Genomic DNA, 115,098 nt, shown 5'->3' on the forward strand with positions numbered 1-115,098 from the left:
CCGACATGGCCGCCGGCGACTTCGTGCGCTGGGCGAAGCAGACCATCGACCTCCTCGACCAGCTCTCCGTCGTCGCCGAGGGCAAGGTCGGCCGCGCGGCCCGGACCGCCCTCGACCTGGTCCGCCGCGGCATCGTCGCGTACTCGACGGTCGCATGACGCCGATCGCTCCTCCGCCCGACGGGCGGACCGTTCCGCTGTGGGTGGCGCTGCCCCTCGCCGCCCTCGGCGGCGCCGTGCTCGACCGCGGCTTCCCCGACTCCGACGTCTGGCCGCTGGCGATCGTGGGCGCCGCGGCGATCCTGTTCGCGCTGGCGGGGCGCGGCTTCTGGAGCGGGAGCCTCGTCGGCCTCGTCGGCGGAGCGGTCTTCTGGGGCGTCCACATCGAGTGGCTGACCCTCTACCTCGGCCCGGTCCCCTGGGCGGCCCTCGCCGGCCTGCAGGCGATCTTCTTCGCGCTCTCCGCGGGGCTGATGGCGGTCGTCTCCACGCGCGGCCACCGCGTCTGGACGGGACCGCTCGGCCGGATGGTCGGCCTCCCCGCCCTCCTGGCGGCGCTCTGGATCGGGCGCGAGTCGATCACCAGCGTCTGGCCCTACGGCGGCTTCGCCTGGGGCCGCCTCGCGATCTCGCAGTCCCTCGGCCCGCTCTCCGGTCTCGCGGCGTGGATCGGCTTCGCCGGCCTCGGCTTCGTGGTGGCGTTCCTCGCGGCCGTGCTCGCGCAGGCCGTCCGCGAGCTGTCCGTCCCGGCCTCCTCTCGCGTCAGCGCTCTCGCGGGCTTCGCGATCGTGGCGCTGGTGTTCCCCGCCTGGCCGGCACCGACGGAGGGCACGACCCGGATCGCCGCCGTCCAGGGCGACTCCGATGCGGGCCTGTTCTCGCAGAGCTACCGCGGGCAGATCCTCGAGGACCACACCTCGGCGACGCTGCCGATCCTCGATCAGGACGTCGACATGGTGGTGTGGCCCGAGAACGGCGTCGACATCGATCCGACCCGGAACGCCCAGTCGGCCGCCGTCCTCGACTACCTCAGCCGGACGATGGACGCGCCGTTCGTCGTGGGCACGATCACGAACCCCTCGGACGACGTCTTCTACAACAGCTCGCTGCTCTGGAAGGCGGGGGAGGGGGCGACGCAGGTCTACGACAAGGTGCATCCCGTCCCGTTCGCCGAATACATGCCGGACCGGGCGTTCTGGCGGATGTTCGCTCCGGACCTGGTCGACCTGGTGAGCCGCGACTACTCGATCGGCACCCGTCCCAACGTCTTCGACGTGAACGGCGTGCTCGCAGGCATCGCGATCTGCTTCGACATCTCGGACGACGCGCTGACGAACGCGATGGTCGACGGGGGTGCCCAGGTCATCCTCGGGCAGACCAACAACGCCGACTTCGGCCGGACCGACGAGAGCGTCCAGCAGCTCGCGATCGCCCGCCTGCGGGCCATCGAGACCGGGCGCAGCGTGGTCAACATCTCGACCGTCGGGACGAGTGCGATCATCGGGCCGGACGGCTCGACGATCGACTCCCTGACATGGTTCGAGCCGGGCGCCATGGTGGACGAGGTCCCCCTCAGCTCCACCACGACCCCGGCTCTGGTGTGGGCGCGAGACCTCGGCTGGTACTTCCTGGCCGCCGGTCTCATCGGCATGGTCTCGTTCGTCCTCAGGACGCGCGAGCCGCGACGCCGTTCCCGCTGACCGGCGCTACGCGCCGATCTTGTGCTCGCCGCGCCTGGCGCGCAGATAGGCGAGCCGCTCCTCGAGCAGCTCCTCCAGCTCCGCGCGGGTCCGACGCTCGAGCAGCATGTCCCAGTGGGTGCGCGGAGCCTTCTGCTCGCCCTTGTCCACGACGACCGGCTTCGAGTCCACCATCAGAGTGGCCTCGTGACCGCAGGAGCGGCACTCCCAGGTCTCCGGTGCTTCCGCGTCGGCCGAGAACACCATGTCGGTGTCGTGGCCGCAGTTCGCGCAGTGGTACTCGTACGTCGATCGCGGGGAGAAGACGACGCCTTCCTCGCTCTGCAGGCTCTGGGATCCGAGCCGCATTCCTCGCAGGCTTCGATCTGCCATTGTGTGGTCTCCTCTCGCTGTGCTTCCCCAGTGTCAACGTCGTACCTGGAGGTGGTCTTCCCGTCCCTGCCATTGCCAGAGAATCCTCAGGTCGGAGGCGTATTCCGCGGTTCCTGAGGGCGTGGCTGACGGGCACTGAGGAAGGCGTCGACGGCCGCTCGGGCGAGGTCGGTGCGGTCGGTCACGAGCCCGTCGATCCCGAGCGCGAGGAGCTGCTCCATCCGCTCCGGATCGTCGATGGTCCAGAGGTGGATCTCGCAGCCGGTCACCCGCAGCCGGGCGAGGATCCGCGGCTCGGCGACGCGGAGGCCGAGCGCGCGCTCGGGCACCTGGAGCGCGTCGATGCCGCGGAGAGCGAGACGCACGGGGAGGGCGGCGCCGAGGTGGGCGGCGACCAGGGCGACGACGAAGCGGACCGCCGACGCCGAGGTCGCGGCGCCGGGAAGACGGCGGAGGGCCGCTGCTCGACGGATCTCGGAGAACGAGGTGATCAGGACGCGCTCCGCGGCGGCGGCGCCGGACACCGCCGCGACGACCGGGTCGATCGCGTCCCGCGACTTCACGTCGATGTTGAAGCGCGCGCGGGGGAGTGCGGCGAGGGCCTGCTCGAGAGAGGCGAGCCGGGCGCCGCCCGCCAGTCGGAGGTCGGCGAGCTCCTCCCACCGGGTGGCGGCGACGACGTGGCGGCGGCCGGAGCGGTCGATCACCTCGGCGTCGTGGACGAGCACGGCGATCCCGTCGAGGGAGGCGCGCGCGTCCGTCTCGAGGAGGTCCGCACCCGCGGCGAGGGCGCGTTCGAAGGCGGCGAGCGTGTTGCCCTCGGCCTGCGGGCCGAACCCGCGATGCGCGATCACCCGGGGGGTCGGCCCGCTCAGGGCGAGGGGTCGCTCAGGGGTGCGCATCGCGGACCGGGTCCGCGGCTAGACGGCCGGCGGCGGGGGAGTGGGCGCCGAGCCGGGGGCTCCGTCGGTCGTCGCGGGCGCCACGGGGGCGGACGTGTCGGATCCGGGCTCGACAGGAGTGGAGCCGACGGACCCGGATGCGGCAGGCGCGGACGCCGCAGGCGCCGACGGGGGTGCCGCGTCCTGCGGGCGGACCGCCGGGGCGGACTGGCCGCGCTGGCCGAGCGCGCCTCCGATGCCCTTCAGCGCCTCGGTGAGCTCGCTCGGGATGACCCAGAGCTTGTTCGCGCTGCCCTCGGCGATCTTGGGGAGTGTCTGGAGGTACTGGTACGCGAGGAGCTCGCTGTCGGGGCGGCCCTCGTGGATGGCGTGGAAGACGGTGGTGATCGCCTTGGCCTCACCCTCGGCCCGCAGGACCGCCGCCTTCGCCTGGCCCTCCGCAGCGAGGATCGCGGCCTGGCGCTGACCCTCGGCGTTCAGGATCTGGGACTGCTTGGTGCCCTCGGCGGTGAGGATCACGGCTCGACGGTCGCGCTCGGCGCGCATCTGCTTCTCCATCGAGTCCTGGATGGAGAGGGGCGGGTCGATGGCCTTGAGCTCCACGCGTCCGACGCGGATGCCCCACTTGCCGGTGGCCTCGTCGAGGACGATGCGCAGCTGCCCGTTGATGTTGTCGCGGGAGGTCAGCGCCTCCTCGAGGTTCAGGCCGCCGACGACGTTGCGGAGCGTGGTGGTGGTCAGCTGCTCGACCGCGCCGAGGTAGTTGGCGATCTCGTAGGTCGCCGCGCGGGCGTCCGTCACCTGGAAGTAGACGACCGTGTCGATCGAGACGACGAGGTTGTCCTCCGTGATCACGGGCTGGGGCGGGAACGAGACGACCTGCTCGCGCAGATCGATCAGCGGGCGGACCCGGTCGATGAACGGCACGACGAGATTGAGGCCCGGCAGCAGGGTCTTGTGGTACTTGCCGAGGCGCTCCACGACCCCGGCGGTGGCCTGGGGGATGATGCGGACCGCTCGGAAGAGGACGACCAGGGCGAAGAGGACGACGGCGGCGACGACGACGATCGTCACGACGGAGGACGGTGTCACGGTGTGCTCCTTTCGGCGGGGACGACGACCGCGGTCGCGCCCTCGATGGCGGTGACGACGACTCTCTCGCCGACTCCGAGTGTGCGGTCCTCGACGAGCGGGGACAGGCGGACGGTCCAGGTCTCGCCGTTGGCGAGCTTGACCTGGCCGGCTCCGGGGGCGGCGAGGACGACGCTGCCGGAGAGCCCGAGGAGAGCGTCCGCTCCGCTGGGGGTGGGATCGCCGCCCCGCTTCAGCAGCCGCAGCAGCGGCGGACGGACGGTGAACAGCAGGAGGGCGGCGAGGACGGCCGCGACGGGGACCTGGACCCAGAAGGGAGCCCCGACCAGCCCGGTCAGCAGTCCGCCGATGCTGCCGACGGCGAGCATCAGGAAGGTGAACTCGAGAGTGATCATCTCGACGATCACGAAGATGAGGATCAGCGCGAGCCAGAGGATCCACGCGTACTGGGTGACAGCGTCCATGCTGTGTGCTCCTTCCCCTCGACGAGCATTCCCAGGCTATCAACGCGCCCCGGACGAGGGCTGGGAGAGGGGGTGCGCCGACGGTCTCGAGGCCCTTGGTAGACTCCTCCGTCGGGCCGTGGCCCGTCATCGTGCCCGATCCGGTCTCCGAGCCGGCGTCCTGGAGGAATACCCGTGTCCAACCCCCTCGCCCCCGGCTCCTTCGACGGCAAGCGCGCTCTCGTCACCGGGTCGTCCCGCGGCATCGGCGCCGACACGGTCCGCTACCTGGCCGAGGCCGGAGCCCGCGTCGTCGTCAACTACCGCTCGAAGGCGCCGCGCGCCGACAAGCTCGTCGCGCAGATCGTCGAGGCCGGCGGCACCGCCATCGCCGTCGGCGCCGACCTCACGGACGCCGCCTCGCGCGCCGAGCTCTTCTCGCGCATCGAGAAGGAGTACGGCGGACTCGACGTGCTCGTCCTGAACGCCTCCGGCGGCATGGAGAGCAACATGGGGGAGGACTACGCGATGGTCCTCAACCGCGACTCGCAGGTCGCCGTGCTCGACGCGGCACTGCCGCTGCTCGGGGAGGGCTCGCGCGTCGTGTTCGTCACGAGCCACCAGGCGCACTTCATCCGGACCACGCCCACGATGCCCGAGTACGAGCCCGTCGCGCTCTCCAAGCGCGCCGGCGAGGACGCCCTGCGCGAGCGGATCGGTGAGCTCGCCGAGCGCGGGATCGAGTTCGTCGTCGTCTCGGGCGACATGATCGAGGGCACCATCACCGCGACCCTGCTGGAGCGCGCGAACCCGGGCGCGATCAGCTCGCGTCGCGAGTCGGCCGGCAAGCTCTACAACGTGCAGGAGTTCGCGGCCGAGGTCGCTCTGGCGGCCGTCGAGCCGATCCCCGCGGACAACACCCGCCTCGTCGGTGACATCTCCGACTTCGTCTGATCCTCACCAGGGGCTGACGCCGGCGCACGGTTCTGCGAGCCTCGACGGATGACTCCGATGGACGGCAGCGGACCGGCATCGGGGGAGTCCGACGCCGTCGTGGGCGCAGTCCGTTCGTCGGCGGACGCCGGGCGGCGTGTGCATCCTTCTCGATGCAGCCGCGGTGATGGTGAACCTGCGGGAGCGCTCGCAGGGCCGCTGACGCGCGTTCCCGCAGGCGCCCGAGAGGATCGGGCCGACGACGGCGTCCGCGGCACGATGACCGTCGATCCGCAGCTGCGGCTGGTCACGCGCTTCGACACTCCGACCGAGACGTGCTGGTACGAGGACGTCGAGGCGTGGGTGGAGCATTCGCCGATCCGCTGATGACGTTCCGGACCGTCGGGCGGCCTCAGTCCCGGTCCGTCCGGCCCTTCCACTGTTATCCGATAATGCACATTATGTCAGTTCGACCGAAGCCCCGGTCGGCAGGATGGCGATCGACTCCCCTCATCGCTCCTGCGACAGGATGTCACCGGTCGCCGTCGAGCTCCGGTGACAGACCGGGCGCTTCAACGGTGAGACCTCGGATCACCGCGGCGACGACCAGGCGCTGCGTGAGCGCGGCGCTGGTGTCCACGGGCCACTGGCTCACCGACCCGACGTGCGCCGCGACGACCGCCTTCGCCAGGACGGCGGACTCGACGGCGGGGACGCGGCCGTGCACGGCGGCGAGGGCGGCGAAGCGCTCGCCCAGCTCGCGCGAGACGCGGTCGTCGTCGATCATCATCCGCTCGGCGAACTCCGGGTCCGCGGCAGCGCGTGCCAGGAGCACCGACCGCAGGGAGAACCACTCGCGGCTGGACGGGAGCGCGTCGAGGAGGGAGCGGACGGCGCCGTCGAGGGTCGCCGCGCGGTGCTCCTCCTGCAGCTGGACGTCGAGGGCCTCCTGCAGGCTCCCCCACACTCTCGCGGCCTGCTCCTCGTGGAGTGCGAGGAAGAGCTGGTCGACACCGGCGAAGTTCGAGTAGAACGCGCCGCGGGTGAAGCCCGCCTGCGCGCAGATGTCCTCGACGCGCTGGCCGATGGTGCCCGTGCTCTCGAAGAGCTCGGCGGCCGCGGCGAGGAGACGTCGTCGCGTCTCGCTCCTCCGCCGGACCGGAGCCTGCTCGCCTGTGGCCACGCCCCCAGCCTATTCGGATCCTTGCGCTGGATGGGCCTTTTCAGTACGTTTCGTTTCCAATGCATACCGTATTGAAAACTGGAACGCTCGAACCTCGACGGCGACGGTTCCGGTGGCTGCCGACCGCGACCGTCGTGCTCATCGGGGCGGTCCTCGCCTGGCTGAACCGGGTGGAGTGGTGGGGGTGGCTCGTCGTCGCGGCGGCCGCGGTCCTGATCGCGGCCGTCTCGAGGAGCTGGCGGCACCGGCACTGGATGCTGCGTACGGCGGCCTGGGTCGCGTCCGCAGGGCTCGTCGGAGCCGTCGCCCTCGCCGCGGGTCCTCTCCCGGCGACGCGGACGCTCGCCGGTCCGCACACCGCCCCGGTCACGACCCGGCAGGGCGACGTCGTCGGTGTGCACGACGCCGCGGCCGGGGTCGACGCCTTCGCGGGGATCCCCTACGCCGCTCCCCCGGTCGGCCCGCTGCGTTGGGAGGCGCCCCGCCCGGCCCCGCAGCGGTCGGCGACCCTCGTGGCCGACGACTTCGGCCCCTCCGCCGTTCAGCCGGAGCCGACGTTCCTCTCCCGAGCGGCGACCCGCATGCTCGACCTGCCGCTGGAGGAGACGCTCCTCGGCGGGTACGCGACGGACGAGGACAGCCTCCGCCTGAACATCTGGACGCCGGCCGGCGGAGCGGGCGACTCCCGCCCGGTCCTCGTCTACCTCCACGGCGGCGCGTTCGTTTCGGGGTCCGGCGCCCTCCCCGCCTACGACGGCGCGGCGCTCGCCTCCCAGGGCGCGGTGGTCGTCACCGTCGCCTACCGTCTGGGCGTCCTCGGATTCCTCGCCGGTGATGTGCTCGGCGGCGGCACCCCGGGGAACCAGGGACTGCTCGACCAGGTCGCCGCTCTGCAGTGGGTGCAGGACAACATCGCCGCTTTCGGCGGGGACCCGGGGCGGGTGACGGTCGCCGGCCAGTCCGCCGGCTCCGGCAGCGCCTGCATCCTCGGGGCCTCGCCCCTCGCGGCCGGCCTCCTCCACGGGATCATCGGGGAGAGCGGAGGATGCCTGGGGTCGGCGGGAGACCGCGAGGCCGGCGACCTCTACGACGACGCCGCCACCGCACGGGAGGCGGCTGCGCGCCTGAGCGAGGCGCTCGGCGGGGCGAGCCTCGCCGAGATGAGGGCCCTGCCGGCCGAGCGCATCGTTACGGCCGCCGCTGGCCTCTCGCAGCACTGGTGGCCCTCGATCGACGGCGTCGTCCTCCCCGACACGCCGCTCGCCGTCTACGAGGCCGGTCGGCAGAACGACGTCCCCCTCCTGCTCGGCAGCAACTCCGACGAGACCTCGCTCGATCTGCTGGGAGGCGTCGACTCGGATCCGGACGCCTACGAGCAGGAGGTGCGCCGGGAGCACGGAGACGACGCGGACCGATTCCTCGCGCTGTACCCGGGTGCCGTCGAGGACCAGGTCGTCGACTCCCGGCTGCGCGCCGGCAGCGACCGGACGATGACCGCCCCGATGCGGCTCTGGGCGCTGACGGCCGCCCGGACCGGGCGGGCGGGCGTTCACGCCTACATCTTCACGCGCACTCCCCCGGAGAGGGGACTCGAGCGGTTCGGCGCGTACCACGGCGCCGAGGTGATGTACGCGTACGGGAACCTCGGGGCGGACGGCGACGCCGACTACACGGACGTCGACCGCCGGCTCGAGCAGGAGATGACCGCGCGCTGGCTCGCGTTCGTCTCCCACGGCGATCCGGACGCCGCCGGCCGCGAGCGGTGGCCGGCCGTCCAGGAGGATCCGGACAGCGTGCTCGAGTTCGGCGACGTCGTCCGGGTCGCCGGGCGCCCGTCCCCCGACGCGGTCGACTTCTGGCTCGCGGGGACGGGCTGACGGGGGACGCTCCTCTCGGCGGAACGCTCCGGACGGCGGGGAGCCCCCGGTCAGAGCTGCCCGACGAGGTGCGCCTGCCGGCCGTCGCGCGCGAAGACCGGGATGACGGCCAGGGGCGCGTCGGCGACGATCCACTGCCCGCCTTCGTGCTCGGCGCCTGTCGAGAGCTCGGTCCACCGCGCCCCGGCGGGCAGGTAGACCCTCCGGGAGACGGCTCCGGCGTGCGTGACCGGAGCGACCAGCAGGTCCGAGCCGAACAGGTACTGGTCGGCGAGGTCCCAGGCCTCCGGGTCGCCGGGGAACTCGTGGAACACCGCGCGCAGCACCGGCTGACCCAGCTCGTGCGCCTCCCGCATCGCCTCGCGCGTGTACGGGCGCAGGGTCTCGCGCAGGTGCAGCAGGCGAGTGAGGATCGGCGTGGCCTCCTCGCCGAAGCTCCACACCTCGTTCGCGGCTCCGGTCGGCGCTCGCCTGGTCCCGTCGGCGGCCGTGACCGGGGCCGAGGGCGCGCGGTCGCCGTGCAGGCGCATCACCGGGCTGAACGCTCCGAACTGGAACCAGCGCACGAGGAGCTCACGGAACTCCGGATCCGACGGGTCTCCCCCGGCGAATCCTCCGATGTCGGTCGTGAACCACGGGATCCCCGCGACGCCCATGTGGATGCCGGCCGTGATCTGGTGGCGGAGGTCCGCGAAGGTCGAATGGATGTCACCCGACCACACGAGCGCACCGTACCGCTGGCTGCCCGCCCAGGCCGTGCGGACGAGGTTCACGATCGCGCTCTCCCCGCTCTCGCGCTGCCCCTCGAAGAAGCCGCGGGAGAACGCCTGCGGGTAGAGGTTGCCGACCTGGACGGCGGGGCCGGCGGCGTAGCGGTAGTTGTCGAAGTCGTAGACGCCGTACTCGGGCTCGGCCTCGTCGAGCCAGAAGAGCCGGATCCCGTGCTCGCCGTAGTTGCGCCGGCACGCCTCCCAGACGAACCTCCGGGCGGCGGGGCTCGTCGCGTCGTAGAACGCGCTCGGGCCCTCGAACTGCATGTGCAGGTCCAGGCCCCGCTCGGCCTTGACGAGCAGGTTCCCCTTCTTCATCGCGACGTAGTTCTCGGACTCGACCGACACCTGCGGCCAGACCGAGACCATGAGCTCGATCCCGAGCTCGCGCAGCTCGGCGACCATCGCCGACGGATCCGGCCAGAACTCCTCCTCGAAGCGGAAGTCGCCCATGTGGGGCCAGTGGAAGAAGTCGGCCACGATCACGTCCATCGGGAGGCCGCGCCGCCGGTGCTCGCGGGCGACCTCGAGCAGCTGCTCCTGGTTCCAGTAGCGCAGCTTGCACTGCCAGAAGCCCAGGCCGTGCTCGGGCATCATCGGGACGTGCCCGGTCGCGTCGGCGTAGGCGCGGGTGATGTCGGCCGGAGTCTCGCCCGCGGTCACCCAGTAGTCGAGCTGCTGGGAGGACTCGGCGGACCACTCCGTGCGGTTGGCCGCGAAGGTCGCGCGGCCGATCGCCGGGTTGTGCCAGAGGAAGCCGTAGCCGCGGCTCGAGAGCACGAACGGGACGCTGGACTGGGAGTTGCGGTGCGCGAGCTCGAGCGTGCAGCCCTTCAGGTCGAGGATGTCCTGCTGGTACTGCCCCATCCCGTACAGCTTCTCGTCGGGGGCCGTCTCGAACAGCGCGGTCAGCCGGAAGTCGCCGCCCAGGTGCGGGCGCTGCTCGCGGGCGCGCAGCTTGAGCGCTCCCCCGCTCCCGAGCTCTCGGAAGAGCAGCTCCCCCCGACGGTCGTAGAAGGAGAGGGAGCAGGAGAGCTCGTGGTAGCCGGTCTGGTACCCGTAGCCCTCCTGCTGCTCGAGGACGACGGTGATGCCGCCGGCGCGCAGCGTCGCCCGCGGTCCCTCGATCGAGACCTCCGGCGCGCGGCGCTCGGGGGCGATCAGCGCCCAGTCGGTGTCGAGGACCTCCCCGGACCGGCGGGCGCGGACCCGGACGCTGTCCCTCCCCCACGGCTCGACGACGACGGTCTCGCCGTCGCCGCGCCAGACGAGGCGGTCCCCCTCGAGCGCGAACGCGTCGGTGTCCATGTGCTCCTGCTTCCTCGAGTCGGGCACGGCGCTCAGTCCTTGACCGCGCCGGCGGTGACCCCGGCGGCGACGTAGCGCTGGGCCACGATCAGCAGCACGGCGGCCGGGAGGGAGGCGATCACGGCGGTCGCCATGATCCCGTTCCAGTTGGTGGTGGTCGATCCGATGTAGCGGTAGAGGCCGAGGGTGAACGGCACGATGCTGTTGCCCGAGGTGAGCGAGTTCGCGTTGAGGAAGTCGGCCCAGGCGAACAGGAACGAGAACAGGCCCGCGGTCACGATCGAGTTCCGGCTCAGCGGGATGACGATCGAGACGAAGGAGCGCCAGTTGCTCGCACCGTCGATCCGCGCGGCCTCGATCAGCTCGTCGGGGATGCCGAGCATGAAGGCCCGGAGGATGATCACCGCGAACGGCACGGAGGCGGTCGCGTCGGCGAGGATCAGGCCCGGATAGGTGTTGAGCAGCCCCAGCGCGTTGTAGATCGCGAACAGCGCGGTGACCAGGACGATCCCGGGGATCATCTGGGCGAGGAGGAACACGAACATCACGACGCCGGTCCCCCGCACCCGGAACTTCGCCATCGCGAAGGCGGCGGGCAGGGCGATCGCCAGCGTCAGGATCACGCAGCCGATCGAGATCACGAGGCTCGTGATGAGGTTCGGCAGCTGCGTCGAGAACGCCTGCACGTACCCGTCGAGCGTCGGGTCGCCGGGGAACAGGCTCGGCGGGGTCTGGATCAGGTTCTGCGGCTTGGTCAGCGAGACGTTGACCATCCAGTAGAGCGGGAAGAGGAGGAAGCCGCAGAGCACGATCGCGATGACCACGTCGATCCCGCGGCGCAGCCCTGTGGTGTGCCGGTTCATCCGAGGTCCTCCTTGCGCTGGGCGCGGATGTAGATCACGCCGAAGACGAGGGCGACGATCACGAGGATCTGGCCGGCCGCCGCTCCGACTCCGAACTGCAGGTCGGTGAAGGACTGCTCGTAGGCCCACGTCGCGAGGGTGTGCGAGCTGTTGGCCGGGCCTCCCTTGGTGAGGATCCAGATGACGTCGAACACCTTGATCGTGTAGACGAGGCCGAGGAGGAGCGTGACGGAGGTCACCGGTCGCAGCAGCGGCCAGGTGATGCTCCAGAAGGACCGCCAGCGCGAGGCGCCGTCCAGTGCCGCGGCCTCGTAGAGGCTCTCGGGGATGCCCTGCAGGCCTCCGTGCAGCAGCACCATGTTGAACGGGATGCCCAGCCAGATGTTGGCGATGATGACCGCCCACAGCGAGACGGACGGATCGGTCAGCCAGCCGACCGGCGTGCCGATCGCGGCGTTCAGGATGCCGAACTGCTGGTCGAAGATCCAGCGCCAGGCCGTCGCCGAGACGATCAGCGGCAGGAGCCACGGCAGCAGGATGAGGGAGCGGAACGTCGCCGAGAGCGGGAACCGGCGGCTGAAGAACAGCGCCAGGGCCATGCCGATCGTGAACTGGCCCACCAGCGAGACCACGGTGAAGACCACGGTGTGCCAGGCGATGCTCGCGAAGATCGGATCGGTGACGACCGTGACGTAGTTGTCGAAGCCGACGAAGGGGGCGATCCCGGTGACGAAGGACGACGGTCCGAAGTCCTGGAGGCTGAGGACGACGCCGCGGATGATCGGGTAGACGAAGAAGACGGCGAGGAAGATCACCACGGGCGCCATGAAGGCGGCGGCGGCGAGGCGGAGGTGGGAGCGGGGTCGGCGGCGGGCGGGCGGCCTGGTGGCCGCCCCGCCCGCGACCGGCGCCGTGAGCACGGCGGGGTCGGTCATGCGGCCGCTACTTCAGGCTCGCCGCGGCGTCGTCGAGGGCCGCCTGCGGCGTCTTCGAGCCGGTCAGCGACTCCTGGATCGCGGTCCAGAGCGCCTTCGAGGTGTCGGGGTAGGCGACGCCGAGGTCGCTGGTGCGTCCCTGCGCGACCGAGATGGCCTCCACCCACGGCTGGAGCGCGGGGTCCTCGGTCGCCTGCTCGGCGGCCGCGTCGGCGTACGGCATGATGTACGACTGGCCGGCCGCCCAGGCCTTCAGGCTGTCGGGCTGGATGACGCACTGCGCGAACTCCGTGGCGAGCGTCTGCTTCGCGGCGTCGGAGGCGACCACCTCGACGAACTCGCCGCCGAGCGGGCTCGGTGCCGCTCCCCCGTCCTTCGCCGGGATCGGCACGACGCCGTAGTCGATGCCCGCCTCGTCGAGGGCGGAGAGCTGCCAGGTGCCGTTGACCATCATCCCGAGCTTGCCCGCGAGGAACTGGTCGCGGACGTCCTGCTGGTTGGCGTTGACGTTCGCCTGCGAGGCCGAGCCGCTCTTCACCAGGTCGGTCCAGAGCGCGAGCGCCGAGACGGCGTCGTCGGAGGAGATGTCCTCGAGGGTCGCACCGGAGCCCCAGAAGAAGGGCAGGAACTGGAAGGTGCCCTCCTCGGTGCCGATCGCGGAGAAGCCGAGCCCGGTGACGTCGCCCGCGGTGAGGGCCTTCGCGGCGGTGGTCAGCTCGTCCCAGGTCGTCGGCGGAGTGACGCCGGCGGCCTCGAAGAGCGCCGTGTTGTAGAAGAGCGCGAGGGTGTTCGAGCCGATCGACGAGCCGTAGGTCTTCCCGTCCAGCTGGCCGGCGGCGAGCACGTTCGGGAGGACGTCGCTGGTGTCGAGCCCGGAGGCGGCGTTGTCGACGAGCAGGCCGGTGTCGGCGAACTTCGCGACGTTGGGGTTGTCGAGGACGACCAGGTTCGGCGTGGTCTTCGACGCGGCCGACTGCAGGAGCTTGGTGGTGAGGTCGGGGTCGGAGGTGCGCTCGAGGGTGATCCCGGTCGAGGCCTCGCAGCCGGCCAGGAGCTGGCCGTAGGGGGAGGACGCGTCGTACTGGGTGAAGCTGTCCCAGAGGGTGAGCGACTTCGACGAGTCGTCGCCCGCTCCCTGTGCGCTGCACGCGCTGAGGGCGACTCCGGCGATGAGGACGAGGGAGGCGGCGCCTGCGGCCCGTCGGATGCTGTTCTTCACGGTATTCCTCTCTGAATACGGTCGGGACGAGCGGAGCGCTCGCGCCGGGAAGACCCTCCGGGGGCGCCCGCTGAGGCGGTCCGTCCGGAAGTCGTGGCGAGCCTAACCGAGTCGGAGAACCGGTTCAATAGATTTCGGAGAACCGGTTCACCGATCGCCCGGGGAACGCCCCCGGCGACCCGGTCGACGTCAGCCGCGCGCCCGCCGCCACGAGGGGACGACGCCCCGGCTGGTGCCCGGCGAGAAGGGCGCGGTGGTGCCGAGGTCCACGACCACCGCGGGCAGCAGCTCCGTCACTCCCGGAGTCGCGGTGCCGGCGAGCTCGTCGAGCACCAGGTCGACCGCCCGCGAGACCATCTCGTCGCCGGGCAGGTCCACCACGGTGACCGGCTGGTCGGCGTGCCGCATCACCGCCTCCGGGGCGATGGTCATGATCGAGCAGTCCTCCGGGACGCGCAGGCCCAGGCCGCTGAGGCGCTGCAGGAACGGCTCGAGCACGCCCGGCCCGTGAGTGACCACGGCGCTCAGGCCGGGGAGCTGCTCCTGCGCCTGCTCGAACCAGTCGTCGACGTCGTCGGTGCTGGGGATGACGGCGCCTCGGACGCCGCGCAGGCGGCACTGGTCGAGGAAGCCCTCGCGGAACCGCAGGGCGAAGGCGTAGCCGCTCTCGTAGGCGTCGGGGCCCATCCCGAGGACCGCGATCTCGACGTGCCCGAGGTCGGCGAGGTGGTCGACGGCGACCCGCGCCGCGCCGTCGAAGTCGAGGTCGATCGCGCTGAACGGGCTGCCCTCGCCCGGGTAGCCGACCAGCGCGGTCGGCAGGCCGATGCTCGCGAGGACCGGCAGCCGGGGGTCGTCCCGGCGGATGTCCATCACGACGAGCGCGTCGGCGAGGACGTCGCGCGCGAGCTCCCCCTCGCCCGTGCCCATCATCAGCAGGTCGAAGCCGCGGGCGCGGGCCGCGTACATCGCCGCCCGCACGAAGCGCATGAAGACGTCGACATCGGTCTGCCGCGACTCCGGATCGACGGAGGCGAAGAAGCCGAGGATGTTCGTGCGCCGCAGCGCCAGGGCCCGCGCCATCGGGTCGGGCCGGTAGCCGAGCCGCTCCACGCTCGCGAGCACGCGCAGGCGGGTCGCCTCCGGGAGCTTCTTGTTGCCGGAGAGCACGTAGGACACCGTGCTGCGGGCCACCCCCGCATCGGCCGCGACGTCGCGAATGGTCACCATGGGCTCAGCGTAGTGAGGGCCCGGCGACGGGAGGGCCCGCCGGCGACCCCCTCGACCGGTGGGCAGCAGCGTGCATACCAGGGCGGTCCGGCCGTCCCGCCGTGGGTGGAGAGCCGTCCGTCGCGAGCCGCGCGACGGCGCCGACGGACGCAGGCCGCGGACGAGCAGTCGGTCACGGTTGCGCGCGGGTCCGACGGGCACGTACGGTCGACCCGTACCTCGTCGCGAGCCGCGACGTCGGTGCGGCCGCCACACCGGCCGATCCAGCGGCTCGCGGTCACGGGGGCCCACCGCACGGAAGACGGACTCTTGCGCTCCAGCACCGGTACTGCGTCCACGACGCAGCAGCTGCTCTCGCACTGACGTCCCCCGTGCCCGCCCCTCAGGGGCGAGCCGTTGCTCCTTCGGAGTCCGGTGGTCGTCGTGCGCCGACACCGACCACTGGAGCACCGTGCCCTCCTCTTCCCGCACCACCCCGCCCGCCGTCGTCCTCCACGACTGCACGTTCGCCTGGCCCGACGGCTCCGTCGTCCTCGACCGCGTCACCGCTGCGTTCGGACGCGGGCGCACCGGTCTCGTCGGCGCGAACGGCGCCGGCAAGTCGACCCTCGTCCGCCTCGTCACCGGCGGCCTCTCCCCCACCGCCGGGAGCGTCTCGACGACGGGACCCGTCGACCTGCTGCCCCAGCGCCTCCGGCGAGGGCCCGACGACACCGTCGCCGATCTCCTCGGGATCCGGCAGCGCCTGGACGCTCTGCACGCGATCCTCCGCGGCGACGCGGATCCGAGGCACTTCGAGGTGCTCGCGGACGACTGGGACCTCGAGGCCCGGGCGCTCGCCGCACTCGGCGACGCCGGTCTCGACCTGGAGGAGGCGGACCTGCTGCGGCCGGTCGCGACCCTCTCCGGAGGGCAGGCCGTCCTCACGGCCGTGACCGGCGTCCGGCTGCGCGGCCGGCCGATCGCCGTGCTCGACGAGCCGACGAACGACCTCGACCGGCGCTCCCGAGGGCTTCTGCTCGACCTGGTCGACCGGTGGCGCGGGACGCTCGTGCTCGTCAGCCACGACCGGGAACTGCTCGAGCACGTCGACGAGATCGCGGAGCTGCGCGACGGGGCGGTCCGCACCTCGGGCGGGACGTTCTCGGCGTTCGAGGAGCGGCTCGCCCTCGAGCAGGCGGCCGCGGAGCGCGATCTGCGCGACGCCGACCGGCTTCTCCGCGCCGAGCGGCGGCAGCGCATCGAGGCCGAGACGACCATCGCCCGCCGGGCGCGGGCGGGGGCGCGATCGGCGGAGTCGATGCCCGCGATCCTCGCGAACGCGCGGAGAGGACGAGCCGAGGCGACCGCGGGACGGCTGCGCTCCGGGCACGGGGCCGCGGAGGCGCGGGCGCGCGAGCAGGTCGACGCCGCGTCGCGGGCAGTGCGCGACGACGACCGGGTCCGCCTCGACCTGCCGGACCCCGGGGTCGCGGCCGGGCGCCGTCTGGCGGAGCTGACGGTGCGCGGCCGGACGACGGTGCTCCAGGGGCCGGAGCGGATCGCCGTGGTCGGCGCGAACGGGACGGGGAAGACCACCCTGCTCGAGCACCTCGTCGGGGCGACGGGTGCGCGGGAGCATCCGCTCGCCGGCACCACGGCCCGAGCGCTGACGGAGCGGGTCGGCTGGCTCCCCCAGCGCCGCGAGGGACTCCTCGACGAGGAGGCCACCGTGCGGGAGCACGTCTCCCGGGCCGCGCCGGATCGTCCGGCGGTCGAGCTGCGGAACGCCCTCGCGCGGCTCCTGGTGCGCGGCGACGTGGTCGATCGGAGGATCGCGTCGCTCTCGGGCGGCGAGCGGTTCCGCGTCGCGCTCGCCGGGCTCGTGCTGGCGCAGCCGGCTCCGCAGCTGCTCGTGCTCGACGAGCCGACGAACGACCTCGATCTCGTCACGACCGACCACCTCGTCGAGGTGCTCGCCGCCTGGCGGGGCGGCCTGGTCGTCGTCAGCCACGACGAGGCGTTCCTCGACCGGCTCGGACTCCACTCCCGAGTGGTGCTCGACGCGCAGTGACGGCTGGTCCCCCGGCCCCCGGTGGTTCCGGCCTCGACCGGGCCCCCGCCTCCGGGGAGACTGGCCGGACCCCTCCCGCCCCCAGCGAACGGACCGACGTGCTCACCGGACTCAGCGCCTTCCCCCTCACACCGCTGCGCGACGACAGCATCGACGAGCCGTCGTTCGCCGCTCTCGTCGAGCGGCTCGCGCGGGCGGGAGTCGACTCGATCGGCGCTCTGGGCTCGACCGGCTCGGCTCCGTACCTGGACCGCGGCGAGCGCCGCCGGGCCGCCGAGATCGCTGTGAGCTGCGCCGGCCCGGTGCCGGTCGTGGTCGGGATCGGAGCGCTGCGCACCTCGGACGTGCTGGCGCTCGCCGAGGACGCGCAGAGCGCCGGGGCGAGCGCGGTGCTCCTGGCGCCGCTCAGCTACCAGCCGCTGACGGACGAGGACGTGCTCGGGCTCTACGAGGACGTGACGGCTCAGCTCTCGGTGCCGCTGGTCGTGTACGACAACCCCGGGACCACGCGCTTCTCGTTCTCCGACGACCTCTACGGGGCCGTCGCCCGGCTGCCGCAGGTCGCCTCCCTCAAGATCCCCGGCGTGCCGGGGGAGCCGGGTGCGGCTGCGGCCCGTGTCCGCGAGATCCGGGCGCGGGTGCCGGAGGGGGTCACTGTCGGGGTCTCGGGGGACGCCGCCGGCGCGCGCGGGCTGCTCGGCGGCTGCGACGTCTGGTACTCGGTGGTCGGCGGCCTCTTGCCGCGGACGGCGCTGTCGATCGCCCGGGCGGCGCAGTCGGGCGACGAAGCCGCGGCGATCGCGGGATCGGCGCGCCTGCAGCCCATCTGGGACCTCTTCGCGGAGCACGGCGGCAGCTACCGCGTGATCGCGGCGATGGCGGAGCAGCTCGGTCTCGCCGAGGCGCGCTGCCTGCCGCGTCCGGTCCGCGGGCTCGATGCGACGGCGCGGGTCCGGGTCGCGGAGGTCCTGGCGGAGCTGGGGCCTGTGCTGGAGTGATCCGCGGGCGGGTCGGCGGGAGGACGGCTCGGACGGCGTGGTCGTTCCGGACCGCTGGCGAGCGCGAGGAAGCCGGGAGCCTTCACACCGGGGGGCCGGACCGGTGCGGGGAAGTGCTCCCGAACGGAGCGAAAGGGTTGGAACCGGTGGCGCGGGCGATCAGGAACGGGCCTCTCCTTCGCTTCCGGAGCGCCTCGATCCGCCGGCGATGCGGTCGCCGAGCCGTGGATCGTTCCGCCCCTGCGGCGTCGTCCCTCCGCCGTCTCGCGACTGGCGCGCATCGACGGGTCGTCCGGCCGGTCCTCCGGCTAGCGTTGCAGGCACACCCCCCGCCGACCCGGACCGCTCCGCCGACCTCGTCGGCCCGCGGTCCCTGCACGAGGAGCTCCCGTGTCCCCCGACGATTCCGCAGGACCCCCCTCTCGAACTCCCGGCCTCCGGCGGCGCGCCGTCATCGGCGGCGCCCTCACGGGTGCTCTCGCTCTGGGCGCGGCGACGCTCCCGGCCGCCTCCGCCTCCGCCTCCGCCTCCCCCGTGCCCGGCCTGCCCGGGGAGAGGACCCGCACGATCAACGTGAGGACGAAGAACCGCGGCGTGCTCTACGACGTCCTCACGGTCTCGATCGCGGGCGACCTCGCGCGGATCTTCGTGCCGCAGACGGTGAAGCCGCGGCAGGCCGCGGCGGTACCGGTGATCTGGTTCATCCACTCCGCGCAGGCCGACCACACCTCGCTGTCCAGCGTCTTCGCGTACCCGGCCGAGCTCGCCGTCGAGCGGGGCGCCATCGCGATCTGCCAGACGCTCGGCGGAACGATCTGGACCAACGACACCGCGCAGAAGCACCAGCGGAACGGCTACGCCTACCTCTCCGGCCAGTTCCCGATCGCCGCGAGCTACCTCTGGGCGATGTCGGCCGGCGGTGCGCTCGCCTGCGAGGACTACGGCGCGCGGGTCTTCCCCGGCATCAACGGCGTCTACCTGGTCAACGGCGTGTACGACCTCCGCGACACCCACGACCGCACGACGCGGGGCCGCTTCTCGATCGGCGGTGCCTTCGGCGGCAGCACCGCTCAGATCGACTCCCACAACCCGAAGCGGCTGGCCGCCTCCGCCTGGGCCGGCGCGAACATCCGCGCGGTGGTGTCCGACACGGCCCACCCGGACCCGAGCGTGCCGCCGGCACTGCACGGGCTCGCCCTCGTGAAGAAGGCGACGGCCACGGCCAGGGAGGCGACCGTCCGGACGCACGCGCTCGGCCACAACGCACCGTCGTGGGTGAACCAGGACGGCATCGACGCGATCTTCCGCTGGCACGCCGGGCTGGCCGCCGCGCCGGCGCCGTCGGCGACGCCGACCCCGACGAAGACCCCCGTCGTCCGCCCGTCCACCGCGGGCCGCTGGGACTTCGACCAGGCGGACGCCCCGTACGCGGGAGAGTCGGGGTCCCCGTTCCGACCCCGCTGAGCGGTCAGGACGCGACGGCGTCCCTCGGGATGCGCTGACCGTCACGGGCCCGCGGTGGGAGCGCTCGGCCGCAGTGAGACCGGGCCTACGTCCCCTCCGCGCAGCTCCGCGGCGCCCTCTTCCGGACAGGGCCGCTAGAGGACATTGTCAGCGGCGGGACGGCCGTGCCACGGTTCGAGGACGGCCGATGGGTGCCGTCCCGATCGAAGGCAGCACATGCGCTCCAGCACCGTCCCTCGTCCGCCCGCCGTCGAGGACGGCACGCCGCAGCCGCGGGATCCAGGAGCGGCGCGGCGGCTCCGGCGGGGCCTTCTCGGGCTGACCGCGGCCGTCGCGCTCCTCGTCGGCACCGCCGTTCCTCTCGCGGCGGTCGCCGCTCCGTCCGCCCCGGTCCTCGGGGTGGCGGCCTGGGGAAGCGGCACCGATGGGAAGACCACGATCCCGGCCGGGGTCGAGGGCGTGCTCTCCCTCGCCGCGGGCCGGACCCACAGCCTCGCCGCGAACGGCGACGGCGGGGTCGTCGCCTGGGGCCGCGGGTCGTACGGGCAGACCAGCGTCCCCGACGGTCTCACGGGGGTCGTCGCGGTCTCCGCCGGCGACTACAGCAGCCATGCGCTGAAGAGCGACGGGACCGTCGTCTCCTGGGGCTACGACGGCGACGGGCAGGTGTCGAGGAGTGCCGCGCTGACCGGGATCGTCGCGATCTCGTCCTCCCGCGACAACAGCCTCGCGCTCGGCAACGACGGCACCGTCACGTCGTGGGGCAGCAACGGGCTGGGCGAGGGCCTGGTCCCGGCCGGCCTCGGAGGCGTCACGGCCATCGCCGCGGGCCGGCGCCACAGCCTCGCCGTGTCCGGCGGGAGGGTGGTCGCCTGGGGCTGGGACCTCTACGGGCAGACCGACGTCCCCGCGGGGCTCGAGGGCGTGGTGGCCGTCGCGGCGGGAGAGACCCACAGCCTCGCGCTGAAGGAGGACGGCACCGTCGTCGCCTGGGGCGCGAGCTCCGACTCGGTCGTCGTCGACTACGGCCAGACCACGGTGCCGGAAGGCCTGTCCGGGGTCGTGGCGATCGCCGCCGCGTCCGACTACAGCCTCGCGCTGAAGGGCGACGGCACGATCGTCGGCTGGGGCCGGAGCTCGGCCGGGCAGCTGCAGTCACCCGCCGGCCTCGCCGGCACGACGGCTCTCGCCGCCGGACCCGATCACGTGCTCGCCCGGGGCCCGCGTCCCGTCCTGACGGCGGACGCTCCTCCCGCGTCCGGGTCGCTCGGAGCGGCGGCCTCGTACACCTTCGCGGCCGACCGCCCCGCCTCGTTCGCGATCGCCTCCGGCTCCCTCCCCGACGGCCTGACCCTCAGCGCGTCCGGGCTCCTCTCCGGCACGCCGACGACCGCGGGCACGTCCACCTTCGCCGTCTCCGCGCGGAACCCCTTCGGCGCCACCGTCGGGGCCCCGCACACGTTCGCCGTGGCGGAGACGACGGTCTCGCCGACCCTGGCCGGCGACCCGCCCGCCGCGACGGTGGGCACCCCGTACGACTTCGACTACAGCGTGACGGGCACACCGGCGCCGACGGTCTCGCTCGTCTCCGGAACGCTCCCCGCCGGCCTGAGCCTCGATGATCGTGGCGGCCTGACCGGGACGCCGACCGCCGACGGACGCTCCACCTTCACCCTGCGGGCCTCGAACGCTGCGGGGAGCGCGGAGACCACCAGCACCGTCGTCGTCTCCCCCGCCGCCGCTGCACCGGCGATCTCCGGCACCCCCGGGCCGGGCGTCGTCGGCACCCCCTACGACTTCGGCTACACCGTCTCGGGCTTCCCCGCGCCGTCGGTGGCCGTCTCCTCCGGTGCGCTCCCGTCCGGCCTCACCCTGACTCCGGCCGGGCGCCTGACCGGGACTCCGTCCGCGCCGGGCACCTTCACGTTCACGCTGGCGGCCCGCGCCGGCACCGCCTCCGCGGAGACCACCAGCACCGTCACCGTCTCGTCGCCGACGGTCGCGCCGACCCTCTCCGGGACGGTCGCGGCCGGCGTCGTCGGCTCGGCCTACGACTTCCGCTACGCGGTGAGCGGCACGCCCGCTCCGTCGGTCTCCCTGGTCTCCGGCGCACTGCCCGCCGGACTCACCCTCGACGCGACCGGACGCCTCTCCGGGACGCCGACCACGGCCGGGACCACCACCTTCAGCATCCAGGCCGCGAACTCGGCGGGCACGGCTCGGGCGACGAGCACGCTGACGGTCTCGCCGAAGCAGGTCGCGACGAAGGCCGATCTGCGCGTCGACCTCTCCGGCCCGGCCTCGGCGGTGAAGGGGAGGACGCTCACCTACACCCTCATCACGACGAACGCCGGTCCGGCTGCGTCTGGGTCGGTCTTCTCGCAGGTCGTCCTGCCCGCGGGTGTGCAGTTCGTCTCGGCGACAGGCTCGTACACCAGGGTCGGGAACGTCGTGGTGTTCCAGCGGGCCGGCCTGGCGGACGGGCGGACCGTGTCGGAGAAGATCACGGTGAGGGCGGCCGTCTCGGGCACGGCGACCGCGCTGGCGGCGGCGTTCTCGACGAAGACGCCCGACCCGTCCATCCGCAGCAACGCGGACACGGCGAGCACGACGATCCGCTGACCGCGGGAGCGTGACGGCGGGCGGTCCCTCGCGGGCCGCCCGCCGTTCTCGATGCGGGAGCGTCGAGGTCCGCCGCGTCCGCGCCTCGTCTTCGACCGCTAGCCGGCCCGAGGGCGGTAGAAGCGCACGACCGGGAGGGCAGCCGTCGGAGCCTCGCGCACGACGATCTCGAGGCGCTGGATCAGGGCCGGGACGGTCGGCGTGGTCTCGAGCCGGCACTCGAGCTCTCCGTCGCGGCCCGGCAGGAGGAAGGCCGCCTGCGCCGCGGAGGCGCTCCAGAGCAGCCGCTCCACCAGCGGCCTCGCGGTCGGGTCCTCGGCGAGCCCGCCGATCTCCGCGATCGCCGTGGCGAGGCGGCGGGCGCGCACGTCGGCCGGCACATCGCTCAGCAGGTTGGGGCTGAACAGGGCGCCGCTGCCCGGCTCCCCCGCCCGGGCGAGGTCTCCCGCGACGATCGCGGCCTCGACGGCGGCGGCCGCGGCGAGCGTCGACGGGAGGAGGGTGATGGTCCGCGCCGGCTGAGCGGTGTCCTCGAGGGCGGCGCGGAGCAGTCCCGTCGCGGCGGCGGCGAGCTTCGCCCCGTTCGCGGTCGCGAAGACCACGGCCCCCAGGCCCGACTCCAGATGCCAGCGCATGTTCGACGACCAGCCCGGCAGGCCGCCGGAGTGGTGGGCGATCCCGCCGAAGCGGACGTCGTGCTCGACGACGAGGCCGAAACCGTAGGCGGAGCCGTCGAGCGTGCTCTCGACGGCGCGAGGGCTCAGCGCGGGGACCGGCGTCCAGCCGCGCTGCATCTCGCGGCGGGAGGCGCGGCTCAGCACCGGGTCGTCGTCCGCGCCGTCCTCGCCCTCGAACGCGGAGGAGAGCCAGCCGCTCCAGCGGGCGATGTCGCCGACCGTGCTGAACATGCTCGCGGCGCAGGCGCCCGCTCCGGTGCCGGTGACGGGGCGGGGCACCCAGGTCGCTCCGTCGTCGAAGGTGCTGAAGCCGGCCGCGAGGTCGGTGCCGTCGGGGTAGTCGCCGCTGTCGTAGCGGGTGTCGTGGAGGCCGAGCGGCTCGAGGATCGTCCGCGTCGCGAAGGACGGGAAGTCCTCCCCGGTCACGTTCTCGACGAGCACGCCGAGCAGCCAGAAGCCGATGTTGGAGTACTGGTAGACCTCACCCGGCCGCTCCGTGAAGGTCAGCCCGCGGCCGACGACCTCGAGGAACTCCTCCCGCGTCAGAGCCATGACGTCGTCGGCCCAGCCGTTGTCCTCCGGGAGCCCCGAGCAGTTGCTGAGGAGCATCCTGACCGTCACGGGCAGCGGCCGGCCCGCGGAGTCGAGCGGGTCGGTGAACTCCGGCACGTGGTCGGCGACGCGGTCGTCGAGGCGGAGCAGCCCGCGGTCGCGCAGGATCAGCACCGCCGCCGCCTCGAAGCTCTTCGACATGGAGGCGATGCGGTGCACGGTCCCGGGCCCGGGAGCGGCGCCGTCGAGGCGGTGCTCGCCGCGGCCGTGGTGGACGAGCAGCCCGCTGCGGTCGAACAGGGCCCAGCTCAGCGAGGGGGCCGGCGGCGCCTCCCCGTCGAACCACCGGGCCAGCCGGTCCTGGAGCGGCAGGGAGAGGAGCGTCGGCCGAGGGAGCGTCATGCCCTCATCCTCCCGCACGCGGCACAGGCCGCCGCGGTCCCGCGGGTCGCCGCGGAAGGACGCCGTCCGGGCTCAGCCAGTCCGGGCGGCTCCGCTCGACCGCGTCCAGGACGTCCTCCTGCGGGCCGGTCGCCGGTCTCCGCGGCGACGATGATCCGGTCGTCGACGGGAGCGGAGGGGCCCGCCGTGCATCCGGCGAGCATCCCGATCAGCAGCACTCCCCCGGCGATGCGCCCCCTCGAACCCGTTCGCCCACCGTCGAGCGTCGCGGCGACGGCCGCTCCCGCGGGCGGACGGGTCCCGTCGAGAGCCCGGAGCGACCGCCGGCACCTGCGAGCCGGACGAGGAACTTCTCAGGTCCTCTTGCGTGTCGCAGGCGCGGAACCTAGTTTTGTCGAACCGGTTCGAAGCACTGTTGCTCCGTCCCCGGACCGACGCCCGGCGTCGTCCGGCCGGCTGTCCCCACAGAAAGTGACCAGCGTGACAACGATGTCCTCCCCGAGGCGCGGCACCCGCTCCCTCGCCCTCGCGCTGAGTGCCGCGACACTCGCCGCCCTCGCCGTCGCTCTCCCGAGCGCCGAGTCCGCCTCGGCGGCCGACACCACCGTCCCCGCAGACGCGCTCATCCTCCAGTACGACTTCGAGCAGGGGCAGGTGTCCGGATCCACGGTCGCCGACCTCTCGTCGAAGAAGCTCGACGGCACCGTCGTCAACAGCGCGAGAGCGACGTACGTCGCGGGTCGGAAGGCCGGTACGACCGCGATCGACCTTCCCGGGGGCGCGGCGGACTCGACCTCCGCGCCCTACCTGACCGTGCCGAACGGGCTCTTCCAGGGCGTGACGCAGACCACCGTCTCCGCCTGGACGAAGTGGTCCGGCACCGGAGGCTTCCAGTGGCTGTGGTGCCTGGGCATCAGCCCCGACGCCGCGTCTGCCTTCGCTCCGTCGTTCGACGGCGGCAGCGCCCGCGCGATCATCAAGCAGCTGAAGGACGGCGGCGAGACCGGAGTCTCCAGCTCCTCGCCGCTGCAGAAGGACCAGTGGGTCAACGTCACCGCGACGATGGACGGCACGACCGTGACCCTGTACCTCAACGGTCTGCAGGTCGCGACGGCTCCCGCCTCCGTCGACCTCGCGAAGCAGCTCTACTCCGCCTCCGCCTCCAAGAGCGGCAACATCGGCCGGGCGCTCTGGAACGTGCACCCCTACTTCGACGGAGCGATCGACGACTTCCGCGTCTACGACCGGGCTCTGACCGCCGCTCAGGTCCGGGGTCTGGCGGGGGACGCCGCGCCGGCCGTCACCGGTGTTCTCTCGACGAGCGTCGCGGTCACCACCGGCATCGGCGTCGCGCCGGCCCTGCCGGGGGTCCCCGCCACCTACTCCGACGGCGTGAACCGCGACGCCCCGGTCACCTGGGAGAGCGTCCCCGCCTCCGCGTACGCGAAGCGCGGCACCTTCACCGTGAAGGGCACCGTCACCGGCCTCGGCACCGCGGTCACGGCGACCGTCACGGTGCGCGCACTCGACGAGATGACCATCGACCTCGGCACGAGCACCGGGGAGTTCATGGGCGGCGCGTCCGGCACCCTCTACGGGGTCTACGGCGAGGGCCTCCCCTCCGACAACCTCCTCGAGGGGATCGACCTGCGCACGGTCTCGACCAAGGCGCAGGACGGGCCGCAGCATCCGGGCGCGGACGCGCTGAGCGTCGCGAAGGCCGTCGCCGACACCTCGGACGGCGACACCTACATCTACATGACGGACATCTACCGCGGCTTCCCCTACGAGTGGCCGGGCAGCACTCCCCAGGAGAAGCTGGCCGACTACCAGGCGAAGATCGCCACGCAGGTCGACCAGGTGCTCGCGCTCCCCGAGGAGTACCAGGACAACATCGTGTTCGTGCCGTTCAACGAGCCCGAGGGCAACATGTTCGGCAACGGGAAGTGGAGCTACGACGGGAAGAGCTGGCTGGAGGACCCGACCGCGTTCTTCGCGGCCTGGGACAGCACCTACGCGCTGATCCGCGACCGGATGCCCGACGCCCGCATCGCCGGACCGAACACCAGCGTCCTCTACGACCAGGTCCGCGGGTTCATGACCCACACGCTCGAGCAGGACACCGTCCCCGACGTGATGACCTGGCACGAGCTGAGCGCCCCGGGTGAGATACGCACCAACGTCGACCGCTTCCGGGCCTGGGAGGACGAGCTGTACGCGGGCACGTCCTACGCCGGGAAGCACCTGCCGGTGAACCTCAACGAGTACGCCTTCAACTACCACACCTCCGTGCCCGGCCAGATGGTCCAGTGGATCAGCGCGCTCGAGGACAAGAAGGTCGACGGCGACATCGCCTACTGGAACATCGACGGCAACCTCTCCGACTCCGCGGTGCAGGCCAACCGCGCCAACGGCCAGTGGTGGCTCCTCAACGCCTACGCCTCGATGACCGGCGACACCGTCGCGGTCACGCCGCCCAAGCCCGGCCAGAGCTACACCCTCCAGGGCGTCGCGACCCTCGACACCGCGGCCAAGCAGGCGAGAGCCCTCTTCGGAGGCGTCGGCGGCTCGCAGAAGGTCGCGTTCGAGCGCATCCCGGCCGCCACCTTCGGCTCGAAGGTCCACGTGGAGGTCAGCGAGATCCGCTGGACCGGCCAGGTCGGCGACTCGGGAGCCCCGCAGACGGTGAAGGAGTTCGACGCGTCCGTCGTGGACGGCGCCCTCTCGCTCGACTTCGGCGGATCCCTGCCCGCGCTCGACGTCGACTCCGCCTACGAGGTCGTCCTGACCCCGGGCGCCAACGCGTCGTCGCCGTCCGCCTCGCCCGTCGACTTCCGCCAGAAGTACGAGGCCGAGGACGCCCGCTACACCGGATCGCGGAATCTCAACGGACCCGAGGGCTCGCCGACCAACGTCGGCGGCTTCTACACCTCGGGCGGACGCAACGTCGGCGGGATCCGCACCGGCGGCGACCTGAAGCTCGACTTCGCGGTCACCGTCCCGAAGGACGGCGAGTACGACCTCAGCGTCTTCGCCAACTCCCTCAACACCTACGCCGCCAACGCCCAGCAGGGTCCGATCAACGCGTTCCTGAGCGTCGACGGCTCTGCGGAGCAGGAGATCCTCCTTCCGCTGGCCTACAAGTTCGTGGTCTGGGACCACGCGGACACGAAGGTGACGCTGACCGCCGGCACCCACACGATCTCGCTCGCCGCGAAGAACCTCGCCGGCACGAAGTCGACCGTGGGCGACGCGATCGTCGACAAGATCGAGCTCTCCCTCCCCAGCCCGGCCGCCTCGACCTCGATCCACGAGGCCGAGACCGGCACGCTCGAGGACGGAGCGACGGCCGACTACTCCCGCGCCGGCGTCTCCGGCTCGGGCACGGCGACGCTCACCAGCGGCGCCTCCACCACCGTCTGGGGCTACTCCGCGAAGGACGCGCCGTCTTCCGTGACCGTGGACACCCTGGGCGGCGGCAGCGGCGACCTCTACGTGAACGATGTGAAGGTCGGGCCGGTGGGCGCGAGCTCGACCCGTCAGGTCTTCCTCTCGGGCGGCGTGAACAAGATCGAGGTCGTCGGCACGAGTGGCACGCTCCTCGTCGATCGGATCGTCATCGGAGCGAGCGCGAACCCGCCCGCGACGACGAGCTACGAGGCGGAGGCGGCCACGATCACCGGCCCCGCCACGGTCCGCGACCTGTCCTTCGCGTCGGGCGGCAAGGCCGTCGGGAACATCGGGGGCGGACGCGACGGCGACTCGACCCTGACCTTCGGCGACGTGAAGGCCGAGCAGGACGGGACGTACGCGCTCACGCTGCGCTACTCCAACGAGGAGCAGTCCCCCGCGACGCACTACAACCCCGACCCGCTCGCCCGCCACGCGGACATCACGGTCAACGGAGTGACGCAGCGCGTGCTCTTCCCGCACACGTTCCACCAGAACCAGCTGTGGGACCTGAGCGTGCCGGTCACGCTCAGGAAGGGCTCGAACACCATCGCGATCACCTCGAAGGAGCTCCCGGGCTTCGACGGGACGACCTACCTCTCCGACACCTTCCCCGGCGTCCTGCTCACCTCGCAGTACGCGCCCAACATCGACAGGATCTCGGTCACGCCCTTCGTCGGGCGGACCACGGGCCTGACGGTGAGCGGCACGGCGGCCTCGCGCTGCACCGCGGGGAAGGTCACGATCACGGGGACGGCGACCAACACCAGCGCGGTCGCCGCTGACGTCACGATCGGCTCGGCCTGGGGCGAGAAGACCTTCACCGGGGTCGCTCCCGGCAAGACGGTCTCAGCCGCCTTCAGCACCCGCGCTGCGAGCGTCGGAGCCGGCGCTCTCGACGTGCGGATCGCGGGGTCGGTCGACGGCGCTGCGGCGAGCGGATCCACGGCACCGGCCTACGGTGCGGCGCGCTGCGGCTGATCCGTCGAGAACGCCCTGACGCGGCCGGGCACCTCGTGCGCCCGGCCGCGTCGGCGTGTCGTCGGGACCGGAGCTTCCCCGACGGGGACGAGCGCGCCGTGGACGAGCAGAGCGCCGGAGCCGCAGCGTCCGGTCCTCGGGCCGGGGACGCGGCGCCCGAGTTGCGTGCGCCGCGCCGCACTGCCACTCTCGACACGGTTCGAGCGGGGGTGGAGATGGCCACGATCGGAGACGTCGCGAAAGCGGCAGGGGTCTCTCGCAGCACGGTGTCGTACGTCCTCTCCGGCAAGCGCAGCATCTCCCCCGAGACGCGCAAGCGCATCGAGGACGCGATCGCCGAGCTCGACTTCACGGTCAACGCCGGAGCACGGGCGCTCGCGACGCGCCGCACCATGGCGCTGGGCCTGCTCGTCCACTTCGACCCGGACGAGTTCGCGCCCGCGATGGTCGAGTACGTCCTCCCCATCACGGCCCGCGCCCGCGAGCTCGGCTACGACGTGCTGCTGGCCACCGAGGCCGACGGGGCGGCTGCCGTCCGCCGGCTCACGGGCTCCGGGCAGGTCGACGGACTGATCCTCCTGAGCGTCGCGGACGACGACGACCGGCTGCCCGTCCTGCGCGCCTCGCGGCGGCCCGGTGCCGCCCTCGGCGTGCCCGCGGACGCCTCCGGGGTGGACGTCTTCGACCTCGACTTCGGCGACGCGGCCCGCCTGCTGATCGAGCACCTGGGCGCCCTCGGGCATCGGAGCATCGGTCTCGTCACCCCTCCTGAGCGCGTCTTCGACCGCGGAGGGACCTACGGGCTCCGGTTCCGCGAGTCGGCTCTCGAGACCGCCGGTCGGCTCGGGATCGAGCTGGTGCTGCGCCCGGCCGCCACTGCCGCCGACGCCGTCGAGCCGATGGTCACGGCGTTCCTCGACGACCACCCCGGTCTCACGGCGCTGGTCGTCCACAGCGACCGGACCATCGCGATGCTTCCCGCGATCCTGGGCCGACGCACTGTCGCCGTGCCCGGGCAGCTGTCCGTCGTGAGCCTGTACTCGGCCGAGTTCGCCCGCGACTTCTCGCTCCCCTACAGCTACGTCGAGACGGGCGCCGCCGAGCTCGGCGCGCACCTGGTCGACACGCTCGTCGAGCGGATCGAGCAGCCGTCCCGCGGCGAGGAGCCGTCGATCCGACTCCTGCCCGCGCGTCTCGTCGACCGCGGGAGCGCCCGCGCGGTCTGAGGACCGCTCCAGAGCCCCCGAGGCCCGATCAGAAGCGCGAGGCGACCTCGTAGAGGACCTCGTCGTCGCCCGCGTAGACGCCGTCGCGCCGCGGCCAGTGCGCGATCACGTCCGTGAAGCCGAGCTCCTCCGCCCGGCCGGCCATGTCCTCGAACCGGGCGACGCTCTCGAGGGAGTAGTCGCTCCCGGAGTCGAGCGAGAGGTGGCGCTCGACGGTGCGCGGGTCGCGCCCGGCCGCCTCGAGCGCCACGTCGAGCCGCCGGGAGAGGGACCCGACCGCCCGCCACCACTCCTCGCTCGACACTCCCTCCGGGCCGGTGGTGACCCAGCCCTGCCCGCGCTCGGCGACGAGCGCGAGGCCCTTCGGCCCGTTGGCGGCGAGGACGAACGGGACGCGGGGGCGCTGCACGGGCTCGCCCACCATGCGCGCCGAGCGGGCGGTGAACCACTCCCCCTCGAGGTCCACGCCGCCCGAGCCGGGCTCCTCGAAGCGCAGCAGCGCGTCGAGGGCCGTGACGAACTGGCTGAAGCGCTCGTGCCGCTGCCGGGGCGAGTACTCGGGCTGCCCGAGCACGCGGGCGTCGAAGCCCGTGCCGCCCGAGCCGACCCCGAGGATCGTCCGACCGCCCGAGATCTCGTCCAGGGTCGCGATCTCCTTCGCGAACGGCACCGGGTGGCGGAAGTTCGGGGAGGTCACGAACGTGCCCAGGCGGAGCGTCTCGGTCACCGTCGCGGCAGCGGTGAGGGTGGGGACGGTCGCGTGCCACGGCTCGTCGGCGAGGGAGCGCCAGGAGAGGTGGTCGTAGGTCCACGCGTGGTCGAAGCCCAGGCCCTCGGCCGACTGCCACTTCCGGCGGGCCTCGGCCCACGGGTCCTGCGGGAGGATGACGATGCCGTGTCGCATCGTCCGAGTGTACGAGCGCCGTCGGGTCAGAGCGCGGCGGGCGGCACCGGGGGCGGATCGGGCACCTCGACCACGACCGAGCGCGGGACCATCAGGGTCGGCATCCGCACGCGCAGGCGCAGCGGTTCCCGCTCCGACGCGCCGAGCAGCTCGCGGGCGGCGCTCCGCACCTGCCGGGCCAGCGCCGGGTGCACGGCCCCGGGATCCTCGAACGCGGCGACCAGCTCGCGCAGCACTCGGGTGGTGCTCCGCGGGTCGCCCTCCTGCCTGGGCATCGGATCGGCCCCTCACTCTCGGCACGGCCGTCAGGGTCCCGGCGGTGCAGCGGATGTCTCGCGCCGACGGTAGGGCCGGGGACGGCGCCGTGGCACTGAGGTTGACAACGGGAGGTCCCGGCGGATCGCGGTGCGCGGGGTGCGATCCGCGGCGAGGGCGGTCCTGGCGGGGAACGACGGCCACCGCCGGGAGAGCCCGCTTCCACGACCGCGTCCGTCCGGTCGCGGCTACTCTCGGGGCGTGATCACGACGACGGAGCGGGTGGACGACTGGATCGAGGGCTGGTGCCGTGCACGCGGCGTGCAGCGCGTCCGCGAGGACGGAGCATGGCTGGTCGATGTCGGAGCGGAGTCGCGCACGCGGGAGCGGATCCTGGTCGATCCGTCGCCCTCCGCGCTGCAGGCGGGCGCCGAGCGGACGGCCGGTCCCCGGGAGTGGCTGACGGTCATCGGCCTGGGCGACGACGCCCGCCTCGCGCGCGCCGCCGGGCTGGAGCTCGTCGCGGGCGACGAGAGCCTGATGGCGGCGCTCCTCGGCCCCGGCCGCACCGCCGAGGGAGCCCTGCTCGAGGGAGCCGTGCTCGAGGCCGCCGACGGAGTGGCGAGCGTCCGGCTGCTGGTCGACGGAGTCGTCGCCGCTCAGGGCACCGCCGCCGTGCACGGGACGGTCGCGGTCCTGGACCGGATCGAGACCGATGCGCGGTTCCGCCGACGCGGGCTGGGACGGCGGGTCGTCGACGCCCTCACCGCCTGGGCCCGGTCCGAGGGCGCACGGAACGGTCTCCTCGTCGCCAGCACGGACGGCCGCGCCCTCTACCTCACCCTCGGCTGGGAGGTGGTCGCGCCGGTGCGCATCTGGCGCAGGGCCGCACTCCGAGATCCGGGACAGGGCTGCGCGGCCGCCGGGCGATGAATTCCCGATCCGCCCCTCCGGAAGCGCACGTCCGCGTGAGTGCGGAATCGCGCGCAGCGGACACAGGCGGCGGAGAACGGCGGAGCAGCAGTGGAGCGGCCGCCCGCAGATCCGAATTCAGCCGATAAAATCATCCTCGAAAGAGGGACACCGGCTATTGCTCACACGGCCTTGTCCGAGAAGCGGATCATCCGCTTCTCGGACTCGTGTCACCGCCCTCGGGTCGTCACCCGAGAGCGCCCTTCTCGGCCGAGTAGAGCTGCTTCACCTGCTCCGCGGTCAGCGCCCGGTCCCACACCCGCAGTCGGGCGAGGGAGCCGGCGAAGCGGTTGATCATCGTGCCGTCCCGGCCGACCGCTCCGACCACGAAGTCGCCCGGAGCCGCGTTGAGGCCGTCGGGGTAGACGTAGGGGTTCTTGGCGTAGGTCGCGCCGAGCTTGTCGGTGTACACCGGGTACGCGGTGGCGGCGCCGTCGAGGTACGAGACCGCGACTGCGCCGTCGTACGTCCCGACGTGCAGCTGCCACACGCCGCGCGTGATCCGGCGGGGCTCCACCGAGTAGTCGCGCGAGTACGGGTAGCCGGGCGTCGGCCCGCCGAGCTTCGAGACGTGCATGCACACGCGCTCCCAGCCGCCGTACTCGGGGAGGTTGTTGAACAGCGCGTAGGAGCGCAGCGGCCCGACCGTCGACTCCTCCCAGACGCCCGCGATGCAGGCGCCGTCCGCGTCGGAGTTGAGCACCCACACCGCGATCGTCACCTGGCCGGTCGAGGCGCCCAGGTTGAGCGGGCCGACCTCGCCCTTGGGGACGACCAGGTGGTCCGTCGTCCCGTTGAGGGCGACTCCGGTGCCGAACGGCGTGGCGACGGCGCGGGCGGAGGAGCCCGCACCCTGCCGGAGCGCCGGAGCGCCCGCGACGGCCGAGGCGAAGGGGGCGGCGCTCTCGGCGAAGGACCACTCCGCGATCGGCGTGGGCACGGTGACCGTGGGGACCGGAGCGGCGTCGCCGACCACGAACGCGTCGAGGATCAGGTTGGTGCCGCTCGAGGAGGGATTGCGGCCGCTTCCGCGGCGGATGGTCACCGTGTGCGGCCCGGCCGCGAGCTGTCCGCTGCTCCAGACCGTCTGCTTCGACCGCGTCGCGGCGCTGTAGCGGTCGACGGACGCGACCTTGACTCCGTCGAGCTCGACGTCGTTGATGCCGGACGAGCCGGTGAGGCGGCTGATCCAGCTCACACTGGTACCCGTGAAGGCGAGGGTGGCGGAGGCGCCCGCGGTGGTCGAGTAGGCGATGCTGCCGCCGCTGTCCGTGCTCGCCTTCAGCGTCGACCACGTGCCGGTCGTGACGATCGGGGCGGCGCCGTTCTCGTAGGTGCCCGCTCCGGGCAGGGTCGTCGCCGGCGGAGGCGTCGCGTCGCCGACCACGAAGGAGTCGAGCAGCAGGTTGCTGCCGGTCGAGGCCGGATTGCGGCTGCTCCCCCGGCGGATCGTCAGCGTGTGCGGCCCGGCCGCGAGCTGTCCGCTGCTCCACACCGTCTGCTTCGAGCGGTTGGACGCGCTGTAGCGGTCGACGGAGGCGACCTTCACGCCGTCGAGCTCGACGTCGTTGATCCCGGAGGACGACGTGAGTCGGCTGATCCAGGCGATGCTCGTGCCGGTGAAGGCGAGCGTCGCGGAGGCGCCGGAGCTGGTCGAGTAGGCGATGCTCCCGCCGCTGTCCGCGGTGGCCTTCAGCGTCGTCCAGGTGCCGGTGGTGACGATCTGCGCGGCGCCGTTCTCGTAGGTGCCCGCGCCGGGCAGCGTGGACACGGGTGGCGTCTCGGGCTCGGGCTCCGTCTGCGGCACGGGGCCCTCGGCGATCCAGCGCTGGAAGGTGTCGAGCATCTCCTTGTTGGTGAAGCTCGGGACCTTGTGCCCGTCGGTGCCCTCCCCCGGGTGGGTGCGGACCGTAGCCTCCTTCGCCAGGGGCAGGGCCGCGGAGTGGAGGGCGGCGCCGTGCAGGGCGAACGGAACGACCTTGTCGTCGGGCGATCCGGTGATCCTCAGCCGCGCACCGCGCCACACCGACGCGGGTAGCCGCGCCGGGTTGGTGGCGGTGATGGCCGCGGCGTCCGCGTACTCGGGGCCGATCTTGTCCGGCTCGCTCGCCGCGCGCTCCTCCATGTCGTAGGAGCTGTTGCAGAGGTACGCTCCCCGGATGTTCGGCACCAGCCGCTTCCCGTAGGCCCAGGCCAGGAGCGGCCCGCCCCCGGAGTCGGACCGCAGGAGGCTCGCGTCGATCCGCCACACCGACGAGGCCCAGGCGGCGACCGCGGCCTGGATCTCGATCGCCCGCGGGCTCGACCAGATGCTGCCGCCGTAGGTCGGGCAGATGCTGACGATGCCGCGGTCCACGGCGAGGTCGGCGGAGTAGGCGAAGGCGCTCGAGAGCGCCGTGTGGGTGCCGTTGCGGGCGTGGTAGTACCAGAGCATCGATGCGCCCCTGGTCTGCGACGGAGGTGTCGCGTGCGGCACGAACAGGCGCGCCCGGTCCCCCGCGACGACGACGTCGATGATCTCGTAGCGCTTCCCGCCCGTCTTCGACGTGGCGGTGGACAGGCGCGAGACCTCGCCGGGCAGTCGGGGCACCGCGGTGAGGTCGCCGGCCGCGAGGGCCGGCGTCGCGAAGGCGATCGCGCCCGCGCCCGCGACGGATCCGGCGAGGATCGTGCGGCGGGAGAGAGCGGAGAGGGCCTTCACGCCCGATCGGGAGCCGGTGCGGGAGGAGTCGGCGGAGTCGCCGACGGCAGTGTCCTGAGGAGTCACGGAAGAGAGAGCCTTTCCGATCGTCACCGTTACTGGTACACCGATCGAAAGAGGAGGAGAAGGCGTTCAGTGAACGCGCGGCAGTGCTCGCGCTACTGATGCGGATCACCTTCTCCTCGAGAAGGAAAGGGAAGCCGGAACAGGCTAACAGAGGGGATGAGAAAGGGTTCAGTATTTCTACCCACCGCTTTATCAACCGGAAGAGAACGCACCAGGAATCGCTTATCCGGCCGCTTATCGTCCCTTTTCCGGTGACACGACGCGCGCCGGACACCGCCGTCTGGCAGGATGCCCCCGTGTCGGAGACGGGTCGGCTGCAGCGGGGCGGCGCCCTCCCCGTGCTCCTCGTGTTCCTCCGCCTCGGGCTGACCTCGTTCGGCGGGCCGATCGCGCACCTCGGCTACTTCCGCGAGGAGTTCGTGGTGCGCCGCGGCTGGCTGACCGATCGCGCGTACGCCGACCTCGTCGCGCTGTGCCAGTTCCTCCCCGGACCCGCGTCCAGCCAGGTCGGGATGGCGGTCGGCCTGCAGCGCGCGGGGCTCGCCGGACTGGTCGCCGCGTGGTGCGGATTCACGCTCCCCTCGGCGATCGCCCTGGTCCTCGTCGCCGGGCTCGTCGCCGGTGCGGGCGATGTCGCCTCCGCCGGCTGGCTCCTGGGCCTCCAGGCGGCGGCGGCCGCGGTCGTCGCGCAGGCCGTGCTCGGGATGGCGCGCTCGCTCGCACCGGACCGCCGCCGCGCGACGATCGCCGGCGCGGCGGCCGTCGCTGTGCTCCTCGCCCCGGAGCCCGCGCTGCAGGTGGCGGTGATCGCGGCGGCGGGCCTGGCCGGCGTCCTGTGGCTGCGCGGCGAGGAGGCGGCTCCGGACGAGGGCCCGGGCTTCGCGGTCCGGATCCCGACGGCGCTCGCGGTCTCGGCCCTCGCCCTCTGGGGGCTCCTCCTGGCCGGCCTCCCCCTGCTCGCCGCTCTCACCGGCGAGGGAGCGGCGGGTCTCGCCTCCGTCTTCTACCGCGCGGGCGCTCTGGTGTTCGGGGGCGGCCACGTCGTGCTGCCTCTGCTGGAGGCGCAGACGGTCGGCGCCGGCGCGGTCGGGCAGAGCGAGTTCCTGGCCGGCTACGGCGCGGCGCAGGCGGTGCCGGGCCCGCTCTTCACCTTCTCCGCGTTCCTCGGCGCGGTGGGCGCGGGGACGCCGGACGGCGTCGCGGGGGCGGCGATCGCGCTGGTCGCGATCTTCCTGCCGGGCGCTCTGCTCGTGGTCGGCGTGCTCCCGTTCTGGCAGCGGCTGCGGCACCTGCCGGTCGCGCAGAGGGCGCTGGCCGGCGTGAACGCCGGCGTGGTGGGACTGCTCGGCGGCGCCCTCTACGACCCGGTGCTGACCGAGGGCATCGGCTCGACCGGCGCTCTGGCGCTCGCGATCGGCGCCTTCGTGGCGCTGACGCGCTGGACCGTGCCCCCGTGGATCGTCGTCCTCGCCGCCGCGGGCCTCGGCGCCCTGCTCCTCTGACTCCCTCCGGGGACGACGATCCGGACCAGCCGTGGCAGTCTGGACGCATGAGGGCTCGGGGGACGACAGCGGCAGTGGCGACGACGGCAGCGGCGGGGCTCCTGCTGCTGGGCGGGTGCACCGTCGGCGGCGGGGCCGAGGCGGGCGCCACGGCGTCCGCGCCCGCCTCGCGGACGCCGAGACCCGCCATCACCGACCTGATCACTCCGAGCCCGACCCCCTCCGCACCGGCGACCGCCGAGCCGGTCGGCACCGTCGTCGACGCCGGGCCGGTCGGCGAGGGAGTCCCCGCCACCGTCTCGGGCACCGGCCCGGCCGACGTGTCGTTCCAGCGGCAGGGCGAGTTCGCGGTCGTCCTGAGCCTGGACTGCTCGGCCTGCACCGGCACAGCGATCGTCACCGCCGCGGGCCGGATGACGCCCTTCGGCGAGGCCGCCGCCCCGATGACCGGGTCGTTCCTGACCGGCATCTTCCGCGACGACCCCGTCGAGCAGCAGGTGATCGTCCGAGCCGACGGGCCGTGGACGCTCGGCCTGCAGAGCTGGAACGATCTCGCGACGGTGAGCGGGGCGCAGTCCGGCACCGGCCCGGCCGTCCTGTTCTTCTCCGACGACGTCCCGCGCGTGACGGTCGACTACACGCCCGCGGGTCCGGACGACTCGTTCTCCGGCCGCGTGTTCACGACCTCCGATCAGCCGCAGCTGTTCGGCGACTCCGTCGCCTTCTCCGAGGTGTTCGAGGCCGACCTGCCCGGCGTCATGGCCGTCCAGACCGAGGGGACCTGGACCGTCACGCCGACGCCCTGACCCGGGGTCGCGACGCGCCGGCCGCGGAGTCGGGGAACGGGCGCCCCTCGGCCCAGACCCGCTGCACGCGGAGCGACGCGTCGAGCAGGACGACGTCGGCGCGGTACCCGGGCGCCAGCAGGCCGAGGTCGCCACGGCCGAGCACGCGGGCGGGAACGGCGGTGAGGGCGGCGACGGACGCCTCCAGCCCGAGCCGGCCGGGCCCGACGGCCCGCCGCAGGGCCTCCTCCTGCGTGAGCGTGGATCCGGCGAGCACAGCGGTGCCCGCGAGCCGGGCGACTCCGCCGAGCACCTCGACGTCGAGCGGGCCGAGGCGGTGCGCTCCGTCGCCCGCCCCGGCCGCCGCCATCGCGTCGGTGACGAGCGCGATCCGCCCGGGAGCCGCCGCGAACGCGAGCCGCACCACCTCGACGTCCACGTGCCGGCCGTCGAGGATCAGCTCGAGCGCGACCCGCTCGTCTCCCAGGGCCACCGGGATCGGGCCCGGGGAGCGGTGGCCGATCCCGGGCATGGCGTTGAACGCGTGCGTGACCAGCCGGGCTCCGCGGTCGAACGCGGCCCGCGCCTGGTCGGCGTCCGCCTCGGTGTGGCCCACCGCGACCACCGTGCCGGCGCCGGCGAGCCGCTCCACCGCCGCGAGGGCTCCCGGCAGCTCGGGCGCGAGCGTGATCTGCGCGAGGCGTCCGCGGGCGGCGTCCAGCAGCCGGCCGACCGCGCCGGAGGAGGGGTGCACGAGAGCCGCGGGGTCGTGCGCTCCCCTGCGCGAGGGCGCGAGGAACGGGCCCTCGAGGTGCGCGCCGAGCACGAGCGGGTCGGTGGCCGCGAGAGCCGAGACCGCGTCCAGAGAGGACTCCAGCTGCTCCAGCGGCGCCGAGACCAGGCTGACCAGCGAGCGCGTGGTGCCGCGGGAGCGGTGCAGCGCGAGGCCCGCGCGGATCGCCTCCGCTCCTCCGTCGAAGCCGTGACCGCCCCCTCCGTGCACGTGGAGGTCGAGGAAGCCCGGGACAGCGGTGAGGCCCCGCGCGTCGTGCAGCTCCGCCCCCTCCGCCTGCGCCTGCCAGCCGGTGCCGGTGCCGGTCGCCGTGATCGCGCCGTCCCGCGCGCGGAGCCAGTGGTCCTCCACCGTCCCGGCTGCGTCGACCTTCCGTGCGCTGTGGATGATCAGCGCGGCGTGCGCCATGCGGTCGTCTCCTGGGTGTCGGTTCCGGATCGGCGGGGACTCCGCCCCCTCCCGACGATGGCACAGCCCCTGCCGGTCGAGCCGGTCCGACACCGATCACTGCGCCACCCGAACGCATTCCGCGCCTCCGCGTCACGAACAGGGACCTCGCGCGTCTCCTGTGCATGCCTCCCCTGGACACCCGAACCCCCACCCCCCGCCTCGCCGCCTCCCGCCGGCCGCTCGACGTCGTCGCCATCGCGGCGGCCGCCCTCGTCAACGAGCGCTACCTCGATCGGCGCTTCACCGTCCACCACCTCGCCGCCGAGCTGCGGATGCCCGCCCTGCTGCTGCGGCTGCGGTTCCGCCGCTGCTACGGGCTCGGCCTCGACGAGCACCTCGCCCTCCGCCGACTCGAGCTGGCCGCCGTTCTGATGGCGAGCACCCCCGTCGCTCTCGGCGGCCTCGACCGCATCGCCCGGGGCTCCGGCTACCGAGGCACCGCCGAGCTGGACCGCGACCACCGGAGGCACCGCCGGTCCTCCGCGCTGGCCGCCTGGTTCCGGGCCGCCCCGCGTCCCGAGCGCGAGCACCGGCCCGGCACCCGGCCCGAGGTGGAGCTGCTCGCCGCCGCCCCGAGCGCCGCGACGCCGCCCCGCCCCGGCAGCGTCCGCACGGCACCGGTCACCCCGTTGAGGCGCCGCGCCTGAGCCCGGCCGCGGAGCGGTACAGTGCCACGATGCGCACCTCCGGAACCCGCCGATGACGGCCGTCCGCTACGTCGCGATCGGCGATTCCTTCACCGAGGGCGTCGGCGACGAGCGGCCGGACGGCACCCCGCGCGGCTGGGCCGATCTGACGGCCGCGGGATGGGCGGCGGCCACGGGCGAGCGGATCGAGTACGCCAATCTCGCGATCCGGGGCCGGCTCATCGCGCCGATCCTCGCCGAGCAGCTCGAGCCCGCGCTCGCCCTCGGCCCGACCCACCTCTCCTTCAACGGAGGCGGCAACGACATGCTGCGCCCGCGGGCCGACATCGAGCGGATCGCCGACGCCTACCTCCGTGTGCTCGAGCGCTGCGACGAGCAGGGCGTCGTGCTGATCGCCCTGGCCGGCGCCGACCCGTCGCCGCGGCTCCCGCTCGGCTCTCTCATCCGCCGCCGCGGGGACGCGCTGACCGACGCCGTCCTGCGCCGGACGAGTCACCGGACCGACGTGGTCGTCGCCGACAACTGGCACGACCCCGCTTTCGCCGATCCGGAGCTGTGGTCGGAGGACCGCCTGCACCTCGGCCCGCGGGGGCACCGGCGGGTGGCCGACCGGGTCCTGCGGGCGCTCGGGCTCACGCCGCCCGCCGCGCTGCCCGACGCTCCCGAGGCCGCACTCCGGCGCGGCGGAACCGTGCAGTACTACCGGCAGCACGTCGCGCCGTGGGTGCAGCGCAGGCTCACCGGCACGTCCTCCGGGGACGGCCGCGCCGCGAAGTACGCGGGCTTCGTGCCGATCGACCCGGTCTGACGCCTCCTCCGAGGAGCACGGCCCTCGTTCGACGGGCAGGGATCTCCCCTGAGGCGCTCAGCGGCGACCTCTCGTGGCCGCTCGACGACGTCGAGCGCTCAGTGCCAGCCGTACCTCGCCGAGAGCACCCGGGCGACGGCGTCGTACCGAGCACGCTCCAGAGCTGCTCCTTCGCGACGCATCCCGGCGGGGTGCACGCGGAACACGCGCTCCGGGTCGACCCAGCTGGGGCGCCCGTCCGGGTCCCAGCCGCCGGTCCCGACGGCCAGGTAGTCGGAGTGCTCCTTCGAGCTCAGCCGCACGGCGAGCACCGTCCCCGACTTCTCCACCGCGAGCACGAGCACCGGGCGGTCCTTGCCGCGGCCGTCGTCCTCCTCGTACGGCACCCAGGTCCAGACGACCTCGCCCGGGTCCGGGTCGCCGTCGGGCGTGGGCGCGTAGCCCAGGCGGACCCCGCGGAGCCGCGACGGGTCGACCTCGACGGTGCGGCCCACTCCGCTCGCGCCCGGCGTCGGCGCCGTCGTGCTCAGGTACGGGCGCTGCGGGCGGGGCCCGGCGTCCGGCCGCGGGGCGACCGCGCGGCCGAGGAGTCGGAGGAGCAGGGACACGACCGAGCGCGAGGAGGGCACCCCGGAACCCTAGCCCGGATCCGCGGCCGCCCGCCCGCGGGGGCGCGCCCGGCGGTCGCCCGTCGCGGACGCGCCGACGGGGTGCCGGCTCCGGAGAGCCGGCACCCCGTCGGGTGCTGCGGAGGAGGGGGTCAGTCCGCCAGGACGTAGCCCGCCTCGCCGTGGATGGCCGTGTCGATGCCGGCGATCTCGTCCTCGTTCTTCACGCGGAAGCCCATCGTCTTCTGGATGATCCAGCCGATGAGGAGCGTCATGACGAAGGAGTAGGCGAGGACGGTGAAGGCCGCGAGGGCCTGCTTGCCGAGCTGGCTCGCGTCGCCGGTGAGGAACAGGCCCACGCCGGTGCCGAAGAAGCCGATGTAGAGCGTTCCGATGAGGCCGCCGACCAGGTGCACGCCGACCACGTCGAGCGAGTCGTCGTAGCCGAGGCGGTACTTCAGGTCGATCGCCAGGGCGCAGACGGCGCCGGTGATGACGCCCAGGACGATCGCCCAGAACGGCGACAGGCTGGCGCACGCCGGGGTGATCGCGACGAGGCCCGCGACCGCGCCCGAGGCGGCGCCGATCGAGGTGGGCTTGCCGTCCTTGATCTTCTCGACGACGAGCCAGCCGAGGATCGCGGCGGCCGGAGCGGCGATGGTGTTCAGGAAGGCGACGGCCGCGATGCCGTCGGCGGCGAGCTCGGAGCCGGCGTTGAAGCCGAACCAGCCGAACCACAGCAGTCCGGCGCCCAGGAGCACGAACGGCGGGTTGTGCGGCTGGTGCGCGCCCTTGGTGAAATTGACGCGCTTGCCGAGCACCAGGGCGAGGGCGAGGGCCGCCGCTCCGGCGTTGATGTGGACGGCGGTGCCGCCCGCGAAGTCGATCGCGCCGACGCCGTAGGCGATCCAGCCGCCGTCGACGACGGTGGCGTCGTCGCCGAGGGTGAAGTTGAAGACCCACGAGGCGACCGGGAAGTAGACGACGGTGGCCCAGACGCCGGCGAAGACCATCCAGGCGCCGAACTTCGCGCGGTCCGCGATGGCGCCGGAGATGAGCGCGACGGTGATGATCGCGAACGTCGCCTGGAACGCGGCGAAGGCCAGCGTCGGGTAGGCCGACGTCTGCTCGCCGAGCGCGTCGTTGTAGATGCCCTGCAGGCCGATCTGGGCGGTGTCGATGCCGAGGACGCCGTCGATGCCGACGAAGGTGTCGGTCCCTGCGGGGCCGGACGGGCCGTTGCCGAACGCGATCGCGTAGCCGTACAGGACCCAGAGGACCCCGATGAGGCCCATGGCTCCGAAGCTGAGCATCATCATGCTGATGACGCTCTTCGCACGCACCAGGCCGCCGTAGAAGAAGGCGAGCCCGGGGGTCATGAGCAGGACCAGCGCGGCTGCGATGAGCAGGAACGCGGTATTGCCTTGATCCATTGTTGAACCTCTCGTGAGTGTGCAGAGAAAAGCCCGGAGCGAGGACGCTGCGTCGGAGCACGGCCTGGAGACACGCGGGTGTCGGGTCACCTCGGGTAGCCGACAGTCTGGTGGCGCGAGGTTTCGTCCCGTGAGGCACCGCGTTTCGCGGAGGTTACGGCCGAGGCCCCTGTGTAAAAAGCGCGTTACGGCGCGCTGGCGGACGGCACGACGACGAACCCGGGAACGCCGGGAGGAGAGCGGATCCGCCCCTAGGAGCGGGGCGCCATCGAGGTGAGCGCGATGAGCCGCGACATCGAGCGCAGGTACTTCTTGCGGTAGCCGCCGTTCAGCATGTCGCCGCCGAACACCTCGTCGAGGGGCGTCCCGGAGGCGAGGACCGGGATCTGCGCGTCGTAGACCCGGTCGATGAAGGCCACGAGGCGCAGGGCGTCGGTCTGGTCGGTCAGAGCGGTGACGCCCCGGAGCACGATGGTGTCGACGCCGTCGATCACCTTGATGTAGCGGGAGGGGTGCACGGTGCCCAGGTGGTGCACGGCGTCCGCGAACGGGTCGTCGGTGACGACGGAGCCGGCGGGGGCGGCCGCGACGAGAGCGTCGATCTCCTCGTCGGTGCGCACCACGGCGTGGCCCTCGATGTCGCGGCGCCGGTAGTCGGTGCCGTCGATCCGCATCGTCTCGAAGTGGGCGGCCATCGACTGGATCTCGCGGAGGAAGTCCGCCGCGGCGAAGCGCCCCTCGCCCAGCGCGTTGGGCGGGGTGTTCGAGGTCGCGGCGATGCGGGTCCCGGAGGCGACCAGCTCGCCGAGGAGCCGCGTCATCAGCATCGTGTCGCCCGGGTCGTCCAGCTCGAACTCGTCGATGCACAGCAGCGCCGAGCCCTTGAGGAGCGAGACGGTCGCCGCGTAGCCGAGCGCGCCGACGAGTGCGGTGTACTCGATGAACGTCCCGAAGTAGGTGCGGCCCGGCACCGCGTGCCAGATCGCCGCGAGCAGGTGGGTCTTGCCGACGCCGAAGCCGCCGTCGAGGTACACGCCCGGCTTGACCGCGGGGGCCTTCTTCCGGCCGAAGCCCAGGAAGCCGCCTCCGCCGCCCTTGGATCCGCCGCCGGCGGCGAACGCGCGGAGAGCCTCCACCGCGTCGGCCTGCGAGGGGTACTCCGGGTCGGGACGGTAGCTCTCGAAGGTGGCGCCCTCGAACTGGCGCGGGGGCACCAGCGTCGACGCGATCTCGTGCCCACTGATCTGGGGCGAGCGGGCGGTCAGGCTGCTCGTCGATCGGACGTCGTCGGGGCTCACTCGCGTCTCGCATCCTGCGCACGGCGGGGGTCCGTGCGCTCAGTGGCGGCGGCCGCACCGGGCACGGAGCCGCCGCGGTTCTGTGTCGAACTCTTACGGCGCCCTCCGTGCGGCGTCGTCCGCGGACGCGTACTGTCGCTGAAGGGCGGGCTCCAGCGTAGCCCGCCGTGGAATCACGCCCGCGCTCCGCGCACCATCCTGGAGGTCCTCCTTGTCCGTCGAAACCGATCCGTCGCCGAAGTTCGCCTCCTACGCGCACCCCGAACGGCTCGTCAGCGCCGACTGGCTCGAGCAGCGCCTCGGCACTCCCGGTCTCGTCGTCGTCGAGTCCGACGAGGACGTCCTGCTCTACGAGACCGGCCACATCCCCGGCTCCGTCAAGATCGACTGGCACACCGACCTCAACGACCCGGTGCAGCGCGACTACATCGACGGTGCCGCGTTCGCCGCGCTCGTCGGCGGCAAGGGCATCGCCCGCGACACCACCGTCGTCGTCTACGGCGACAAGAACAACTGGTGGGCCGCCTACGCGCTCTGGGTCTTCACCCTCTTCGGTCACGAGGACGTCCGTCTGCTCGACGGCGGCCGCGACAAGTGGCTCGCGGAGGGCCGCCCGACGACCACCGACGCCTCCTCCCCGGAGCCCGCCGAGTACCCCGTCGTCGAGCGCAGCGACGCCGAGATCCGCGCCTTCAAGGACGACGTCCTCGCGCACTTCGGCAACCCGCTGATCGACGTCCGCTCTCCGGAGGAGTTCACCGGGCAGCGCACCACGGCGCCGGCCTACCCGGAGGAGGGCGCCCTGCGTGCCGGTCACATCCCGAGCGCGCAGAACGTGCCGTGGGGCAGGGCCGCCGCCGAGGACGGCACCTTCCGCCCCCTCGACGAGCTGAACGGCATCTACCGCGAGGGCGCGGGGCTGAAGGACGGCGACTCCGTCATCGCCTACTGCCGGATCGGCGAGCGCTCCGCCCACACCTGGTTCGTGCTGACCCACCTCCTCGGCTTCGAGGGCGTCCGCAACTACGACGGCTCCTGGACCGAGTGGGGCAGCGCCGTCCGCGTCCCGATCGTCCAGGGCGCCGAGCCCGGCGAGGCCCCCGCGGCCCGCTGACGCGTCACGACGGAGGCCGGGAGCGCCGATCCGCCCGTCGACGGGCCGGATCCGGGCTCCCGGCCTCCGCTGCGACCGCCCGCCGCCCCTCCCCCGATGAGACACTGGACCGGATGACCGACACCACGCTCCCCGACGCTCTGCGCGACATCCGCGAGGAGTTCCTCGCCCTCGAGAAGCCGGAGCGCCTGCAGCTCCTGCTCGAGTTCTCGAACGAGCTCCCCGACCTGCCCGAGCGCTACCGCGACCACCCGGACCTCTTCGAGCGCGTGGAGGAGTGCCAGGCGCCCGTCTTCATCGTCGTCGACGTCGAGGGCGGGATCGTGCACCTGCACGCCACGGCTCCCCGCGAGGCGCCCACGACGCGCGGCTTCGCGTCGATCCTGGCGCAGGGCCTGGCCGGGCTCACCCCCGAGCAGGTGCTCGCCGTTCCCGACGACTTCCCGCAGACCATCGGCCTCTCGGAGGCGGTCTCGCCGCTGCGCCTGCGCGGCATGACCGCGCTGCTCGGCCGTACCAAGCGGCAGGTCCGCGCGCACCTGGCCGCATGATCCTCCGGCCGCTCGTCCCCGCCGGTCCGCCGATCGTGATCGGCGAGGAGGGCGCGCGAGCGGCGGTCGCGGACGCCTGGCGTCCCGACGAGGCGGTGCGCGTGCGCCTGAACATGATCGCGAGCGTCACCGGCTCCAGCACCGGCTCCGACGGCACGAGCGAGACGCTCACCAACCGCGTCGACCGCACGATCCTCGGAGTCGTCCGCGAGCAGGCCGACGTCGTCCTCGTCGGAGCCGCGAGCGTCCGCGCCGAGGGCTACCGCGTCCCCCGGCGGGTCCCGCTCGCCGTCGTCTCCGCCTCGGGCGATCTCGCCGGGCACCGCCTGGAGCTGCAGGAGGGCTCCCGGGTCCTGCTGCTGGTGCCGGAGTCGCGCGGCGCGGTGGAGGGGCTCCCCGCCGGCGTCGAGGTCGTCCCGGTCCCGTCCTCCTCGGAGCGGATCGGCGTCGACGAGCTCCTGGAGGCTCTCGCCGGGCTCGGCCTGCACCGCGTCGTCTGCGAGGGCGGCGCCTCGCTCTCGGGCCAGTTCCTCGCCTCGGGCCGGGTCGACGAGCTGTGCCTCACCACCTCGCCGCGCGTCGTCCTGCCGGGCCTCCCGGTCGCGACGGGCACGGCCGTCGTCGACGACGCCTACGCCCTGACGCTCCTGGCCGCGGACGATTCCGGGGCCGTCTACGCCCGCTGGAGCCGCACGCGCTGAGAGCCGCCCACCCGGCGTGCCTCCGCGTCCCGGGCGCGTCGGAACCCTAGTCTGCGACCGTGCCCGAATTCCCAGCGTCGTCCCAGCTCCCCGAGGAGTTCCGGGTCGCGACGGAGTCGATCCGCGCCGCTGCCACGCGCGCCGAGCTCACCGTGTCCGAGATCGCCTCGCCGTCGGGTCTCGCGCCCTGGGCCCTCGCCCTGTCGGGCGACGTCGCGCCGCACGCGCACGGACGCGACTCCGAGCTGGGCACGGGGCGCTTCATCCTGCTCTACGACCCCGAGGAGCCCGAGCAGTGGGGCGGCCCCTTCCGTGTCGTCTGCTTCGCCCAGGCCCCGCTCGAGGTCGAGATCGGCACCGATCCGTTCCTCGCCGAGGTCGCCTGGTCCTGGCTCATCGACGCCCTCGGGGCGCGGGGCGCCTCCTATTCCGCCGCGTCCGGCACGGCCACCAAGGTGCTCTCCACCGGTTTCGGCGAGCTGGCCGCTCAGGGGGACGGTGCGCAGATCGAGATCCGCGCCTCCTGGAGCCCGGATGATGCGCAGCTCGCCGCTCACGTGGAAGGGTGGGGGGAGCTGTTGTGCATGCTCGCGGGTCTCCCGCCCGTATCGAGCGACGGTGTGACCCCGCTCGCCTTCCGACGGAACAACCGTGACTGATTACCGTGTCCTCTCCACGCCCGACGAGTTCCTCGCCGCGGTCGACGCCCTCGCCGCCGGCGAGGGCCCCGTCGCCGTCGACGCCGAGCGCGCCTCCGGCTTCACCTACTCGCAGCGCGCGTACCTGATCCAGGTCTACCGGCGCGGTGCCGGCGCGTTCCTCTTCGATCCCCCCGCCATCGGCCGGATGGACGCCCTGCAGGCGGTCATCGGCCAGGAGGAGTGGGTCCTCCACGCCGCCAGCCAGGATCTCGCCTGCCTCCGCGAGGTGGGCCTGGACCCGGTGCGGATCTTCGACACCGAGCTCGCCGCCCGGCTCCTCGGACTGCCCAAGGTGGGCCTCGGCGCCGTCGTCGAGGACCTCCTCGGCATCCACCTGGCCAAGGAGCACTCGGCCGCCGACTGGTCGACCCGCCCCCTCCCCCAGAGCTGGCTCGTCTACGCCGCGAAGGACGTGGAGCTCCTCGTGGACCTCCGCGACCGCATGGAGGAGATGCTCATCGCCGCGCGGAAGACGCGCATCGCCCGCGAGGAGTTCGAGGCGACGCTCGCGCGCGCCCCGAAGGCGGTCCCGCCGGACCCGTGGCGCCGCCTCTCCGGCATGCACTCGCTCCGCGGCCCGCGCCCCCTCGCCGTGGCGCGCGAGCTCTGGCTGGCCCGGGACGCGTTCGCCCGCGAGCGCGACATCGCTCCCGGCCGCCTGATCCCCGACTCCTCGATCATCGCGGTCGCCCGCAACATCCCGACCAGCATCGGCCAGCTCTCGGGCCGCCGCGACTTCACCGGCCGCGCCAGCCGCGGCGAGGTCGAGCGCTGGTGGGCCGCGATCGAGCGCGGGACGACGACCGAGGACCTGCCGAGCCCGACCCGCCCGGCCGCCGACACGCTCCCCCCTCCCCGCGCGTGGGGCGATCGCAACCCGGCCGCCGACGCGCGCCTGAAGGCGGGACGCGCCGTGGTCACCGAGATCGCCGAGCTGCTCTCGCTCCCGGTCGAGAACCTGCTCACGCCGGAGCTGCTGCGCCGGGTGGCCTGGAACCCGCCCGAGCCGCTGACCGCGGAGTCGGTCGCCGCGGAGCTCACCCGCGCCGGCGCCCGCGCCTGGCAGGTCGAGGCCACGTCGGGCTCGATCGCCACCGCGTTTGTCGAAGCGGCCCAAGCGCCGGCCGAGGGCACCGAAACCCCTTCGTAGGAAGCGGCAAAGGATTCCGGCTGCGCGGTGCCGGTTCCTACGATCGACGGCGACCGTGAGTTCCTGGGAGGCATTGTGGCCGAGAGATCCGAAGTCGTGTTCGTCGACGGAGTCCGTACTCCGTTCGGGCGTGCCGGCGAGAAGGGCATGTACTGGCAGACCCGAGCCGACGACCTCGTCGTCAAGGCGATGATCGGTCTGCTGGAGCGCAACGGCGCGCTGCCGAAGGAGCGGGTGGACGAGGTGGCGATCGCCGCCACCACCCAGCAGGGCGACCAGGGCCTGACCCTCGGCCGCACGGCGGCGCTGCTCGCAGGGCTGCCGAAGTCGGTGCCCGGCTTCGCCATCGACCGCATGTGCGCCGGAGCGATGACCTCGGTCACCGCGACCGCGGGCGGCATCGCGTTCGGCGCCTACGACGTGGTCCTCGCCGGCGGCGTGGAGCACATGGGCCGGCACCCGATGGGCTTCGGCGCCGACCCCAACCCGCGCTTCCTCTCCGAGCGCCTCGTCGGCGAGGACGCGCTCAACATGGGCCGCACGGCGGAGCGGATCCACGACCGCTTCCCGCACCTGACGAAGGAGCGCGCCGACCACTACGCCCTGCGGAGCCAGCAGAAGCTCGCCGCCGCGTACGCCGCCGGCAGCATCCAGCCGGACCTCGTCCCCGTCGCCACGCGCAGCGCCGCGGGCTGGGGCCTCGCGACCGCCGATGAGGCACCGCGCCCCGAGACGACCCTCGAGGGCCTCGCGGGCCTGCGGACCCCGTTCCGCCCCCACGGCCGGGTGACCGCGGGCAACTCCTCCGGGCTCAACGACGGAGCGACGGTGTCGCTCCTGGCCAGCGCCGAGGCCGCGCAGGAGCTGGGCCTGTCCGCGAAGATGCGGATGGTGAGCTTCGCGTACGCCGGCGTCGAGCCCGAGATCATGGGCATCGGCCCGGTCCCCTCGACCGAGAAGGCGCTCCGCAAGGCGGGCCTGGGCATCGAGGACATCGGGCTCTTCGAGCTCAACGAGGCGTTCGCCGTGCAGGTGCTCTCCTTCCTCGACCACTTCGGCCTCGACGACGACGACCCGCGCGTCAACGAGTACGGCGGAGCGATCGCGATCGGCCACCCGCTTGCCTCCTCCGGGGTCCGGCTGATGATCCAGCTGGCCCGGCAGTTCGAGTCGCACCCCGAGGTCCGCTACGGCGTGACGGCCCTCTGCGTCGGCCTCGGTCAGGGCGGCACGGTGATCTGGGAGAACCCGCACTACGACGGCAAGCGCGGACGACGGAAGGGACGCTGACCCATGCTCGACGGATTCGAGAACCTCGTGGACCTCGCCGAGGGCGAGGTCGTCACCCACTCCTACGTCCGCGACGTTCCGCTGCCCAGCGGCCGCACGCTCGCCCTGATCACGCTCGACAACGACCGCGACCACACCCGCCCCAACACCTTCGGGCCGGCGTCGCTCTTCGAGCTGGCGGACGTCCTCCTGGCGCAGAAGGAGCGCGCCTCGCGGGGCGAGATCCAGGCGGTCGGCATCACCGGCAAGCCGTTCATCCTCGCCGCGGGAGCCGACCTCAGCAAGGTCGGGGCCATCCCGAGCCGTGAGCTGGGCCGCCAGCTGGCGCGCCTGGGCCACCGCACGCTGGGGATGCTGGCCGAGCTGGGCGTGCCGTCCTTCGCCTTCATCAACGGCCTCGCCCTGGGCGGCGGCACCGAGATCGGCCTGAACGCCGACTACCGCACCGTCGACTCCTCCATCCCCGCGCTCGGGCTCCCCGAGGTCTTCCTCGGCATCATCCCCGGCTGGGGCGGCGCGTGGCTCCTGCCGAACCTGATCGGCATCGAGAACGCCCTCAAGGTCGTCGTCGAGAACCCGTTGAAGAACAACCGCACGCTCAAGGGCCAGGAGGTGTTCGACCTCGGCATCGCCGATGCGATCTTCCCGCCCGCGGCCTTCCTCGAGGACTCGCTCCGCTGGGCCGACGGCGTGATCGGCGGCTCCGTGAAGGTGGAGCGGCCGAACGCGCCCGGCAAGCTGGAGCGGCTGGTCAAGTGGGACGTCGCGATCTCGATCGCGCGCAAGCAGCTGGAGTCGCGGATCGGCACGGTCGCGGCGTCTCCGTACCGCGCGCTGGAGCTGCTCAAGGCCGCGAAGAACACCACGCGTGAGGAGGGCTTCGCCGCCGAGGACGAGGCGCTGGCCGACCTGATCTCCGGCGACCAGTTCCGCGCGAGCATCTACGCGTTCGATCTGGTGCAGAAGCGCGCCAAGCGACCCGCGGGAGCGCCGGAGAGGGCGCTGGCCAAGCCCGTCACCAAGGTCGGGGTCGTCGGCGCGGGCCTCATGGCCTCGCAGTTCGCGCTGCTCTTCCTCCGCCGCCTCCAGGTGCCGGTGGTCATCACCGACCTCGACCAGGAGCGGGTCGACAAGGGCGTCGCGGGCATCCGCGCCGAGATCGACGCGCTGCTGGCGAAGGGACGCGTCTCCCCCGACGACGCGAACCGCCTCCGGGCGCTGATCACCGGCACGACCGATCGCTCCGACTTCGCCGACGCCGACTGGGTGATCGAGGCGGTCTTCGAGGAGCTGTCGGTGAAGCAGGAGGTGTTCGCCGACATCGAGCGCTACGTCTCGCCCACGGCGGTGCTCGCGACCAACACCTCGTCCCTCTCCGTCGAGCGCATCGGCGAGCGGCTGGAGCACCCGGAGCGCCTCGTCGGCTTCCACTTCTTCAACCCGGTCGCGGTCATGCCGCTGATCGAGGTGGTCCGGACACCGCACACCGACGACGAGACCCTCTCGACGGCGATGGTCACCGCCGCGAAGCTCAAGAAGAACGCCGTCATCACGCGCGACACCCCGGGCTTCGTGGTGAACCGCGTGCTGGCGAAGGTCCTGGGCGAGGCGATGCACGCGGTCGACACGGGCACTCCCTTCGAGGTCGTCGAGCAGTCGCTGGCTCCGTTCGGCCTGCCGATGACCCCGTTCGAGCTGCTCGAGCTGGTGGGCCTCAAGGTCGGCGCGCACGTGCTCGACACCCACCACGCCGCGTTCCCCGACCGCTTCTTCGACAGCCCCAACCTGCACCGCCTCGCCGAGCTCGGCCACGTCTTCGAGCGCGACGCGAAGGGGCGTGTGAAGGGCGTCGACAAGCGCGCGGTCGCGATCGTCGCCGGGGGCACGGAGCCGATGACGGCCGAGCAGCTGCGGCTGCGCGTCGAGACGGGTCTCGCGGACGAGGTCAAGCGGATGCTGGACGACGACGTCGTGCACGCCGCGGAGGACATCGACCTCTGCCTGATCCTCGGCGCGGGCTACCCGTTCCAGATGGGCGGGCTCACGCCCTACCTCGACCGGGTCGGCGCGAGCGAGCGGGCGTTCGGGGACACGTTCCACCACCCCGCGATCCGCGGCGTCGACTGACGCGGAGTGCAGTGACGCGGAAGGGGCGCCGGATCTGATCCGGCGCCCCTTCCGCGCGTCGCCTGAGGGACGGGTCCCGACGGCCGATCAGTCGCTGCGGGCGTCGTCCCGGGCCTCGACCTCGTCCGGGAGCGGACGGGCGACCGGGATCTTGCTGCCCAGCACCTGCGCGACGACGTCGCGGGCGATGTGCTGGGGAGTGAGTCCGACGTCCTCGAGGATCTCCTCGCGCTTGGCGTGGTCGAGGAACTGGTCGGGCAGCCCGAGCTCGGTCACCGCGGTGTCCACGCCGGCCTCGCGCAGGTCCTGGCGGATGCGCGTGCCGATCCCGCCGACGCGCACCCCGTCCTCGATCGAGACGACGATGCGGTGCTCGCGGGCGAGCTCGATGATGCTGGTGGGAACGGGCACGACCCAGCGGGGGTCGACGACGGTGGCTCCGATGCCCTGGGCCGCGAGCCGCTGAGCGACCTCGAGACCCATCGCGGCCATCGGCCCGACCGTGACCAGCAGCACGTCCTTGCGCTCGGCGCGGGCGAGCACGTCGACCCCGTCGCCGAGACGCTCGACGGCGTCGATCTCGTCTCCGACGCTCCCCTTCGAGAAGCGCACCACGGTCGGCGCGTCGGTGACGCCGACGGCCTCGCGCAGCTCCTCGCGCAGGCGCACGGAGTCGCGCGGAGCGGCGAGGCGGATGTTCGGGACGACCTGCAGGATCGCCAGATCCCACATGCCGTGGTGGCTCGGACCGTCGGGTCCGGTGACTCCGGCGCGGTCCAGCACGAAGGTGACGCCCGCGCGGTGCAGTGCGACGTCCATCAGCACCTGGTCGAAGGCGCGGTTCACGAAGGTGGCGTACAGCGCGACGACCGGATGCAGCCCGCCGAAGGCGAGACCGGCGGCCGAGGTCACGGCGTGCTGCTCCGCGATGCCGACGTCGAAGACGCGCTCCGGGTACTTCTCCGCGAGGCGGTCGAGACCGACGGGCCGGAGCATGGCGGCCGTGATGCCGACGATCGTCGGGTCCTCGTCGGCCAGCGTGACGATCTCCTCGGCGAACACCGAGGTCCACGAGCGGGCGCCGGCCGCGCTCAGCGGCTCGCCCGTCTCGGGGTCGATCTGCCCGACGGCGTGGAACTGGTCGGCGAGGTCGTGCACGGCCGGACCGAAGCCCTTGCCCTTCTGGGTGATCGCGTGGACGATGACCGGCTGGCCGTAGTCCTTCGCCTGCTGGAGGGCCTCCTCCATCGCCGTCAGGTCGTGGCCGTCGATCGGCCCCAGGTACTTGATGTCGAGGTTGGAGTAGAGCGCCTCGTTGTTGATGAAGCGGCTGAGGAAGCCGTGGAGCCCGCCGCGCACGCCGCGGTAGACGGCGGCGGCGGGGCCGCCCAGCCGCTCCGAGACGGCCCGGGAGCCGCGGTGCATCGTGCGGTAGGTCGGCCGCGTGCGGACGCCGTTGAGGAAGCGGGCCATGCCGCCGATGGTCGGGGCGTAGGAGCGCCCGTTGTCGTTGACCACGATGACCAGCCCGCGGGAGTTGTCGTCGCTGATGTTGTTCAGCGCCTCCCAGGTCATGCCGCCGGTGAGGGCGCCGTCGCCCACGACCGCGACGACGTGGCGGTCGGTCTGACCGGTCATCGTGAAGGCGCGGGAGATGCCGTCCGCCCAGGACAGCGAGCTGGAGGCGTGCGAGCTCTCGACGATGTCGTGCGGCGACTCCCTCCGCTGCGGGTAGCCGGCGAGGCCGCCGCGCTGCCGGAGCTTCGAGAAGTCCTGGCGACCGGTGAGCAGCTTGTGGACGTAGGACTGGTGTCCGGTGTCGAACACGATCGCGTCGTGCGGCGAGTCGAAGACCCGGTGGATCGCGATCGTCGTCTCGACGACGCCGAGGTTCGGGCCCAGGTGGCCGCCGGTCTTCGAGACCTCGCGCACGAGGAAGTCGCGGATCTCCTGCGCCAGCGTCTCGAGCTCGGCCGCGGTCAGGCGATCGAGATCGCGAGGACCGCCGATGGTCTCGAGAACAGCCATGCGCGCCGCCTTCCGGGGTCGTGAGCGAGGTGGGGACGTCTCCCGAGTCTACGCACGGGGCCCCCGGGAACGCGTGTGCGCCTCCCCCGCAGGGAAGGCGCACACGCTCTGCGGCTGATCTAGACGAGCGAGCGCAGCACGTACTGCAGGATGCCGCCGTTGCGGTAGTAGTCCGCCTCACCGGGGGTGTCGATGCGGACGACCGCGTCGAACTCGACGGTCTGCTTGCCCTCGGCCGAGTGCTCGGTCGGCTCGGCGACGACGTGGACCGTCTTGGGGGTGACGCCCTCGTTCAGCTCCTCGATGCCCGAGATGCTGATCGACTCGGTGCCGTCCAGGCCCAGCGACTCCCAGCTCTCGCCCGCGGGGAACTGCAGCGGGACGACGCCCATGCCGATGAGGTTCGAGCGGTGGATCCGCTCGAAGCTCTCGACGATGACCGCCTTGACGCCCAGCAGGCTCGTGCCCTTGGCCGCCCAGTCGCGCGACGAGCCGGAGCCGTACTCCTTGCCGCCCAGGATGACGAGCGGGGTTCCCTCGGCCTGGTAGTTCTGCGACGCGTCGTAGATGAACGACTGCGGGGCGTCCGGCTGAGTGAAGTCGCGGGTGTAGCCGCCCTCCACGCCGTCGAGCAGCTGGTTGCGCAGGCGGATGTTCGCGAACGTGCCGCGGATCATCACCTCGTGGTTGCCGCGGCGCGAGCCGTAGGAGTTGTAGTCCTTGCGGTCGATACCGTGCTCGTCGAGGTAGCGGCCGGCGGGGCTGTCGGCCTTGATCGAGCCGGCGGGGCTGATGTGGTCGGTCGTGACGGAGTCGCCGAGCTTGGCGAGCACGCGGGCACCGGCGATGTCGGTGACCGGGGTCGTCTCCATCGTCATGCCGTCGAAGTACGGGGGCTTCCGCACGTAGGTCGACGACTCGTCCCACTCGAAGATCGAGCCCTCGGGGGTCTGCAGCGCGCGCCAGCGCTCGTCGCCGTCGAACACGCCCGCGTACTGCGTGTCGAACATCGACTTGTCGATCGACGAGTCGATCGTCGCCTGCACCTCGGCCGCGTCGGGCCAGATGTCCTTGAGGAACACGTCGTTGCCGTCGGAGTCGGTGCCGAGCGCGTCGACCTCGAAGTCGAAGTTCATCGAGCCGGCGAGCGCGTAGGCGATGACGAGCGGGGGGCTCGCCAGGTAGTTCATCTTCACGTCCGGGTTGATGCGGCCCTCGAAGTTGCGGTTGCCCGAGAGCACGGCGGTCACGGCGAGGTCGTTGTCCTGCACCGCGGCCGAGATCTCCTCGAGCAGCGGGCCGGAGTTGCCGATGCAGGTCGTGCAGCCGTAGCCGACGGTGTAGAAGCCGAGCGCCTCGAGCGACTCGGTCAGGCCGGCCTTCTCGTAGTAGTCGGTGACGACCTTCGATCCGGGCGCCAGCGTGGTCTTGACCCACGGCTTGGCCTTCAGGCCCTTCTGCGCCGCGTTGCGGGCCAGCAGGCCGGCCGCGAGCATGACGGACGGGTTCGACGTGTTGGTGCACGAGGTGATCGCCGCGATCGCGACGGCGCCGTGATCGATCGTGAAGGTCCCGCCCTCGCCGAGCTCGACCGTGGTCGGCTTGGAGGCGGTCGCCGGCGCGTGCGAGCGGTGGGTGTGCTCGTGGCTGCTGTGCTCGTCCTGCGGCTGCAGCTCTCCGGGGTCGGAGGCGGGGAACGACTCCGCGATGGTCAGGTCGACGATGTCGTGCGAGACGTCCGCGTAGTTGGTGAGGTCCGACTCGAACTGCGTCTTGGCGGACGAGAGCTCGATCCGGTCCTGCGGGCGCTTCGGGCCGGCGATCGAGGGGACGACGGTGCCGAGGTCGAGCTCGAGGTACTCGCTGAAGACCGGCTCGACCGCGGGGTCGTGCCAGAGCTTCTGCAGCTTGGAGTACTGCTCGACGAGGGCGATCTGCTCGTCGCTGCGGCCGGTGAGGCGCAGGTAGTCGAGGGTCACGTCGTCGATGGGGAACATCGCGGCGGTGGAGCCGAACTCGGGGCTCATGTTGCCGATGGTGGCGCGGTTGGCGAGCGGCACCGCGGCGACGCCGGCCCCGTAGAACTCGACGAACTTGCCGACCACGCCGTGCTTGCGCAGCATCTGCGTGATGGTGAGCACGACGTCCGTCGCGGTCACGCCGGTCGGGATCGAGCCGGTGAGCTTGAAGCCGACGACCTTCGGGATGAGCATCGAGACGGGCTGGCCGAGCATCGCGGCCTCGGCCTCGATGCCGCCGACGCCCCAGCCGAGCACGCCGAGGCCGTTGACCATCGTCGTGTGCGAGTCGGTGCCGACGCAGGTGTCGGGGTAGGCGCGCAGCGCGCCGCCCACCTCGCGGGTCATGGTGACGCGGGCCAGGTACTCGATGTTGACCTGGTGCACGATGCCGGTTCCGGGCGGGACGACCTTGAAGTCGTCGAAGGCGGTCTGGCCCCAGCGGAGGAACTGGTACCGCTCGCCGTTGCGCTCGTACTCGAGCTCGACGTTGCGCTCGAGCGCGTCCTCGGTGCCGAAGAGGTCGGCGATGACGGAGTGGTCGATGACCATCTCGGCGGGCGCGAGCGGGTTGATCCGGTTCGCGTCGCCGCCCAGGGCAGCGACGGCCTCGCGCATGGTGGCGAGGTCGACGATGCAGGGCACGCCGGTGAAGTCCTGCATGACCACGCGGGCCGGCGTGAACTGGATCTCGGTGTCGGGCTCCGACTCCGGGACCCACTCGCCGAGGGCGCGGATGTGGTCGGCGGTGATGTTCGCGCCGTCCTCCGTGCGGAGGAGGTTCTCGAGCAGCACCTTGAGGCTGAACGGGAGCTTCTCGTGACCGGGGACCCGGTCGATGCGGAACACCTCGTAGTCGGTCGAGCCGACCTTCAGGGTGTCTTTCGATCCAAAGCTGTCTACCGCGGACACGTCGCCCTCTCCTTCGCTGACTGCAGCGTCCGCCGACGGGCGGAGCCGCTCTCCGTCCTCATCTTGACGACCGCGCACAGCGGCCTGCCACCAAGGAGGACCTAACTCCTCGACGCCGAGGCGCCCGGTCGACCTCGCCGCGACGGTGCGGGGAGGCGAGCGCTATTTATCTCGACGTCGAGACAATTCTATGCACGATCCGGAGCATCGCCCGCATCGGCGCGCTCGCCGGCTCCGCGGTACTCGGCCCGGACGGCGAGCACGGTGAGCACCAGCAGCGGCGCGTACAGGGGCAGGCCCAGCGCCAGCTTCCAGATGCCCAGCGCCGTGGTGTCCTCGGCGAGGAACAGCGGGTACTGCACGGCCAGGCGCAGGAGGAAGAGCCCCGCCCACGCGAGGGTCAGGGCGCCGAAGAGGCGGCGCTTGCGCCGATCGGACCGCCAGGAGGTGCCGTCCCCCATCAGGAAGCCGGCGGCGACGCCGATCAGGGGCCAGCGCACGAGGACGGAGAGGAGGAAGACGAGCCCGTAGACGAGGTTGGTGAGCAGCCCCAGGGCGAAGTTGTCGACGCCCCGCCCGGTGAACAGCGCCAGTGCGGCCGAGACCACCACGGCGAGCAGCCCGCCGACGGCCTGGATCACCGGCGTCCGGCCGAGCACCCGCGCCACCGTGAACGCCACGGCGAGCCCGACGGATGCGACCAGCGAGAGCACCAGCTCCGAGGTGACCGTGTAGAGCAGGACGAAGGCGATGCCGGGCACGACGGCCTCGAGGATCCCCCGGACGCCGCCCATGGTGCGCAGCAGCGCCTTCCCGTCGAACGGCTCGCCGTCGGCGACCGCGCCGAGTCCCGAGCGGCGGGCGGCCTGCGCGATCGCGTCGCCGACCTCGGGCCGGACCGGCTCCTCCGATCGGGCCGGGTCCTCGGGCCGCACCGGCTCCATGCCGGTCAGCTCGCGCTCTGCTGGGTCTGGCTGCCGGTCGGCACCTTCAGCGGGATCAGGTCGCGCGGAGGCATCGGGCCGCTGCCGCGGACCACGACGATGCTGCGGAAGAGCTCCTCGACCGAGGCGGCCGCCTGCTCGTCTACGGCTCCGGCTCCGGCGATCACGCCGCGGAGGAACCAGCGCGGACCGTCGACGCCGACGAACCGGGCGACGCGGGTCTGGCCGCCGGCGATCGGGAGCTCGGCGACGAGCTCCGGACCGAAGACGCCGTCGCGCTCCGTCGTCGATCCGCCCTGACGGCCGATCTGCTCGGCGATCTGGCCGCGGATCTCGTGCCAGAGTCCCGAGGAGCGCGGCGCGGAGAAGGGCTGCACCTGCAGCGTCGACCCGGCGTAGTCGAGGCCGACGGCGATGACGCGCTTGGTCCCCTCCTCGACCTCGAGGCGGATGTGCATGCCCTCGCGGGGAAGCACCTTCACTCCGCCGAGGTCGATGTAGGGGCGGACCGGGTTGGCCTCGCGCTCGTCCAGGGGCCCGGCCTCCGCGCGGTCCTCCGGCGCCGACTTCTCGAAGTCCTGCTGGACGGGCTCGGCGGCCTCGCCGGCCGTGGGCTGGATGTCGCTCATGCGCTCTCCTCGTGGATTCTGGTCTCCTGGGCGCCGGCGGCGTACCCGGTGGATCCGAAGCCGCCCGTGCCGCGGACCGACTCGGGAAGCTCGTCGACGGCCGTGAACCTCGCCTGGACGACGGGGACGATCACGAGCTGCGCGATCCGGTCCCCCACCGAGACGCGGTACGTCTCGCGGCTGTCGGTGTTCAGCAGCGCCACCCGGATCTCGCCGCGGTAGCCCGCGTCGATCGTTCCGGGGGCGTTGACGACGGTGATGCCGTGCCTGAAGGCCAGCCCGCTGCGGGGGACGACGAAGCCGACGTGGCCCTCCGGGAGGGCGACGGCCACCCCGGTGCCGACGGAGGCGCGCTCACCGGGGGCGAGCACCACGTCCTCCGTCGAGTGGAGATCGGCTCCCGCGTCGCCCGGACGGGCGTAGGAGGGGAGCCGGTCCGCGGTGATCGGGACGTCGACGGTTGCAGGCACGTGACGAGGGTAGACCAAACGTCTGATCCAATAGGGTCATGCCGTCCTACCGAGAGAGGCTGTGGCCCGCGCCCTGGCTCTTCGTCGCCACCGCCCTCGTGATCCCCGCCAGCATCCTGGTGTTCGCGCCCATCGACCTCGCGGTGGGGGTGATCGTCGCGGTCGTTCTGTACGCGGGCTGCGTGCTGTCGCTGCTGGCCCTCTCCCCCGTGATCGAGGTGGCGGAGGGTGAGCTGCGCGCCGGCCGCGCGCACATCCCGCTGGATTTCGTGGGCGAGCCGTCCTCCTACTCGGGGGACCAGGCGTTCGCCGAGCGCGGGACGCGCCTGGACGCGCGGGCGTACCTGGTCATCCGCGGCTGGGTGAAGGAGGTGGTGCGGGTCCCGATCGAGGATCCGGCCGACCCGACGCCGTACTGGCTGGTCTCCACCCGCCGCCCGGACGACATCGTCGCCGCGATCCGGGGATCACGGCGACGGAGCGGTCGTCCTTCGGAGCCGGGAGGCGCTTAAGCGGCGCACTCCAGGCAGATCGGTCCGAGCTTCTCCTCGTGGTCGATCTGCGAGCGGTGCTTCACGAGGAAGCAGCTCACGCACGTGAACTCGTCCGCCTGGGGCGGAAGGACCACGACGTCCAGATCGAGGTCGGACAGATCGGCACCGGGCAGTTCGAATCCGCCCGGGTTGTCGGCGTCATCGACGTCGACGACTCCGGACATCTTGTCGGGGACTCGCTCCTTCAGGGCCTCGATCGACTCGGAGTCGTCATCGGTCTTGCGGGGGGCGTCGTAGTCCGTAGCCATTCCCATCCACTTCTTATTTCTGCTGTTCAACAAATCGGCGGGGTCAGTGTGCATCACGACGCATCGATTCGCAAACCACCTCGAACGGCTCTTGACACCCGCTCGCCCCGCCTCCTTCCGCACCAACTTTCGACCCGCCCGGGGTATTCCCGGCCGATCGCCCGGGCGCGTGGCATCCTTGCCCGGTCCGCGTCCAGAAGGAGGGTCCCCACGATGATGGAACTGAAGGTGATCGGCGTCGAGGGCGGATCGCTCGTCCTCGTGTCCGAGGGCGGCGAGCGCTTCTCGGTCCGCATCGACGAGACGCTGCAGAGCCAGCTGCGGCCGCGGGTCCACACCCTCCCGCCGCGCGAGAAGCGCGTCTCCCCCCGTGAGATCCAGGCCCACATCCGCTCCGGGCTCTCTGCCGAGGAGGTCGCCGAGCTCACGGGCGCCGACCTGGGCTACGTCCAGCGCTTCGAGGGACCCGTCACAGCCGAGCGCGAGCACATCGTCGCGTCCGCTCTCGCCGTGCGCGTCTACACGACCACCGACCCCGATCCCCTCGAGGAGGGCACGCCCTTCGGCGACGTCATCCGCGACCGCCTCGCGTCGCTCGGCGCCGAGGGCGAGCAGTGGTCGAGCTGGAAGGAGGAGGAGGGCTGGGCCGTCAAGCTCCTCTTCCGCTCGGACGAGATCGACCACGACGCCCGCTGGCGCTTCGACCCGCGGAAGGCGCTGCTGTCGCCGCTGACCTCCGAGGCGATCACGCTCTCGCAGCAGGGCGAGATCCGGCCGACCCTCATCCCGCGCCTGCGCGCCGTCATCCCCGCAGCCGTCGACGAGCTCGCCACGCGCTTCGACACGGAGTCCGCGGAGGCGCCGAGCCGCTCCGCCCGGGCCGACCACCCCACCGCCGGCCGCCCCGCCGCGATGCCGCACGCCCGGCCGGCCGCCGTCCGCCCCTCCGACACGGAGCCGCAGCCGGCCCTCTCCGAGACCCCGCGCCCGATCTCGACGCTCCCCCGCCCCGTCACGAGCACGACGGAGCAGCGCGAGCGCAACCTCAACGACACCGCCGACCTGCTCGACGCCCTGCGGCGCCGCCGGGGCGAGCGCGATCACGCCTCGAGTCTCCGCGTCCGCGAGGAGCCGGAGCCCGAGGCCGAGGCCGCTCCTCCCGTCGAGAAGGCACCGGAGCCGCCGCGCACCGCTCCCCCGGTCCCCGAGCAGCCGTCGGGCGTGCGCGGGAGCCTCCGCAGGGGGCGGGCGTCCATGCCGAGCTGGGACGAGATCGTCTTCGGAGCGCGCAGCGACGACTGACCCTCAACCGGCGCGGCTCCGCCGGGGTGGACGGTGCCCCCCGTCCCCTCGGCCCGGCTCAGGCCAGCGCGCCGAAGCGGAGGAGCGGCACCTGCGTCTCCTCCGGCGTGAGCGACCCGTGCTGCCCGATCATGGAGCGGCCGGAGGAGTCGTCCGCCGCGTAGTAGGCGATGGTCCTCCGCGCCGCGACGAACACGTCGCCCATCCGCTCGGCCGCCGCCGGAGAGACCTCGCCGAACCAGCCGCTCGCGGCGACCTCGTCGCGCGTCGCGATCCAGGCGCGTGCGCCCTCCGCCTCGATCCAGCGCCGCGCCACCTCGTCGGGGTCCACACCCGGCTCGAGGTGCAGCTGCAGGCAGCGGGGCTCTCCGCCGAGGTGCCGGACGCCCTCGAGCAGCGGTCCCCGCTCGACGAGCACGTGCGAGGACGCCGGAACGTCCACGATGCCGTGGTCGGCGGTGACCAGCACGCTCTCGCGGGCGGAGAGCCCGCGGACCGCTCCGCCGACCTCCCCGTCCAGGAGCTCGAGCGCTGCCGTCCACTCCGGCGACTCCCAGCCGCGCGCGTGCGCCGCCTGGTCGAGCTCGGGGACGTAGAGGTACACGAGCTGCCGCCCGCCCTCGTCGAGCAGGGCGCGCGCCGCCGTGAAGCGCTCGGCGACGCCGCCGGCGGAGTGGTACTCGGCGCCGCGCAGGATCGCCCGCGTGAGACCGGAGCGGGCGTACCGCGCGGGGCCGATCACTCCGGCCCGGACACCGGCGGAAGAGGCCTGCTCGAAGACCGTGAGGTGGGGCTGCCACGTCTCGGGCACCATGCCCTCGTCCCAGCCGGAGAGCTGGTTGACCAGGCGGTCGGAGGCGCGGTCGAGCACGCGGTAGCCGACCATCCCGTGCCCGCCCGGGCGCAGGCCCGTCGTCAGGCTCGCCAGGGCCGCCGCGGTGGTCGTCGGGAAGCCCGAGACGAGCGTGGTGCCGCGGTTGAGGGCCGGAGCGAGCGTGCGCGAGTGGCCCCCGCGCTGGCGGAGGTTCGCGGCACCCAGGCCGTCGACGAGGACGACCACGATCCGCTCGACGCGGGGCGAGCCGAAGAGGCCGGGGCGGCCCAGGAGCGCGTCGAGGGCGCCCGGCAGGACGTCGGCGAGGCTCCGCCGCCCGTCGGGGGCTGGCGGTAGCATGTGGGTCATCGCGCCCAGTTTCGCACAGCGCCGCCGTCCCCGCCGGGCCGGTGCAGCGGAGCGTCCGCGTGAACGGGAGGGCCGGTCCCGTCCGCGAGGCGCCGTCTCCGCTCCGCCCGTCCCGTCGAGCGCCGCAGGGCGGTGCAGTCCCCCGCCGCCGCCCCGCGCCCGCCACCGAATCGAGTCATGAACGCTGCAGCCCCCTCCTCCGGATCCTCGCTCACCGAGCGCATCGAGGACGTCGACGTCTCGGCCGAGATGGAGGGGTCCTTCCTCGAGTACGCGTACTCGGTCATCTACTCGCGGGCCCTGCCCGACGCCCGCGACGGCCTCAAGCCGGTGCAGCGCCGGATCCTCTACATGATGAGCGAGATGGGGCTGCGGCCCGATCACGGCCACGTGAAGTCGGCCCGCGTGGTCGGCGAGGTGATGGGCAAGCTGCACCCGCACGGCGACGCCTCGATCTACGACTCCCTCGTCCGCCTCGCCCAGCCGTTCACGATGAGGGTCGCCCTCGTCGACGGCCACGGCAACTTCGGCTCCCTCGACGACGGCCCGGCCGCGGCCCGCTACACCGAGGCCCGCCTCGCCCCGGCCGCCACGGCCATGACCGAGCACCTCGGCGAGGACGTCGTCGACTTCGTCCCGAACTACGACAACTCGCACGACCAGCCCGAGGTCCTCCCCTCCGCGTTCCCGAACCTGCTGGTCAACGGGGCCAGCGGCATCGCCGTCGGCATGGCGACGAACATGGCGCCCCACAACCTCGTGGAGGTGATCGGGGCGGCCCGGCACCTGATCGCTCATCCCGACGCGTCCCTGGACGACCTGATGTCGTTCGTCCCGGGACCGGACTTCCCGAGCGGTGGCACGATCGTCGGCCTCGCCGGCGTGCGCGACGCCTACGCGACCGGCCGGGGCGGCTTCAAGACCCGCGCGCGCGTCTCGGTCGAGAGCATCACCGCGCGCAAGTCCGGCCTGGTCGTCACCGAGCTGCCCTACCTCGTCGGCGCCGAGAAGGTCATCGACAAGATCAAGGACGGCGTCCAGAACAAGAAGCTCAGCGGCATCTCGGACGTCACCGACCTGACGGACCGGGACAACGGCCTCCGGCTCGTCATCGGGATCAAGACCGGCTTCAGCCCGGAGGCCGTCCTCGAGCAGCTCTACCGCTACACGCCCCTCGAGGACGCGTTCTCGATCAACAACGTCGCGCTGGTCGACGGCGGCCCGCGCACCCTCGGCCTGAAGGAGCTGCTGCAGGTCTACATCGGCCACCGGGTGAAGGTCGTCACCCGGCGGACCCGCTACCGACTGCGCAAGCGCCAGGAGCGGCTGCACCTGGTCGAGGGCCTGCTCATCGCGATCCTCGACATCGACGAGGTCATCCAGCTGATCCGCGGGAGCGACGACACCGCGGCGGCGCGGGCCCGGCTGATCGAGGTCTTCGACCTCAGCACCCTGCAGGCCGACTACATCCTCGAGCTCCAGCTCCGCCGCCTCACGAAGTTCTCGCGCATCGAACTCGAGACCGAGCGCGACACCCTACTCGCCGAGATCGCCGAGCTCGAGGCCCTCCTCGCCAGCCGCTCACGGATCGACGAGCTGGTCTCGGACGAGCTCGACGAGGTCGCCCAGCGCCTCGGGACCCCGCGGCGCACCCTGCTCACCGAGGCGCGTCCCTCCGTCGCCACCACCGGGCGGAAGGCCGCCGCGGTGCTCGAGATCGCGGACGTGCCCTGCCGGGTGCTGCTGAGCACCACCGGCCGCATGGTGCGGGTCGACCGCGACCCCGAGGCCGCTCCCCACCCCGAGCGCGCCACGCGCCGCTCGAAGCACGACGCCGTCCTCAGCGTGCTCGACACGACCAGCCGGACGGAGATCGGCGCGGTCACCAGCGCCGGTCGGCTCCTCCGCTTCTCGGCGGTCGACGTGCCGGCGGTCCCCTCCTCCTCGGTGCAGCTGGGCGCGGGCGTGCGGATGAGCGACTACCTCCCGCACCTGGCGAAGGACGAGCGGGTGCTCGCGCTCGTCGCCCTCGACGACGAGCGGCCGATCGCCCTCGGCACCCAGCAGGGCGTCGTCAAGCGCGTCGCGCCGGGCGAGCTGCCCAACCGCGCGGACATCGAGCTCATCGCCCTCAAGCCCAAGGACGCCGTGGTGGGCGCGGCCGCGTCGGCGGAGGAGGACGAGCTGGTCTTCGTCACCGGCGAGGCCCAGCTGCTGCGCTTCTCCGCGTCCGCCGTCCGCCCCCAGGGCAGGACGGCTGCGGGGATGGCCGGGGTGAAGCTGGCCGAGACCGACGACGTCGTGCACTTCGCCGTCGTCACCGCCGAGGACCGGGACGAGGCCGTCGTCGCGACGGTCGCCGTCGACAGCTGGGCCCTCTCGGGCACCGACACCGGCAGCGCGAAGGTCTCGCCGTTCTCGGAGTTCCCCGCCAAGGGCCGGGCCACCGGCGGAGTCCGCGCGCAGCGCTTCCTCAAGGGCGAGACGGCCCTCGGAGTCGCCTGGGTCGGCCCCGGTCCCGCGCACGCCCTCGAGGCCGACGGCTCGGTCGCCGCGCTGCCCGACTCCGGGATGAAGCGCGACGGCTCCGGAGTGGCACTCGCGGCGCCGATCGCGACGATCGGAGCCGCGCCCGAGCTGTTCTGAGCCCCGCGGCTCAGACGTCGATGCGGTCCCGCGAGAGCGACTCCGACCCGCGGACGATGAACTCCTTGCGCGGCGCCACGTCGTTGCCCATCAGCAGCTCGAACACCCGGCCGGCGTTCTCGGCGTCGGCGACCCGCACCCGGCGGAGGGTGCGGCGGGAGCGGTCCATGGTCGTCGTGGCCAGCTGGTCCGCGTCCATCTCGCCGAGCCCCTTGTAGCGCTGGATCGGGTCCTGGTAGCGACGGCCCGCCTTGCCGAGGGCCGCGAGCACGCTCTGCAGCTCCTTCTCGGAGTAGGTGTAGATCGTCTCGTTCGGCTTCTTCCCCGCGTTCATCACCACGAGCCGGTGCAGCGGAGGCACGGCGGCGAAGACGCGCCCCGCCTCGACGAGCGGCCGCATGTAGCGGAAGAAGAGGGTGAGCAGCAGGGTGCGGATGTGCGCGCCGTCGACGTCGGCGTCGCTCATCAGGATGATCTTCCCGTAGCGGGCGGCCGAGAGGTCGAAGGAGCGGCCGGAGCCGGCTCCGATCACCTGGATCATCGAGGCGCACTCGGCGTTCGAGAGCATGTCGGCGATGCTCGCTTTCTGCGTGTTGAGGATCTTCCCGCGGATCGGCAGCAGGGCCTGGTACTCGCTGTTGCGGGCGAGCTTGGCGGTGCCGAGGGCGGAGTCGCCCTCGACGATGAAGAGCTCGCTGTTCTCGACGTCGCTGCTGCGGCAGTCCACGAGCTTCGCCGGGAGCGAGGAGGACTCCAGCGCGTTCTTGCGTCGCTGCGTCTCCTTGTGCGCGCGCGCCGAGATCCGCGACTTCATCTCGGCGACGACCTTCTCGAGGAGCTGCGAGGTCTGCGCCTTGTCCTCGCGGCGCGGGGAGGAGAACACCGCGCCCAGCGTCGAGGCGATGGTGGAGGCGACGATCGCGCGGACTGCGGGCGTGCCCAGCACCTCCTTCGTCTGGCCCTCGAACTGCGGCTCCGGGAGGCGCACCGTCAGCACGGCGCTGAGCCCGGCGAGCACGTCGTCCTTCTCGAGCTTGTCCGATCCGACCTTGAGGCGACGGGCGTTCGCCTCCACCTGCGACCGGAGCAGCTTCAGCAGGCCCTGCTCGAAGCCGGTCTGGTGCGTGCCGCCCTTGGGCGTGGAGATGATGTTCACGAAGCTGCGCATCACCGTCTCGTAACCGGTGCCCCAGCGCAGGGCGATGTCGACCTCGCAGGTGCGCTCCACCTCGGTGGGCACCATCGCGCCGCCGGGGGTCAGCACCGGCACGGTCTCGGTGAAGGTGCCCGAGCCGGTGAGGCGCAGCACCTCGGTCACGGGTGCGTCGGGGGCGAGGAACTCGACGAACTCCGAGATGCCGCCGTCGTAGCGGAACATCTCGGCGCGGCGCTCGTCCGCCCGGTCGTCGACGATGTCGATCGTGAGGCCGGGGACGAGGAACGCGGTCTGCCGGGCGCGCGTCACCAGATCGTCCGTCTGGAACGAGGCGCCCTTCGTGAAGATCTGGCGGTCGGCCCAGTAGCGCACGCGCGTGCCGGTGACGCCCTTGGCGACCTTGCCGACGACCGTCAGCTCCGACCCGTTCTCGAACGGTGTGAACGGAGCGTCGGGGGTGGGCTCGCCCGTATCGGCGAAGCGCCCGGGCTCCCCCCGGTGGAACGACATCCGGTAGGTGCGGCCGTTCCGGTCGACCTCGACGTCCAGGCGCTCCGAGAGCGCGTTGACCACGGAGGCGCCGACGCCGTGCAGACCGCCGGACGCCGCGTAGGACCCCGAGCCGAACTTGCCGCCCGCGTGCAGCTTCGTGAACACGACCTCGACTCCGGAGAGCCCCGTCTTCGGCTCGATGTCGACCGGGATCCCGCGCGCGCGGTCGCGCACCTCGACGCTGCCGTCGGCGTGCAGGAGCACGCTGATCTCGGTCCCGTGCCCGGCCAGCGCCTCGTCGACGGAGTTGTCGATGACCTCCCAGAGGCAGTGCATGAGGCCGCGCGAGTCGGTCGATCCGATGTACATGCCGGGCCGCTTCCGGACCGCCTCGAGACCTTCGAGGACGGAGAGGTGGCGGGCGTTGTAGTCGGTGGAGGCCATCCGCCCAGTCTACTTTCGGGAACCGCTCCGGCCGCGGTGGCGCGGCACCCGACGACAGCACGATGGCCGCTCGGCGCGGGGCCCCTACGCGCAGAGCGAAATGCCGACCGATCGACTCCGTGCGGAAACAATCGCGTGCTTGGATGGGTTCCACCAAGCAGAGATCGAAGAACGAGTGCAGGAGGCCAAGTCATGTCGACCACAGCAACCCAGAACGGCGTGGACGAGCTCGCCGGTGCCCACCAGCTCTCCGCCGCCGACCGCTGCGACAGCTGCGGTGCGCAGGCGTACATCCGAGTGGTCGTGAACAACGGAGAACTGCTGTTCTGCGCGCACCACGGGAAGAAGTACCAGGAGAAGCTCTCCAGCATCGCCCAGAGCTGGCACGACGAGTCCGCCCGACTCTTCGAGGAGCAGCGCCCCTAGCGCGTCCCCGATCAGCCCGGACGGCGCGTCAGCGCCCTACCGTCCGACACCGAGCCGCTTCGCGATCACATCGCGAGCGGCTCGTGCCGTTTCATCGACCAGGCGGAGACGCTCGTCCGACGGGGAGTAGGCGTCGCCGAGGGCGCGCCGCAGGATCGCGTCCGCGAGCGAGGGGTTCTTCGCGAGGACGGGGCCGTGCAGGTGCGTGCCCAGAAGGCCTCCCTCCGCGTAGCCTTCGTGGCCGGCGCCGTCGCCGGTGCCGTGCAGCACTCGGCCGAGCGCGTCCTCGGGCGCGATCCCGGTCATCCGGCGCTCGTGGTTCTCGAATCCGACGACGACGCCGCCCGGCGTCTCGAGGAGGAGGTCGTCGGTCGCGCGCTCGCCCGTGACCGAGTCTCCGGGGAACAGCCCGATCCCCCGGGCGCCGCCCGCGGCCGTGCTGATCGAACCGGCCAGCATCTCCCAGCCGGCTCCGACCGCGACCACCTGAGTGCCCTGGTCGACCCAGGCCCGCAGCGTCGGCGCGATCTCGTGGAGGAGTGCCAGGACGCCCGGGAGGTCCTCGTCCGCTCCCGTCCCGGCGACCAGGACGTCCGGACGGACCTCGGCGTCGGAGGCGGTCACCAGCGGCACCACCTCCGCCTCGACACCCGACCAGCGCGCCCGAGCCGCGAGGACCCGGGCGTTCGCCGCGTCGCCGTTGCTGTCCAGGACGTCGGGAGCGAGCACGGCGATGCGGAGGGTGGTCACGCGGTCTCCTCGCGGTTGGTGACGAGCTGCAGGTGCGCACGGGTGCGGCGCATCGAATCCGCCGAGAAGACGATGGTCTTCCGGCCGGAGGCGGGGGTCGGCAGAGCGAGGAACACGTCGAGCGCGCGGCCCAGGTCCTCGTCGACGGAGTCGACGCGGACGCCGTCGTAGCGCAGGTGCAGCGCCGCCTCGTGCGCCTTCGACCCCGAGACGACCCGGACGTGCCCGAGCACGGAGGTGTCCACGGGCCAGAAGTAGGAGGGGTCTCGGACGTCGGACCCGATCGCGAGCATGATCTGCTCGGTCCCCTCGGGGATCTCCGCGATGTTCAGGCGGTAGCTCGCCGGGTTCTGAACCAGGACGAACTCGACCTCGTGGCCGCGCACGGTGACGATCTCGCCCCGCCCGAAGACGGGGTCGATGCTCGAGAGCGCGGAGGCGGCGAGGGCCGGGTCGAAGCGCTCGGCGAGCACGGCGCGGGCCGTGGAGACGGCCGCCGCGGCGTCGACCGCGTAGTGGACGCCCCGCGCGGGGAGCCGGACCTCGAGCGGGTCGCCGTCGCTGACGATGCGCGCGGCCGCTCCCGTCGTGCTCTCGACGACGGTGGTGGCGCGGTCGGTCCCGGCCTCCGCCTCCGCGGCGTAGCCGAGACCGCCGGACGCGGAGTCGCGGACGGAGGAGGAGACGCCGTACCAGCGGATCCGCTCGTCGGGGAGGGAGGTCGCGACATCGGCGACGTGGCGGTCGTCGGCGTTCAGCACGACGGGACCGGTCGCGCGGGAGGCGATGGTGCCGAGCATCCGGGCGACCATGGCCGGATCGAAGAAGCGGTCGATCTGGTCGACCACCACGTTCGTCAGCAGGACGACGCGGGGGCGCATCCGGGGCGCGAGGCGCGCGCCGTGACCCTCGTCCATCTCGAGGACGGCGATGTCGGCGTCGATCCGTCCGCGGAGGTCCGCCCGCTCCAGGAGCGCGGAGGTCAGCCCCTGGGCGATGTTGGCCGTCGAGGGGTTGGTGAAGACCCGGAGCCCGTGCGCGCGGAGCACCGCGACCAGCATCTTGGTCGTGGTCGACTTGCCCGCCGATCCCGTGACGACCACGAGGCCGTCCCGGAATCCGTCGAGCACCGCGGGCAGGAATCCGGGCGCGACGCGGTTCACCACGAGTCCGGGCACGGCGGATCCCCCGCCGGGCTTCCGGACCCGCGCGGCGAACCGGGCGGCCCTCCCGAGGAGGACCGCCGGCGCGTAGCGGATCACCGGCCTACTCGAGGTAGTCGCGGAGCGACTGCGAGCGGGACGGGTGGCGGAGCTTGGCCATCGTCTTGGACTCGATCTGGCGGATGCGCTCGCGCGTCACGCCGAAGGTGTCGCCGATCTGGTCGAGCGTCTTCGGCATGCCGTCGCCGAGGCCGAAGCGCATGCGGATCACGCCGGCCTCGCGCTCCGAGAGCGAGTCGAGCAGCGACTCCAGCTGCTTCTGCAGCATGGTGAAGCCCACGGCGTCGGCCGGGACGACCGCCTCGGTGTCCTCGATGAGGTCGCCGAACTCGCTGTCGCCGTCCTCGCCCAGGGGCGTGTGCAGCGAGATCGGCTCGCGCCCGTACTTCTGCACCTCGATGACCTTCTCAGGGGTCATGTCGAGCTCGCGCGAGAGCTCCTCGGGCGTGGGCTCGCGGCCCAGGTCCTGGAGCATCTGGCGCTGCACGCGGGCCAGCTTGTTGATGACCTCGACCATGTGCACCGGGATGCGGATGGTGCGGGCCTGGTCGGCCATCGCGCGGGTGATCGCCTGGCGGATCCACCACGTGGCGTAGGTCGAGAACTTGAAGCCCTTGGTGTAGTCGAACTTCTCGACCGCACGGATGAGGCCCAGGTTGCCCTCCTGGATGAGGTCGAGGAACTGCATCCCGCGACCGGTGTAGCGCTTCGCGAGGCTGACGACGAGCCGGAGGTTCGCTCCGAGCAGGTGGCTCTTCGCGCGCTGGCCGTCCTTCGCGACCCAGCGCAGCTCGCGGACGAGCTCCGGGCTGAGGTCGGTCGAGTTGGCGAGCTTGTCCTCGGCGAACAGGCCGGCCTCGATGCGCATCGCGAGCTCGACCTCCTCGGCCGCGTTCAGGAGCGCGACCTTGCCGATCTGCTTCAGGTAGTCCTTGACCGGGTCGGCGGTGGCACCGGTGATCGCGGTCGAGTAGACCGGGACCTCGTCGTCCTCTCCGCCGAACGACAGGACGAGCGCACCGCTCGGGAGCGGCTCGGCCGGAGCGGCGACGGCAGCGGCGGCCGGGGCCTCCGGCGTCTCAGCGTCGTCCTTCGCGTCGGTCTCGGTGTCCTCGGCGACGACCTCGGTCTCCTCCTCCTCCGCTGCCTCGTCGGGCTCGACGGCGTCGGTCGGCTCCTCCTCGGTGTCGGCGGGAGCGGCGGCCTTGGTCGTGGCGCGCGAGCGGGTCGTCTTGGCCGCGGTGGTCTTGGCCGCCGTGGTCTTCGCCGCGGGCTTGCGCGTCGCGGGCTTCTTGGTAATCGTCGTCACGTCGTCGTCGACGGCGTCGAGCGTTGCGGTCTTGGTAGCTCTGGTGGCCATGGCGGCACCTCTCCATCCGTTGCGTCCCGGGGGCGGGCGGCGCGGGAAGGCGTCGTCCGTCGGTGGGCATTACGAGGACCCATGTCAAGTCGAGGACGTCGCACGCCCGACGTGGGCCTGGCGCTCCTCGACCCGAACGGGTCCTATTGACAATTATTGCACGTCTGAGTAGTGCAGCCGTGCGGTGCGGTGCGAGTGGGGCTCGATCCGGCGGGATCCGGGCCGTTCCGCTGGGACATCGCGTCTGCAGAAGGGCGGATCGACGGGGACGACCGTCAGCGCCCCGCGCGGCCGCGGCGCATCCGGTCACTCAGTGCAACCCAGAGAGGGGCCACGGTTATTCCCTCGTCCTCGGCCAGGCGGCGGCGGGTCCGGCGGCGCGCGACGACGAGTCCGACGACTCCGGCGCCGACCACCACGTACTGCACGCACCACGCCAGGCGGAAGTGCTCGAGCGAGTAGGTCTGCTCCGAGGAGGCGCCGGGACCGGCCAGTGCGTCGAGGATCAGGCCGATCGCGAACATCATCGTGAAGCTGGCCAGGAACCCGCCCACGTTCACGACTCCGTTGGCCGCGCCGAGGCTCCGCGAGGGGTTGAACGTGCGGGCGAAGTCGAACCCGATCATGGAGCCGGGGCCGCCCGCTCCGACGACGATCAGGAGCAGCACCACGAGCCAGTACGGCGGGACGCCGGGCCAGAGCAGCACGACGGTCCAGGCGACCGCCATCGCCGAGACGATCCCGAGCACGAGGTTGCTGCGGCGCATGGGGTGGCGGGCGGTCAGGACGCCGAGCACCGGCCCGACGACGATCCCCGCGATCACGACGATCGTGAGGGTCGGCGCGGCGACGGTCGGCGGCAGGCCGATCGCGTAGACGAGGAAGGGGTAGCCCCAGAGCAGCGTGAACACCGTGCCGGAGGACTGCGTGACGAAGTGCGACCAGAAGCCGAGCTGCGTCCCCGGCCGGCGCAGGCTCACTCCGAGCTGCGCGATCGTCGCCCGGAGCGTCGGAGGCACGACCGTGATCGGCTCGGTGCGCGGCGGGACGTCGGCGACCAGGAGGAGCACGCCGAGGAAGGACACGGCCCCGAGGCCGGCGGCGCTGAGGAACGCGGGCTCCCAGCCGAACGTGTGGAGGATCGCCGCGAACGGGAGTGCGGAGAGGATCTGGCCCACCTGGCCGATGTTGCCGATCCACTGCGAGAGCTGCGGCACGATCGGTCCGCTGAACCAGGTCACCGTGAGGCGGATCACGGAGGTGAAGATCGCGGCGTCCCCCGCTCCCAGCAGGATCCGCCCGACGATCGCGACGCCGATGCCCGGCGCGATCGCGACCACGACCTGGCCCGCCATCATCAGGGCCGTGCCCGAGAGGATCAGGGTCCGCGGGCCGAACCGATCGATGAGGATCCCGACCGGGATCTGCATCCCGGCGTAGACGATCAGCTGGACGACGGCGAGCGACGAGAGGACGGCGGCCGCCACCCCGAACCGCTCCGCGGCGTCCACTCCTGCGACGCCCAGCGTCGTGCGGTCCAGGACCGCCACGAGGTAGGCGAACGCTCCGGCACCGAAGACGAACCAGGCTCGACGATCACGCACTCGTCCGATCCTACGGCCGCTCAGGAGGCGGTGGGCTCCTCGCCCGGGCGGCGGATCGCGAGGAACTTCTCGAGCTCGGCGGCGATCGCGTCGGCGCTGGGCACGAAGCCGTCCTCGTCGGTGAGCGGCGAGCGGAGGCTCGTCCCCTCCATGTAGGTGTCGTGCCGCGCCTCGAGGGCCGAGACCAGCTTCTGCAGCTCGTCGTTGCCGCTGACCTGCTCGTCGACCTTGCCCAGGAACTCCCGCCCGCTCTCGCGCAGGCGGTCCGTCGGGAAGATGAGGCCGGTCGACGCCGAGATGCTCTCGAGCGCCGCGACCGCCGCCTGCGGGTACTCGGTGTCCGACAGGTAGTGGGGGATGAGCAGCGCGAAGCCGACCACGGTCAGACCGCGCTCGTAGAGGCGCAGCTCGAGCAGGTGGAGGACGTTCGAGGGCACCTGCGTGTGCGGCTTCCAGACCGACATCGCCTCGATCAGGTCCTCGCGGTTGCCGCTCACGGTGACGCCGACGGGCCGGGTGTGCGGCACGGGCATCGGGATCGCCTGGACCCACGTGGTCGAGGCGACGTCGAGCCGCTCGAGGAGGGAGACCACCGCGCGGGTGAACCGCTCCCACTGGAAGTCGGGCTCGAAGCCGGTGAGCAGGAGGAACGGCTGGTGCAGCTCGTCGTGCGCGAGCGAGAGCCGGAGCATCGCAGGACGGTAGTCCGTCAGGTGGTCCTGGTCGAAGGTGATGATGGGGCGGCGGGCCCGGTAGTCGAGCAGCTGATCCTGGTCGAAGACCGCGACCTCGCGGTGCTCGAGGGTCTCGAAGAGGTACTCCCCCAGCTGCCCCACCGCTCCCCCGGCGTCGGCCGAGCCCGTCAGGCCCGCGACGAGGTGCAGCCCGCGCGGGATCTCGGAGAGGTCGCCCTCGATCTCGAACAGGTCTTCCGGATCCAGCATGCGTCCAGTCTAAACGGGGGTCCCGGCGCCCCGTCCGGGTCCGCTGAGCCCTCAGCGAACAGCGCCTAGCATTGCCGCCATGCCCCTCTCCTCTCTCGAGTACTCGACCGTTCCCGCCTCCGACATCGACACCGACGCCCTCGTCCTCGGCGTCGCCCCGGGACCCGATGGTCCCCGGCTCGTCGGCGCGGAGGGCTTCGAGGAGCTGGCCCCCGCGCTGACCGCGCTCGGCGCGACCGGCGCCGCCGAGACGCTCGTGCGCGTGCCGTCCTCGGTCCGTGCCGGAGTGATCGTCCTCGTCGGCCTCGGCTCGGCGGAGCCCGACGACACCGCGCTGCGGAACGCCGCGGGCGCCGCCGTCCGCCTGCTCGCGGGGTCCGCCTCCGTGGCCCTCTCCCTCCCCGCCGGCTCCGACGGCACGCTCGCCGCGGTCGCCGAGGGCGCCGCGCTCGGCTCCTACTCCTTCACCGCCTTCCGCGGCAGCACCGCCGCCGCGGCGAAGGCGCCCGTCGAGCACGTCGTCCTGCTGGGCGGCGGCGAGTCGGCCGACCCCGCCGTCCTGGACCGGGCGCTCGTGCTCGGCCGCGCGGTCGGCACGGTGAAGGACCTGGTCAACACTCCCCCGTCGCACCTCTACCCGCAGACGCTGGCCGAGGCCGTGCAGACCGGCGCAGAGGGACTGCCCCTCGAGGTCACCGTCTGGGACGAGGAGGCCCTCGCGGAGGAGGGGTTCGGCGGCATCCTCGGAGTCGGCAGCGGCTCCTCCCGCCCGCCCCGCCTCGTGAAGGTCGCCTACGCGCCCGAGGGCGCGAGCACCCACCTCGCCCTGGTCGGCAAGGGCATCACCTTCGACAGCGGCGGACTCTCGCTCAAGCCGCCGGCCTCGATGATCGGGATGAAGACCGACATGGCGGGCGCGGCGACCGTGTACGCCGTCGTGCGCGCCATCGCGGAGCTCGGCCTCCCGCTCCGCGCGACCGCCTGGCTCTGCATCGCCGAGAACCTCCCCTCCGGGACCGCGATCCGCCCGGACGACGTGCTCACCGTGCGCGGCGGGACCACGGTGGAGGTGCTGAACACCGACGCCGAGGGCCGGCTGGTTCTCGCCGACGGCCTCGTCGCCGCCAGCGAGGAGCAGCCCGACGCGATCATCGACGTCGCGACGCTGACCGGCGCCTCCGTGGTCGCCCTCGGCAACCGGACCGTCGGCGCCCTGGGCGACGACGAGCTGGTCTCCCGCGTCCTCGACGCCGCCCGCGCGGCGGGAGAGCCCTTCTGGCAGATGCCCCTCCCCGCGGAGCTGCGACCGCTGCTGAACTCGGACATCGCCGACATCGCGAACGTCAAGCCGGGCAACACCGCCGGCGGCATGCTCCTCGCCGGCCACTTCCTCCGCGAGTTCGTCGGGAAGCGCGGCGAGGGCGAGGACGCGACCACGATCCCGTGGGCGCACCTCGACATCGCCGGACCCTCGAGCAACGGAGGCGGCGGCTACGGCTTCACCGGAGCCGGCGCCACGGGGGTCTCGGTGCGCGCGCTGATCGCTCTGGCCGAGGGCTTCGCGAGCGCGTAGTAGGGTCGACGGGGCGGGAGATCCCGCCTCGTCCCCCCTCCCGATCCGCTCGGCGCTCAGCGCCGGAGCCGGTCGGCCGGGAAGCGGGACCGCACGTCGCGAGGGAGTCACTGGGTGTCGGAAGAGCGCTACGACCTGGTCGTGCTCGGAGGTGGCAGCGGCGGGTACGCGGCGGCCCTCCGGGCGACGCAGCTCGGGATGAGCGTCGCGCTCGTGGAGCGCGACAAGCTCGGCGGCACCTGCCTGCACCGCGGGTGCGTGCCCACCAAGGCCCTGCTGCACGCCGCCGAGCTGGCGGACGGCGCCCGCGAGGGAGAGAAGTACGGCGTGCTCTCGAGCTTCACCGGGATCGACATGGCGGGCGTCACGCGCTACCGCGAAGGCGTCGTCGCCGGCAAGTACAAGGGGCTCCAGAGCCTCGTGTCCTCGCGCGGCATCACGGTCGTGACCGGCGACGGCCGCCTCACCGCGCCGGGCACCGTGACGGTCGGCGAGCACGTGCTCCACGGCGGGTCGGTCGTCGTCGCCACCGGGTCCGCCTCCCGCACCCTCCCCGGGATCGAGATCGGCGGCCGCATCCTGACGAGCGACCAGGCTCTCGAGCTCGACCACGTGCCCGCGAGCGTCGTCGTCCTCGGCGGCGGAGTGATCGGCGTCGAGTTCGCGAGCGTCTGGCGCTCGTTCGGCGCCGAGGTCACGATCGTCGAGGCCCTCCCCCACCTCGTCCCCAACGAGGACGAGAGCGTCAGCAAGCAGCTGGAGCGCGCCTTCCGCAAGCGGGGCATCGCCTTCCAGCTGGGATCCCGCGTCGCGTCGGTCTCGCAGAGCGGGGACGGCGTCTCCGTGTCGCTCGAGAGCGGCGCAACGGTGGAGGGCGAGATCCTGCTGGTCGCCGTCGGCCGCGGCCCGGTGACCGCGGGCATCGGCCTCGAGGAGGCCGGGGTCCGCCTCGACCGCGGCTACGTGCTGACCGACGAGCGCCTGCAGACCTCCGTCCCCGGCGTGTACGCCGTGGGCGACATCGTGCCGGGGCTCCAGCTCGCGCACCGGAGCTTCCAGCAGGGGATCTTCGTCGCGGAGGAGATCGCCGGTCTGGGGCCGCAGGTCGTCAGGGACGTCAACGTCCCGAAGGTGACCTACAGCGACCCCGAAGTGGCCTCCGTCGGCCTCGGCGAGGCCCGCGCGATCGCCGAGTACGGCGCCGAGCGCGTCGCCGTGTACGACTACGGCCTCGGCGGCAACGCCCGGAGCACGATCATCGGGACCACCGGCTCCGTGAAGGTCGTGCGCCTGGTCGACGGCCCCGTCGTCGGCGTGCACATGGTCGGAGCCCGCGTCGGCGAGCTGATCGGCGAGGCTCAGCTCATCGTGAACTGGGAGGCGCACCCCGAGGACGTCGCGCCCCTCGTGCACGCGCACCCCACTCAGAACGAGGCGCTCGGCGAGGCGCACCTCGCTCTGGCCGGGAAGCCGCTGCACGCCCTGTAGAACCACTGCGGTGCGGCGACCCGCCGCTTCCGCATCAGTAAGCTGGACATCGAAACACAAGCGTCTTAAGGAGACAGGCTCATGAGCGAATCCGTCAGCCTCCCGGCACTCGGAGAGAGTGTCACGGAAGGAACGGTCACCCGCTGGCTGAAGAACGTCGGGGACCGCGTCGAGGTGGACGAGCCCCTGCTCGAGGTCTCGACCGACAAGGTCGACACCGAGATCCCGTCGCCCGTCGCGGGAGTGATCGAGGAGATCCTCGTCCAGGAGGACGAGACCGTCGAGGTCGGCGCCGAGCTGGTGCGCATCGGAGACGGCTCCGGAGCCGCGTCGGCGTCCGAGCCCGAGGCTCCCGCCGAGGAGGCCCCCGAGGTCCAGGCCGCCGAGACCGAGGCCACTGACGAGGCGACCCCGTCGGTGGACGCCGAGAGCGACGCCGAGGCTCCCGCCCCGGCCGAGCCCGAGCCCGCCCCGGCCGCCGAGAAGCCCGCCGCCCCCGAGGCCGCGGCTCCCGCTCCGTCGGCTCCCGCCCCGGCCGCCGCCGCCCCGGCCCCCGCTGCCGCCGCGCCCGCCGCCTCCCCGGAGCCCACCGACTCCAACCCCGGCTACGTCACCCCGCTCGTGCGCAAGCTCGCCGGCGAGAACGGCATCGACCTCTCCACCCTCACGGGAACCGGAGTCGGCGGCCGCATCCGCAAGCAGGACGTCCTCGACGCGGTCGAGGCCGCCAAGTCGGCTCCGGCCGCCCCGGTCTCGGCGCCCGCCGCCGCAGCCGCCAAGGCCGCGCGCACCCCGCTCGAGACGTCGCCCCTCCGCGGCACCACGCAGCCGATGTCGCGCCTGCGCAAGGTCCTCGCGCAGCGCGCCGTCGAGTCGATGCAGACGAGCGCCCAGCTCACCTCGGTCATCGAAGTCGATGTCACGGCGGTCGCCCGCTTCCGCGACTCGGTCAAGAAGAGCTTCCAGGAGAAGACCGGCGCCAAGCTGTCCTTCCTCCCGTTCTTCGCCCTCGCGGCGGCCGAGGCGCTCAAGGCCTACCCGGTGATCAACTCGACCCTCGACGGCGAGTCGATCGTCTACCCGGACCACGAGAACATCAGCATCGCCGTCGACACCGAGCGCGGCCTGCTGACCCCGGTCCTCAAGAACGCGTCCGAGCTGAACCTCGCGCAGATCGCCTCCACCATCGGAGACCTGGCCGAGCGCACCCGCAACAACAAGCTGAAGCCCGATGAGCTCGCCGGCGGCACCTTCACGCTGACCAACACCGGTTCGCGCGGGGCCCTGTTCGACACTCCCGTCGTGTTCCTGCCGCAGACCGCGATCCTCGGCACCGGCATCGTCACCAAGAAGCCGGCCGTCGTGCAGGTGGACGGTGCTGACGCCATCGCGATCCGCTCGACCGTCTTCCTCGCGCTCTCGTACGACCACCGCACGGTCGACGGAGCCGACGCGGCGCGCTTCCTGGTCGCGATCAAGGAGCGCCTCGAGGAGGGCTCGTTCGAGAACGACCTCGGCATCTGAGGCGCTCCCCCTGAGCGCGCCTCTCACGAGGCCGCTCCGGTGTAGACGTCGCGGATGAGCCAGCCGGCCTCCGTCCTGATGATCAGGACGGAGGCCGCTGTCGTCCCCGGGGTCGTCCTGAGGTGCACGACCGCCGATGCCCCGTTCACGTCGACGAGGACGGCCGACGCCTCCCCCGTCGCCGGGACAGCGGAGGCGGGGCCGTCCGCTTCGTCGCCGAGCGGCGAGTCCGCCGTGACCAGCCCGCGGGCGCACTCCCTGTCCCCGCACGCGCGCACCGCGTCGATCAGCACCTCCGCCGCCTGCTCGGCGTCGAGCGCGGCCGCCGCGACCGGAGCGGGCGGTGCCGCGGTCGCCACCGCCGGCGGAGTCGACCGAGCCGGAACGGGCGCGGCTGCGGTCGACGCCTCCGCATCCTGCACCTGCCGACCGGGCCCGCCCGCGAGCGATCCGGCGAGCACCGCTCCCAGCACGATCGCCGTCCCGACCGAGAGAGGTCCCCGACGCCGGACGACGAACGCCCGGAGGCGGTCCTGCCAGCCGTCGAGCGGATGGACCCGCCGGTGCCGGGCAGTCGGAGCAGGCACCGCCTCCCGACCCCGTGCATCCGCGCCGGACGTCGGCAGCGCCCGCACCGCCTCGCCTATCCCCTGCGGATCCGCGAGTCCGTAGAGGTTGCCCTCCAGCGCCAGCAGGTCGCGGTGCCGCGCGAGGGCGGCGACCGGCAGCTCCGGGCAGAGCATCCCGAGGCGCTCCAGGACCCGCTGCAGCGCGTCGCGCGCCGCACGCGGGGTGTCGACGGCGGGCGTCGTCAGCAGCAGCAGGGGCCGACCCTTCTCCGTCAAGCCGATGTCGTCCGTCGTCGGAGCCAGCCATGCTCCCTCGAGCGCGGCCGAGCGGACCGCGCCCACCACGGGGGCGAGGAGGGTGACCGCGGCGCCGAGTCCGATCCCCCGCTCGACCCGCAGGAACCTCTCGAGCGTGGCGACGACGGGAGGGGCGGTCGACACGATGCACCTCCTCGGAGACGACTCCACCCGGACGATGCTCTCGCGGTGGCGGTGCTCGGCGAGCCGAGCCACCGGCGACGCCTGCAGCGCCTCGGCCTCCCGCGGCCGCATCGTCCGCTCGGCCGACGGTGCGGCGTCCGGCGCAGGCGTCCACCGCCTCCCCGTCCGCGCTCCGCCGATCCTCCGGCCCTGGACCGTCCCGCTGCTCGTCATGAGGCGAGCCTGACCGCAGGCCGAGGCGGAGGACGCCCGCCGATCCCGATCGGTGGAGGGATCGGCGCACGTGCCCTCTGTGGAGGAGTCCGATCCGCGTCCGGGGTCCGCCGCCGCGCTCCCGCTCGGTATCCTTGACGTCATGGCACGCAGCACGGAACCGTCGACGAAGGCGGTCAAGGAACCCGGACGTCTCAAGCAGATGTGGCAGGTGTTCCAGATGACCCGCCGCTACGACAGCAGCGCCGTCTGGATCATCCTCCTCGCGCTCCTGCTCCCGATCCTGCTCGGCGTGCTCCTCGGCATCCTGCTCGGCAACGGCAACGGCTTCGTGATCGCGCTGTGGATCATCGTGGGCGTGATGGCCGGCCTGGTCGCCGGACTCGCCGTGCTCTCGCGTCGCGCCGAGCGTGCCGCCTACGGCCAGATCGCCGGTCAGCCCGGCGCGGTCGGCGCCGTCCTGCGCAGCGGACTGCGCGGCACCTGGACCGGCGGGGAGATGCCCGTCGCCGTCAACGGCAAGACCCAGGACGCCGTCTACCGCGCCGTCGGCCGCGGAGGCGTCGTGCTGATCGCGGAGGGCCCCGCCTCCCGGACCAAGCGCATGCTCGAGGACGAGCGGCGCAAGGTCTCGCGGATCCTGCCGAACGTCCCCGTCACCTTCGTGCACGTCGGCTCCGACGCCGATGCGACTCCGCTGCACAAGGTGCCGAGCCGCCTCTCGAAGACGAAGAAGGTCCTCACCAAGGCCGAGGTCCTCGCGGTGAAGAACCGGCTCTCCTCGCTCAACACGTCGCTGCCCATCCCGAAGGGCGTCGACCCCTTCAAGGTGCGCCCTCAGCGATCGCGCTGACGCACGACGCGACAGGCCGGTCGGGATCTCTCCCGGCCGGCCTGCTCCGTCTGCGGCGCCCGTCAGTAGCGAACGAGAACCGTCCCGGCCACCTTGTCGTGGAAGCCGCGCTGGTCCGAGTCCCAGACGAGCGCCGGCACCAGCACGGCCAGCAGCACCGAGCGCACGATCGGGCGCCACACGCCGACCCAGCCCCCGCCGAGACGGATGACGCGCATCCCGAGCAGGCGGTGCCCGATGCTGCCGCCGATGGTGGGGATGAAGACGACCTGCAGCAGGACGAACAGCAGCAGGCTCGCCCAGCGGTCGTAGTCGAAGAACGCGAGCGACAGCAGGGCGGCGACGGCGAAGTCGACGGCCAGTGCGGCGATGCGGCGGCCGGACCGTCCGACCGAGAGGCGGCCCTCTCGGGGGAGGCCGAGACGCTCCCCCGGGTACGAGCTCGGGGCGGCGTCGGCGAAGGTCCTGCGGTCGGCGGCTGGCATCCTCCGATCCTATCCGCGGCGTCTCGGAGCGGACCGAGGAGCGGGTGGTCCGGCAGACGACGTGGAGCCCGACCCCGGACGGGCCCCGTAACATGTCGGAAACAACAGGGACACGGTGGGGAAACCCCCCGTCACTACCCTGGAACGGCTGCGCTCTGCAGCACCCCGTTACGCCATTGGAGACCTTTGCATGTTTAAAGATTCTTCCGAGGTGCTCTCGTTCATCAAGGACACGGACGTCAAGTTCCTCGACATCCGGTTCACCGATCTCCCCGGTGTCCAGCAGCACTTCAACATCCCCGCCTCGACTGTCGATGAGGAGTTCTTCTCCGTCGGTCAGCTCTTCGACGGGTCCTCGATCCGCGGATTCGCGAACATCCACGAATCGGACATGCAGCTGATCCCTGACGTGACCACCGCCTACGTGGACCCGTTCCGCGTCGAGCGCACGCTGATCCTCGTCTTCGACATCTACAACCCGCGCAACGGCGAGATCTACTCCAAGGACCCGCGTCAGGTCGCGAAGAAGGCCGAGAAGTACCTCGCGTCGACCGGCATCGCCGACACCGCGTTCTTCGCTCCCGAGGCGGAGTTCTACATCTTCGACGACGTCCGCTACGAGATCACGCAGAACTCCGCGTTCCACTCCGTCGACTCGGTCGAGGGCGCCTGGAACTCGGGACGCGTCGAGGAGGGCGGCAACCTCGGCAACAAGACGCCCTACAAGGGCGGCTACTTCCCGGTGAGCCCCGTCGACAAGCAGGCCGACCTCCGCGACGACATCTGCCTCAAGCTGATCGACGCCGGCCTCATCCTCGAGCGCTCGCACCACGAGGTGGGCACCGGCGGCCAGGCCGAGATCAACTACCGCTTCGACACGATGGTCCACGCGGCGGACGACATCCTGAAGTTCAAGTACATCGTCAAGAACACGGCCGAGCAGTGGGGCAAGACCGCCACGTTCATGCCGAAGCCGCTCTTCGGCGACAACGGCTCGGGCATGCACACCCACCAGTCGCTGTGGAACGACGGCACGCCGCTCTTCTACGACGAGAACGGCTACGGCGGTCTCTCGGACCTCGCGCGCTGGTACATCGGCGGCCTGCTCAAGCACGCCCCCGCCGTCCTCGCGTTCACGAACCCGACGGTCAACTCGTACCACCGCCTGATCCCGGGCTTCGAGGCGCCGGTCAACCTGGTCTACTCGGCCGGCAACCGCTCCGCGTCCATCCGCATCCCGATCACCGGCACGAACCCGAAGGCCAAGCGCATCGAGTTCCGTGCGCCCGACGCCTCCGGCAACCCGTACCTCGCGTTCGCCGCGCAGCTGATGGCGGGCCTCGACGGCATCAAGAACCGCATCGAGCCGCACGAGCCGGTCGACAAGGACCTCTACGAGCTGCCCCCCGAGGAGGCGAAGCTCATCCCGCAGGTCCCCGCGACCCTGGGCGAGGCTCTCGACGCCCTCGAGGCCGACCACGACTTCCTCCTCCAGGGCGGCGTGTTCACTCAGGAGCTCATCGACACCTGGATCGAGTACAAGCGCGAGAAGGAGATCAAGCCCCTCGCGCAGCGTCCTCACCCGTTCGAGTTCGAGCTGTACTACGGGGTCTGATCCCGCAGCACTGCCGAAGGGCCGTTCCTCCTCGGAGGGGCGGCCCTTCGCCGTCCCCGGCGCGCGGGCGTCAGCGGTAGGAGGGAGCGTCTCCTGCGGCCGGCCCGTAGAACAGGCGCTCGAAGACCGCGCGGCAGCGGCGGGTCACGCCGAGGTAGTCGTCCTCGAGCGCCGTCGCGGACCCGACCGGGTACTCGAGCAGGCGCGCGACGCCCTCGAGCTGCCGGCGGTCGGTCGGGAGGACGTCGCTGGTGCGGTTGCCCCAGAGCGTGGTGCCCGAGCGGACACGGGACGCGAGGATCCACGCGGCACGCAGCCGCTCCGCGTCCTGCGGGCCGACCATGCCCTCCTCCTCCGCGACCGCGAGGGCGGTGAGGGTCGAGGTGGTCCGCAGCGCCGGGGTCCGCCGCGCGTGCTGCAGCTGGAGGAGCTGCACCAGCCACTCGACGTCGCTCAGCGATCCGCGGCCGAGCTTGAGGTGACGGCGGGGGTCGGCGCCCTGCGGCAGACGCTCGCTCTCGACCCGTGCCTTGATCCGCTTCACCTCGCGGATGTCGCGGTCGGAGACCGCTCCCGGGTAGCGGACCCCGTCAGCCAGCTCCTCGAAGTCCTCGATGAGCGCCTGGTCCCCCGCCACTCCCCGCGCCCGGAGCAGCGCCTGCGCCTCCCAGGTCAGCGACCAGCGGGCGTAGTAGGCGCGGTAGGAGTCGAGGGAGCGCACGAGGGGCCCGTTCTTGCCCTCGGGCCGCAGGTCGGCGTCGAGGTCGAGCGGCAGGCGGGAGTCCTCCGTGAGCCGGACCAGCTCGGCGACGACGAACTGCGAGTAGAGCTGGGCCTGGTGCGGCTCGGCGGTGCCGGGTCGCTGGACGTACATCACGTCGGCGTCGGAGCCGAAGCCCAGCTCCGCCCCTCCGTACCGGCCCATGCCGATGATCGCGAACTCCGCGTCGGCGCCGGGCCGGGTCGCACTGCCGCGCCGGATGGCGGCGAGCACGCCGCTCAGCAGTGCGCTGATGATGTCGGTGAGGCTGGTCGCGATCTCCTCGATCGAGCTGAGGCCGAGCACGCCACCCATGGCGGTCCGCAGCACCTCACGCCGGCGCATCGAGCGGAGGACCGAGGCGACCGCGTCGGGCGTCTCGTGCCGGGCGAGCACGGCGCGCACCTCCTCGGCGAGCTGGGCGGCGCTGCGGGGGCGGAGGGCGTCGTCGTCCTCGAGCCAGGCCGCCGACTCCGGGATGCGGTCGAGCAGCTCGCCGACGAAGCGCGATCCGGAGAGCACCGTGGTGAGCCGCTTGGCGGCTCCGGACGAGTCGCGCAGCATCCGGAGGAACCAGGGCGTCCCGCCCAGTGCGTCGCTGAGGCGCCGGAACGCGAGCAGGCCGTAGTCGGGGTCCGGTCCGTCGGCGAACCACTGCAGCATCACCGGCACGAGGTGGCGCTGGATGCTCGCGCGGCGCGAGACGCCCGAGGTCATCGCGGCGATGTGGCCGAGCGCCCCGCGGGCGTCCGCGAAGCCGATGGCGGCGAGGCGCGCCTCCGCCTGGCCGGTGGACAGCTCGGCACCGCCGTCGGAGAGCGCGGCGACCGCGGAGAGCAGCGGACGGTAGAACAGGCGCTCGTGCAGGCCCCGGACGCGGTGCTTGATCCCGTTCCAGACGCTCAGCAGCTCCTCCGCCGTGCGGGCGAGCCCGCTGGAGCGGGCGAGGGTCCGCTGCTCGTGCTCGTCCCGCGGCATCAGGTGCGTGCGTCGCAGGCGCCGCAGCTGGAGGCGGTGCTCGAGCAGCCGGAGTGCTCGGTAGTCCTGCGCGAACTCCTCCGCGGCGGAGCGGCCGATGTACCCGCGGTCGGCGAGGGCGCCCAGGGCGAGGAGGGTCCCGGGCATGCGGATCTCGTCGTCGGTCTGCCCGTGGACGAGCTGGAGCAGCTGCACCGTGAACTCGATGTCGCGCAGGCCGCCGGGCCCGAGCTTGATCTGGTAGTGGACGTCGTTCTGCGGGATGTTCTCGGTGACCCGCTCCCGCATCCGCTGCACCGACTCGACGAAGTTCTCGCGGGAGGCGCTCGACCAGACCTTGGGCGCGACCGCGTCGACGTACGCTCGCCCCAGCTCCTGGTCGCCGGCGAGCGGACGCGCCTTGAGCAGCGCCTGGAACTCCCAGCTCTTCGCCCACCGGTCGTAGTAGGTGATGTGCGACTCGAGGGTGCGCACGAGCGCGCCCTGCTTGCCCTCCGGGCGCAGGTTCGGGTCGACCTCCCAGAGCTCCGGCTCCATCGCCAGCGCAGAGGTTCCGCGCATGAGGAGCACGGCGAGCCGGGTGGCGACGTCGATCGCACGGGCGTTCGTCAGCTCCTTCTCCGGGTCGCCCTCGGCGACGAAGATCACGTCGACGTCGCTGACGTAGTTGAGCTCGGACGCTCCCGCCTTGCCCATGCCGATGACGGCGAAGCGGGTGGCGGCGACCTCGTCCCGGCCGAAGCGACCCGGGCCCGTGCCCTCGACCAGCTCGGTCCGCGCTACGGCGAGGGACGCCTCCAGCGCGGCTCCGGCGAGGTCGGCCAGCGCCCTCGTCACCCGGTCGATCGCCGCGACGGGGTCGGCCTGGCTCAGGTCGTGGACGACGATCCTGGTGAGGAGGCGGCGGTACCGCACGCGCAGCGCCGTCCAGCCCGCCTCCTCCCGGAGCGACGAGAAGCCGTCGACGGCGCCGACCGACTCGAGCAGCTCGGCCTTCATCTCGGCGCGCCCGGGGAGCGTGCGCACCGGCTCGAGCACGCTGGCCAGCTCGTCGGGCCGGCGCTGGAGGAAGTCGGCGAGGCCGGAGGAGGCCCCCACCACCAGAAGCAGCCGGGTCAGGGCCTCGTCGTCGGCGAGGACCGCGTCCATCCGGTCGCGGTGCCGCCGCAGCAGGTCGATCAGAGCGAGCAGCGCCTCGTCCGGATCCGCCACCCGGGCGAAGGAGGGCAGCACCGACTCGAGCTGCCGCCCGGCCAGCTCCTCCGCCTCGGCCAGCCGCGCCCCGGTCTCACCGAGCGCGGCGAAGCCGAGGCGTGCGACATCGCGGAGGGAGCGTTCGCGGGGCATGGCCGAGGCGTCAGAGCATCTCGAGATTGCTGCGCAGCTCGTACGGCGTGACCTGGGCGCGGTACTCGGCCCAGTCCTTCCGCTTGTTGAGCAGCACGAAGTTGAACACCTGCTCGCCCAGCGTCTCGGCCACGAGCTCGGACTCCTCCATCAGCGAGATGGCGCGGTCGAGGCTGGCGGGCAGAGCGCCGTAGCCGAGCGCCCGGCGCTCCGCGTCCGAGAGGGCCCACACGTTGTCCTCGGCCTCGGCCGGGAGCTCGTAGCCCTCCTCGATGCCCTTGAGCCCGGCCGCCAGGAGCAGCGAGTACGCCAGGTAGGGGTTCGCCGCGGAGTCCAGCGCCCGGTACTCGATGCGCGACGACTGCCCCTTGTTGGGCTTGTAGAGCGGGACGCGCACGAGGGCGGACCGGTTGTTGTGGCCCCACGAGACGTAGCTGGGCGCCTCGTCGCCGCCCCAGAGCCGCTTGTAGGAGTTGACGAACTGGTTCGTCACGGCGGTGATCTCGGGGGCGTGCTTGAGCAGGCCCGCGATGAACTGGCGGCCGAGCTTCGACAGCTGGTACTGGGCGCCCTGCTCGTAGAACACGTTCACGTCGCCCTCGAAGAGCGAGAGGTGGGTGTGCATGCCCGAGCCGGGGTGCCCGGAGAGCGGCTTCGGCATGAACGTCGCGTAGACGCCCTGCTCGATCGCCACCTCCTTGATCACGGTGCGGAAGGTCATGATGTTGTCGGCCGTCGTGAGCGCGTCCGCGTAGCGGAGGTCGATCTCGTTCTGGCCGGGGCCCGCCTCGTGGTGGCTGAACTCGACCGAGATGCCCAGATCCTCCAGCATGCGCACGGAGCGGCGGCGGAAGTCGTGCGCCGTGCCTCCGGGGACGTTGTCGAAGTACCCGGCGGAGTCGACCGGCTCCGGACCCTCGGCGCCGAAGGACGACGACTTGAGGAGGTAGAACTCGATCTCGGGGTGCGTGTAGAAGGTGAACCCGCGCTCGGCCGCCTTCGCCAGCGTGCGCTTGAGCACGTTGCGCGGGTCGGCGACGGCGGGCTGGCCGTCCGGCGTGGTGATGTCGCAGAACATCCGCGCCGTCGGGTCGATCTCTCCGCGCCACGGGAGGATCTGGAAGGTCGACGGGTCCGGATGCGCGAGGACGTCGGCCTCGAAGGAGCGGGTGAGGCCCTCGATGGCGGAGCCGTCGAAGCCGAGCCCCTCCGCGAACGCGCCCTCCACCTCGGCCGGCGCGATCGCGACCGACTTCAGCGTGCCGACGACGTCGGTGAACCAGAGGCGAACGAATTTGATCCCTCGCTCTTCAATGGTGCGAAGAACGAAGTCCCGTTGCTTGTCCATCCAGACCCCTCCTGTTTCGACCCTCAGGCTACTGCCTCCGACCGGGGCCCGCGGGGCGCCCGAGGCGCGCCGTAGACTGGCGCCCATGTCAGCGCAGCCCGTGAAACGCGTTCGAACCCGCCACTTCCAGAACGCGAAGGACTCCGGTGTCCGCATCACCGGGCTGACCAGCTACGACCAGCTGACGGCGAAGATCTTCGACGACGCCGGGATCGACTTCCTCCTCGTGGGCGACTCCGCCGGCAACACGGTGCTCGGCTACGACACCACTCTGCCCGTCACCGTCGACGAGCTCATCCCGCTGGCACGTGCCGTCGCCGGAGCCGTCGAGCGCGCCTTCGTCGTCGCCGACATGCCCTTCGGCTCCTACGAGTCGGGTGCCGACGACGCGCTGCACACGGCGTTCCGCTTCATGAAGGAGACGCACGCGCACGCGGTGAAGCTCGAGGGCGGAGTCCGCTCCGCCGAGCAGATCCGGCGCATCGTCGAGGCGGGCATCCCCGTGATGGCGCACATCGGCTTCACGCCGCAGAGCGAGCACGGGCTCGGCGGCCACATGGTGCAGGGGCGCGGCGAGGGCATCGAGCAGCTGCTCGCCGACGCGCGCGCCGTCCAGGAGGCCGGTGCGTTCGCCGTCGTCCTCGAGATGGTGCCCGCCGACGCGGCACGTCAGGTGACGGAGGAGCTGCGCATCCCCACGATCGGAGTCGGAGCGGGACCGCACGTCGACGGACAGCTGCTCGTGTGGACGGACTTCGCCGGATTCACCACCGGCCGCATCCCCCGCTTCGTGAAGCAGTACGCGGATCTGCGCGGCGTGCTCACCGGAGCGGTCACCGCGTTCCGGGACGACGTGGAGTCCGGCGCCTACCCCGGCGCCGAGCACAGCTACGAGTAACCGCGGTCAGCGGTCCTCGGCGGCGTCCTCCTCGGCCCACTTGCGGCTGTTCTCGTGCAGCCGCTCGAGGGCGTGCTCCGCCTCCTCGCGAGAGGAGAAAGGTCCCACCCGGTCGACGGAGGGGGACACGAATCCCTGCTCCACCGTGCCGCCCTTGAGGTTGTACCACCAGGAGTTCGCGTCGCCGTCAGCCATGCCGCGATCCTACGCCGCAGCCCGCGTCGGTCCGCACCCCCGCCCTTCGCTAGCATGGCCGCTATGACTGCTGCGGCGACCGCCATCGGAATCGACATCGGGGGAACGGGCATCAAGGGGGCCTCGGTGGACCTGGCCGCGGGCACTCTGCTCAGCGACCGGATGAAGCTCGCCACTCCCCCGGGCGGCACGCCGAAGGACATCGTCGCCACCGTCCAGCAGATCCTCGAGAAGATCCCGGACCTGCCCTCGGACACCCCGGTCGGCATCTGCTTCCCCGCCGTCGTCGTCCACGGACGGACGATGTCGGCGGCGAACGTGTCGGACGAGTGGATCGGCCTCGAGGCCGAGAAGCTGTTCGAGGACGCGATCGGCCGGAACATCTTCTTCGTCAACGACGCCGATGCGGCGGGCTACGCCGAGTCGCGCTTCGGAGCGGCGAAGGACAAGGAGGGCCTGGTCATCATGACCACCCTCGGCACCGGCATCGGGACGGCGCAGATCCACGACGGGGTCCTCATCCCCAACGCTGAGCTCGGCCACCTCGAGATCCACGGCGGCGACTACGAGAAGAAGGCCTCGTTCGCCGCCAAGGAGCGCGACGACCTCGACTACAAGCACTGGGCGAAGCGCCTGCAGCGCTACTACTCCCACCTCGAGGCGCTGCTCTGGCCCGATCTCTTCATCGTCGGCGGCGGCATCTCCAAGCACCACGACGAGTTCCTCCCGCTGCTCGACCTGCGCACCCCGATCATCCCGGCGGCGCTCCGCAACAACGCCGGCATCCTCGGCGCGGCCGCGCTCGCAGGGCGGGGCTGAGTCTTTTTCCTCGGCGGTCCCCGCCCGCCGAGGCGCGGTCGGCCTCGGGAGGTGACGCGTTCCGGGGAGCGGGGTGCGGACGGCTACGGCGAAACGCTGGCACGCGTTTCGCCGGTTCGCCTGGTGCGTGGCGCCATGGCGGACGGACGTGATCGGACCTTCGGGGTCCAGCGGTCGCGGTGAGCCACGACGGGGCGGGGGCACCTGGTCCTCGGCGGCGATCCGCAGCGGCGTCTCAGGACCGTCCTCCGGGATCGGCGCCTGCCGGACGTCGTGCTGCACCGCTTCGTCCTCAGGGGGCAGCGCGAGAGATGGACCGCGCCAGTCCTGTCGAGTGGCGGCGCAAGGATGTATCGAGACCCGGGAACCGCCACGGCAGGCCGTCGCGCTGCCTGCGGGCGGGAGCGCGAGCTCGGCGACCGGCGGAGACGCGAGATGCCCCGCCGGGGCGGGGCATCTCGTGGCGAAGGGGTCGGCTGATACGCCGGGTTCTGTTCACGCCGCGCCTCTCGGCGGGCGCTGGACGGCCATCTCTCTCGGAGCCACGTCGCCGTGACCCTCCAGCGGTCTACCCGAGGACCCGACGAGCAGCCGCATCGTCCTCTGTCTGACCTTGCTCCGGGCGAGGTTTACCGAGCGGACCGGATCACTCCGGCCCCTGGTGGTCTCTTACACCACCGTTTCACCCTTACCGCCGGCCGGAGCCGACGGCGGTCTGTTCTCTGTGGCACTGTCTCGCGGGTCGCCCCGGGTGGGTGTTGCCCACCGCCCTGCTCTGCGGAGCCCGGACGTTCCTCGGCACCACGGCTCTCGCCGCGGTGACGCGACCGTCTTGCCGGCCCGTTCGCCCGTCCAGTGTACGGCTCAGGCGAGGGTGGACTCCTCGCCGCGCACCAGGATGCAGCCGCTGTCGGGGCAGAGGACGACCTCGTCGGGAGCGGAGGCGCGGATCCAGGAGAGGTCCGACTCGGTGAGGGCCACGCCGCTCCCCTCCGACACCTTCCCGCGGAGGAGGGCCGCGCCGACTCCGTAGCGGGCGCGCTGCTTCTCGTACAGCTCGACCAGGTCCTCCGGAAGGGTCGTCACCAGGTCCGCCCGGTCCCGGGCGAGCGCCTCCTGCTTGTCGCGGAGCTTCTCGGCCTGCGCGTCGCGCTCCTCGGCGAGGGTCCCGAGCGAGGCGACGACCTCGTCGCGCTCGACCTGAGCCGCGGCGACCTCGGACTCGATGCCCTCGATCCGCTCCATCAGGGTCAGCTCGATGTCCTCGAGGTCTCCCCGTCGCTTCACGAGGGAGGTGATCTCGCTCTCGAGCGCGGCGATGTCCTTGGCCGCGGATGCGGTCTGCAGGCGGTCGCGATCGCGGGTGAGCCGCTTCTCGACCACGCTGACGTCGGACTCGATGCGCCCGAGCTCGGTGCGCACGTCCTCGAGGCGCCCTGTGCGCTCGGCGAGGGAGCGGCGGGTCTCGTTGTCGCGGGCCTGCATCGCCTGGATCCGCGCGATCTGCGGGAGCGTCGCGAGGGCGTGGCGCAGCTGCGCGCCCCTCGTGTCCAGACTCGCCAGAGTCAGGAGTTCGCGCTGGTGTGCGGGGCTGGCTTTCACGTGGCGGTCCTCGTTCCCGGCGCGCAGTACGGGCGCGCCGCGTCCATTCTCCCGTGCCCGCGGCGGGTCAGTGCACGATCGCGAAATCCCACGGGTCGGTGCGGGTCTCGCTCACCTCGACGATGACCGTGGGCAGGGCCTCCCGCAGCGCGGTCGCGGCGACGTCGAGCCACAGCCACTCGCTCGCCCAGTGCGAGACGTCGATGAGGGCAGGGCCGGTGCCGTGCAGGGCCTTCTCGCGCGCCTCGGACGCCGGGTGGTGCCGGAGGTCGGCGGTGATGAAGACGTCGCTCGTGCGGACGGCGGGGGCGTCCAGGAGCGAGTCCCCCGCTCCCCCGCAGAGCGACACGCGGCGCACGGGCGTCTCGTAGGCGCCCGCGGCCCGCACTCCCCCTGCGGTGGCCGGCAGGAGCTCGGCCACGGCTCCGGCCAGGCGTCCGAGCGTCACCTCCTCGGGCAGGTCGCCCACTCGGCCGAGCCCGACCGACGGGTCGGCGCCCGGGACGAGCGGAGTCGCGCCGGTCAGGCCGAGGCGGGTGGCGATCACGTCCGAGACCCCGTCCGCGACGATGTCGGCGTTCGTGTGGGCCGAGATCAGTGCGCAGCCGCCCCGGATGAGCTCCGCGAGCAGGCGGCCCTTGTAGCCGTCCTCGGCGATCGAGGTGACGCCGCGCAGCAGCAGCGGGTGGTGCGCGACCAGGAGCTGGTATCCGCCGTCGACGGCCTCCGCGACGGTGTCGGAGACCACGTCGACCGTGAGCAGGATCCGCTCCACCGCGGCGTCGGGGTCGCCGGTGACCAGGCCGGGCGCGTCCCAGCTCTCGGCGGCCGCCTCGGGCCAGAGACGGTCGATGACGGCGTGGACGTCGCGCAGTGAGGGCATGCGTCCAGGGTAGGGCCGCTCAGGGCGGGTGGTCGGTCTCCACGGCGCGGATCCCGGCGTCGGCCGCCGCGTCCAGGTCGGCTCGCGGGTGGTCGTCCGACTCCAGCAGGAGGAGGGTGATGCCGCCGTACTGCTCGATCTCGAGCAGGCCCGCGACTCCGGAGGCGGCGAGCACGTGGCCGCCGATCCCTCCGGTGGTGTCGACGACGTGCGTGTGCAGGCCGGCGACGCTGATCCCCTGGAACGGCTGCGGGCTGACGAGGCCCAGCAGCGTGCCCTCGATGCCGGTCAGCCGGACCTCGTGCTGGTCGCGCATCGCGTCCGCCAGGCGGCGGTAGGGCTCCGCCTGCGCGATCGGCCGGCGCAGGGTCGGCGTCTCCGCCTGCGCGCTCAGGCGGACGCCGACGAAGACGTCCGGACAGGGCACGAGCGAGCGCACTGCGGCCAGTCTGCCGAGCGGCGCGATCGGGAGCCGTCGCGGCGCACGGTCGGTGGTCCGTGCTTGCCTGGGGACCATGAACGAGTACCTGCCCTGGGCCGTCGCGGCCGCCCTGCTCCTGGCCCTCCTCATCACGGTCGTCGTCGGCCGCCGACGGCGCACTGCGGCGGGAGCGGCGGCGGAGCAGGCCGCGGAGGAGGCCGCGGAGGAGCACCAGCGCACGATCGCCGAGCGCGACCGGAGCCACGAGGCGGCGCTGAAGGCACTGACGCGCGCGCGCGACGCCGAGCGCGACCTCAGTCGGACCGAGCTCGAGACGGCGCAGGAGGAGGCCGAGCAGACCCGTGACGCGCTCGCCAGGACCTGGAGCAGCGAGGCCGTCTCGCACACCCTGATCCGAGAGGCGTGCGCCTCGGCGGGGCTGTCCGGCGTCCTCGCCACGAACGTCGTCTTCGTACCGGTCGACGCGCGCACGACGCGCCGCTTCCTCGCGCAGATCGACCATCTGCTGCTCACCCGGCACGGCGCGCTCATCATCGAGGCCAAGTACTGGCAGGGGGTCGTCTTCGACGGCGTGCGACCCGGTACCGTCCACCCCTCCTACGGCGTCCTCCTCGACGAGGACGCCCTGCCCGAGGCCTTCGCGGTTCAGATCGCACCGGGGACGGCGTCGCGGTGGACGGTGCGCACCCATGTCGAGCAGCACGTCCCCGCCCGGCAGGTCCGGATCCAGGCCGCGAGGCTCAAGGAGCACCTGGCCCTGCACGGACTGCCGACACCGTGGTTCGAGACGGCCGTGCTCTACAGCCACCCCGACGTGAGGACGTACGCGCCGGGATGGCAGGGCTCGGGAGCGGCACAGACGAGGATCGTGACGGGAGTCGACGAGCTGACGGACGCTCTGGCCGATCTCGCACGGCGCCCGGGCACCACGATCGGGGAGGACGCCTGGGGCGAGCTCTCCGGATTCCTCGCCGGATGCGGCGGCCATGTGGAGCCGGTCGGGCCGACGCGTGCGTGACCAGCAGGGGGACCCGGTGGCCGGACGGGTACGGTCATGACTGGCCTGACCGGCCTGAGCCGGACAGGACGACGACGGACAGGACGGCGCCGGACCCTGTAGCGCCGTGAAAGACGAAGGTCCGCACTCCCGGAGGAGTGCGGACCTGTTCGGTGGATCCGAGGGGATTCGAACCCCTGACCCCCTGCATGCCATGCAGGTGCGCTACCAGCTGCGCCACGGACCCATGTTCTGTTCTGTCTTGCTTCGTGCTGTCTTTCGCTGTCTCCGCCCGGCGGAAGCAACTCGAATAAACTACAACACGATCCGCGTGAAGTGAAATCGAGCGCTGTCGCCGGGCGTGTTCGTCAGTTCGAGGACGTCGACGAGTCGACGGCGACGGGCTGCTCGAGGGTGAACGGCACTGTCGGGCAGTCCTTCCAGAGGCGCTCGAGCGAGTAGTACATGCGGTCCTCCTCGTGGAAGACGTGCACGACGAGGTCGCCGAAGTCGAGGAGGATCCAGCGGCCCTCCGCACGGCCCTCGCGGCGCAGCAGCTTGGCGCCGGAGTCGTTCAGGCGGTCCTCCACCTCGTTCGCGATCGCGACCACGTTGCGCTCGGAGCGGCCGGTGGCGAGGAGGAAGATGTCGACCAGCGGCAGCGGACCCGAGACGTCGAGGGCGACGAGGTCCTCACCGCCCTTGGAGTCGGCGGCGGTGGCCGCGAGCTGGAGCAGGGCGCGGGCGGAATCGGTCGCAGTCATGAAGCCTTCAGTGTCGGTGGTGGAGATCAGAAGATGTTGAGCACGAAGCCGCCGATGAACAGCGCGATCGCGCCGACCAGCAGGACGGCCGCGGTGATCGCGAGGACCACCGGGACGCTCACGCCGGCGCGCTTCTGCGGCGCGATCATCGAGGTGCCGGCGGCGTGCGTGGAGACGGCGCTGGACGCCCGGACCGGCTCGGACTCGCCGGCGGGCTGCTCGCGGTCGATGCGGTCGACGTAGCGGTCCACATCGGGCGAGTCGTAGAGGTTCGGGTGCTGGCCCGTGGAGCCGAGGCTGCGCGGGAGGTCGAACGAGCCGGTGACGAGGATCTCCCCCGTGTCCGTGCCGACGGTCGCGCCGGGGCCCGTGGTCGGCAGGATCAGCGCGTTGGTGGTGGTGACGGCACCGGTGGCGGCGACTCCGCTCGCGATGAGGGAGTCGAACGAGGCGTCCACCTCCTCCTTCGACTTGCTGTCGAGCTCCTCGGTGATGGCGAGGTGCTCGATCGGCGGCTCGAAGCTCCCGGTGATCTCGGTGGCCTTCTCGTCGGCGATGTCGAGGGATCCGCCCACCGACGCGAAGAGCGCGGTGTTCAGGTGCGGCTGCTCGGGCTGCTCGCCAGCAGTCGGCCGCTCGTCGTCCGCGTCCCGCTCGTCGGAGGCGTCCGCGGACGGCGTCTCGTCGTCCGAGGAGGAGCTCTCGATCTCGGCCTCGTGCACCTCGGCCGCGTCGGCCTCGTCGGCGTCCGCGGTCGCATCGGTGGCGGACTCGTCCGCCTCCTCCTCGGACGCCTCGGGGGCGTCCTCGGTGACGACGTCCTCGTCGCCCTCCGGCTCCTGCTCCGCTGCACCCTCGGGCACCGGCTCCGCATCACGGGACTCGTCGGCCGCCTCGATCACGGGGACCGCCCCGGTCGACGGGAGCGCCGAGGCGCGCTCGAGGGCGCCCTCGACGTCGTCGGAGCGCTCATCGTCGGACCGCTCCTCGTCGGCGGGCGGCTCCGCCTCCGGTGCGGCGGCGACCTTCTCCGCCTGCTGCTGCGCCAGCAGTGCGCGCAGCTCACGACGGGTCAGCTGGCGGCCCGTGGCGTTCTCGGTGGCGACGATCTCCATCGAGGAGGTGCGCAGGTCGGGCTCGCTCGCGGGGCTCGGCTCGACGGGGGTGATCCGCAGGGCCTGGGTGGGGGTCAGCACCGGCATGTCGCCGGCGGTGGTGGCGGTCGCGGTGGCAGCTCGGCGGGACGTCGTCGGAACGGCGGCGGTCGTGGCCGCACCGGCCTCGCGCCTCTCGCGCTCGCGGATCTCGCGCCGGGTGAGCGGCTTCTCCTCGGGCTGAACTGTCATGACGTGCTCCGATACAGGTGGTGCTTCGAGATGTACTGGACGACACCATCGGGAACCAGGTACCAGACCGGATGACCCCGGTTGACGCGGCTCCGACAGTCGGTCGAGGAGATCGCCAGTGCCGGAATCTCCAACAAGGATACGTCCTGGGCCGGCAATCCCGAAACGTTGAGGACGTGCCCCGGCCGGCTGACGGCGACGAAGTGGGCCAGCTCCCACAGCTCGTCGTAGTCCTTCCAGCTCAGGATCTGAGCGACCGCGTCCGCGCCGGTGATGAAGAACAGCTCGGCGTCGGGGTGCGCGGCGTGGATGTCGCGCAGGGTGTCGATCGTGTAGGTCGTGCCGATCCGGTCCACGTCGACGCGGCTGACGGTGAAGCGCGGGTTCGACGCCGTCGCGATCACCGTCATCAGGTACCGGTGCTCGGCGGAGGTCACCGTCTTCTTGTGCCACGGCTGGCCGGTGGGCACGAAGACGACCTCGTCCAGGTCGAACGACTGGGCCACCTCGGAGGCGGCGACCAGGTGACCGTGGTGGATCGGGTCGAAGGTGCCGCCCATCACGCCGATGCGCGGACGCCGCGGGCCTCCGCTCGCGGCGGACGTCACGATCGCTGGGCTCCCCGCCTAGTGTCCGTGACCGTGCTGGTCGTGGGAGCCGGCGCCGGTCTTGTGCGAGTGGCGGTTCGCCACGTCGCGGTAGCTCCAGGTGACGAAGCCGAGGGCCGTGAAGGCGACGGCGGCGATCAGGCCGAAGACGATCGGGGGGAACGGCAGCTCCGTGTGGGCCGCTGCTTCGGCGAGGACGGTCGTCGCGAGGGACATGCAGTGCTCCTTGGAGGTCGTGGTCGCCCCGGCGGGGCTCCGACGAGTCTACCCGGACGCCGCTCGACGCCGGATCGCCGGTCCGGGCGCTAGGCGCGGACCTGTCCCGCGCCGCGCAGCAGCCACTTCGTGCTGGTCAGCTCGGGAAGACCCATGGGGCCCCGAGCGTGCAGCTTCTGCGTCGAGATGCCGACCTCGGCGCCGAACCCGAACTCCCCGCCGTCGGTGAAGCGGGTGGAGGCGTTGACCATCACGACCGCGGAGTCGACCTCGGCGAGGAAGCGCTCGGCGCTCCGGAGGTCGTTCGTCACGATCGACTCGGTGTGGTGGGTGGAGTACCGGTCGATGTGGGCCATCGCGGCGTCGAGGTCGTCGACGATCGCGACGGCGACGTCGAGCGAGTAGTACTCCGCGGACCAGTCCTCGTCGGTGGCGGGCACCGCGTCGGGCCAGAGCGCCGCGACGCGCTCGTCGCCGTGCACGGTCACTCCCGCTTCCGCGAGCCGGCCGAGGACGGGCGGGAGGAGGCGCTCGGCGGCGTCGCGGTGGACGAGGAGGGTCTCGAGGGCGTTGCAGGTGCTCGGACGCTGCACCTTGGCGTTGTGGACGATGTCCACGGCCCACTGCTCGTCGGCACTGGCGTCGAGGAAGACGTGGACGACTCCGGCGCCCGTCTCGATCACGGGGACCGTCGACTCCGTCACGACCGACTCGATGAGGCCCGCGCTCCCCCGCGGCACCAGGACGTCGACGTAGCCGCGCGCTCGCATGAGGGCCTTCGCGCCCTCGCGGCCGTGGTCGTCGACCGTCTGCACCAGCTCGGCGGGCAGGCCGACGGAGGCGACGGCCTCCTGCAGCAGCTCCACCAGGACGCGGTTCGTGTTCTCCGCGGCCGTGCCTCCGCGCAGGATCACGGCGTTCCCGCTCTTGAGGGCGAGCGCCGCGATGTCGATGGTGACGTTCGGGCGCGCCTCGTAGATCGCTCCGACCACGCCGAACGGGACCCGCACCTGGGTGAGGGAGGCGCCGTTGGGCAGGTTCGATCCCCGCACCGTCTGCCCGACCGGATCGGTGAGCCCGACGACCGCGACGACGGCGTCGGCGAGGGACCCCAGGCGCGCCGAATCGAGGCGGAGGCGGTCCTGCAGGCCCGCGCTCATCCCGCTCTCGCGACCCCGCTGGAGGTCGAGCTCGTTCGCCGGGACGACGCGCTCGGCGCTCGAGCGCACCGCGTCGGCGATGGCGAGCAGAGCCCGGTTCTTGAGGTCGGTGGTCGCACTGCGGAGGGAGCGCGACGCGACGCGGGAGGCGGCGAACCGCTCGGTCAGCGCACTGCTGTCGGGGGTCGTCTGCGGCATCCGGCCAGTGTAGAGGCAGACGACCCCGGCGGCGGGAGTCAGCTCTCCTCGCCGGCCTCCGTGCCGTCGCCCTCGTCGGCGACGCGCCAGACGCCGCCCTGGCGCTCGCGCTCGAGCTCCGCGCGGGCCTCGGCCTTGGCGTCCATCCGCTCGAAGTAGTCCTCGCGACGCTCGTTGCGGGTCTTGCGCCGGTTGTCCTCGAGGCGGAGGTCCGTTCCGCGGGGCGCAGTGATGAGCTCGGCCGTCGAGGTGAGGGTCGGCTCCCAGTCGAAGACGACGCCGTCGCCGGGGCCGATGACGACGGTGGAGCCGGCGACCGCTCCAGCCGAGAACAGGCCGTTCTCGACTCCGAGCTTGGCCAGGCGGTCGGCGAGGAAGCCGACGGCCTCGTCGTTCGTGAAGTCGGTCTGCGCGACCCAGCGCACGGGCTTGGTGCCCAGGACCCGGTACACGTTGCCGTACGAGCCGCCCTCGACCCGGATCTCGAAGTCCTTCTCGTCCACGGCGCGGGGGCGGATGGTGATGCGCTCCACCCGCGGCACAGCGGCGAGCTCGAGGCGGTGCTTCTCGACGATCTCGGCGAGGGCGAACGTCAGCTGGCGGAGTCCCGAGTGGCTGACCGTCGAGATCTCGAAGACGCGGTAGCCGCGGCCCTCGAGGTCGGCCCGGACGAAGTCGGCCAGCTCCTGGGCCTCGGGCACGTCGACCTTGTTGAGCGCGATCAGCTGCGGGCGCTCGATCAGCGGCACCTGTCCGTCGCCGACGGGGTACGCCGCCAGCTCCCCGAGGATGATGTCGAGGTCGGTCAGCGGGTCGCGGCCGGGCTCGAGCGTGGCGCAGTCGAGCACGTGGACGAGCGCGGTGCAGCGCTCGACGTGGCGGAGGAACTCCAGGCCCAGGCCCTTGCCCTCGCTCGCACCCTCGATGAGACCGGGCACGTCGGCGACGGTGAACCGCGACTCCCCCGCCTGCACGACGCCGAGGTTGGGCGCGAGGGTCGTGAACGGGTAGTCCGCGATCTTCGGCTTGGCCGCTGAGATCGCCGCGACGAGGCTCGACTTGCCCGCCGAGGGGAACCCGACGAGCGCGACGTCCGCGACGGTCTTCAGCTCGAGGACGACGTCGCCCTCCCAGCCCGGCGTGCCGAGCAGCGCGAAGCCGGGCGCCTTGCGCTTCGTGGTGGCGAGCGAGGCGTTGCCGAGGCCGCCCTGCCCGCCCGGAGCGATGACGAACCGGAGGCCGGGCTCGTCCATGTCGATCAGCTGGTCGCCGTCCGGCGACTTGACGACCGTGCCGACCGGGACGGGGAGCTCCATGAGCTCGCCGTTCCCGCCCGCGCGGTGGTCGCCCATGCCGGGACCGCCGTTCTCGGAGCTGCGGTGCGGGTGGCGGTGGTAGGCGAGCAGCGTCGTCGTCTGCGGGTCGGCGACGAGGACGATGTCGCCCCCGTGCCCGCCGTTGCCGCCGTCGGGGCCGGCGAGCGGCTTGAACTTCTCGCGACGGACGGAGACGCAGCCGTTGCCGCCGTGGCCGGCACGCAGATGCAGCGTGACGTTGTCGACGAAGGTGACCATGGTGTGAATCCGTCCGTGAGTGCGTGCGGCGCCGGGATGCCGGCGCCGGGGGGCTGTGCCCCGGTAAACGCGCAAGGGGCGAGCCGAAGCCCGCCCCTTGCGTCCTGTGCCTGTGCGGCCGAGGAGGTCGACCCTACTGGGCGGCCGCCACGATGTTGACGACCTTGCGGCCGCCCTTGCTGCCGAACTCGACAGCGCCCGCCGAGAGGGCGAACAGGGTGTCGTCGCCACCGCGTCCGACGTTCGCGCCGGGGTGGAAGTGGGTGCCGCGCTGGCGGACGATGATCTCGCCCGCGTTCACGACCTGGCCGCCGAAGCGCTTGACGCCGAGACGCTGCGCGTTCGAGTCGCGACCGTTGCGAGTGGAGCTCGCGCCCTTCTTGTGTGCCATTTCTCATCTCCTCGAGACCGGGGGGCCGCAGCCCCGTGCTGTTGCCCTGCAGGGCGATGGCTCGCTCCGCAGGTCAGCTCAATTCCTTTGCAGGACTACTTGATGCCAGTGACCTTGACGCGCGTGAGGTCCTGACGGTGCCCCTGGCGCTTCTTGTAACCGGTCTTGTTCTTGAACTTCTGGATGATGATCTTCGGACCACGGAGGTCCTCGAGCACCTCGGCGGTGACGGTGACGCCCGCGAGGGTCGCCGCGTCCGAGGTGATCGACTCACCGTCGACGAGCAGCACGGCAGGAAGCTGCACGGTGCCGTTCTCGTCGGCCTTGACGCGGTCCATCGTCACGATGGTGCCGACCTCGACCTTCTCCTGCCGACCGCCGGCGCGCACAACTGCGTAAACCACTTCTCGTACCTGTTTCTCGTCTGGACGGAGCGGAGGCCTCGTCCGGGGCTTGTAGGGACGGGGCTGAGCCCCGGTCTTCCGGTTCGTACCCGTCTCCTCACGACACGAGGGAACCGGCACCGCGGCCCGCGCCCCGTGAGGGGCGGAGCGACAACGGGAATCTGCGTGAGCACATGGATCGCGCCACACCAACGGTCAAGAGTACGGGATCCGCGCTCCACGGTCAAACGCACACGACTGCGAAGCCGTGTCCACCCGACCGGCGACCCCGTCACGATAGTCGAGGAGGAGGCGCGTGGACGGACGGCGCGCCGCCTACGATCGGGGAATGGCCATCCTCGTCGACGCCGCGCGCTGGCCGGCGCACGGCCGGCTGTGGGCGCACCTCGTGAGCGACGTCTCGCTCGAGGAGCTCCACGACTTCGCGCGCCGCCTCGGCGTGCCCGAGCGCGGCTTCGACCTGGACCACTACGACGTGCCCGAGGAGCGGATCGACGAGCTCGTCGCCGCGGGCGCGGTCCCCGTCGGCGCGCGGGAGCTGGTCGAGCGGCTGAGGCGGAGCGGGCTCCGCGTCCGCGGGCGCGACCGGGACGCCGAGAGGGCCCGGCGCCGGCTCTCGCCGGGCACCGGGCCCTCCTGACACCGGGTCGCGCTACTGGTCGGCGCGGCGCGGGGTCTGCTCGGGGATGACCGCGACTCCGGTGAGCGCGGCCGTCGTGACGCGCCGGCTCTTCGCACGGCCCTGGCCGGGCTGCTTCGGGGCCGGCAGAGCGTCGAGCACGGAGTCGAGCAGGTGCTCGGCGACCTCGCTGCGGACGCGGCGCGGAGGCGTGACCGGCGCGATCGGGATGTCGAGGATCGGCGCGGCAGCGGCCGGCTCGATCTCCTTCTCGACCGGGGTCTCGACGGGAGCCGACTCGACGGTCGCCGTCTCGGCGGCCTCCTGGCGCGGCTCGCGGTCGCGGCTGCGACGACGGCGCTCGCCCCGGGCGGGACGCTCGCCGCGACGGCTCGGCTCGGACGGCTGCTCCTCGGGTGCCGTGGCGGACTCCTCCGGCGCCATGGCCCCGACGGTCTCGGCGGCGTCCTCGACCAGCGCGGCCGCCTCCTCCGCCGCCTGGCGCACGGCCTGGGGGTGGATGGTGCTGGCGGCGATCTGCGCGAGCGCGTTCTTCGCGTCGTCCGTGATGGCGTGGGTGCTGACCGGCTTGGTCGCCGGCGCGCCCTGCCCGTTCTGCCCGCCGTTCGAGCGCCCGGAGGCGGCGGGCTGCTGCTCGCCGCCCTTGCCCCGGCGGCGCTGCTCCTGCTGCGGAGCGGCGGTCGACCGGTGCTTGAGCACGGGGTCGTGGTGGACGATGACGCCGCGTCCGGCGCAGATCTCGCAGTTCTCGCTGAAGGTCTCGAGCAGGCCCAGGCCCAGCTTCTTGCGGGTCATCTGCACGAGGCCGAGCGAGGTGACCTCGGCGACCTGGTGCTTCGTCCGGTCGCGGCTCAGGCACTCGACCAGGCGGCGGAGCACGAGGTCGCGGTTGGACTCGAGCACCATGTCGATGAAGTCGACGACGATGATGCCGCCGATGTCACGCAGGCGCAGCTGGCGGACGATCTCCTCGGCCGCCTCCAGGTTGTTCTTCGTGACCGTCTCCTCGAGGTTCCCGCCCGAGCCGACGAACTTGCCGGTGTTGACGTCGACCACCGTCATCGCCTCGGTGCGGTCGATCACGAGCGAGCCGCCGCTGGGCAGCCACACCTTGCGCTCCAGCGCCTTCTCGATCTGCTCCGTGATGCGGAACTCGTCGAACGCGTCCTTCTCACCCGTGTAGACCTCGACGCGCTCGAGCAGATCGGGGGCGACCTGGCTGAGGTAGAGCTCGATGGTCTCGCGGGCGTCGTCGCCGGCGATGACCATCTTCTCGAAGTCCTCGTTGAAGACGTCGCGGACGATCTTGATCAGCAGGTCCGGCTCGCTGTGCAGGAGAGCGGGAGCCTGCCCGCTCGCGGCCTTCGCGCTGAGAGCCGTCCACTGCGCGGTCAGGCGCTCGACGTCGACGGTCAGCTGCTCCTCCGTGGCGCCCTCGGCCGCGGTCCGGACGATGACGCCCACGTTCTCGGGCAGCACCTCCTTGAGGATCTTCTTCAGGCGGGCGCGCTCGGTGTCCGGGAGCTTCCGCGAGATGCCGTTCATCGAACCGTTGGGCACGTAGACGAGGTAGCGGCCGGGGAGCGAGATCTGGCTCGTGAGACGGGCGCCCTTGTGGCCGACGGGGTCCTTCGTGACCTGGACGAGGACCCGGTCGCCGGGCTTGAGCGCGAGCTCGATCCGGCGGGGGCCGCCGGCGTTGTTCGCGGCGTCCCAGTCGACCTCGCCGGAGTAGAGCACGGCGTTGCGCCCGCGTCCGATGTCGACGAAGGCGGCCTCCATGCTCGGGAGGACGTTCTGCACGCGGCCGAGGTAGACGTTGCCGATGAGCGACGCCTCCTGCGAGCGGGCGACGTAGTGCTCGGCGAGGACGCCGTCCTCGAGCACACCGATGCGGATGCTGTCCTCCTTGGAGCGGACGACCATGACGCGGTCGACGGCCTCCCGGCGGGCGAGGAACTCGGACTCGGTGACGACCGTGCGGCGCCGGCCGGCGTCGCGGCCGTCGCGGCGGCGCTGCTTCTTGGCCTCGAGACGGGTCGAGCCCTTGATGCGCTGCGGCTCGGTGATGAGCTCGGGCTCGCGTGCCTCGCGCTGCTCGCGCGGCTGGCGGACCCGGACGACGGTGTTCTCGGGGTCGTCGGAGCCGGACCTCTCGCTCTCGCCGCTGCGGCGGCGCGAGCGGCGGCGGACGGAGCCCTGCTCCTCGGCCGGGCTCTCGCGCTCCTCCTGGACGCCCAGCGGCGCACCGCGGGGCGGCAGCGGAGCCAGCTCGACGTAGTCGGGCAGGACCGGCGCCTGGAACAGCAGCGACGGGCTCGGCAGTGCGGGCCGTCGCGGCTCCTCCTGCTCGGCGCCCAGGGTCTGCGGGAGGGCGTTGAAGAACACCGCGCCCGTCGACGTCGACGGCTCGGCCGCCTCCGCGGCGCTCCCGGTCTCGGGCAGCTCGGTGCCCTCGGCTCCGGTCTGGTCGGTCTCGTTGCTGTCGATGATCGTCTCCCCTGTCGCTGGCGCGCTCGACTCGGTCCGCCGGGTCGCCCGGCGGCCACCGAAGAGGCGGCTGATCTTCCTGGCCCCGCTGCGGGGCTCGTCGCGGTCCGGATCGGATCCGCTCGTACTGTTGTCTTCCACCATTCCTGGTGCACTCCTCGGCCGGGTCGTCCGCCGCGTCGTCTTCCCGGATGCTTCTCTCGTGCGAGGGGCCTCGGCCCGCCGCGAATCCTTCCGCTCCCCCGGTCCCGTCGCGCTCGTGGCGCGGGACTCCGGTTGCAGCTGCACTCTCGGAACTGACTATCCGACACGCGCTCCCCCGCGGTGCGACCTGCGGTCGACTCCCGGCGGAGCGGAGATCCGGCGCGTCCATTCGCGGAACGCTGTCGATCTCCTGTGGCCCGGTACTCGCCCGGTAAACCTTCTTCGCGTCGATGCGGGGTCCCCCGGACCGACGGCTCCGATTATCGCACGCATTCCCAGAGGCGCCGATCCGGCGCGTGCCATAATCCCCCGGTGTCCAGCGATTCCGGGGTGCGCGACGCCCCCACCCAGCAGCGCCCCGTCGTCTTCGCCGTCCTGCTGATCGTCCTCGGCGTGATCGGCTGGACCGCCGCCTTCGCCCTCACGAACGACAAGTTCGCCGCTCTCGAGAACCCGGATGCGGGCCTCGGCTGCGACTTCAGCCTGCTCGTGCAGTGCAGTGCGAACCTGAACTCGGCGCAGGGCGCGGTCTTCGGCTTCCCGAACCCTCTCATCGGCCTGGCGGCCTGGATCGCGCCGATCGTGGTGGGGCTGGGCCTGCTCGCAGGCGCCCGGTTCGACCGGTGGTTCTGGGCGGCCTTCAACGTCGGCTTCCTGCTGGCCCTGGTGTTCGTGGGCTGGCTCATCGCGACGAGCGTCTTCGCGCTCGGAACGCTCTGCCCCTGGTGCATGCTCACCTGGGCCGTCGTCATCCCGGGCTTCTGGCTGGTGACGCTCCGCAACCTCCGTGAGGGCGTGTTCCCCGTCCCCGCCGGGGTGCGCCGCTTCGCCGGCGCCGCCTACGGCTGGGTCCCGTTCATCACGCTGCTCTGCTACCTGCTGATCGCGGTGATCGCGCAGGTGAGGCTGAACGTGCTCGCCTACCTCTGACGGACGGCGTCAGAGGCAGGCGGCCGAGCGGCTCAGGCGAACCAGAGGCCGAGCTCGCGCGCGGCCGACTCCTCGGAGTCGGAGCCGTGCACGAGGTTCTGCTGGACCTTGAGGCCCCAGTCGCGGCCGAGGTCGCCGCGGATGGTGCCAGGAGCGGCCGTGGTCGGGTCGGTGGTGCCGGCGAGGGCGCGGAAGCCCTCGATCACGCGGTCGCCCGCGATGCGCAGGGCGACGATCGGGCCGCTCTCCATGAATTCGACGAGCGGCTCGTAGAAGGGCTTGCCCTCGTGCTCGGCGTAGTGGGCGGCGAGCAGCTCGCGGTCGGCCTCGACGAGCTTCACGTCGACGAGGGAGTAGCCCTTCGCCTCGATGCGGCGGAGGATCTCGCCGGTGAGGTTGCGGGCGACGCCGTCGGGCTTGACGAGGACGAGGGTCTCCTGAGTGGCCATGGTTCAGCGGTCTCCTTCGGTGGGGTCGGTGGGCTCCGCCGCCCGGCGCGTCTGAGCGTCGAGGCGGGTGCCGGTCACCATGCAGTACGTCCACAGCGCCACGAACGCGGCGCCGATGACGTACATGATCGGGACCAGCAGGCCCGAGGCCACGATAACGAACTGGAGCACCCAGCCGATGCGGAAGCCGACCGGCCGGTTCAGCAGGCCGAGAGTGGCGACGAGCGCGAGGCAGACCACCGCTCCCCCGACCAGCACGACCACGGGGTCGGCCGCCTTCAGCCCGAAGGCGACCAGCGTGGCGAGGAAGACGATGACCGCCTCGAAGCCGAGCACGATCGAGCCGAGGCTCTCCCGGACGGTCCGCGAGCGGCGGGGGCGTCCGGCCCTCACGCGCCCAGCCAGTTCTCGTCGCGGGCCGCGGTGATCGTGCGGCCGACGAGGGTGATCGAGCCCGTGACCAGCAGAGCGCCCTTGTCGGTGCGCGCGGCGAGGACGCGACCGGCCGTGAGAGCACCCAGCGGATCCTCGGCGACGCGGACCGCCTCCTCCGGGAACACGGTGCGGGCGAGCGCGGCGAGCTCCTCGGCGGGCATCGCCCGATCGCTCGGCGCCGTGGTCACGATCAGCTCGTCCACCACGGGACGGAGCTCCCGGAGGATCCCCTCGGCGTCCTTCTCGGCCAGCACGCCGAGGACGGCCGTCACGCGGTCGAAGTCGAAGTAGCGGCCGAGAGCAGCGGCGAGGGACGCGGCCCCGTGCGGGTTGTGCGCCGCGTCGACGACGGTGCGCGGAGCGAGTCCGACGAGCTGCAGGCGGCCCGGGGAGGTCGCGGCGGCGAAGCCCTCGTCGAGGACGTCGCCGGTGAGCTCCTGCGTCCCGCCTCCCAGGAACGTCTCGACCGCGGCGACGGCCACGGCGGCGTTCTCGGCCTGGTGGTCGCCGAAGAACGGCAGCAGCAGCTGCTCATACGTGGTGACGAGTCCCCGGACGGTGACGACCTGGCCGCCGACGGCGACGGTCGTCGATTCGACGTCGAACTCCGCCCCCTCGACGACGATCGTCGACTCGGTGGCCTCGGCCGCGTGCCGCAGCACCGCCTCCGCCTCCGGGACCTGCCTCGCGGAGACCACCGAGGCGAGCGGCTTGACGATGCCCGACTTGGTGCGCGCGATCTCCTCGATCGTCGAGCCGAGGCGGTCGGTGTGGTCGAGGGCGATCGGCGTGAAGACGGCGACCTGCGCGTCGGCGACGTTCGTCGAGTCCCACTCGCCGCCCATCCCCACCTCGACGACGGCCACATCGACCGGCGCGTCGGCGAAGGCCGCGTAGGCCAGGACGGTGATCGCCTCGAAGAAGGACAGCGGCGCCTCGCCCTGCTCGGCCAGCTCGGCGTCGGTCATCCGCAGGTACGGCTCGACGTCCTGCCAGTTGTCGGCGAGGCTCCGGTCCGAGATCGGCTCTCCGTCGATGACGATGCGCTCGTTGAAGCGCTCGAGGTGCGGACTGGTGAACAGGCCCACCCGCAGCCCGTGGGCGCGCAGCAGGCTCTCGATCATCCGGCTGGTCGAGGTCTTGCCGTTGGTTCCGGCGATCTGGATCACCGGGTAGGCGCGCTGCGGGTCGCCGAGGATCTCGACGGCGCGCCGGGTCGGAGCGAGGCGCGGGCGGACGCTCGCCTCGCCCAGGCGCTCCAGCAGCGCGGCGTAGACGGCGTCGGCGGCCGCGCGGTCGGCGTCGTCCGGCTCGAACGGATCAGACATCGGCGGCCTCGACCTTCTCGACGCGGATGATGGCGGTGCCCGCGGGGCCGACGGCGATCGCGCCCTCGCCACCCTCGAGAGCCGTGGTGAGCGGAGTGAACGCGCATCCGGTCGCGAGGGTCTCCTCCGCGATCCAGAGCGCGTGCGGCTCGAGCGCCTGCAGGCTCGGCTCGTCGAGCACGACCTCCAGGACGATGCGGTCGCTGACCTCGAACCCGGCCGCCTTGCGGGCGTCCTGCACCGCGCGGATGAGGTCGCGGGCGAGCCCCTCCGCTTCGAGCTCGGGGGTGGTCGCCGTGTCGAGGAGCACGAAGCCCCCGCGCGGGAGCAGGGCGATGGCGCGGTCGTCGCCGGCCGAGCCGCCGACCTCGAGCGTGAGCTCGTACTCGCCCTCGACCAGCTCGACGCCGCCGGCGGTGACGACACCGTCCGTCTCGCTCCAGTCGCCGGCCTTGGCGGCCCTGATCACGGTCTGCACGCCCTTGCCGAGCCGGGGCCCGGCGGCGCGCGCGTTGACCGCGAGACGGGAGGTGACGCCGTAGTCGGCGGCGCTGGAGTCGACCAGCGGCACCAGCGACACCTCCTTCACGTTCAGCTCGTCGCGGAGGATCGCCTCGAACGGCGCGAGCTCGGCGGCGTCCGCGACCACCACGGTCAGGCGCGCGAGCGGCAGGCGGACGCGGAGCCCGGCCTGCTTGCGGAGGGAGAGCGCGGTGGACGAGATGCCGCGGACAGCGTCCATCGCGTGCACGAGCGCCGGGTCGGCGGGGAACTCGTCCGCCTCCGGCCAGTCGGTGAGGTGGACGCTGCGGCCGCCGGTCAGGCCCTGCCAGATCTGCTCCGTGACGAGAGGCAGGAGCGGGGCGGCGACGCGGCACACGGTCTCGAGGACCGTGTAGAGCGTGTCGAACGCCTCCGATCCGCGGCCGTCCTCGTCGACGCCCTGCCAGAAGCGGTCGCGGGAGCGGCGCACGTACCAGTTGGTGAGCACGTCGCTGAAGTCGCGGAGCGCGGCGGCCGCGAGCGTGGAGTCCAGCGCCTCGAGCCGGCCGGTCACCGTCTCGACCAGATCGCGGGTCTTGGCCAGCAGGTAGCGGTCGAGGACGTCCTCGGAGCCGGTGCGCCTGGTCGCCTCGTAGCCGCCGCCCGCCGAGGCGTTGGCGTAGAGGGAGAAGAAGTACCAGGTGCTCCACAGCGGCAGCAGCACCTGGCGGACGCCCTCGCGGATGCCCTCCTCCGTCACGACGAGGTTGCCGCCCCGGAGGACCGGGCTCGACATCAGGAACCAGCGCATGGCGTCGGAGCCGTCGCGGTCGAAGACCTCGGCCACGTCCGGGTAGTTGCGCAGCGACTTGGACATCTTCTGCCCGTCGTTGCCCAGCACGATGCCGTGGCTGACCACGTTGCGGAACGCCGGGCGGTCGAAGAGTGCGGTGGAGAGCACGTGCAGCGTGTAGAACCAGCCGCGCGTCTGCCCGATGTACTCGACGATGAAGTCCGCCGGGTTGTGGGTGTCGAACCAGTCGGCGTTCTCGAACGGGTAGTGCACCTGGGCGAAGGGCATCGATCCGGAGTCGAACCAGACGTCGAGGACGTCGCTGATCCGGCGCATCGTCGAGCGCCCGGTCGGGTCGTCGGGGTTCGGGCGGGTCAGCTCGTCGATGAACGGCCGGTGCAGGTCGTCCGGGCGCACGCCGAAGTCGCGCTCCAGCTCGTCCAGCGAGCCGTAGACGTCGATCCGCGGGTACTCCGGGTCGTCGCTCTTCCACACCGGGATCGGCGAGCCGAAGTAGCGGTTGCGGCTGATGGACCAGTCGCGCGCGCCCGAGAGCCACTTGCCGAACTGGCCGTCCTTGACGTTCTCGGGGACCCAGATGATCTCCTGGTTGAGCTCCTCCATGCGGTCGCGGATCGCGGTGACGCGGACGAACCAGCTCGAGACCGCCTTGTAGATCAGCGGGTTGCGGCAGCGCCAGCAGTGCGGGTACGAGTGCTCGTAGCTCGCCTGGCGGAGCAGCCGGTGGCCCGCGCGCAGGAGCTGCGTGAGGGGCTTGTTCGCGTCGAAGACCTGGAGGCCGGCGACCTCGCTGATCTGCGGCAGGAAGCGGCCGCCGTCGTCGACCGAGATGATGACGGGGATGCCCGCCGCCTCGCAGACCTTCTGGTCGTCCTCGCCGTAGGCGGGCGCCTGGTGCACGATGCCGGTGCCCTCGCTGGTGGTCACGTAATCGGCGACGAGGATGCGCCACGCGTTCTGCGTGCCCCAGGCCTCGGTGTCCGCGTAGTGGTCCCAGAGGCGGTCGTAGCTGATCCCCTCGAGCTCGGAGCCGCGGTGGGTGCGCGAGACGGCGGCCAGGGCCGACTCCGCGTCCGGATAGCCGAGGTCCTTCGCGTAGGCGCCGACCTGGTCGATGGCGAGCAGGTACTCGGCCGAGAGCTCGCGCTCCTCGGGCTCGCCCCTGCCGTCGGCCGCGCCGTTCGGGCCGGCGGGGACGACCGCGTACTCGATGTCGGGCCCGACGGCGAGCGCGAGGTTCGTCGGCAGCGTCCACGGCGTCGTCGTCCACGCGAGAGCGCGGACCGCCGTCAGCTGGAGCGCCTCCGCCGTCTCGCCGACCAGCGGGAAGGTGACGGTGACCGTCTGGTCCTGCCGCATCTTGTAGACGTCGTCGTCCATCCGCAGCTCGTGGTTCGAGAGCGGCGTCTGGTCGCGCCAGCAGTACGGCAGCACGCGGTGGCCCTCGTAGGCGAGGCCCTTGTCGTAGAGCTGCTTGAACGCCCAGATCACGGACTCCATGAAGGTGGGGTCGAGCGTCTTGTAGTCGTCGTCGAAGTCGACCCAGCGCGCCTGGCGGGTGACGTAGTCCTGCCACTCCCCGGTGTAACGCAGCACCGACTCCTTCGCGGCGGCGTTGAAGGCCGCGACGCCCATCTCCTCGATCTGGGACTTGTCGGTGATGCCGAGCTGCCGCTCCGCCTCGAGCTCGGCGGGCAGGCCGTGGGTGTCCCAGCCGAAGCGGCGGTGCACCTGGCGTCCGCGCATCGTCTCGAAGCGGGGGAAGACGTCCTTGGCGTAGCCGGTGAGGAGGTGCCCGTAGTGCGGCAGGCCGTTGGCGAACGGCGGGCCGTCGTAGAAGACCCACTCCGGCGCTCCCTCGCGCTGCCGGATCGACTCCTGGAAGGTGTCGTCCGCCTTCCAGTACGCGAGCACGCGCTCCTCGATCTCGGGGAAGCGCGGCGACGGGGACACGCCCCGGCCGAACGCGGAGCCCTCGGCGGGCTCGGCTCCGTGCGGGGTGGGCGGGGTCAGGGGGTAGGTCACGTGCGGTCTCCTGGCAGTGCTGCTGGTCTGCACGAGGACGGCCCGCCCGGATCTCAGACCCCGGGCCGGGTCGCGGTACCACCTCGCTTGGACCGGTCGGTTGGTCGCTCCCGGAGGAGTGCCCGCTGACGCGTTCCCACTCGATCGGCTGTCACGGGCCGCACCCGTCCGGGTCTACTGGGCGCAGGCCGGAGCCGGCGCCGTTCTTCCGGAGACTCACCGGTGATGGCCGGGTCGAAGTCGTCCGGCGCTATCCTAGCGCGTCGGGGGAAGCGGAGCAGGAGCGGTTCATGGTGCGAGGAGTGCAGCGCGGACGGCCCCGCGCGTCGTCGCGCTCCATGCTCGAGGACGCCGCACTGGACCTCTTCGTCGAGCAGAGCTACGCGGGCACGACGATCGAGCAGATCGCCCAGCGCGCGGGCGTCTCGCGCAACACCTTCTTCAACTACTTCGAGTCCAAGAGCGACGTCTTCTGGGTGCTGGTCGACGACCGGCTGGCCGAGCTCCCGGAGGCGCTGGCCGAGACGGCGGCAGAGGCGCCGGTGATGGACGCGCTCGGCGACGCGCTGCTCGCGATCGGCTCCGGCTTCGGACCCGCGACGGTGCCGTGGGTGCTCACCCAGTCCGAGATGATCGGCAGCGTCCACGAGCTGCAGGCGTCGGCCCTCGGCCGCCTCGCGCGGCAGGCGGCCGTCATCGCCCGCTTCGTGGAGGAGCGGAGCGCGCGCCCGCTGCCCTCGCACCTCTCGCGCGCCATCGCCTACGCGAGCGTCGGAGCCGCGGTGGCGGCCGTGCAGGCCTGGGCCGCGGCGGGCCCCACCCGCGGCGAGCTCGTGCCCTACCTCGACGAGGCGCTCGCGCCCGTCCGCGCCGGCTTCGCCCCCGTCGTCGACTGACCCGGCTCCCGCCGCTCCGGTAGAATCGTCGCGGCCGGCGGGCGACTCGCCCCGGAGCCCCCATCCAGGCACCATCACCACCGACACGGTGCCGCCCATAGCGAACCGGAGCATCATGACCCTCGCCGACCGCCTCCCCGCGAAGCCCGCCCTCGAGGGCCTGGAGGGCACGTGGGGCCTCCGCTGGCAGACCGACGGGACCTACCGGTTCGACCGCACCGGCCTCACCCGCGCCGACGTCTACTCGATCGACACCCCGCCGCCCACCGCGTCCGGGTCGCTGCACATCGGGCACGTCTTCTCCTACACGCACACCGACGTCGTCGCGCGGTTCCAGCGGATGCGCGGCAAGAGCGTCTTCTACCCGATGGGCTGGGACGACAACGGCCTGCCCACCGAGCGCCGCGTGCAGAACTACTACGGTGTGCGCTGCGACCCGACGCTCCCCTACGAGCCCGGCTTCACGCCTCCGTTCGAGGGCGGCGACAACAAGAGCAGCAAGGCCGCCGACCAGAAGCCGATCTCGCGCCGCAACTTCGTCGAGCTGTGCGAGCGCCTCACCGTCGAGGACGAGAAGCAGTTCGAGGACGTCTGGCGGGCCCTCGGCCTGTCCGTCGACTGGTCGCAGAGCTACCGGACCATCGGCGACGAGTCGCAGGCCGCCTCGCAGCGCGCCTTCCTCCGCAACCTCGCCCGCGGCGAGGCCTACCAGGCGCAGGCCCCGACGCTCTGGGACATCACCTTCCGGACCGCCGTCGCCCAGGCGGAGCTCGAGGACAAGGACCAGCCCGGCGCCTACCACCGCCTCGGCTTCCACCGCGACGGCGGCGAGGACGTCTTCATCGAGACGACCCGTCCCGAGCTGCTGCCGGCCTGCGTCGCCCTCGTCGCGCACCCCGACGACGAGCGCTACCAGGCGCTGTTCGGCACCACCGTCCGCACGCCGCTCTTCGACGTCGAGGTCCCGGTGCTCGCGCACCACCTCGCGCAGAAGGACAAGGGCTCGGGCATCGCGATGATCTGCACCTTCGGCGACATCACGGACGTGGTCTGGTGGCGCGAGCTCGACCTGCCCAACCGCGCGATCATCGGCTTCGACGGCCGCCTGATCTCGGAGGCTCCCGCCGCGATCACGAGCGATGCGGGCCACACCGCCTACGAGCAGCTCGCCGGCAAGACCGTCTTCTCCGCGAAGCAGGCCGTCGTGGCGCTGCTGAAGGAGTCCGGCGAGATGGTCGGCGACCCGCGCCCCATCACGCACCAGGTCAAGTTCTTCGAGAAGGGCGACAAGCCGCTCGAGATCGTGTCGACCCGCCAGTGGTACATCGGCAACGGCGCTCGCGACGCGGTGCTCAAGGAGCGCCTGCTGGAGCTCGGCCGCGACGTGCGCTTCGTGCCGGAGTTCATGCGCGTCCGCTACGAGAACTGGGTGAACGGCCTCTCCGGCGACTGGCTGATCTCGCGCCAGCGCTTCTTCGGCGTGCCGATCCCGGTGTGGTACCCGCTCGACGGCGACGGCAACCCCGTCTTCGACTCCCCGATCGTGCCGGACGAGGCGGCGCTGCCGGTGGATCCCTCCAGCGACCCGGCCCCCGGCTACACGGAGGACCAGCGCGGAGCGGTGGGCGGCTTCCAGGGCGAGCTCGACGTGATGGACACCTGGGCGACCTCCTCGCTGACCCCGCAGCTCGCGGGCGGCTGGGAGCGCGACGACGAGCTCTGGCAGCTGGTCGCTCCCTACGACCTGCGCCCGCAGGGCCAGGACATCATCCGCACCTGGCTCTTCTCGACCCTCCTGCGCTCGCAGCTCGAGGACGGCCGCGCCCCGTGGAGCACGGCGACCGTCTCCGGCTTCATCGTCGACCCCGACCGCAAGAAGATGTCGAAGTCGAAGGGCAACGTGGTCACTCCCGCCGCGATGCTCGAGCAGCACGGCTCGGACGCGGTCCGCTACTGGGCCGCCTCCTCGCGCCTGGGCACCGACGCGGCCTTCGACCCGCAGAACCCGACGCAGATCAAGATCGGCCGCCGACTGGCGATCAAGATCCTCAACGCGGCGAAGTTCATCCACGGCTTCCCTCTCGCCGAGGGCGCCGAGGTCACCGACCCGCTCGACCTCAGCATGCTGGCCACCCTCGACACCGTGGTCGCCGACGCGACGACGGCGCTCGAGAACTACGACCACGCCCGCGCCCTCGAGACGACGGAGGCGTTCTTCTGGACGTTCTGCGACGACTACCTGGAGCTGGTGAAGGAGCGCGCGTACAGCGAGGACGGCGCGTCCGCCGCGGCCGCCCTGCACCGGGCGCTCGACGTCCTCCAGCGCCTGTTCGCGCCGTTCCTGCCGTTCGCGACGGAGGAGACCTGGTCGTGGTCGCACGACGACTCGGTGCACCTGCGCCCCTGGCCGGCCGTCGAGGGCCTGGGCGGCGACCCCGCTGTCCTGGCAGCGGCGAGCTCGGTCCTCACGGCCATCCGGCGCGCGAAGACCGATGCGAAGGCCTCGCAGAAGACGCCGGCCCGCTCCGCACTGGTGACGGCGCCCGCCGAGCTCGTCGCGTCCCTCCGGCTCGCCGCGGGAGACCTCGCGGCCGTCGGCAGGATCGCGGCGCTCGACTTCGCCGAGGGCGACGCCCTCGCGGTCGGCATCGAGCTCGAGACCGAGGCGTAGCGCCGCTCCCGGGAGGCGGGAATGGTCCCGCCTCCCTCCCCACCGTCGAGAGGACCCCTCCCATGCAGCTCGGAACCCGCTGGTCGGTCGGCCAGGTGCCGCCGCAGACCCTCCCCGAGATCGTCGTCACCGCCGTCGGCGACGTCGATGGCGAGCTCGCCGCGGCCGGCACGGCGACCGCCGACTGGCGCTGGACGCTCACCTGGCTCGAGGGCAGGCCCGTGCTCGAACTCGACGACGGCACGACGATCACCTACCGTCCCGACGAGGACGCTGCCTACATCACGCAGCCGCAGGGCCGCGTGGAGGGCGAGGACGACGACGACTGGGGCTGACGCCCCTTCGCGGCGCGGTCGCCGAGCCCGGTGAGCGCGCGCGTCCCGCGATCCTGAGCCGGAGCCCTCTCCCCCGCTCGCGCTCTAGGCTCGCAGGATGAGCGCACCCGATCCCGTCGCCGTCCTGCTCGAGCCGAGCGGACTCCCCCACGGGCTCCCCGACTTCGCCGCCGTCGACCCCGAGGCCTACCGCCCGGCGTTCCTCGAGGCCCTCCGCCGGCACCGCGCCGAGATCGACGCGATCGCCGGCGCCTCCGAGCCGCCGACCGTCGAGAACACCCTCGTCGCCCTCGAGCGGGCGGGGCGCGAGCTGCGCCGGGTGAGCGCCGTCTTCTTCACCGTCGCCGCCTCCGACCGCACTCCGCTCACCGACGCTCTGGAGGCCGAGCTCGCTCCGCTGCTCTCGGCCCACAGCGATGCGATCAGCCTCGACCCGCGCCTGTTCGCCCGGCTCCGCACCCTCGCCGAGCAGTCGTCGGAGCTCGACCTCGACGCCGAGACGGCCTACCTCCTCGAGCGGAGGATCACCGGGTTCGAGCGCTCCGGTGCGCTCCTCGACGACGTGGGGAAGGCACGGCTCGGCGAGCTGAACGAGCAGCTCTCGACCCTGACCACGCGTTTCGAGAAGGACCTGCTCGCCGAGTCGAACGACCGGGCGGTCCTCCTCGAGGACGTCGCCGGCCTCGACGGGCTCGACGAGTCCGACGTCTCGGCCGCCGCGCGCGCCGCCGCCGACCGCGGTGTCGACGGCTGGCTGATCACCCTGCCCCTCTACTCCGGCCACCCCTGGCTCGCGCGTCTGCGCGAACGCGGCGTCCGCGAGCGCGTCCTGCGCGCCTCTGTCGGCCGCGGTGCGGAAGGCGGGCCGCACGACACCACCGCGACCCTGCAGCGCATCGTCGCGCTGCGGGCCGAGCGCGCAGCTCTGCTGGGCGCGGCCTCGCACGCCGAGTTCGTGATCTCGGGCCAGACCGCGGGCTCGCCGGAGCGCGTCCTGTCGCTGCTGCGCGAGCTCGCCGCTCCCGCCGCCCGGAACGCGAGGATCGAGCTCGAGCGGATGCAGGCCTCCGCCGACGCCGAGCACGACGCCACCGGAGCGCCGCGCTTCACGATCGAGGCGTGGGACCGCGCCTACTACGAGGAGCGCGTGCGGTCGGAGAGCTACTCCGTCGACTCCAGCGCACTGCGTCCCTTCTTCGAGCTGGAGCGGGTGCTCCGGCACGGCGTGTTCGCCGCCGCCACCGGTCTCTACGGCGTCCGCTTCTCGGAGCGGAGCGACCTGGCCGGCTACAGCGAGCACGTCCGCGTGTTCGAGGTGCACGAGGAGGACGGGACGCCGCTGGGCCTGTTCCTGCTCGATCCCTTCACCCGCGACTCGAAGCGCGGCGGGGCGTGGATGAACTCCCTGTCCAGCCGCACCTCGCTGCTCGGCGACTCCGCCGTCGTCGTGAACAACCTGAACCTGTCGGCTCCGGGCCCGGGCGAGCCCGCCCTTCTCAGCCTCGACGAGGTGGAGACGCTCTTCCACGAGTTCGGGCACGCCCTGCACGGCCTGTTCGCGAGCACGCGGTACCCGCGCTTCGCCGGTACCGCGGTGTTCCGGGACTTCGTCGAGTTCCCGAGCCAGGTGAACGAGACGTGGGTGCGCCGCCCCGGGCTCCTCGCCGAGTACGCCCGCCACGTCGAGACCGGCGAGGCCCTGCCCGCGGGGACCGTCGAGCGCCTCGAGGCGTCCGCGCTGTGGGGCGAGGGCTTCGCGACGAGCGAGTACCTGGCGTCCGCCCTGCTCGACCTCGCCTGGCACTCCCTGCCGGCCCCGGTCGAGCCGCGCGACGCGGCCGCCTTCGAGCGCGACGTGCTCGACGGCGCGGGCCTCCTCCTTCCCGCCGTGCCGCCCCGCTACCGCAGCACGTACTTCGCGCACGTCTTCTCCGGCGGCTACTCCGCGGGCTACTACTCCTACATCTGGAGCGAGATCCTCGACGCGGACACGGTCGAGTGGTTCGAGGAGAACGGCGGCCTCGACCGCTCGGCGGGCGAGCGCTTCCGCCGCGGGGTGCTCGAGCTCGGCGGCTCCCGCGATCCGCTCGACGCGTACCGCGCGTTCCGCGGGCGGGATGCGCGGACCGAGCCGCTGCTCGCGCGCCGCGGCCTCCTCTAGCGGCGCCGGGGGACGAGCCAGGCGAGGAGGACGAGTCCCACGACCAGGCCCCAGAACGCCGATCCGATCCCCGCGATGGTCGTGCCGGAGGCGGTGACCAGGAGCGTCGCCGCCGCCGGCAGCCGCATCCGCGCGTCCTCCACAGCGGCCTGCACCGCCGACACGAACACCCCCAGCAGCGCCAGACCGGCGACCGCCTCGATCAGCAGCGGGCTCGCGGAGGACACCAGCGCGGCGGCCGCTCCGGCGAACACGCCCAGCACGAGGTAGGAGGCGCCCGCCGAGACCGAGGCGACCCAGCGCTGCTCCGGCCGCGGCGAGGCCTCGGGACCCGCGGTCAGCGCGGCGCTGAGCGCGGCGTAGTTGATCGGCACGCCGCCGAAGATCGCCGAGACCCCGGAGAGAGCACCGGTCGAGACGATCCCGGGACGCGAGTGGGCCGCGAAGCCGAAGCTCGTCAGCACCGCGATGCCCGGGATGTTCTGCCCGGCCATGGTGACCACGTAGAGCGGCAGGCCGATCCCGACCATCGCTCCGATCTCGAACACCGGAGCGACGAACTGCGGCACGGGGAGCAGCGGCGCACCGGCGAGTGCCGCGCCGTCCGTCACGATCAGCAGCACGATCGCCAGGGCGATCGCGGCCGGCACCGCCCAGCGGGGCAGGAGCCGCAGGAGCAGCAGCCAGAGCAGGATCACCGGCAGCGCGAGCGCGGGGATCTCGACCGCCGCGCGCACCGGCGCCAGGACGAGCGGGAACAGGATGCCCGCGAGCATGGCGTTCGCGAGCGGCCGCGGGATGCGCGCGACGAGCCTCCCGAGCGCCGGCCACAGCCCGGTGACCACCAGCAGAGCGGAGGCGACCAGGAACGCCCCGACCGCGCGGTCGAAACCACCTGGGAGCGTCGCGGTCGCGGCCAGCAGGGCGGCTCCCGGCGTGCTCCAGGCGAAAGTCATCGGCACGCGGTAGCGGATGCTCAGCACGATGCAGAGGACCCCCTGCAGCACGCAGACGGCGAGGAGGCCCGAGGCTGCCTGCACGTCGGTGGCGCCCACCGCGACCACCCCGGCGAGCACGATCGCGAACGAGCTCGAGAAGCCGGTCAGGGCGGCGACGATCCCGGCGAGCAGCGGCTGGACGATGGCGGAGCCTCCCGGAGGATCGACCGGCACCGAGGCGACCGGACGCGCCGTCGGCGCGCTCCGCCAGGTTAGGGAAGCAGGAGCGCCTCGCCCGACGATCCGCCGGGCCAATCGCGGTGAACTGGCAGAGCGGGGCGGGGAGCGACTAGGCGCTCTTCTCCTGGCGACGGGGAGCGTGGGGCACGATCGTCGGGGCCGCGTTGTCGAGCACCGCGGCGCGGGTGACGACGACGCGCGCCACCTCGTCCGAGGAGGGCACCTCGAACATGATCGGGCCGAGCACCTCCTCGAGGATCGCGCGCAGTCCGCGGGCGCCGGTCTGACGGAGGACCGCCAGGTCCGCGATGGCCTCGAGAGCGCCCCGGTCGAACTCGAGCTCGACGCCGTCGATCTCGAACATCCGCTGGTACTGCTTCACGAGCGCGTTGCGCGGCTCGGTGAGGATCTGCATGAGCGCGACCTGGTCCAGCTGCGTGACCGTCGTGACGACGGGGAGGCGCCCGATGAACTCGGGGATCAGCCCGAACTTGTGCAGGTCCTCCGGGAGGACCTCGCTGAATATGTTGATCTCGTCTTCCTTGTTGTGCAGCGGGGCGCCGAAGCCGATGCCGCGCTTGCCCGCCCGCGACGAGATGATGTCCTCGAGTCCGGCGAAGGCGCCGGCGACGATGAAGAGGACGTTCGTCGTGTCGATCTGGATGAACTCCTGGTGCGGGTGCTTCCGCCCGCCCTGCGGGGGCACGGAGGCGACGGTGCCCTCGAGGATCTTGAGCAGCGCCTGCTGCACTCCCTCGCCCGAGACGTCGCGCGTGATCGAGGGGTTCTCGGCCTTCCGCGCGATCTTGTCGACCTCGTCGATGTAGATGATGCCGGTCTCGGCACGCTTGACGTCGTAATCGGCGGCCTGGATGAGCTTGAGGAGGATGTTCTCGACGTCCTCGCCGACGTAGCCCGCCTCGGTGAG

At 72.4% G+C, this 115,098-nt stretch carries 95 protein-coding genes, 1 tRNA gene and 1 other RNA gene (2 of these 97 cut by a window edge); 41 read left to right on the plus strand and 56 right to left on the minus strand.

Going from position 1 to position 115,098, the window contains the following annotated elements:
* Both GSU40_RS07915 and lnt read left to right on the plus strand, forming a co-directional pair.
* Positions 1-158 carry the 3' portion of a DEAD/DEAH box helicase gene (locus GSU40_RS07915; protein WP_104222026.1) on the plus strand. It extends 2,281 nt beyond the left edge of the window, so the window shows 158 of its 2,439 coding nt (coding positions 2,282-2,439); the start codon falls outside the window, past its left edge; the stop codon is at positions 156-158.
* Complete coding sequence (gene lnt, locus GSU40_RS07920) at positions 155-1,699, plus strand: apolipoprotein N-acyltransferase (protein ID WP_160034344.1); 1,545 nt, start codon at positions 155-157, stop codon at positions 1,697-1,699. The genes GSU40_RS07915 and lnt overlap by 4 nt, the downstream gene beginning before the upstream one ends.
* Before the next feature lie 6 nt (positions 1,700-1,705).
* Here the strand turns inward: lnt and GSU40_RS07925 are convergent, their stop codons facing one another.
* The 4 genes from GSU40_RS07925 to GSU40_RS07940 form a co-directional block, all read right to left on the minus strand.
* A complete protein-coding gene (locus GSU40_RS07925; protein ID WP_068207052.1) occupies positions 1,706-2,071 on the minus strand; it encodes an RNA polymerase-binding protein RbpA in 366 nt (121 codons plus the stop codon).
* 86 nt (positions 2,072-2,157) lie between these two features.
* Complete coding sequence (locus tag GSU40_RS07930) at positions 2,158-2,973, minus strand: glycerophosphodiester phosphodiesterase family protein (protein WP_160034346.1); 816 nt, start codon at positions 2,971-2,973, stop codon at positions 2,158-2,160.
* An 18-nt stretch (positions 2,974-2,991) separates the two neighbouring features.
* The gene (locus GSU40_RS07935; protein WP_104255006.1) at positions 2,992-4,065 is read right to left on the minus strand and encodes an SPFH domain-containing protein; all 1,074 of its coding nucleotides are present in this window, start codon (positions 4,063-4,065) and stop codon (positions 2,992-2,994) included.
* Positions 4,062-4,529 carry an NfeD family protein gene (locus tag GSU40_RS07940; protein ID WP_104283648.1) on the minus strand — a complete coding sequence of 156 codons (468 nt, stop codon included), beginning with the start codon at positions 4,527-4,529 and terminating at the stop codon, positions 4,062-4,064. The genes GSU40_RS07935 and GSU40_RS07940 overlap by 4 nt, the downstream gene beginning before the upstream one ends.
* A 174-nt stretch (positions 4,530-4,703) precedes the next feature.
* Here GSU40_RS07940 and GSU40_RS07945 point away from each other — a divergent pair, with 174 nt between their 5' ends.
* A complete protein-coding gene (locus GSU40_RS07945) occupies positions 4,704-5,462 on the plus strand; it encodes an SDR family oxidoreductase (RefSeq protein ID WP_160034348.1) in 759 nt (252 codons plus the stop codon).
* Between the two features lie 511 nt (positions 5,463-5,973).
* Here GSU40_RS07945 and GSU40_RS07950 read toward each other — a convergent pair.
* A complete protein-coding gene (locus GSU40_RS07950) occupies positions 5,974-6,624 on the minus strand; it encodes a TetR/AcrR family transcriptional regulator (protein WP_160034350.1) in 651 nt (216 codons plus the stop codon).
* Positions 6,625-6,758: 134 nt separating this feature from the next.
* Here GSU40_RS07950 and GSU40_RS07955 point away from each other — a divergent pair, with 134 nt between their 5' ends.
* Positions 6,759-8,501 carry a carboxylesterase family protein gene (locus GSU40_RS07955; protein WP_160034352.1) on the plus strand — a complete coding sequence of 581 codons (1,743 nt, stop codon included), beginning with the start codon at positions 6,759-6,761 and terminating at the stop codon, positions 8,499-8,501.
* A gap of 50 nt (positions 8,502-8,551) precedes the next feature.
* On the opposite strand, the gene GSU40_RS07960 is transcribed toward GSU40_RS07955, so the two are convergent.
* The 5 genes from GSU40_RS07960 to GSU40_RS07980 form a co-directional block, all read right to left on the minus strand.
* Complete coding sequence (locus tag GSU40_RS07960) at positions 8,552-10,606, minus strand: TIM-barrel domain-containing protein (protein ID WP_244229630.1); 2,055 nt, start codon at positions 10,604-10,606, stop codon at positions 8,552-8,554.
* A gap of 5 nt (positions 10,607-10,611) precedes the next feature.
* Positions 10,612-11,442, minus strand: a complete 831-nt coding sequence (locus tag GSU40_RS07965; RefSeq protein WP_104237443.1) for a carbohydrate ABC transporter permease — start codon at positions 11,440-11,442, stop codon at positions 10,612-10,614.
* Positions 11,439-12,377, minus strand: coding sequence for a sugar ABC transporter permease (locus GSU40_RS07970; protein WP_104225253.1), 939 nt, complete (start codon positions 12,375-12,377; stop codon positions 11,439-11,441). Before GSU40_RS07970 ends, GSU40_RS07965 begins: the two co-directional genes overlap by 4 nt.
* A gap of 7 nt (positions 12,378-12,384) precedes the next feature.
* Positions 12,385-13,596: an extracellular solute-binding protein gene (locus tag GSU40_RS07975; RefSeq protein WP_159914114.1), complete on the minus strand. Its 1,212-nt coding sequence runs from the start codon at positions 13,594-13,596 to the stop codon at positions 12,385-12,387.
* A gap of 189 nt (positions 13,597-13,785) precedes the next feature.
* Positions 13,786-14,826: a LacI family DNA-binding transcriptional regulator gene (locus GSU40_RS07980; RefSeq protein ID WP_104222050.1), complete on the minus strand. Its 1,041-nt coding sequence runs from the start codon at positions 14,824-14,826 to the stop codon at positions 13,786-13,788.
* A gap of 451 nt (positions 14,827-15,277) precedes the next feature.
* Here GSU40_RS07980 and GSU40_RS07985 point away from each other — a divergent pair, with 451 nt between their 5' ends.
* The 4 genes from GSU40_RS07985 (at position 15,278) to GSU40_RS08000 (ending at position 21,963) form a co-directional block, all read left to right on the plus strand.
* On the plus strand, positions 15,278-16,879 hold the full coding sequence (locus tag GSU40_RS07985) for an ATP-binding cassette domain-containing protein (RefSeq protein WP_160034354.1): 1,602 nt from the start codon (positions 15,278-15,280) through the stop codon (positions 16,877-16,879).
* A gap of 98 nt (positions 16,880-16,977) precedes the next feature.
* On the plus strand, positions 16,978-17,877 hold the full coding sequence (locus GSU40_RS07990; RefSeq protein WP_160034356.1) for a dihydrodipicolinate synthase family protein: 900 nt from the start codon (positions 16,978-16,980) through the stop codon (positions 17,875-17,877).
* Between the two features lie 390 nt (positions 17,878-18,267).
* Complete coding sequence (locus GSU40_RS07995; RefSeq protein WP_160034358.1) at positions 18,268-19,341, plus strand: hypothetical protein; 1,074 nt, start codon at positions 18,268-18,270, stop codon at positions 19,339-19,341.
* Between the two features lie 216 nt (positions 19,342-19,557).
* Entirely contained in the window at positions 19,558-21,963 is a 2,406-nt protein-coding gene (locus tag GSU40_RS08000; RefSeq protein WP_160034360.1) for a putative Ig domain-containing protein, read from the plus strand.
* Positions 21,964-22,061: 98 nt separating this feature from the next.
* On the opposite strand, the gene GSU40_RS08005 is transcribed toward GSU40_RS08000, so the two are convergent.
* Complete coding sequence (locus GSU40_RS08005; RefSeq protein ID WP_160034362.1) at positions 22,062-23,594, minus strand: serine hydrolase domain-containing protein; 1,533 nt, start codon at positions 23,592-23,594, stop codon at positions 22,062-22,064.
* A gap of 489 nt (positions 23,595-24,083) precedes the next feature.
* Between GSU40_RS08005 and GSU40_RS08010 the strand changes: the two genes are divergently transcribed.
* Together GSU40_RS08010 and GSU40_RS08015 are read left to right on the plus strand one after the other, a co-directional pair.
* Complete coding sequence (locus tag GSU40_RS08010) at positions 24,084-28,025, plus strand: LamG-like jellyroll fold domain-containing protein (RefSeq protein WP_160034364.1); 3,942 nt, start codon at positions 24,084-24,086, stop codon at positions 28,023-28,025.
* A 215-nt stretch (positions 28,026-28,240) separates the two neighbouring features.
* A complete protein-coding gene (locus GSU40_RS08015; RefSeq protein WP_160034366.1) occupies positions 28,241-29,251 on the plus strand; it encodes a LacI family DNA-binding transcriptional regulator in 1,011 nt (336 codons plus the stop codon).
* A gap of 28 nt (positions 29,252-29,279) precedes the next feature.
* Here GSU40_RS08015 and GSU40_RS08020 read toward each other — a convergent pair whose 3' ends face one another.
* Both GSU40_RS08020 and GSU40_RS08025 read right to left on the minus strand, forming a co-directional pair.
* Positions 29,280-30,155 (minus strand): LLM class flavin-dependent oxidoreductase, encoded by an 876-nt coding sequence (locus tag GSU40_RS08020; RefSeq protein ID WP_160034368.1) that lies wholly within the window; start codon positions 30,153-30,155, stop codon positions 29,280-29,282.
* A gap of 26 nt (positions 30,156-30,181) precedes the next feature.
* A complete protein-coding gene (locus tag GSU40_RS08025; RefSeq protein ID WP_160034370.1) occupies positions 30,182-30,430 on the minus strand; it encodes a hypothetical protein in 249 nt (82 codons plus the stop codon).
* Between the two features lie 241 nt (positions 30,431-30,671).
* Between GSU40_RS08025 and GSU40_RS16925 the strand changes: the two genes are divergently transcribed.
* Positions 30,672-31,343, plus strand: coding sequence for a GNAT family N-acetyltransferase (locus GSU40_RS16925; RefSeq protein WP_208543371.1), 672 nt, complete (start codon positions 30,672-30,674; stop codon positions 31,341-31,343).
* Positions 31,344-31,569: 226 nt separating this feature from the next.
* Here the strand turns inward: GSU40_RS16925 and GSU40_RS08035 are convergent, their stop codons facing one another.
* The gene (locus tag GSU40_RS08035; protein ID WP_160034372.1) at positions 31,570-34,149 is read right to left on the minus strand and encodes a LamG-like jellyroll fold domain-containing protein; all 2,580 of its coding nucleotides are present in this window, start codon (positions 34,147-34,149) and stop codon (positions 31,570-31,572) included.
* A gap of 296 nt (positions 34,150-34,445) precedes the next feature.
* On the opposite strand from GSU40_RS08035, the gene chrA reads away from it, so the two are divergent.
* Complete coding sequence (chrA, locus tag GSU40_RS08040; RefSeq protein ID WP_244229631.1) at positions 34,446-35,651, plus strand: chromate efflux transporter; 1,206 nt, start codon at positions 34,446-34,448, stop codon at positions 35,649-35,651.
* A 74-nt stretch (positions 35,652-35,725) separates the two neighbouring features.
* Positions 35,726-36,457, plus strand: a complete 732-nt coding sequence (locus GSU40_RS08045; protein WP_160034374.1) for a hypothetical protein — start codon at positions 35,726-35,728, stop codon at positions 36,455-36,457.
* Here the strand turns inward: GSU40_RS08045 and GSU40_RS08050 are convergent.
* Entirely contained in the window at positions 36,441-37,637 is a 1,197-nt protein-coding gene (locus GSU40_RS08050; RefSeq protein WP_160034376.1) for an amidohydrolase family protein, read from the minus strand. The genes GSU40_RS08045 and GSU40_RS08050 overlap by 17 nt on opposite strands.
* A 164-nt stretch (positions 37,638-37,801) precedes the next feature.
* Here GSU40_RS08050 and GSU40_RS08055 point away from each other — a divergent pair, with 164 nt between their 5' ends.
* Together GSU40_RS08055 and GSU40_RS08060 are read left to right on the plus strand one after the other, a co-directional pair.
* Positions 37,802-38,326 (plus strand): hypothetical protein, encoded by a 525-nt coding sequence (locus tag GSU40_RS08055; protein ID WP_160034378.1) that lies wholly within the window; start codon positions 37,802-37,804, stop codon positions 38,324-38,326.
* Positions 38,327-38,378: 52 nt separating this feature from the next.
* Positions 38,379-39,134: an SGNH/GDSL hydrolase family protein gene (locus tag GSU40_RS08060; RefSeq protein WP_104238766.1), complete on the plus strand. Its 756-nt coding sequence runs from the start codon at positions 38,379-38,381 to the stop codon at positions 39,132-39,134.
* Between the two features lie 98 nt (positions 39,135-39,232).
* Here GSU40_RS08060 and GSU40_RS08065 read toward each other — a convergent pair whose 3' ends face one another.
* The 3 genes from GSU40_RS08065 to zapE form a co-directional block, all read right to left on the minus strand.
* Positions 39,233-39,763 (minus strand): type II toxin-antitoxin system PemK/MazF family toxin, encoded by a 531-nt coding sequence (locus tag GSU40_RS08065; RefSeq protein ID WP_167299028.1) that lies wholly within the window; start codon positions 39,761-39,763, stop codon positions 39,233-39,235.
* Positions 39,764-39,894: 131 nt separating this feature from the next.
* Positions 39,895-41,175, minus strand: a complete 1,281-nt coding sequence (locus GSU40_RS08070; protein ID WP_104222080.1) for an ammonium transporter — start codon at positions 41,173-41,175, stop codon at positions 39,895-39,897.
* 251 nt (positions 41,176-41,426) lie between these two features.
* On the minus strand, positions 41,427-42,473 hold the full coding sequence (gene zapE / locus GSU40_RS08075; protein ID WP_160034380.1) for a cell division protein ZapE: 1,047 nt from the start codon (positions 42,471-42,473) through the stop codon (positions 41,427-41,429).
* Between the two features lie 211 nt (positions 42,474-42,684).
* Here zapE and GSU40_RS08080 point away from each other — a divergent pair, with 211 nt between their 5' ends.
* From GSU40_RS08080 to GSU40_RS08110, 7 genes are all read left to right on the plus strand, one after another.
* Positions 42,685-43,587, plus strand: a complete 903-nt coding sequence (locus GSU40_RS08080) for a sulfurtransferase (protein WP_104232576.1) — start codon at positions 42,685-42,687, stop codon at positions 43,585-43,587.
* Positions 43,588-43,700: 113 nt separating this feature from the next.
* Positions 43,701-44,138: a SufE family protein gene (locus GSU40_RS08085; protein ID WP_104222086.1), complete on the plus strand. Its 438-nt coding sequence runs from the start codon at positions 43,701-43,703 to the stop codon at positions 44,136-44,138.
* Positions 44,135-44,839 carry a dihydrofolate reductase family protein gene (locus tag GSU40_RS08090; protein ID WP_104222088.1) on the plus strand — a complete coding sequence of 235 codons (705 nt, stop codon included), beginning with the start codon at positions 44,135-44,137 and terminating at the stop codon, positions 44,837-44,839. Before GSU40_RS08085 ends, GSU40_RS08090 begins: the two co-directional genes overlap by 4 nt.
* A 59-nt stretch (positions 44,840-44,898) precedes the next feature.
* Positions 44,899-45,498 carry a DUF3000 domain-containing protein gene (locus tag GSU40_RS08095; RefSeq protein ID WP_104222090.1) on the plus strand — a complete coding sequence of 200 codons (600 nt, stop codon included), beginning with the start codon at positions 44,899-44,901 and terminating at the stop codon, positions 45,496-45,498.
* On the plus strand, positions 45,491-46,690 hold the full coding sequence (locus GSU40_RS08100) for a ribonuclease D (protein WP_104222092.1): 1,200 nt from the start codon (positions 45,491-45,493) through the stop codon (positions 46,688-46,690). The genes GSU40_RS08095 and GSU40_RS08100 overlap by 8 nt, the downstream gene beginning before the upstream one ends.
* Positions 46,691-46,765: 75 nt before the next feature.
* Positions 46,766-47,980: a thiolase family protein gene (locus tag GSU40_RS08105; protein WP_104232573.1), complete on the plus strand. Its 1,215-nt coding sequence runs from the start codon at positions 46,766-46,768 to the stop codon at positions 47,978-47,980.
* Between the two features lie 3 nt (positions 47,981-47,983).
* Positions 47,984-50,107 (plus strand): 3-hydroxyacyl-CoA dehydrogenase NAD-binding domain-containing protein, encoded by a 2,124-nt coding sequence (locus GSU40_RS08110; RefSeq protein WP_160034382.1) that lies wholly within the window; start codon positions 47,984-47,986, stop codon positions 50,105-50,107.
* 87 nt (positions 50,108-50,194) lie between these two features.
* Here GSU40_RS08110 and dxs read toward each other — a convergent pair whose 3' ends face one another.
* The 5 genes from dxs to dut all read right to left on the minus strand — a co-directional run bounded on the left by dxs (position 50,195) and on the right by dut (position 57,108).
* Positions 50,195-52,135 (minus strand): 1-deoxy-D-xylulose-5-phosphate synthase, encoded by a 1,941-nt coding sequence (dxs, locus tag GSU40_RS08115; RefSeq protein ID WP_104222098.1) that lies wholly within the window; start codon positions 52,133-52,135, stop codon positions 50,195-50,197.
* Positions 52,136-52,254: 119 nt separating this feature from the next.
* Positions 52,255-55,065 (minus strand): aconitate hydratase AcnA, encoded by a 2,811-nt coding sequence (gene acnA, locus GSU40_RS08120; RefSeq protein ID WP_104267882.1) that lies wholly within the window; start codon positions 55,063-55,065, stop codon positions 52,255-52,257.
* A 188-nt stretch (positions 55,066-55,253) separates the two neighbouring features.
* Positions 55,254-56,009, minus strand: a complete 756-nt coding sequence (locus GSU40_RS08125; protein WP_104273659.1) for a DUF3159 domain-containing protein — start codon at positions 56,007-56,009, stop codon at positions 55,254-55,256.
* A 5-nt stretch (positions 56,010-56,014) separates the two neighbouring features.
* Positions 56,015-56,638: a DUF3710 domain-containing protein gene (locus tag GSU40_RS08130; protein ID WP_104248032.1), complete on the minus strand. Its 624-nt coding sequence runs from the start codon at positions 56,636-56,638 to the stop codon at positions 56,015-56,017.
* Positions 56,635-57,108, minus strand: coding sequence for a dUTP diphosphatase (gene dut / locus GSU40_RS08135; protein WP_160034384.1), 474 nt, complete (start codon positions 57,106-57,108; stop codon positions 56,635-56,637). The genes GSU40_RS08130 and dut overlap by 4 nt, the downstream gene beginning before the upstream one ends.
* 38 nt (positions 57,109-57,146) lie before the next feature.
* Here dut and GSU40_RS08140 point away from each other — a divergent pair, with 38 nt between their 5' ends.
* The gene (locus GSU40_RS08140; protein ID WP_160034386.1) at positions 57,147-57,620 is read left to right on the plus strand and encodes a DUF3093 domain-containing protein; all 474 of its coding nucleotides are present in this window, start codon (positions 57,147-57,149) and stop codon (positions 57,618-57,620) included.
* Here the strand turns inward: GSU40_RS08140 and GSU40_RS08145 are convergent.
* Positions 57,617-57,910 (minus strand): DUF4193 domain-containing protein, encoded by a 294-nt coding sequence (locus GSU40_RS08145; protein ID WP_055792269.1) that lies wholly within the window; start codon positions 57,908-57,910, stop codon positions 57,617-57,619. The genes GSU40_RS08140 and GSU40_RS08145 overlap by 4 nt on opposite strands.
* A 213-nt stretch (positions 57,911-58,123) precedes the next feature.
* Here GSU40_RS08145 and sepH point away from each other — a divergent pair, with 213 nt between their 5' ends.
* A complete protein-coding gene (sepH, locus tag GSU40_RS08150; RefSeq protein ID WP_160034388.1) occupies positions 58,124-59,212 on the plus strand; it encodes a septation protein SepH in 1,089 nt (362 codons plus the stop codon).
* A gap of 58 nt (positions 59,213-59,270) precedes the next feature.
* On the opposite strand, the gene GSU40_RS08155 is transcribed toward sepH, so the two are convergent.
* Complete coding sequence (locus GSU40_RS08155) at positions 59,271-60,395, minus strand: nucleotide pyrophosphatase/phosphodiesterase family protein (RefSeq protein WP_244229632.1); 1,125 nt, start codon at positions 60,393-60,395, stop codon at positions 59,271-59,273.
* A gap of 177 nt (positions 60,396-60,572) precedes the next feature.
* Here GSU40_RS08155 and GSU40_RS08160 point away from each other — a divergent pair, with 177 nt between their 5' ends.
* Positions 60,573-63,041 (plus strand): DNA topoisomerase (ATP-hydrolyzing), encoded by a 2,469-nt coding sequence (locus GSU40_RS08160; RefSeq protein ID WP_160034390.1) that lies wholly within the window; start codon positions 60,573-60,575, stop codon positions 63,039-63,041.
* A gap of 10 nt (positions 63,042-63,051) precedes the next feature.
* Here GSU40_RS08160 and GSU40_RS08165 read toward each other — a convergent pair whose 3' ends face one another.
* Positions 63,052-65,133, minus strand: coding sequence for a DNA topoisomerase IV subunit B (locus tag GSU40_RS08165; protein WP_160034392.1), 2,082 nt, complete (start codon positions 65,131-65,133; stop codon positions 63,052-63,054).
* A gap of 192 nt (positions 65,134-65,325) precedes the next feature.
* Between GSU40_RS08165 and GSU40_RS08170 the strand changes: the two genes are divergently transcribed.
* Positions 65,326-65,559, plus strand: a complete 234-nt coding sequence (locus tag GSU40_RS08170) for a hypothetical protein (protein WP_068212876.1) — start codon at positions 65,326-65,328, stop codon at positions 65,557-65,559.
* Between the two features lie 36 nt (positions 65,560-65,595).
* Here the strand turns inward: GSU40_RS08170 and GSU40_RS08175 are convergent, their stop codons facing one another.
* From GSU40_RS08175 to GSU40_RS08195, 5 genes are all read right to left on the minus strand, one after another.
* Positions 65,596-66,309: a glutamine amidotransferase gene (locus GSU40_RS08175; RefSeq protein WP_160034394.1), complete on the minus strand. Its 714-nt coding sequence runs from the start codon at positions 66,307-66,309 to the stop codon at positions 65,596-65,598.
* On the minus strand, positions 66,306-67,571 hold the full coding sequence (locus GSU40_RS08180) for a MurT ligase domain-containing protein (protein ID WP_160034396.1): 1,266 nt from the start codon (positions 67,569-67,571) through the stop codon (positions 66,306-66,308). The genes GSU40_RS08175 and GSU40_RS08180 overlap by 4 nt, the downstream gene beginning before the upstream one ends.
* 4 nt (positions 67,572-67,575) lie before the next feature.
* Positions 67,576-68,892: an RNA polymerase sigma factor gene (locus GSU40_RS08185; protein WP_160034398.1), complete on the minus strand. Its 1,317-nt coding sequence runs from the start codon at positions 68,890-68,892 to the stop codon at positions 67,576-67,578.
* Positions 68,893-69,167: 275 nt separating this feature from the next.
* Positions 69,168-70,496: an MFS transporter gene (locus GSU40_RS08190; protein ID WP_104222120.1), complete on the minus strand. Its 1,329-nt coding sequence runs from the start codon at positions 70,494-70,496 to the stop codon at positions 69,168-69,170.
* 20 nt (positions 70,497-70,516) lie between these two features.
* Positions 70,517-71,440, minus strand: a complete 924-nt coding sequence (locus tag GSU40_RS08195) for a PAC2 family protein (protein WP_160034400.1) — start codon at positions 71,438-71,440, stop codon at positions 70,517-70,519.
* A gap of 79 nt (positions 71,441-71,519) precedes the next feature.
* On the opposite strand from GSU40_RS08195, the gene GSU40_RS08200 reads away from it, so the two are divergent.
* From GSU40_RS08200 to sucB, 3 genes are all read left to right on the plus strand, one after another.
* A complete protein-coding gene (locus tag GSU40_RS08200; protein WP_104283619.1) occupies positions 71,520-73,013 on the plus strand; it encodes a leucyl aminopeptidase in 1,494 nt (497 codons plus the stop codon).
* A gap of 114 nt (positions 73,014-73,127) precedes the next feature.
* Entirely contained in the window at positions 73,128-74,501 is a 1,374-nt protein-coding gene (gene lpdA / locus GSU40_RS08205) for a dihydrolipoyl dehydrogenase (protein WP_160034402.1), read from the plus strand.
* 81 nt (positions 74,502-74,582) lie between these two features.
* The gene (gene sucB, locus GSU40_RS08210; RefSeq protein WP_104325722.1) at positions 74,583-76,025 is read left to right on the plus strand and encodes a 2-oxoglutarate dehydrogenase, E2 component, dihydrolipoamide succinyltransferase; all 1,443 of its coding nucleotides are present in this window, start codon (positions 74,583-74,585) and stop codon (positions 76,023-76,025) included.
* A gap of 23 nt (positions 76,026-76,048) precedes the next feature.
* Here sucB and GSU40_RS08215 read toward each other — a convergent pair whose 3' ends face one another.
* Entirely contained in the window at positions 76,049-77,035 is a 987-nt protein-coding gene (locus GSU40_RS08215) for a hypothetical protein (RefSeq protein WP_160034404.1), read from the minus strand.
* 1 nt (position 77,036) lies between these two features.
* Between GSU40_RS08215 and GSU40_RS08220 the strand changes: the two genes are divergently transcribed.
* Complete coding sequence (locus GSU40_RS08220; protein WP_146083008.1) at positions 77,037-77,261, plus strand: hypothetical protein; 225 nt, start codon at positions 77,037-77,039, stop codon at positions 77,259-77,261.
* Positions 77,262-77,390: 129 nt separating this feature from the next.
* Positions 77,391-78,101: a DUF4191 domain-containing protein gene (locus GSU40_RS08225; protein ID WP_104223728.1), complete on the plus strand. Its 711-nt coding sequence runs from the start codon at positions 77,391-77,393 to the stop codon at positions 78,099-78,101.
* 62 nt (positions 78,102-78,163) lie between these two features.
* Here GSU40_RS08225 and GSU40_RS08230 read toward each other — a convergent pair whose 3' ends face one another.
* The gene (locus GSU40_RS08230; RefSeq protein ID WP_104223667.1) at positions 78,164-78,586 is read right to left on the minus strand and encodes an RDD family protein; all 423 of its coding nucleotides are present in this window, start codon (positions 78,584-78,586) and stop codon (positions 78,164-78,166) included.
* 190 nt (positions 78,587-78,776) lie between these two features.
* On the opposite strand from GSU40_RS08230, the gene glnA reads away from it, so the two are divergent.
* On the plus strand, positions 78,777-80,201 hold the full coding sequence (gene glnA, locus GSU40_RS08235) for a type I glutamate--ammonia ligase (protein ID WP_104223668.1): 1,425 nt from the start codon (positions 78,777-78,779) through the stop codon (positions 80,199-80,201).
* 70 nt (positions 80,202-80,271) lie between these two features.
* On the opposite strand, the gene GSU40_RS08240 is transcribed toward glnA, so the two are convergent.
* Both GSU40_RS08240 and GSU40_RS08245 read right to left on the minus strand, forming a co-directional pair.
* The gene (locus GSU40_RS08240) at positions 80,272-83,286 is read right to left on the minus strand and encodes a bifunctional [glutamine synthetase] adenylyltransferase/[glutamine synthetase]-adenylyl-L-tyrosine phosphorylase (RefSeq protein WP_160034406.1); all 3,015 of its coding nucleotides are present in this window, start codon (positions 83,284-83,286) and stop codon (positions 80,272-80,274) included.
* Between the two features lie 10 nt (positions 83,287-83,296).
* The gene (locus tag GSU40_RS08245) at positions 83,297-84,634 is read right to left on the minus strand and encodes a glutamine synthetase family protein (protein ID WP_068253236.1); all 1,338 of its coding nucleotides are present in this window, start codon (positions 84,632-84,634) and stop codon (positions 83,297-83,299) included.
* Positions 84,635-84,719: 85 nt separating this feature from the next.
* Here GSU40_RS08245 and panB point away from each other — a divergent pair, with 85 nt between their 5' ends.
* Complete coding sequence (panB, locus tag GSU40_RS08250; RefSeq protein ID WP_104254909.1) at positions 84,720-85,532, plus strand: 3-methyl-2-oxobutanoate hydroxymethyltransferase; 813 nt, start codon at positions 84,720-84,722, stop codon at positions 85,530-85,532.
* Positions 85,533-85,538: 6 nt separating this feature from the next.
* Here panB and GSU40_RS08255 read toward each other — a convergent pair whose 3' ends face one another.
* Positions 85,539-85,727, minus strand: a complete 189-nt coding sequence (locus tag GSU40_RS08255; protein WP_160034408.1) for an SPOR domain-containing protein — start codon at positions 85,725-85,727, stop codon at positions 85,539-85,541.
* Between the two features lie 63 nt (positions 85,728-85,790).
* Here GSU40_RS08255 and ppgK point away from each other — a divergent pair, with 63 nt between their 5' ends.
* Positions 85,791-86,546, plus strand: a complete 756-nt coding sequence (gene ppgK / locus GSU40_RS08260) for a polyphosphate--glucose phosphotransferase (protein WP_160034410.1) — start codon at positions 85,791-85,793, stop codon at positions 86,544-86,546.
* A 464-nt stretch (positions 86,547-87,010) separates the two neighbouring features.
* Here the strand turns inward: ppgK and rnpB are convergent.
* The 4 genes from rnpB to GSU40_RS08280 all read right to left on the minus strand — a co-directional run bounded on the left by rnpB (position 87,011) and on the right by GSU40_RS08280 (position 89,470).
* Positions 87,011-87,389, minus strand: an RNA gene (gene rnpB / locus GSU40_RS08265) — RNase P RNA component class A.
* A gap of 21 nt (positions 87,390-87,410) precedes the next feature.
* Positions 87,411-88,148 carry a hypothetical protein gene (locus tag GSU40_RS08270; RefSeq protein ID WP_160034412.1) on the minus strand — a complete coding sequence of 246 codons (738 nt, stop codon included), beginning with the start codon at positions 88,146-88,148 and terminating at the stop codon, positions 87,411-87,413.
* Positions 88,149-88,215: 67 nt separating this feature from the next.
* Positions 88,216-89,031 carry a Nif3-like dinuclear metal center hexameric protein gene (locus GSU40_RS08275; RefSeq protein ID WP_160034414.1) on the minus strand — a complete coding sequence of 272 codons (816 nt, stop codon included), beginning with the start codon at positions 89,029-89,031 and terminating at the stop codon, positions 88,216-88,218.
* A 19-nt stretch (positions 89,032-89,050) separates the two neighbouring features.
* Positions 89,051-89,470 (minus strand): acetolactate decarboxylase, encoded by a 420-nt coding sequence (locus GSU40_RS08280; RefSeq protein WP_160034416.1) that lies wholly within the window; start codon positions 89,468-89,470, stop codon positions 89,051-89,053.
* Positions 89,471-89,546: 76 nt separating this feature from the next.
* On the opposite strand from GSU40_RS08280, the gene GSU40_RS08285 reads away from it, so the two are divergent.
* The gene (locus GSU40_RS08285; protein WP_160034418.1) at positions 89,547-90,491 is read left to right on the plus strand and encodes a nuclease-related domain-containing protein; all 945 of its coding nucleotides are present in this window, start codon (positions 89,547-89,549) and stop codon (positions 90,489-90,491) included.
* A 153-nt stretch (positions 90,492-90,644) separates the two neighbouring features.
* Here GSU40_RS08285 and GSU40_RS08290 read toward each other — a convergent pair.
* From GSU40_RS08290 to rplU, 9 genes are all read right to left on the minus strand, one after another.
* Positions 90,645-90,717 (minus strand) — tRNA-Ala (locus tag GSU40_RS08290).
* A 121-nt stretch (positions 90,718-90,838) separates the two neighbouring features.
* On the minus strand, positions 90,839-91,234 hold the full coding sequence (gene rsfS / locus GSU40_RS08295) for a ribosome silencing factor (RefSeq protein WP_104223676.1): 396 nt from the start codon (positions 91,232-91,234) through the stop codon (positions 90,839-90,841).
* Between the two features lie 26 nt (positions 91,235-91,260).
* Positions 91,261-92,580 carry a hypothetical protein gene (locus GSU40_RS08300; RefSeq protein ID WP_160034419.1) on the minus strand — a complete coding sequence of 440 codons (1,320 nt, stop codon included), beginning with the start codon at positions 92,578-92,580 and terminating at the stop codon, positions 91,261-91,263.
* The gene (gene nadD, locus GSU40_RS08305; protein WP_104223678.1) at positions 92,577-93,188 is read right to left on the minus strand and encodes a nicotinate-nucleotide adenylyltransferase; all 612 of its coding nucleotides are present in this window, start codon (positions 93,186-93,188) and stop codon (positions 92,577-92,579) included. The genes GSU40_RS08300 and nadD overlap by 4 nt, the downstream gene beginning before the upstream one ends.
* A gap of 18 nt (positions 93,189-93,206) precedes the next feature.
* Positions 93,207-93,404 (minus strand): hypothetical protein, encoded by a 198-nt coding sequence (locus GSU40_RS08310; protein ID WP_104223679.1) that lies wholly within the window; start codon positions 93,402-93,404, stop codon positions 93,207-93,209.
* Between the two features lie 89 nt (positions 93,405-93,493).
* Entirely contained in the window at positions 93,494-94,762 is a 1,269-nt protein-coding gene (locus tag GSU40_RS08315) for a glutamate-5-semialdehyde dehydrogenase (RefSeq protein ID WP_160034421.1), read from the minus strand.
* 38 nt (positions 94,763-94,800) lie between these two features.
* Positions 94,801-96,336, minus strand: a complete 1,536-nt coding sequence (obgE, locus tag GSU40_RS08320) for a GTPase ObgE (RefSeq protein ID WP_104223681.1) — start codon at positions 96,334-96,336, stop codon at positions 94,801-94,803.
* Between the two features lie 133 nt (positions 96,337-96,469).
* On the minus strand, positions 96,470-96,727 hold the full coding sequence (gene rpmA / locus GSU40_RS08325) for a 50S ribosomal protein L27 (RefSeq protein ID WP_068209107.1): 258 nt from the start codon (positions 96,725-96,727) through the stop codon (positions 96,470-96,472).
* A gap of 95 nt (positions 96,728-96,822) precedes the next feature.
* Positions 96,823-97,131, minus strand: a complete 309-nt coding sequence (gene rplU / locus GSU40_RS08330; RefSeq protein ID WP_104223682.1) for a 50S ribosomal protein L21 — start codon at positions 97,129-97,131, stop codon at positions 96,823-96,825.
* A 328-nt stretch (positions 97,132-97,459) separates the two neighbouring features.
* On the opposite strand from rplU, the gene GSU40_RS08335 reads away from it, so the two are divergent.
* Complete coding sequence (locus GSU40_RS08335; protein ID WP_104226718.1) at positions 97,460-97,771, plus strand: DUF4031 domain-containing protein; 312 nt, start codon at positions 97,460-97,462, stop codon at positions 97,769-97,771.
* Between the two features lie 12 nt (positions 97,772-97,783).
* Here the strand turns inward: GSU40_RS08335 and GSU40_RS08340 are convergent, their stop codons facing one another.
* Positions 97,784-100,405 (minus strand): Rne/Rng family ribonuclease, encoded by a 2,622-nt coding sequence (locus GSU40_RS08340; RefSeq protein WP_160034423.1) that lies wholly within the window; start codon positions 100,403-100,405, stop codon positions 97,784-97,786.
* Between the two features lie 372 nt (positions 100,406-100,777).
* Here GSU40_RS08340 and GSU40_RS08345 point away from each other — a divergent pair, with 372 nt between their 5' ends.
* Positions 100,778-101,395: a vitamin K epoxide reductase family protein gene (locus tag GSU40_RS08345; protein WP_244229633.1), complete on the plus strand. Its 618-nt coding sequence runs from the start codon at positions 100,778-100,780 to the stop codon at positions 101,393-101,395.
* A gap of 32 nt (positions 101,396-101,427) precedes the next feature.
* Here GSU40_RS08345 and ndk read toward each other — a convergent pair whose 3' ends face one another.
* The 4 genes from ndk to ileS are packed head-to-tail and all read right to left on the minus strand — an operon-like array spanning position 101,428 to position 106,917.
* Positions 101,428-101,844, minus strand: coding sequence for a nucleoside-diphosphate kinase (gene ndk / locus GSU40_RS08350; RefSeq protein WP_104223686.1), 417 nt, complete (start codon positions 101,842-101,844; stop codon positions 101,428-101,430).
* Between the two features lie 3 nt (positions 101,845-101,847).
* Positions 101,848-102,237, minus strand: coding sequence for a DUF4233 domain-containing protein (locus tag GSU40_RS08355; RefSeq protein WP_104262805.1), 390 nt, complete (start codon positions 102,235-102,237; stop codon positions 101,848-101,850).
* Positions 102,234-103,607, minus strand: a complete 1,374-nt coding sequence (locus GSU40_RS08360; RefSeq protein WP_160034425.1) for a folylpolyglutamate synthase/dihydrofolate synthase family protein — start codon at positions 103,605-103,607, stop codon at positions 102,234-102,236. Before GSU40_RS08360 ends, GSU40_RS08355 begins: the two co-directional genes overlap by 4 nt.
* Positions 103,600-106,917: an isoleucine--tRNA ligase gene (ileS, locus tag GSU40_RS08365; RefSeq protein WP_160036195.1), complete on the minus strand. Its 3,318-nt coding sequence runs from the start codon at positions 106,915-106,917 to the stop codon at positions 103,600-103,602. Before ileS ends, GSU40_RS08360 begins: the two co-directional genes overlap by 8 nt.
* 302 nt (positions 106,918-107,219) lie before the next feature.
* Between ileS and GSU40_RS08370 the strand changes: the two genes are divergently transcribed.
* The 4 genes from GSU40_RS08370 to GSU40_RS08385 all read left to right on the plus strand — a co-directional run bounded on the left by GSU40_RS08370 (position 107,220) and on the right by GSU40_RS08385 (position 112,992).
* Positions 107,220-107,825: a TetR family transcriptional regulator gene (locus GSU40_RS08370; protein WP_104327686.1), complete on the plus strand. Its 606-nt coding sequence runs from the start codon at positions 107,220-107,222 to the stop codon at positions 107,823-107,825.
* A 115-nt stretch (positions 107,826-107,940) separates the two neighbouring features.
* Entirely contained in the window at positions 107,941-110,496 is a 2,556-nt protein-coding gene (gene valS / locus GSU40_RS08375) for a valine--tRNA ligase (RefSeq protein WP_160034427.1), read from the plus strand.
* A gap of 62 nt (positions 110,497-110,558) precedes the next feature.
* Complete coding sequence (locus tag GSU40_RS08380; protein WP_160034429.1) at positions 110,559-110,831, plus strand: hypothetical protein; 273 nt, start codon at positions 110,559-110,561, stop codon at positions 110,829-110,831.
* Positions 110,832-110,928: 97 nt separating this feature from the next.
* Positions 110,929-112,992 carry a M3 family metallopeptidase gene (locus tag GSU40_RS08385; protein WP_160034431.1) on the plus strand — a complete coding sequence of 688 codons (2,064 nt, stop codon included), beginning with the start codon at positions 110,929-110,931 and terminating at the stop codon, positions 112,990-112,992.
* On the opposite strand, the gene GSU40_RS08390 is transcribed toward GSU40_RS08385, so the two are convergent.
* The gene (locus tag GSU40_RS08390; RefSeq protein ID WP_160034433.1) at positions 112,989-114,164 is read right to left on the minus strand and encodes a benzoate/H(+) symporter BenE family transporter; all 1,176 of its coding nucleotides are present in this window, start codon (positions 114,162-114,164) and stop codon (positions 112,989-112,991) included. The two genes, GSU40_RS08385 and GSU40_RS08390, sit on opposite strands and share 4 nt — an antisense overlap.
* Positions 114,165-114,279: 115 nt before the next feature.
* A protein-coding gene (gene clpX / locus GSU40_RS08395) for an ATP-dependent Clp protease ATP-binding subunit ClpX (RefSeq protein ID WP_104223693.1) crosses the window boundary here: on the minus strand, positions 114,280-115,098 show its 3' portion. 459 nt of this gene lie beyond the right edge of the window; the window shows 819 of its 1,278 coding nt (coding positions 460-1,278); the start codon falls outside the window, past its right edge; it ends in the stop codon at positions 114,280-114,282.

Source organism: Rathayibacter sp. VKM Ac-2805, assembly GCF_009834265.1.
In the GTDB taxonomy this organism is placed as follows: Bacteria; Actinomycetota; Actinomycetes; order Actinomycetales; family Microbacteriaceae; genus Rathayibacter.

What these genes read in the sequence shown, in the direction of transcription:
- lnt (WP_160034344.1), top strand. Translation starts at nt 155, where the DNA reads ATGACGCCGATCGCTCCTCCGCCCGACGGGCGGACCGTTCCGCTGTGG.
- GSU40_RS07925 (WP_068207052.1), bottom strand. Translation starts at nt 2,071, where the DNA reads ATGGCAGATCGAAGCCTGCGAGGAATGCGGCTCGGATCCCAGAGCCTG.
- GSU40_RS07930 (WP_160034346.1), bottom strand. Translation starts at nt 2,973, where the DNA reads ATGCGCACCCCTGAGCGACCCCTCGCCCTGAGCGGGCCGACCCCCCGG.
- GSU40_RS07940 (WP_104283648.1), bottom strand. Translation starts at nt 4,529, where the DNA reads ATGGACGCTGTCACCCAGTACGCGTGGATCCTCTGGCTCGCGCTGATC.
- GSU40_RS07965 (WP_104237443.1), bottom strand. Translation starts at nt 11,442, where the DNA reads ATGAACCGGCACACCACAGGGCTGCGCCGCGGGATCGACGTGGTCATC.
- GSU40_RS07970 (WP_104225253.1), bottom strand. Translation starts at nt 12,377, where the DNA reads ATGACCGACCCCGCCGTGCTCACGGCGCCGGTCGCGGGCGGGGCGGCC.
- GSU40_RS07980 (WP_104222050.1), bottom strand. Translation starts at nt 14,826, where the DNA reads ATGGTGACCATTCGCGACGTCGCGGCCGATGCGGGGGTGGCCCGCAGC.
- GSU40_RS08000 (WP_160034360.1), top strand. Translation starts at nt 19,558, where the DNA reads ATGCGCTCCAGCACCGTCCCTCGTCCGCCCGCCGTCGAGGACGGCACG.
- GSU40_RS08005 (WP_160034362.1), bottom strand. Translation starts at nt 23,594, where the DNA reads ATGACGCTCCCTCGGCCGACGCTCCTCTCCCTGCCGCTCCAGGACCGG.
- GSU40_RS08010 (WP_160034364.1), top strand. Translation starts at nt 24,084, where the DNA reads ATGTCCTCCCCGAGGCGCGGCACCCGCTCCCTCGCCCTCGCGCTGAGT.
- GSU40_RS08015 (WP_160034366.1), top strand. Translation starts at nt 28,241, where the DNA reads ATGGCCACGATCGGAGACGTCGCGAAAGCGGCAGGGGTCTCTCGCAGC.
- GSU40_RS08020 (WP_160034368.1), bottom strand. Translation starts at nt 30,155, where the DNA reads ATGCGACACGGCATCGTCATCCTCCCGCAGGACCCGTGGGCCGAGGCC.
- GSU40_RS08025 (WP_160034370.1), bottom strand. Translation starts at nt 30,430, where the DNA reads ATGCCCAGGCAGGAGGGCGACCCGCGGAGCACCACCCGAGTGCTGCGC.
- GSU40_RS08050 (WP_160034376.1), bottom strand. Translation starts at nt 37,637, where the DNA reads ATGGCGCACGCCGCGCTGATCATCCACAGCGCACGGAAGGTCGACGCA.
- GSU40_RS08055 (WP_160034378.1), top strand. Translation starts at nt 37,802, where the DNA reads ATGCCTCCCCTGGACACCCGAACCCCCACCCCCCGCCTCGCCGCCTCC.
- GSU40_RS08060 (WP_104238766.1), top strand. Translation starts at nt 38,379, where the DNA reads ATGACGGCCGTCCGCTACGTCGCGATCGGCGATTCCTTCACCGAGGGC.
- GSU40_RS08070 (WP_104222080.1), bottom strand. Translation starts at nt 41,175, where the DNA reads ATGGATCAAGGCAATACCGCGTTCCTGCTCATCGCAGCCGCGCTGGTC.
- GSU40_RS08085 (WP_104222086.1), top strand. Translation starts at nt 43,701, where the DNA reads ATGACCGACACCACGCTCCCCGACGCTCTGCGCGACATCCGCGAGGAG.
- GSU40_RS08090 (WP_104222088.1), top strand. Translation starts at nt 44,135, where the DNA reads ATGATCCTCCGGCCGCTCGTCCCCGCCGGTCCGCCGATCGTGATCGGC.
- GSU40_RS08110 (WP_160034382.1), top strand. Translation starts at nt 47,984, where the DNA reads ATGCTCGACGGATTCGAGAACCTCGTGGACCTCGCCGAGGGCGAGGTC.
- dxs (WP_104222098.1), bottom strand. Translation starts at nt 52,135, where the DNA reads ATGGCTGTTCTCGAGACCATCGGCGGTCCTCGCGATCTCGATCGCCTG.
- GSU40_RS08125 (WP_104273659.1), bottom strand. Translation starts at nt 56,009, where the DNA reads ATGGAGCCGGTGCGGCCCGAGGACCCGGCCCGATCGGAGGAGCCGGTC.
- GSU40_RS08130 (WP_104248032.1), bottom strand. Translation starts at nt 56,638, where the DNA reads ATGAGCGACATCCAGCCCACGGCCGGCGAGGCCGCCGAGCCCGTCCAG.
- GSU40_RS08140 (WP_160034386.1), top strand. Translation starts at nt 57,147, where the DNA reads ATGCCGTCCTACCGAGAGAGGCTGTGGCCCGCGCCCTGGCTCTTCGTC.
- GSU40_RS08145 (WP_055792269.1), bottom strand. Translation starts at nt 57,910, where the DNA reads ATGGCTACGGACTACGACGCCCCCCGCAAGACCGATGACGACTCCGAG.
- sepH (WP_160034388.1), top strand. Translation starts at nt 58,124, where the DNA reads ATGATGGAACTGAAGGTGATCGGCGTCGAGGGCGGATCGCTCGTCCTC.
- GSU40_RS08155 (WP_244229632.1), bottom strand. Translation starts at nt 60,395, where the DNA reads ATGACCCACATGCTACCGCCAGCCCCCGACGGGCGGCGGAGCCTCGCC.
- GSU40_RS08160 (WP_160034390.1), top strand. Translation starts at nt 60,573, where the DNA reads ATGAACGCTGCAGCCCCCTCCTCCGGATCCTCGCTCACCGAGCGCATC.
- GSU40_RS08165 (WP_160034392.1), bottom strand. Translation starts at nt 65,133, where the DNA reads ATGGCCTCCACCGACTACAACGCCCGCCACCTCTCCGTCCTCGAAGGT.
- GSU40_RS08170 (WP_068212876.1), top strand. Translation starts at nt 65,326, where the DNA reads ATGTCGACCACAGCAACCCAGAACGGCGTGGACGAGCTCGCCGGTGCC.
- GSU40_RS08185 (WP_160034398.1), bottom strand. Translation starts at nt 68,892, where the DNA reads ATGGCCACCAGAGCTACCAAGACCGCAACGCTCGACGCCGTCGACGAC.
- GSU40_RS08195 (WP_160034400.1), bottom strand. Translation starts at nt 71,440, where the DNA reads ATGCTGGATCCGGAAGACCTGTTCGAGATCGAGGGCGACCTCTCCGAG.
- GSU40_RS08200 (WP_104283619.1), top strand. Translation starts at nt 71,520, where the DNA reads ATGCCCCTCTCCTCTCTCGAGTACTCGACCGTTCCCGCCTCCGACATC.
- sucB (WP_104325722.1), top strand. Translation starts at nt 74,583, where the DNA reads ATGAGCGAATCCGTCAGCCTCCCGGCACTCGGAGAGAGTGTCACGGAA.
- GSU40_RS08220 (WP_146083008.1), top strand. Translation starts at nt 77,037, where the DNA reads ATGCACCTCCTCGGAGACGACTCCACCCGGACGATGCTCTCGCGGTGG.
- GSU40_RS08225 (WP_104223728.1), top strand. Translation starts at nt 77,391, where the DNA reads ATGGCACGCAGCACGGAACCGTCGACGAAGGCGGTCAAGGAACCCGGA.
- GSU40_RS08230 (WP_104223667.1), bottom strand. Translation starts at nt 78,586, where the DNA reads ATGCCAGCCGCCGACCGCAGGACCTTCGCCGACGCCGCCCCGAGCTCG.
- glnA (WP_104223668.1), top strand. Translation starts at nt 78,777, where the DNA reads ATGTTTAAAGATTCTTCCGAGGTGCTCTCGTTCATCAAGGACACGGAC.
- GSU40_RS08240 (WP_160034406.1), bottom strand. Translation starts at nt 83,286, where the DNA reads ATGCCCCGCGAACGCTCCCTCCGCGATGTCGCACGCCTCGGCTTCGCC.
- GSU40_RS08245 (WP_068253236.1), bottom strand. Translation starts at nt 84,634, where the DNA reads ATGGACAAGCAACGGGACTTCGTTCTTCGCACCATTGAAGAGCGAGGG.
- panB (WP_104254909.1), top strand. Translation starts at nt 84,720, where the DNA reads ATGTCAGCGCAGCCCGTGAAACGCGTTCGAACCCGCCACTTCCAGAAC.
- GSU40_RS08255 (WP_160034408.1), bottom strand. Translation starts at nt 85,727, where the DNA reads ATGGCTGACGGCGACGCGAACTCCTGGTGGTACAACCTCAAGGGCGGC.
- ppgK (WP_160034410.1), top strand. Translation starts at nt 85,791, where the DNA reads ATGACTGCTGCGGCGACCGCCATCGGAATCGACATCGGGGGAACGGGC.
- GSU40_RS08275 (WP_160034414.1), bottom strand. Translation starts at nt 89,031, where the DNA reads ATGCCCTCACTGCGCGACGTCCACGCCGTCATCGACCGTCTCTGGCCC.
- GSU40_RS08285 (WP_160034418.1), top strand. Translation starts at nt 89,547, where the DNA reads ATGAACGAGTACCTGCCCTGGGCCGTCGCGGCCGCCCTGCTCCTGGCC.
- rsfS (WP_104223676.1), bottom strand. Translation starts at nt 91,234, where the DNA reads ATGACTGCGACCGATTCCGCCCGCGCCCTGCTCCAGCTCGCGGCCACC.
- GSU40_RS08300 (WP_160034419.1), bottom strand. Translation starts at nt 92,580, where the DNA reads ATGACAGTTCAGCCCGAGGAGAAGCCGCTCACCCGGCGCGAGATCCGC.
- GSU40_RS08310 (WP_104223679.1), bottom strand. Translation starts at nt 93,404, where the DNA reads ATGTCCCTCGCGACGACCGTCCTCGCCGAAGCAGCGGCCCACACGGAG.
- GSU40_RS08315 (WP_160034421.1), bottom strand. Translation starts at nt 94,762, where the DNA reads ATGCCGCAGACGACCCCCGACAGCAGTGCGCTGACCGAGCGGTTCGCC.
- obgE (WP_104223681.1), bottom strand. Translation starts at nt 96,336, where the DNA reads ATGGTCACCTTCGTCGACAACGTCACGCTGCATCTGCGTGCCGGCCAC.
- rpmA (WP_068209107.1), bottom strand. Translation starts at nt 96,727, where the DNA reads ATGGCACACAAGAAGGGCGCGAGCTCCACTCGCAACGGTCGCGACTCG.
- GSU40_RS08335 (WP_104226718.1), top strand. Translation starts at nt 97,460, where the DNA reads ATGGCCATCCTCGTCGACGCCGCGCGCTGGCCGGCGCACGGCCGGCTG.
- GSU40_RS08340 (WP_160034423.1), bottom strand. Translation starts at nt 100,405, where the DNA reads ATGGTGGAAGACAACAGTACGAGCGGATCCGATCCGGACCGCGACGAG.
- ndk (WP_104223686.1), bottom strand. Translation starts at nt 101,844, where the DNA reads ATGGCCACTCAGGAGACCCTCGTCCTCGTCAAGCCCGACGGCGTCGCC.
- GSU40_RS08360 (WP_160034425.1), bottom strand. Translation starts at nt 103,607, where the DNA reads ATGTCTGATCCGTTCGAGCCGGACGACGCCGACCGCGCGGCCGCCGAC.
- GSU40_RS08370 (WP_104327686.1), top strand. Translation starts at nt 107,220, where the DNA reads ATGGTGCGAGGAGTGCAGCGCGGACGGCCCCGCGCGTCGTCGCGCTCC.
- valS (WP_160034427.1), top strand. Translation starts at nt 107,941, where the DNA reads ATGACCCTCGCCGACCGCCTCCCCGCGAAGCCCGCCCTCGAGGGCCTG.
- GSU40_RS08380 (WP_160034429.1), top strand. Translation starts at nt 110,559, where the DNA reads ATGCAGCTCGGAACCCGCTGGTCGGTCGGCCAGGTGCCGCCGCAGACC.
- GSU40_RS08385 (WP_160034431.1), top strand. Translation starts at nt 110,929, where the DNA reads ATGAGCGCACCCGATCCCGTCGCCGTCCTGCTCGAGCCGAGCGGACTC.